At 55.7% G+C, this 114,212-nt stretch carries 109 protein-coding genes and 3 pseudogenes (1 of these 112 only partly in view); 66 read left to right on the top strand and 46 right to left on the bottom strand.

Features of this window, described 5'->3' with window-relative positions; translation table 11 throughout:
* The 6 genes from INF68_RS06780 to INF68_RS06755 form a co-directional block, all read right to left on the bottom strand.
* Positions 1 to 131 carry the 5' end (the start) of a hypothetical protein gene (locus INF68_RS06780; protein ID WP_193525287.1) on the bottom strand. The gene continues 361 nt to the left of window position 1, outside the view, so the window shows 131 of its 492 coding nt (coding positions 1-131); its start codon is at positions 129 to 131; its stop codon lies beyond the left edge, outside the window.
* Positions 132 to 497: 366 nt separating this feature from the next.
* On the bottom strand, positions 498 to 668 hold the full coding sequence (locus INF68_RS06775) for a hypothetical protein (protein ID WP_193525286.1): 171 nt from the start codon (positions 666 to 668) through the stop codon (positions 498 to 500).
* A gap of 1 nt (position 669) precedes the next feature.
* Positions 670 to 1,176, bottom strand: coding sequence for a hypothetical protein (locus tag INF68_RS06770; protein ID WP_193525285.1), 507 nt, complete (start codon positions 1,174 to 1,176; stop codon positions 670 to 672).
* Positions 1,166 to 1,681 carry a hypothetical protein gene (locus tag INF68_RS06765; RefSeq protein ID WP_001091024.1) on the bottom strand — a complete coding sequence of 172 codons (516 nt, stop codon included), beginning with the start codon at positions 1,679 to 1,681 and terminating at the stop codon, positions 1,166 to 1,168. Before INF68_RS06765 ends, INF68_RS06770 begins: the two co-directional genes overlap by 11 nt.
* 467 nt (positions 1,682 to 2,148) lie before the next feature.
* On the bottom strand, positions 2,149 to 2,649 hold the full coding sequence (locus INF68_RS06760) for a hypothetical protein (protein ID WP_001548580.1): 501 nt from the start codon (positions 2,647 to 2,649) through the stop codon (positions 2,149 to 2,151).
* Between the two features lie 373 nt (positions 2,650 to 3,022).
* Positions 3,023 to 4,621, bottom strand: coding sequence for a site-specific integrase (locus INF68_RS06755; protein ID WP_193525284.1), 1,599 nt, complete (start codon positions 4,619 to 4,621; stop codon positions 3,023 to 3,025).
* A 66-nt stretch (positions 4,622 to 4,687) separates the two neighbouring features.
* Between INF68_RS06755 and INF68_RS06750 the strand changes: the two are divergent.
* Positions 4,688 to 5,713: pseudogene (locus INF68_RS06750) on the top strand (molybdopterin dinucleotide binding domain-containing protein); the annotation flags it as partial.
* Between the two features lie 93 nt (positions 5,714 to 5,806).
* Positions 5,807 to 6,421 (top strand): Tat proofreading chaperone DmsD, encoded by a 615-nt coding sequence (gene dmsD, locus INF68_RS06745; RefSeq protein WP_126786092.1) that lies wholly within the window; start codon positions 5,807 to 5,809, stop codon positions 6,419 to 6,421.
* Between the two features lie 40 nt (positions 6,422 to 6,461).
* Here dmsD and INF68_RS06740 read toward each other — a convergent pair whose 3' ends face one another.
* Together INF68_RS06740 and INF68_RS06735 are read right to left on the bottom strand one after the other, a co-directional pair.
* On the bottom strand, positions 6,462 to 8,177 hold the full coding sequence (locus INF68_RS06740; RefSeq protein WP_109844294.1) for a SulP family inorganic anion transporter: 1,716 nt from the start codon (positions 8,175 to 8,177) through the stop codon (positions 6,462 to 6,464).
* A gap of 169 nt (positions 8,178 to 8,346) precedes the next feature.
* Positions 8,347 to 8,772: a VOC family protein gene (locus tag INF68_RS06735; protein WP_109844295.1), complete on the bottom strand. Its 426-nt coding sequence runs from the start codon at positions 8,770 to 8,772 to the stop codon at positions 8,347 to 8,349.
* A gap of 255 nt (positions 8,773 to 9,027) precedes the next feature.
* Here INF68_RS06735 and INF68_RS06730 point away from each other — a divergent pair, with 255 nt between their 5' ends.
* Entirely contained in the window at positions 9,028 to 9,546 is a 519-nt protein-coding gene (locus INF68_RS06730) for a hypothetical protein (protein ID WP_370552432.1), read from the top strand.
* Here INF68_RS06730 and INF68_RS06725 read toward each other — a convergent pair.
* Together INF68_RS06725 and INF68_RS06720 are read right to left on the bottom strand one after the other, a co-directional pair.
* Positions 9,481 to 10,178, bottom strand: a protein-coding gene (locus INF68_RS06725; protein ID WP_225865976.1) for an IS1 family transposase whose coding sequence is annotated in 2 segments (ribosomal slippage) — positions 9,481 to 9,929 and positions 9,929 to 10,178 — 699 coding nt in all. Because the reading frame shifts where the segments join, the coding sequence is not laid out codon by codon here. The genes INF68_RS06730 and INF68_RS06725 overlap by 66 nt on opposite strands.
* Positions 10,179 to 10,474: 296 nt before the next feature.
* Entirely contained in the window at positions 10,475 to 11,311 is an 837-nt protein-coding gene (locus INF68_RS06720; RefSeq protein WP_126786093.1) for a MipA/OmpV family protein, read from the bottom strand.
* A 203-nt stretch (positions 11,312 to 11,514) separates the two neighbouring features.
* Here INF68_RS06720 and INF68_RS06715 point away from each other — a divergent pair, with 203 nt between their 5' ends.
* The 3 genes and pseudogenes from INF68_RS06715 (at position 11,515) to INF68_RS06705 (ending at position 13,649) form a co-directional block, all read left to right on the top strand.
* Entirely contained in the window at positions 11,515 to 12,192 is a 678-nt protein-coding gene (locus INF68_RS06715; protein ID WP_045354785.1) for a response regulator transcription factor, read from the top strand.
* Positions 12,192 to 13,032 (top strand): annotated as a pseudogene (locus tag INF68_RS06710) (sensor histidine kinase). Before INF68_RS06715 ends, INF68_RS06710 begins: the two are co-directional and overlap by 1 nt.
* A gap of 137 nt (positions 13,033 to 13,169) precedes the next feature.
* On the top strand, positions 13,170 to 13,649 hold the full coding sequence (locus tag INF68_RS06705) for an Rrf2 family transcriptional regulator (protein WP_029739386.1): 480 nt from the start codon (positions 13,170 to 13,172) through the stop codon (positions 13,647 to 13,649).
* 67 nt (positions 13,650 to 13,716) lie between these two features.
* Here INF68_RS06705 and oqxB read toward each other — a convergent pair whose 3' ends face one another.
* Positions 13,717 to 16,872 (bottom strand): multidrug efflux RND transporter permease subunit OqxB, encoded by a 3,156-nt coding sequence (oqxB, locus tag INF68_RS06700; RefSeq protein WP_023311530.1) that lies wholly within the window; start codon positions 16,870 to 16,872, stop codon positions 13,717 to 13,719.
* A 23-nt stretch (positions 16,873 to 16,895) separates the two neighbouring features.
* Positions 16,896 to 18,071 (bottom strand): efflux RND transporter periplasmic adaptor subunit, encoded by a 1,176-nt coding sequence (locus INF68_RS06695; RefSeq protein ID WP_126786094.1) that lies wholly within the window; start codon positions 18,069 to 18,071, stop codon positions 16,896 to 16,898.
* A 336-nt stretch (positions 18,072 to 18,407) separates the two neighbouring features.
* Here INF68_RS06695 and INF68_RS06690 point away from each other — a divergent pair, with 336 nt between their 5' ends.
* Positions 18,408 to 18,758, top strand: coding sequence for a helix-turn-helix domain-containing protein (locus INF68_RS06690; protein WP_061715355.1), 351 nt, complete (start codon positions 18,408 to 18,410; stop codon positions 18,756 to 18,758).
* Here INF68_RS06690 and INF68_RS06685 read toward each other — a convergent pair.
* Positions 18,682 to 19,596, bottom strand: coding sequence for a LysR family transcriptional regulator (locus INF68_RS06685; protein ID WP_227412801.1), 915 nt, complete (start codon positions 19,594 to 19,596; stop codon positions 18,682 to 18,684). The genes INF68_RS06690 and INF68_RS06685 overlap by 77 nt on opposite strands.
* Before the next feature lie 100 nt (positions 19,597 to 19,696).
* Between INF68_RS06685 and INF68_RS06680 the strand changes: the two genes are divergently transcribed.
* The 4 genes from INF68_RS06680 (at position 19,697) to INF68_RS06665 (ending at position 23,153) form a co-directional block, all read left to right on the top strand.
* Complete coding sequence (locus INF68_RS06680) at positions 19,697 to 20,677, top strand: nitrilase family protein (RefSeq protein WP_126786095.1); 981 nt, start codon at positions 19,697 to 19,699, stop codon at positions 20,675 to 20,677.
* Positions 20,678 to 20,754: 77 nt separating this feature from the next.
* Positions 20,755 to 21,072, top strand: coding sequence for a YebG family protein (locus tag INF68_RS06675; RefSeq protein ID WP_126786096.1), 318 nt, complete (start codon positions 20,755 to 20,757; stop codon positions 21,070 to 21,072).
* 828 nt (positions 21,073 to 21,900) lie between these two features.
* Positions 21,901 to 22,317 (top strand): fimbria/pilus periplasmic chaperone, encoded by a 417-nt coding sequence (locus INF68_RS06670; RefSeq protein WP_265094682.1) that lies wholly within the window; start codon positions 21,901 to 21,903, stop codon positions 22,315 to 22,317.
* A gap of 227 nt (positions 22,318 to 22,544) precedes the next feature.
* A complete protein-coding gene (locus INF68_RS06665) occupies positions 22,545 to 23,153 on the top strand; it encodes a helix-turn-helix domain-containing protein (RefSeq protein WP_193525282.1) in 609 nt (202 codons plus the stop codon).
* An 88-nt stretch (positions 23,154 to 23,241) separates the two neighbouring features.
* On the opposite strand, the gene INF68_RS23485 is transcribed toward INF68_RS06665, so the two are convergent.
* Both INF68_RS23485 and INF68_RS06655 read right to left on the bottom strand, forming a co-directional pair.
* Positions 23,242 to 23,397, bottom strand: coding sequence for a LuxR C-terminal-related transcriptional regulator (locus INF68_RS23485; RefSeq protein WP_227412810.1), 156 nt, complete (start codon positions 23,395 to 23,397; stop codon positions 23,242 to 23,244).
* 135 nt (positions 23,398 to 23,532) lie between these two features.
* Complete coding sequence (locus INF68_RS06655; protein WP_109844318.1) at positions 23,533 to 24,417, bottom strand: LysR family transcriptional regulator; 885 nt, start codon at positions 24,415 to 24,417, stop codon at positions 23,533 to 23,535.
* A gap of 114 nt (positions 24,418 to 24,531) precedes the next feature.
* On the opposite strand from INF68_RS06655, the gene INF68_RS06650 reads away from it, so the two are divergent.
* From INF68_RS06650 to clcB, 9 genes are all read left to right on the top strand, one after another.
* Positions 24,532 to 25,659 carry an alpha/beta hydrolase gene (locus tag INF68_RS06650; RefSeq protein ID WP_126786100.1) on the top strand — a complete coding sequence of 376 codons (1,128 nt, stop codon included), beginning with the start codon at positions 24,532 to 24,534 and terminating at the stop codon, positions 25,657 to 25,659.
* 49 nt (positions 25,660 to 25,708) lie between these two features.
* Positions 25,709 to 26,905, top strand: a complete 1,197-nt coding sequence (locus tag INF68_RS06645; protein WP_109844305.1) for an MFS transporter — start codon at positions 25,709 to 25,711, stop codon at positions 26,903 to 26,905.
* Between the two features lie 72 nt (positions 26,906 to 26,977).
* The gene (locus tag INF68_RS06640) at positions 26,978 to 27,601 is read left to right on the top strand and encodes a glutathione S-transferase family protein (RefSeq protein WP_126786101.1); all 624 of its coding nucleotides are present in this window, start codon (positions 26,978 to 26,980) and stop codon (positions 27,599 to 27,601) included.
* 155 nt (positions 27,602 to 27,756) lie between these two features.
* Positions 27,757 to 28,494 (top strand): YoaK family protein, encoded by a 738-nt coding sequence (locus tag INF68_RS06635; protein WP_126786102.1) that lies wholly within the window; start codon positions 27,757 to 27,759, stop codon positions 28,492 to 28,494.
* 276 nt (positions 28,495 to 28,770) lie between these two features.
* Positions 28,771 to 29,481 (top strand): osmoprotectant ABC transporter permease OsmY, encoded by a 711-nt coding sequence (gene osmY / locus INF68_RS06630; RefSeq protein WP_023311516.1) that lies wholly within the window; start codon positions 28,771 to 28,773, stop codon positions 29,479 to 29,481.
* Between the two features lie 18 nt (positions 29,482 to 29,499).
* Entirely contained in the window at positions 29,500 to 30,399 is a 900-nt protein-coding gene (gene osmX, locus INF68_RS06625; RefSeq protein ID WP_023327329.1) for an osmoprotectant ABC transporter substrate-binding protein OsmX, read from the top strand.
* Positions 30,400 to 30,407: 8 nt separating this feature from the next.
* Complete coding sequence (gene osmW, locus INF68_RS06620; protein ID WP_023311514.1) at positions 30,408 to 31,055, top strand: osmoprotectant ABC transporter permease OsmW; 648 nt, start codon at positions 30,408 to 30,410, stop codon at positions 31,053 to 31,055.
* On the top strand, positions 31,055 to 32,203 hold the full coding sequence (gene osmV / locus INF68_RS06615; protein ID WP_126786103.1) for an osmoprotectant ABC transporter ATP-binding protein OsmV: 1,149 nt from the start codon (positions 31,055 to 31,057) through the stop codon (positions 32,201 to 32,203). Before osmW ends, osmV begins: the two co-directional genes overlap by 1 nt.
* A 102-nt stretch (positions 32,204 to 32,305) precedes the next feature.
* The gene (clcB, locus tag INF68_RS06610; RefSeq protein ID WP_126786104.1) at positions 32,306 to 33,616 is read left to right on the top strand and encodes a voltage-gated ClC-type chloride channel ClcB; all 1,311 of its coding nucleotides are present in this window, start codon (positions 32,306 to 32,308) and stop codon (positions 33,614 to 33,616) included.
* Here the strand turns inward: clcB and bioD are convergent.
* The 3 genes from bioD to INF68_RS06595 form a co-directional block, all read right to left on the bottom strand.
* A complete protein-coding gene (bioD, locus tag INF68_RS06605; protein ID WP_109844310.1) occupies positions 33,551 to 34,246 on the bottom strand; it encodes a dethiobiotin synthase in 696 nt (231 codons plus the stop codon). The two genes, clcB and bioD, sit on opposite strands and share 66 nt — an antisense overlap.
* A gap of 130 nt (positions 34,247 to 34,376) precedes the next feature.
* On the bottom strand, positions 34,377 to 35,597 hold the full coding sequence (gene mlc / locus INF68_RS06600; protein WP_023311510.1) for a sugar metabolism global transcriptional regulator Mlc: 1,221 nt from the start codon (positions 35,595 to 35,597) through the stop codon (positions 34,377 to 34,379).
* Between the two features lie 94 nt (positions 35,598 to 35,691).
* Positions 35,692 to 36,624 carry a LysR family transcriptional regulator gene (locus tag INF68_RS06595; RefSeq protein WP_109844312.1) on the bottom strand — a complete coding sequence of 311 codons (933 nt, stop codon included), beginning with the start codon at positions 36,622 to 36,624 and terminating at the stop codon, positions 35,692 to 35,694.
* A gap of 121 nt (positions 36,625 to 36,745) precedes the next feature.
* Here INF68_RS06595 and INF68_RS06590 point away from each other — a divergent pair, with 121 nt between their 5' ends.
* The 5 genes from INF68_RS06590 (at position 36,746) to INF68_RS06575 (ending at position 41,674) form a co-directional block, all read left to right on the top strand.
* Positions 36,746 to 37,999: an MFS transporter gene (locus tag INF68_RS06590; protein ID WP_126786105.1), complete on the top strand. Its 1,254-nt coding sequence runs from the start codon at positions 36,746 to 36,748 to the stop codon at positions 37,997 to 37,999.
* 74 nt (positions 38,000 to 38,073) lie between these two features.
* A complete protein-coding gene (locus INF68_RS06585) occupies positions 38,074 to 39,558 on the top strand; it encodes a carboxypeptidase M32 (protein WP_126786106.1) in 1,485 nt (494 codons plus the stop codon).
* A 549-nt stretch (positions 39,559 to 40,107) separates the two neighbouring features.
* Positions 40,108 to 40,572, top strand: coding sequence for an acid resistance repetitive basic protein Asr (asr, locus tag INF68_RS06580; protein WP_109844315.1), 465 nt, complete (start codon positions 40,108 to 40,110; stop codon positions 40,570 to 40,572).
* 94 nt (positions 40,573 to 40,666) lie between these two features.
* Complete coding sequence (locus tag INF68_RS23480) at positions 40,667 to 40,750, top strand: hypothetical protein (protein ID WP_126786229.1); 84 nt, start codon at positions 40,667 to 40,669, stop codon at positions 40,748 to 40,750.
* Positions 40,751 to 40,852: 102 nt separating this feature from the next.
* A complete protein-coding gene (locus INF68_RS06575) occupies positions 40,853 to 41,674 on the top strand; it encodes a serine protease (RefSeq protein WP_126786108.1) in 822 nt (273 codons plus the stop codon).
* 38 nt (positions 41,675 to 41,712) lie between these two features.
* Here INF68_RS06575 and mdtI read toward each other — a convergent pair whose 3' ends face one another.
* Both mdtI and mdtJ read right to left on the bottom strand, forming a co-directional pair.
* The gene (mdtI, locus tag INF68_RS06570; RefSeq protein WP_024909144.1) at positions 41,713 to 42,042 is read right to left on the bottom strand and encodes a multidrug/spermidine efflux SMR transporter subunit MdtI; all 330 of its coding nucleotides are present in this window, start codon (positions 42,040 to 42,042) and stop codon (positions 41,713 to 41,715) included.
* On the bottom strand, positions 42,029 to 42,391 hold the full coding sequence (gene mdtJ / locus INF68_RS06565) for a multidrug/spermidine efflux SMR transporter subunit MdtJ (RefSeq protein WP_023311502.1): 363 nt from the start codon (positions 42,389 to 42,391) through the stop codon (positions 42,029 to 42,031). The genes mdtI and mdtJ overlap by 14 nt, the downstream gene beginning before the upstream one ends.
* A 423-nt stretch (positions 42,392 to 42,814) precedes the next feature.
* On the opposite strand from mdtJ, the gene INF68_RS06560 reads away from it, so the two are divergent.
* Positions 42,815 to 43,849: an AI-2E family transporter gene (locus INF68_RS06560; RefSeq protein ID WP_047742060.1), complete on the top strand. Its 1,035-nt coding sequence runs from the start codon at positions 42,815 to 42,817 to the stop codon at positions 43,847 to 43,849.
* Between the two features lie 3 nt (positions 43,850 to 43,852).
* Here the strand turns inward: INF68_RS06560 and INF68_RS06555 are convergent, their stop codons facing one another.
* Positions 43,853 to 44,800, bottom strand: a complete 948-nt coding sequence (locus INF68_RS06555; RefSeq protein ID WP_126786109.1) for a zinc-dependent alcohol dehydrogenase family protein — start codon at positions 44,798 to 44,800, stop codon at positions 43,853 to 43,855.
* A gap of 28 nt (positions 44,801 to 44,828) precedes the next feature.
* The gene (locus tag INF68_RS06550) at positions 44,829 to 45,854 is read right to left on the bottom strand and encodes an LLM class flavin-dependent oxidoreductase (RefSeq protein ID WP_126786110.1); all 1,026 of its coding nucleotides are present in this window, start codon (positions 45,852 to 45,854) and stop codon (positions 44,829 to 44,831) included.
* 178 nt (positions 45,855 to 46,032) lie between these two features.
* Between INF68_RS06550 and yajD the strand changes: the two genes are divergently transcribed.
* A complete protein-coding gene (yajD, locus tag INF68_RS06545) occupies positions 46,033 to 46,380 on the top strand; it encodes an HNH nuclease YajD (protein ID WP_003857471.1) in 348 nt (115 codons plus the stop codon).
* A gap of 28 nt (positions 46,381 to 46,408) precedes the next feature.
* On the opposite strand, the gene INF68_RS06540 is transcribed toward yajD, so the two are convergent.
* On the bottom strand, positions 46,409 to 47,194 hold the full coding sequence (locus INF68_RS06540) for a MipA/OmpV family protein (RefSeq protein WP_126786111.1): 786 nt from the start codon (positions 47,192 to 47,194) through the stop codon (positions 46,409 to 46,411).
* Positions 47,195 to 47,318: 124 nt separating this feature from the next.
* Here INF68_RS06540 and INF68_RS06535 point away from each other — a divergent pair, with 124 nt between their 5' ends.
* The 4 genes from INF68_RS06535 to INF68_RS06520 all read left to right on the top strand — a co-directional run bounded on the left by INF68_RS06535 (position 47,319) and on the right by INF68_RS06520 (position 53,508).
* Positions 47,319 to 48,014: a response regulator gene (locus INF68_RS06535; protein ID WP_029739347.1), complete on the top strand. Its 696-nt coding sequence runs from the start codon at positions 47,319 to 47,321 to the stop codon at positions 48,012 to 48,014.
* A complete protein-coding gene (locus INF68_RS06530) occupies positions 48,011 to 49,207 on the top strand; it encodes a cell wall metabolism sensor histidine kinase WalK (RefSeq protein ID WP_126786112.1) in 1,197 nt (398 codons plus the stop codon). Before INF68_RS06535 ends, INF68_RS06530 begins: the two co-directional genes overlap by 4 nt.
* A gap of 78 nt (positions 49,208 to 49,285) precedes the next feature.
* Positions 49,286 to 50,434, top strand: coding sequence for an efflux RND transporter periplasmic adaptor subunit (locus INF68_RS06525; RefSeq protein WP_126786113.1), 1,149 nt, complete (start codon positions 49,286 to 49,288; stop codon positions 50,432 to 50,434).
* The gene (locus tag INF68_RS06520) at positions 50,431 to 53,508 is read left to right on the top strand and encodes an efflux RND transporter permease subunit (protein WP_193525281.1); all 3,078 of its coding nucleotides are present in this window, start codon (positions 50,431 to 50,433) and stop codon (positions 53,506 to 53,508) included. Before INF68_RS06525 ends, INF68_RS06520 begins: the two co-directional genes overlap by 4 nt.
* 22 nt (positions 53,509 to 53,530) lie before the next feature.
* On the opposite strand, the gene INF68_RS06515 is transcribed toward INF68_RS06520, so the two are convergent.
* Positions 53,531 to 54,298 (bottom strand): arylamine N-acetyltransferase, encoded by a 768-nt coding sequence (locus tag INF68_RS06515; RefSeq protein ID WP_126786115.1) that lies wholly within the window; start codon positions 54,296 to 54,298, stop codon positions 53,531 to 53,533.
* Between the two features lie 96 nt (positions 54,299 to 54,394).
* On the opposite strand from INF68_RS06515, the gene INF68_RS06510 reads away from it, so the two are divergent.
* Positions 54,395 to 55,831: a PLP-dependent aminotransferase family protein gene (locus INF68_RS06510; protein WP_126786116.1), complete on the top strand. Its 1,437-nt coding sequence runs from the start codon at positions 54,395 to 54,397 to the stop codon at positions 55,829 to 55,831.
* Positions 55,832 to 55,833: 2 nt separating this feature from the next.
* Here INF68_RS06510 and INF68_RS06505 read toward each other — a convergent pair whose 3' ends face one another.
* Both INF68_RS06505 and INF68_RS06500 read right to left on the bottom strand, forming a co-directional pair.
* Positions 55,834 to 56,280: a hypothetical protein gene (locus INF68_RS06505; protein WP_126786117.1), complete on the bottom strand. Its 447-nt coding sequence runs from the start codon at positions 56,278 to 56,280 to the stop codon at positions 55,834 to 55,836.
* Positions 56,281 to 56,356: 76 nt separating this feature from the next.
* Complete coding sequence (locus INF68_RS06500) at positions 56,357 to 57,412, bottom strand: SDR family oxidoreductase (RefSeq protein ID WP_126786118.1); 1,056 nt, start codon at positions 57,410 to 57,412, stop codon at positions 56,357 to 56,359.
* Positions 57,413 to 57,509: 97 nt separating this feature from the next.
* Here INF68_RS06500 and INF68_RS06495 point away from each other — a divergent pair, with 97 nt between their 5' ends.
* Together INF68_RS06495 and INF68_RS06490 are read left to right on the top strand one after the other, a co-directional pair.
* A complete protein-coding gene (locus tag INF68_RS06495; protein ID WP_126786119.1) occupies positions 57,510 to 58,397 on the top strand; it encodes a LysR family transcriptional regulator in 888 nt (295 codons plus the stop codon).
* Between the two features lie 83 nt (positions 58,398 to 58,480).
* The gene (locus INF68_RS06490) at positions 58,481 to 58,750 is read left to right on the top strand and encodes a hypothetical protein (protein ID WP_126786120.1); all 270 of its coding nucleotides are present in this window, start codon (positions 58,481 to 58,483) and stop codon (positions 58,748 to 58,750) included.
* A 12-nt stretch (positions 58,751 to 58,762) separates the two neighbouring features.
* Here the strand turns inward: INF68_RS06490 and umuC are convergent, their stop codons facing one another.
* A complete protein-coding gene (gene umuC, locus INF68_RS06485; protein ID WP_126786121.1) occupies positions 58,763 to 60,025 on the bottom strand; it encodes a translesion error-prone DNA polymerase V subunit UmuC in 1,263 nt (420 codons plus the stop codon).
* Positions 60,009 to 60,443, bottom strand: a complete 435-nt coding sequence (umuD, locus tag INF68_RS06480) for a translesion error-prone DNA polymerase V autoproteolytic subunit (RefSeq protein ID WP_126786122.1) — start codon at positions 60,441 to 60,443, stop codon at positions 60,009 to 60,011. Before umuD ends, umuC begins: the two co-directional genes overlap by 17 nt.
* A gap of 331 nt (positions 60,444 to 60,774) precedes the next feature.
* Here umuD and INF68_RS06475 point away from each other — a divergent pair, with 331 nt between their 5' ends.
* Positions 60,775 to 60,975 carry a hypothetical protein gene (locus INF68_RS06475; protein ID WP_023311485.1) on the top strand — a complete coding sequence of 67 codons (201 nt, stop codon included), beginning with the start codon at positions 60,775 to 60,777 and terminating at the stop codon, positions 60,973 to 60,975.
* A 45-nt stretch (positions 60,976 to 61,020) separates the two neighbouring features.
* Here the strand turns inward: INF68_RS06475 and INF68_RS06470 are convergent, their stop codons facing one another.
* On the bottom strand, positions 61,021 to 61,887 hold the full coding sequence (locus INF68_RS06470) for an aldo/keto reductase family oxidoreductase (RefSeq protein WP_045401290.1): 867 nt from the start codon (positions 61,885 to 61,887) through the stop codon (positions 61,021 to 61,023).
* A 144-nt stretch (positions 61,888 to 62,031) separates the two neighbouring features.
* On the opposite strand from INF68_RS06470, the gene INF68_RS06465 reads away from it, so the two are divergent.
* Complete coding sequence (locus INF68_RS06465; RefSeq protein WP_039262714.1) at positions 62,032 to 63,693, top strand: methyl-accepting chemotaxis protein; 1,662 nt, start codon at positions 62,032 to 62,034, stop codon at positions 63,691 to 63,693.
* Between the two features lie 27 nt (positions 63,694 to 63,720).
* On the opposite strand, the gene smrA is transcribed toward INF68_RS06465, so the two are convergent.
* Both smrA and INF68_RS06455 read right to left on the bottom strand, forming a co-directional pair.
* Positions 63,721 to 64,284, bottom strand: coding sequence for a DNA endonuclease SmrA (gene smrA / locus INF68_RS06460; protein WP_029740284.1), 564 nt, complete (start codon positions 64,282 to 64,284; stop codon positions 63,721 to 63,723).
* Positions 64,285 to 64,638: 354 nt separating this feature from the next.
* Positions 64,639 to 65,550, bottom strand: a complete 912-nt coding sequence (locus tag INF68_RS06455) for a LysR family transcriptional regulator (RefSeq protein WP_047652176.1) — start codon at positions 65,548 to 65,550, stop codon at positions 64,639 to 64,641.
* A 175-nt stretch (positions 65,551 to 65,725) separates the two neighbouring features.
* Between INF68_RS06455 and INF68_RS06450 the strand changes: the two genes are divergently transcribed.
* From INF68_RS06450 to uspE, 7 genes and pseudogenes are all read left to right on the top strand, one after another.
* On the top strand, positions 65,726 to 67,036 hold the full coding sequence (locus INF68_RS06450; RefSeq protein WP_109844340.1) for a M20 family metallo-hydrolase: 1,311 nt from the start codon (positions 65,726 to 65,728) through the stop codon (positions 67,034 to 67,036).
* Complete coding sequence (locus INF68_RS06445; RefSeq protein ID WP_126786124.1) at positions 67,036 to 68,481, top strand: M20 family metallopeptidase; 1,446 nt, start codon at positions 67,036 to 67,038, stop codon at positions 68,479 to 68,481. The genes INF68_RS06450 and INF68_RS06445 overlap by 1 nt, the downstream gene beginning before the upstream one ends.
* A gap of 36 nt (positions 68,482 to 68,517) precedes the next feature.
* Positions 68,518 to 70,044: pseudogene (gene abgT, locus INF68_RS06440) on the top strand (p-aminobenzoyl-glutamate transporter).
* A 10-nt stretch (positions 70,045 to 70,054) separates the two neighbouring features.
* Positions 70,055 to 70,570 carry a methylated-DNA--[protein]-cysteine S-methyltransferase gene (gene ogt, locus INF68_RS06435; RefSeq protein ID WP_023311477.1) on the top strand — a complete coding sequence of 172 codons (516 nt, stop codon included), beginning with the start codon at positions 70,055 to 70,057 and terminating at the stop codon, positions 70,568 to 70,570.
* Positions 70,571 to 70,753: 183 nt separating this feature from the next.
* Positions 70,754 to 71,506, top strand: a complete 753-nt coding sequence (gene fnr / locus INF68_RS06430) for a fumarate/nitrate reduction transcriptional regulator Fnr (RefSeq protein ID WP_006174991.1) — start codon at positions 70,754 to 70,756, stop codon at positions 71,504 to 71,506.
* Positions 71,507 to 71,652: 146 nt separating this feature from the next.
* On the top strand, positions 71,653 to 71,835 hold the full coding sequence (locus INF68_RS06425) for a hypothetical protein (protein ID WP_014883604.1): 183 nt from the start codon (positions 71,653 to 71,655) through the stop codon (positions 71,833 to 71,835).
* A gap of 109 nt (positions 71,836 to 71,944) precedes the next feature.
* Entirely contained in the window at positions 71,945 to 72,895 is a 951-nt protein-coding gene (uspE, locus tag INF68_RS06420) for a universal stress protein UspE (protein ID WP_126786126.1), read from the top strand.
* A gap of 120 nt (positions 72,896 to 73,015) precedes the next feature.
* Here uspE and INF68_RS06415 read toward each other — a convergent pair whose 3' ends face one another.
* The 8 genes from INF68_RS06415 to pntA all read right to left on the bottom strand — a co-directional run bounded on the left by INF68_RS06415 (position 73,016) and on the right by pntA (position 83,315).
* Positions 73,016 to 73,549, bottom strand: a complete 534-nt coding sequence (locus INF68_RS06415; RefSeq protein WP_126786127.1) for a fimbrial protein — start codon at positions 73,547 to 73,549, stop codon at positions 73,016 to 73,018.
* 31 nt (positions 73,550 to 73,580) lie between these two features.
* Positions 73,581 to 74,075 carry a fimbrial protein gene (locus INF68_RS06410; RefSeq protein WP_126786128.1) on the bottom strand — a complete coding sequence of 165 codons (495 nt, stop codon included), beginning with the start codon at positions 74,073 to 74,075 and terminating at the stop codon, positions 73,581 to 73,583.
* Between the two features lie 82 nt (positions 74,076 to 74,157).
* Positions 74,158 to 75,180, bottom strand: coding sequence for a fimbrial protein (locus INF68_RS06405; RefSeq protein WP_126786129.1), 1,023 nt, complete (start codon positions 75,178 to 75,180; stop codon positions 74,158 to 74,160).
* A gap of 27 nt (positions 75,181 to 75,207) precedes the next feature.
* Positions 75,208 to 77,790: a fimbria/pilus outer membrane usher protein gene (locus tag INF68_RS06400; RefSeq protein WP_126786130.1), complete on the bottom strand. Its 2,583-nt coding sequence runs from the start codon at positions 77,788 to 77,790 to the stop codon at positions 75,208 to 75,210.
* 59 nt (positions 77,791 to 77,849) lie between these two features.
* Positions 77,850 to 78,539, bottom strand: coding sequence for a molecular chaperone (locus INF68_RS06395; RefSeq protein WP_126786131.1), 690 nt, complete (start codon positions 78,537 to 78,539; stop codon positions 77,850 to 77,852).
* An 89-nt stretch (positions 78,540 to 78,628) separates the two neighbouring features.
* Positions 78,629 to 79,150, bottom strand: a complete 522-nt coding sequence (locus INF68_RS06390; protein WP_126786132.1) for a fimbrial protein — start codon at positions 79,148 to 79,150, stop codon at positions 78,629 to 78,631.
* Positions 79,151 to 80,386: 1,236 nt separating this feature from the next.
* Positions 80,387 to 81,775, bottom strand: coding sequence for a Re/Si-specific NAD(P)(+) transhydrogenase subunit beta (gene pntB / locus INF68_RS06385; RefSeq protein ID WP_047652172.1), 1,389 nt, complete (start codon positions 81,773 to 81,775; stop codon positions 80,387 to 80,389).
* A 10-nt stretch (positions 81,776 to 81,785) separates the two neighbouring features.
* Complete coding sequence (gene pntA / locus INF68_RS06380; RefSeq protein WP_023311474.1) at positions 81,786 to 83,315, bottom strand: Re/Si-specific NAD(P)(+) transhydrogenase subunit alpha; 1,530 nt, start codon at positions 83,313 to 83,315, stop codon at positions 81,786 to 81,788.
* Positions 83,316 to 83,850: 535 nt separating this feature from the next.
* Here pntA and ydgH point away from each other — a divergent pair.
* The 3 genes from ydgH (at position 83,851) to folM (ending at position 87,124) form a co-directional block, all read left to right on the top strand.
* Positions 83,851 to 84,795, top strand: a complete 945-nt coding sequence (gene ydgH / locus INF68_RS06375; protein WP_045356963.1) for a DUF1471 family protein YdgH — start codon at positions 83,851 to 83,853, stop codon at positions 84,793 to 84,795.
* Positions 84,796 to 84,979: 184 nt separating this feature from the next.
* Entirely contained in the window at positions 84,980 to 86,362 is a 1,383-nt protein-coding gene (locus INF68_RS06370) for an amino acid permease (RefSeq protein WP_045356966.1), read from the top strand.
* A gap of 39 nt (positions 86,363 to 86,401) precedes the next feature.
* Entirely contained in the window at positions 86,402 to 87,124 is a 723-nt protein-coding gene (gene folM, locus INF68_RS06365; protein ID WP_023311471.1) for a dihydromonapterin reductase, read from the top strand.
* Here folM and INF68_RS06360 read toward each other — a convergent pair.
* Positions 87,121 to 87,456: a GlpM family protein gene (locus INF68_RS06360; protein ID WP_023311470.1), complete on the bottom strand. Its 336-nt coding sequence runs from the start codon at positions 87,454 to 87,456 to the stop codon at positions 87,121 to 87,123. The two genes, folM and INF68_RS06360, sit on opposite strands and share 4 nt — an antisense overlap.
* Before the next feature lie 128 nt (positions 87,457 to 87,584).
* Here INF68_RS06360 and rstA point away from each other — a divergent pair, with 128 nt between their 5' ends.
* The 4 genes from rstA to tus all read left to right on the top strand — a co-directional run bounded on the left by rstA (position 87,585) and on the right by tus (position 91,185).
* A complete protein-coding gene (gene rstA, locus INF68_RS06355) occupies positions 87,585 to 88,301 on the top strand; it encodes a two-component system response regulator RstA (RefSeq protein ID WP_021241154.1) in 717 nt (238 codons plus the stop codon).
* Between the two features lie 246 nt (positions 88,302 to 88,547).
* On the top strand, positions 88,548 to 88,808 hold the full coding sequence (locus INF68_RS06350; protein WP_109844351.1) for a hypothetical protein: 261 nt from the start codon (positions 88,548 to 88,550) through the stop codon (positions 88,806 to 88,808).
* A 75-nt stretch (positions 88,809 to 88,883) separates the two neighbouring features.
* Positions 88,884 to 90,182 carry a two-component system sensor histidine kinase RstB gene (rstB, locus tag INF68_RS06345; protein WP_126786133.1) on the top strand — a complete coding sequence of 433 codons (1,299 nt, stop codon included), beginning with the start codon at positions 88,884 to 88,886 and terminating at the stop codon, positions 90,180 to 90,182.
* Positions 90,183 to 90,255: 73 nt separating this feature from the next.
* Positions 90,256 to 91,185: a DNA replication terminus site-binding protein gene (gene tus, locus INF68_RS06340; protein WP_126786134.1), complete on the top strand. Its 930-nt coding sequence runs from the start codon at positions 90,256 to 90,258 to the stop codon at positions 91,183 to 91,185.
* Here the strand turns inward: tus and fumC are convergent, their stop codons facing one another.
* Together fumC and fumA are read right to left on the bottom strand one after the other, a co-directional pair.
* Entirely contained in the window at positions 91,186 to 92,580 is a 1,395-nt protein-coding gene (gene fumC / locus INF68_RS06335) for a class II fumarate hydratase (protein WP_109844353.1), read from the bottom strand. It lies immediately after the preceding gene.
* 183 nt (positions 92,581 to 92,763) lie between these two features.
* A complete protein-coding gene (gene fumA, locus INF68_RS06330; RefSeq protein ID WP_029740299.1) occupies positions 92,764 to 94,410 on the bottom strand; it encodes a class I fumarate hydratase FumA in 1,647 nt (548 codons plus the stop codon).
* A gap of 199 nt (positions 94,411 to 94,609) precedes the next feature.
* Between fumA and manA the strand changes: the two genes are divergently transcribed.
* Entirely contained in the window at positions 94,610 to 95,785 is a 1,176-nt protein-coding gene (manA, locus tag INF68_RS06325) for a mannose-6-phosphate isomerase (RefSeq protein WP_126786135.1), read from the top strand.
* 99 nt (positions 95,786 to 95,884) lie between these two features.
* Entirely contained in the window at positions 95,885 to 97,435 is a 1,551-nt protein-coding gene (locus tag INF68_RS06320; RefSeq protein ID WP_126786136.1) for a YdgA family protein, read from the top strand.
* A 39-nt stretch (positions 97,436 to 97,474) separates the two neighbouring features.
* Here the strand turns inward: INF68_RS06320 and INF68_RS06315 are convergent, their stop codons facing one another.
* The gene (locus INF68_RS06315; protein WP_126786137.1) at positions 97,475 to 98,329 is read right to left on the bottom strand and encodes an alpha/beta fold hydrolase; all 855 of its coding nucleotides are present in this window, start codon (positions 98,327 to 98,329) and stop codon (positions 97,475 to 97,477) included.
* 15 nt (positions 98,330 to 98,344) lie between these two features.
* On the bottom strand, positions 98,345 to 99,325 hold the full coding sequence (locus INF68_RS06310; RefSeq protein WP_126786138.1) for an MBL fold metallo-hydrolase: 981 nt from the start codon (positions 99,323 to 99,325) through the stop codon (positions 98,345 to 98,347).
* A gap of 107 nt (positions 99,326 to 99,432) precedes the next feature.
* On the opposite strand from INF68_RS06310, the gene INF68_RS06305 reads away from it, so the two are divergent.
* A complete protein-coding gene (locus INF68_RS06305; RefSeq protein WP_126786139.1) occupies positions 99,433 to 100,329 on the top strand; it encodes a LysR family transcriptional regulator in 897 nt (298 codons plus the stop codon).
* 2 nt (positions 100,330 to 100,331) lie between these two features.
* Here INF68_RS06305 and INF68_RS06300 read toward each other — a convergent pair whose 3' ends face one another.
* The gene (locus tag INF68_RS06300; protein ID WP_109844358.1) at positions 100,332 to 101,360 is read right to left on the bottom strand and encodes a Mal regulon transcriptional regulator MalI; all 1,029 of its coding nucleotides are present in this window, start codon (positions 101,358 to 101,360) and stop codon (positions 100,332 to 100,334) included.
* A 177-nt stretch (positions 101,361 to 101,537) separates the two neighbouring features.
* Here INF68_RS06300 and malX point away from each other — a divergent pair, with 177 nt between their 5' ends.
* The 3 genes from malX to add all read left to right on the top strand — a co-directional run bounded on the left by malX (position 101,538) and on the right by add (position 105,449).
* Positions 101,538 to 103,130 (top strand): maltose/glucose-specific PTS transporter subunit IIBC, encoded by a 1,593-nt coding sequence (gene malX, locus INF68_RS06295; protein ID WP_032638240.1) that lies wholly within the window; start codon positions 101,538 to 101,540, stop codon positions 103,128 to 103,130.
* A gap of 48 nt (positions 103,131 to 103,178) precedes the next feature.
* Positions 103,179 to 104,351, top strand: a complete 1,173-nt coding sequence (locus tag INF68_RS06290; RefSeq protein ID WP_126786140.1) for a MalY/PatB family protein — start codon at positions 103,179 to 103,181, stop codon at positions 104,349 to 104,351.
* A gap of 96 nt (positions 104,352 to 104,447) precedes the next feature.
* Entirely contained in the window at positions 104,448 to 105,449 is a 1,002-nt protein-coding gene (gene add / locus INF68_RS06285) for an adenosine deaminase (protein ID WP_109844360.1), read from the top strand.
* Positions 105,450 to 105,501: 52 nt separating this feature from the next.
* On the opposite strand, the gene INF68_RS06280 is transcribed toward add, so the two are convergent.
* Positions 105,502 to 106,542, bottom strand: coding sequence for an oxidoreductase (locus INF68_RS06280; protein ID WP_126786141.1), 1,041 nt, complete (start codon positions 106,540 to 106,542; stop codon positions 105,502 to 105,504).
* A gap of 243 nt (positions 106,543 to 106,785) precedes the next feature.
* On the opposite strand from INF68_RS06280, the gene blr reads away from it, so the two are divergent.
* The 10 genes from blr (at position 106,786) to nth (ending at position 114,140) form a co-directional block, all read left to right on the top strand.
* The gene (gene blr, locus INF68_RS06275; RefSeq protein ID WP_168112406.1) at positions 106,786 to 106,911 is read left to right on the top strand and encodes a division septum protein Blr; all 126 of its coding nucleotides are present in this window, start codon (positions 106,786 to 106,788) and stop codon (positions 106,909 to 106,911) included.
* A 231-nt stretch (positions 106,912 to 107,142) separates the two neighbouring features.
* A complete protein-coding gene (gene ydgT, locus INF68_RS06270) occupies positions 107,143 to 107,358 on the top strand; it encodes a transcription modulator YdgT (protein WP_013096896.1) in 216 nt (71 codons plus the stop codon).
* Positions 107,359 to 107,444: 86 nt separating this feature from the next.
* A complete protein-coding gene (locus INF68_RS06265; RefSeq protein WP_109844362.1) occupies positions 107,445 to 107,885 on the top strand; it encodes a DUF2569 domain-containing protein in 441 nt (146 codons plus the stop codon).
* A 76-nt stretch (positions 107,886 to 107,961) separates the two neighbouring features.
* The gene (gene rsxA, locus INF68_RS06260) at positions 107,962 to 108,543 is read left to right on the top strand and encodes an electron transport complex subunit RsxA (protein ID WP_014883581.1); all 582 of its coding nucleotides are present in this window, start codon (positions 107,962 to 107,964) and stop codon (positions 108,541 to 108,543) included.
* On the top strand, positions 108,543 to 109,121 hold the full coding sequence (gene rsxB, locus INF68_RS06255) for an electron transport complex subunit RsxB (protein ID WP_023335457.1): 579 nt from the start codon (positions 108,543 to 108,545) through the stop codon (positions 109,119 to 109,121). The genes rsxA and rsxB overlap by 1 nt, the downstream gene beginning before the upstream one ends.
* A complete protein-coding gene (rsxC, locus tag INF68_RS06250) occupies positions 109,114 to 111,135 on the top strand; it encodes an electron transport complex subunit RsxC (protein ID WP_109844364.1) in 2,022 nt (673 codons plus the stop codon). Before rsxB ends, rsxC begins: the two co-directional genes overlap by 8 nt.
* Positions 111,136 to 112,188 (top strand): electron transport complex subunit RsxD, encoded by a 1,053-nt coding sequence (gene rsxD / locus INF68_RS06245; RefSeq protein ID WP_109844365.1) that lies wholly within the window; start codon positions 111,136 to 111,138, stop codon positions 112,186 to 112,188.
* Between the two features lie 10 nt (positions 112,189 to 112,198).
* Positions 112,199 to 112,819, top strand: coding sequence for an electron transport complex subunit RsxG (gene rsxG, locus INF68_RS06240; protein WP_023311375.1), 621 nt, complete (start codon positions 112,199 to 112,201; stop codon positions 112,817 to 112,819).
* Between the two features lie 2 nt (positions 112,820 to 112,821).
* Positions 112,822 to 113,508 carry an electron transport complex subunit E gene (locus INF68_RS06235; protein ID WP_023311374.1) on the top strand — a complete coding sequence of 229 codons (687 nt, stop codon included), beginning with the start codon at positions 112,822 to 112,824 and terminating at the stop codon, positions 113,506 to 113,508.
* Complete coding sequence (nth, locus tag INF68_RS06230) at positions 113,505 to 114,140, top strand: endonuclease III (protein ID WP_008500570.1); 636 nt, start codon at positions 113,505 to 113,507, stop codon at positions 114,138 to 114,140. Before INF68_RS06235 ends, nth begins: the two co-directional genes overlap by 4 nt.
* The last annotated feature ends 72 nt before the right edge of the window (positions 114,141 to 114,212 follow it).

Raw genomic sequence — 114,212 nt, 5'->3', positions numbered from 1 at the left:
GACAGGTAGCCCGGAATCAGGGTCTTAATCGCCAGAGACAGCGGATAGGACTGACCGTCCAGACTCACAGTATTTTCATAGGGATTGATGTCGGTGACTGATAGTTTCCAGTCGTTGTTGTTGAATAACATAAGTTGTACTCCTTTGAGTGTTGAGACTATCGGTCGACCACAGGCGTGTTTAGTCCTGCGGCGTCTCCCCGCATCGGTCATCTCAAAGGGTTTAAATTAGGGTAGTGAGTAGGCGAGCTACTAACGGTTTAGGGCTGCTAGCTTGCTAGCGACTCAGGGCTAGCAGGGTCCAGTTTTGCAAAGGCTCGACGTAACTGATTATTCAAATCACGGTCGACCAGCATTGCTATCAGCTCGTCACGGCTGTAGTAAGGACGCTCAGTATCATCGAGTCCAAGGTGGAGGAGTGACAGGAGGTGCCGAGTAGGCAGACCACGGTAGCGTAGGGTCGCCCTGCCGATAGGTGTGCGAGGGTCAATCATCTGTTTAGTCGTCATCGGTGAGACCCCCCAGCTCCATAAGCTTGGAGTCTTCAGCTTCGTTGGCCTCATTCATGAGGGCGTCCAGTCTCCAGTCCTCAGCCATATCGTCATAATGCTGACCGAGAATCTGGCTATGCTGGCGGTCTTCTTGCTCTGCGATCAAATGTTCATTCATCTTAAAGTCCTCCCCATTTGCAGCGACCAGCGGTCACAGCTTGATAGTCGGTATACTCAGCCTTTGAGACCTCACGTCCGGCGATGTAGAGGCCTGTGCGGTGATGCTGGATGAATGCTTTAGTCTCGGACTTTATGTCCTCAGCAGACGCTACAGCAGCCTGCACAGTGGCGCTGGAGGTCATAGACACGAAGGCTTCAGAGACTGCCAGTCCGTACTCGAAGTCTAGCCAGCGCCCGAACTCTACAGCAGCGACCGGGGTAGCCAGCCATGCAGAACCTAGTTCACCCATTCGGATTAACCGGATTAACCCACTTTTTGGGTTTATCATATGCTTGCCAGCCTTAGTCCTCATGAAGCGAGCGACCTCGGTACTACGGTTATCTTCTACCTTACCAATCTGAATGCCTACCCGGCGTATCTCATCCAGTCGAAACAATCCGTCCTGACTGGTGATGTCCTGACCGAAGATATGAATGGTGTATTCCTGCTTATTGTCAGAAGTCATAAGAGGCACCTCCCGCCAGAGCTTCGGCAAAGGACTTGAAGCGCTGTTCTTGGTCAGCTTTCGCCTGAAGGCGTTCGGCATCAGGTGGGACCAGCTTATCAAAGGTGCCGTTTTCGTAATCTTCAGTTAGGACCTGAAGGCGGCGGGACCATTTGCTCTCCACCTGCATCATCGCGTTAGAGATGTGCTTCAAGTCGGCATCAGAGCGTGACGCTATCCAATCCATCTCTTCTGAGTCACCCTCACAGGTGTAAGGATTGTTGAAATAGAAGATGTCCTGCAGGCCACGCTTCAGCTCTTCCTCGGTGTGTGTCTGGAGGTATGACTGGATAGGCTCCGCGTACATCTCCCGGATTTTCTCATAGTCCCAGTCTTCCGCCTGGGCATACCATCGGGATAACTTCAGCAGGTCTAAGTTATAGCGACAGCAATCGACACTGGACTCTGCATTGGTCAGCAGGATGATTAAGAACTGGCGGTTAGTTACTGGTAATTCGGTATTCATACAAAGATGCTCCTTTGGTAAAGCGCTTTCTGTCTCCACATGGAGTCCGCACCATTCAGACGCATCCTAAACGGACCCATCAGAAAGTGCTTAACGAAAGTGAATGGTTAAATGTTGACGGTCTGGAGTGACCATGTTCTCCATGTACGTATAAAGGTGCGACCGCATGTCAGGACGAGCTGTAAGGACTCCAGATGGTGAGCGGTGATAGACTTAAGCCAATGTAGTGAGTAGATGAGCTACTAACCGAGACGACTAAAGAACGCTAACGAGCTGGAGGTCGATACAGGAGGTCTGTCAGAGGCGGTCACGGGCCTTGATTACTTAGGAGAGATACTTAATGTCGGGAGGACCTCGCGTGTTCTGACGCATCAGAAGCAGAGGCAAGGTTGGTCCCCCTATAGTGATAGTTTAGGGGGGGTGTACCTATAGTGAGGGGGTATTCCAGCCCAGAGCTGGCGCGGCTCTCAGGACAGGCACTGATCGTTGTAATCCCACCATGTGAAATCCCCTCGGTCCTTCAGAACCTTAGCCAGATTCACAGCCGTAGCCTGAAGCACGCTATTGACGTGGCGCAGGTAGCGAGGAGACGGTGAACGCCCAGTGATGTCAGCGTAGGATTTGGCTGTGTTACGGGAGAAGATGTCGTTGGTGCCATATAAGGCAGAGAACAGGTACGCCTTAGATACCGGGAGTCCAGCACCGACAGCGCCACTGGTAGCCCGTGAGAGTCCTGTGAACACATCGTCAGCCCACGGGTACGCCTCAACAAGCTGCGTATAGGAGAGACACCCAGTCTCAATCAGCCACGCACGGACAGCCCGGTTGTCGATGACCACAGGAGGCTTACCTGTGCGGGCCTTAGGTTCGTCATATGTCGGTGCTGGTAGCTGGTGCTGGAGGTCGGAATCGTCACCGAAGAAAGCCGCATTGTCGGACTCGGTGTAGCACTGAATTTTAATAGCCATGTATGGTCCTCCTCTTAAGGTTTTGATTGGGTGGAGGACGGCCCGTCTCTCCTAAGGTGATAGTTAAGGGTCTGAACCCTAAACTCTTCTAAGGTGAGGGGATATTTAAGTCGCTGACAGACAACGAAATTTGGAGGGGCCTGAGTTAGGGAACCAGTTTAAATAAGACACCAAGTTGGAGGACCTGAGTTAGGGAACCAGTTTAAATAAGACCACAGACAGACTTAGAGTCGGACAGCCGAAGGCGAACCAGTGGGCCTATAGTCAGGAGGGATTATGATTATTATCACCCTCCCTAACTTTAGTCAGACTTCAGTGACCCCAAGGTCTCAACCATCAAGCCGTATATGGTCTCCACCTTGGGTCTCCCTACTTAAAGTAAAGCTGTCTTAAGCACATCAGCCAGCCTACCCACAGCGTGTCCTTTCCCGTACAGGTCATACGTAATTGACTGACTGCTGTGACCTAAGATGCCTTGAGCGTCCACCAGATTGACTCCACGCTCTTTCATTCGGGTCGCCAGCCAATGTCTCAGACTGTGGAGAGAGACATCCTGAGAGTCTCCTAGGGCCTCAGTCAGGACCCTTGAGTTAAACCAGCTAGAGTAGGCGCTCGGAGTCATCCCGAAGAGAGGACCCTCATCAGGCTGCATGTCTACCCACGACAGGAAGGACGTCAGGTCAAACCCATAAGCGCCATCGGTTAACGGCACAAGTCGGACTGAATGTTTGTTCTTCACAGACTTCCCGTCCCCATCTTCATTGATGTCGATACAGACCAGTCCATTGTCCAAGGTTACAATGTCACGTTTAGTCAGGTGGCAGACCTCAGCAGACCGAGCGCCAGTGACCACAGACACCAGAGACGCCCATCTACGGGCCTCAGAGGTCGTGTGAGCCGTGTGTCGTGTGAACTGATACTCAGACTCAACACGGACCAGAAGTCTCTCCAGCTCCTCGTCTGTGAACGCTCTGCGCTTGGAGTCGATATCCTTGGTCAGCTTCATCCGTTCAATAGGGTTGCGGCCCTCAAGTTGCCCATTCATCAGGCCATAATCGAGACACATCTTCGCTTTGGTCAGCAGCTTGTTGATTGTCGATGGTCTCACCTCAGAAGCCAGCATAGAGTCCCTGACAGCCAGCCACCCAGAGCGGGACATCAGGTCCATGTCTTCAGGCAGGAACCGGGAGACAGTATTGAGTGAGGACGAGAGGTCCTTGTAGCTGGATGTCTTCAGGGTCTGGACCTTCTCAGCCAGCAGCGAGGACACTAGGCTTGAAAAAACTACAGATGACTGGCGCTCCTGTGTGAAAACTGCCGGTCTATCCCCCTGCTCATTATTCAGAATTGACGTAGAGTCGCCTATAGTTGAGTCATCAGTAAGGTTATTATCATCAGTAAGCTGGCTTACGCCACCATCAATCAGCTTAATCAGACCAGAGGTATCACCAGTGTCTACCCTCTGCTGTGCTGCGGTCAGGACTTCAAGCGCTAACCTTATGCCCTTCTGCTGGTCCAGACTCAAGGCTTGCGTAGCGGCTAGCTCCCTCAGGTTGGACTTCTCGTCGACCAAAGTAGCGACCTCAAGTCCATTCCAGTAATCGTCACTAGCGTCTGTCAGGAACTGCTCAGCCATAGACCGGAGGTGCGCTGTAAGCTCCTGTAGTGAGACTTCAGGCCTATCCAACATGAAGGCCTTAGCTGTGGCTGCAAGCTCTCTCTGACGCATTGTGGCTACTCTCCTGTCTGTGCTGCGGGTCGATACTGAAAGAAACGGTGTGGTCTGTCCCTTGAGTCTGAAGCGGATAGTATATCGACCATTGGCTCTGCGGACTAACTGTGGCACTGCGAGGTCCTTGATTTGTGTCAGCCTTGTGTCAGGACTTGAGGTGTAGACTTGCTGATACAGATAGGGAGACCCAGAGAAAGAACTGGATGGGCATACAGTATTATCATGATTAATGTCAGTCATATCAGGACCTTAAGTAGCATTGAGTCAACTACTTCAAGTCCATCCATCCGTCTGACAATGGAGTCCATCTGGAACTACGCGGGCAATACCATCATCAACCAGCACTCCGATATCAATAAAACCCACGATATCCTGCAGGATGAAAGCAAGTGCGAAATGATTGTGGTCATCGATAACTTCATGACGTCGTCAGCGAAATACGCCGATATCATCTTGCCGGACCTGATGACCGTCGAGCAGGAAGACATCATTCCTAACGATTACGCGGGAAATATGGGCTACCTGATTTTCCTCCAGCCCGTGACCGCGCCGAAGTTCGAGCGTAAGCCGATCTACTGGATCATGAGCGAAGTGGCGAAACGCCTCGGGCCGGATATCCATCAGAAATTCACCGAAGGACGCACGCAGGAACAGTGGCTGCAGTTCCTGTATGCCAAAATGCTCGCAAAAGATCCTCAGCTTCCGTCATATGACGAGCTGAAAAAAATGGGCATCTATAAGCGCAAAGATCCGAACGGACACTTCGTGGCCTATAAAAAATTCCGCGAGAACCCGGAAGCCAATCCTCTGAAAACGCCATCGGGCAAGATTGAAATATACTCCAGCAAGCTGGCAGAGATTGCGGCCACCTGGGAGCTGGAAAAAGATGAAACCATCAGCCCTCTGCCCGTCTACGCCTCAACCTTTGACGGCTGGGACGCACCCGATCGCGCGCAGTTCCCGCTGCAGCTGTTTGGCTTCCACTTCAAAGCCCGAACCCACTCGAGCTACGGTAACGTCGACGTGCTGAAAGCGGCCTGCCGCCAGGAAGTCTGGCTTAATCCTGTCGATGCCGAAAAACGCGGCATTAAGAACGGCGATACGGTGCGCGTCTTTAATAGCCGCGGCGAGGTGCGAATTGAAGCGAAGGTCACGCCACGCATCATGCCCGGCGTGAGCGCCATGGGCCAGGGAGCGTGGCATGATGCCAATATGAATGGCGATCGTATCGACCACGGCTCATGCATCAACACGCTGACGACCCATCGACCTTCTCCGCTGGCAAAAGGCAACCCGCAGCACACCAATCTGGTACAGATTGAGAAGGTGTAGAGGGTGAAACGCGAGACCCTGGTTTATTCTATGGTCAGTATTATCGGTTAACACAGTTGCGCGGGCGTCATCCGCGCGAGCAAGGAAGGTTTAATGAAAGACGTCTCACATCGTGAATCGTTCGCGTTCAGCGCCCGGGTACTGGGCGCGCTATTTTATTTCGCTCCCGACAGCGAGCAGGCCGCGCCGCTGGTGAAAGCGCTTACCGCTGGCGAATGGGTTCAGGACTGGCCCCTGCCAGCGGAAACGCTGCAGCCCGTTGCCGATACGTTTGCCTCATCTTCCGACGAGCCGCTGACGGAAGCCTGGCAAAGGCTGTTTATCGGCCCTTATGCCCTGCCCGCTCCGCCGTGGGGTTCCGTCTGGCTGGACCGTGAATCCGTATTGTTTGGTGACTCCACCCTCGCGCTGCGCCAGTGGATGCGGGAGAACAATATCGCGTTTGAGATGCAGCAGAATGAGCCGGAAGATCATTTTGGTACGCTGCTGCTGCTGGCGGCGTGGCTGGCCGAGAATGGCCGCGAGTCGGAGTGCGCTCAGCTTCTGGCGTGGCACCTGCTGCCGTGGAGCACCCGCTTCCTGTCGGTGTTTGTCGACAACGCCGGGCATCCGTTTTATACCGCACTGGGCAGACTTACGCAGCTGACGCTCGCGGACTGGCGATCCGGGCTGCTTATTCCGGTTGCGGAAAAAACCCTGTATCGCTAAGGGATGTGGCTTGCTCACGGTTGGCGGGCAAGCCTTTAGCTTATACCTCGCCACCTGATTCACTCGCACTCTCTTTGCTTTGAATGAACCGAAGTGCCAGATAGAGGTCTGGCGCCAGAATCATGTCATCATCATTCATTGTTGGCCGGCTATCTTTAAACCAGCGCGTTAATTCCGTTTTTCTGCCCGCAAGAATTAACGTAATCTCTCGACCTTTCAGGTCGCGCTTTAACTCATTTATGGTTGCCAGAACGCTGATATCTGAATAGGTGAAGCAAGCAACGGCATCAATGACCACCCATTTAGGCTGTACTGCTGCACCATCAACCAGGTTCAATACCCGACGTTTAAAATAAGCCACGTTAAAATAGGTCAACGGGGAGTTAAATCGATACATCAGCACGCCCGGGACCATTTTAATATCGGTTGTATTACCTAATGAGTGAATCATGCCATCGTCGTCAGTGCCTAGTAAGTGCTCAGAGGGACGAAACACCGTACGCAGGAACTGTAACAGGCCAAGCAACACCGCAAGGCCGATCCCCTGGATAACGCCGATAATTAACACACAGCCAAACGTGAAAAAGGCCAGGCGAAATGCCTGTTTATTTCTTCGCCTCAGATTCCACAACCCGCGCAGATCAATTAATGACCAGGATGCGTACATCAAAACAATACCTAATGCAGATACCGGAATAAATTGTAATGGCTGAGTGAAAAATACTACTACAATACCGATGAGTAAGGCTGCGACGATGGAAACCAGCTGACTTTTCCCACCCACTGAATCATTAACCGCGGTCCGGGAATCGGCTCCACTGATAGCAAACCCCTGAGATAATCCCGACATGAGGTTCGCAATACCCAGCGCCCGGAACTCTGCATCAGCATTAATTTCATAGCCATTTTTCGCGGCGAAACTGCGGGCGGTCAGCATCAGGCTGACAAAACTGACCAACGCCAGGTTCAAAGCCGGGATCACTAAATCACGCATCGGACCGGGCTGGAACGCGCCCCAGTTAACGACGGGTAAACCAGGCTGGAAGCCTTCCCCCCCAATAGTGGCAATACCATACTGTTGTGCAGATGTCGCCCATACCAGTAACGTTGTCATCACAATGGCAATCAACGGTGCTGGCCAGTGGCTGCGATACGTTTTGATCGCCATTAAAATAATTAACGTTAAAAGCGATATTCCAACGGTTAATAAATGGCTGTCGGAAAGACGTCCTGGCAAGGCCATTATTTTCTCAATAACCTGCGCTTCGTCGAGTTTTATCCCCAACACCTTGCCTAATTGCCCGACAATAATCGTCACGGCAACGCCATTAAGCAAACCCGTAAGGATGGGATGTGAAAGCAGATCGGCAAGTGCGCCCAGGCGAAACTTACTGGCAAGCAGGCACCACCCGCCCATCATCAACGTCATGATAATTGTCAGCTGCCAGTGCAGTTCGGGATTACCTGCAGAAAGAGGAAACACAACGGCCGCAATCACCGCGCAGGTCGTGGCATCAGGGCCCACAATAAGCTGACGTGAAGAACCAAAGAGTGCATACGCTATCATCGGTAAAACGCAGGAATAGAGCCCCACGATTGCCCCTACACCCGCCAACTCAGCATAAGCAATAGCCACTGGTAGCGCGACAGCCGCAACGGATAACCCGGCTTTAACATCATTTTTTAGCCAGCTTTTATCGTAGGCTAACAAAGTTTGTAAACCTGGCATGTAGTTTAACAATTGTTTTCCGAGCACGTTATTCTCCGGATAGGGATATTAGCCACGTCATGCTGGCACACTTCTCAGTGAGGTTCTGGCTTTCAAATGCTCCGGATTAAGGCGCCACTGTTCAGAATCTAATAACAGTTCAACTATTTATTATTCTGACTGATGTTAAACATAGTTCAAAAACGACCGCTTGTGACTATTCTTCGTCTGGGAACGTATCGGCTTCAGAAGAATAATGCTGACAAACGCATGCCAGCTTATGCCCGTCAGGATCGCGCAGATAGGCAACATAAAAATCGGGGCCGTACGCGGTTCGTGTCCCTGGCATGCCTTCACTCTTTCCTCCTGCGACAAGGCCTGCTGCATGGAAACGTCTGACAAGCTCCGCGTTAGCTGCACGGAATGCGAACATGGTCCCGTTTCCCGCCGTTGCGGGTTGTCGGTCAAAGGGAGGACAAATACAGAAGCTAAACCCCTCATCTGGATTATTTTCATCTCCCCACATTGCCCAGTCCTTGGTCCAGGCAGGCAAGCGTGAATAGCCAAGCACTTTAAAAATCGCGTCATAAAACGTCGCGGCGCGCTGAAGATCATTTGTACCTATAGTGATATAAGTCAGCATCTTATCACATCCTCTTTGCCTTTTTCCGAACAGCGATTATACCTCAGAGGCTATGATTTTAGCGGCGGCAAAAAAAGCTGATTTTCACTCGTGTAAGCGCGTGGGGTAAGGGTTCGCAGAACATGTTCTATCGTAATTTCAGCCCCCAATCCGTGACGTGAATATCTCGAGTTTTGGTATGTATGCTAAAATTTATCCAGCTGAAGATCGAAAATAGTCCTTATAATTTCAGTACGTTAGCCAAAGTGAGCGAATATGGATAATATTCCACATAAGCAGACAGATCGGAAAAGATGGCCCACATGGCTGTGGTGCGGAAGTTTTTATCTTTTTACGTTGCATTGCTCTGCAGATGAAATAAATCTGTATTCAATAAATACCGGCTCATACGTTTATCATCTGACGCATAATCGAGGACAATACACGGAGAACTTTGAAAATAAGTTCATATCCGTTGAGAGGAAATTCTCGGATACGTCGAAATACAGTCTTGTGCTAGGGACAATGAAAAACAGCTTTAATGACAGATGCCTGGCTGCCGGCGTAAGAAGAGACTGGGCTGGATGGGATAACGGTTGGGTTTTTAAAGGAATCTATGGCTATGTAGGTGAATTTTTCTTTGATACTTTCGATGATTGTGGTGACCATGGTTCATACCATGATTTTAAAAAAGCAACGGGAATAGGATTTTCGGGTAATGACTCCAACTTACTGATAGTGTTTTATGTTCAGATAATGCCCGATGACTTTGTCATGCAGCTCCACCGATTTTGAGAACGACAGTGACTTCCTGCCCAGCCTTGACAGATGCTGCCTCAGATTCAGGTTATGCCGCTCAATGCGCTGCGTATATCGCTTGCTGATAACGTGCAGTTCTCCCTTCAGGCGTGATTCATACAGCGGCCAGCCATCCGTCATCCATACCACGACCTCAAAGGCCGACAGCAGGCTCAGAAGACGCTCCAGCGTGGCCAACGTGCGTTCACCGAATACGTGCGCCACAACCGTCCTCCGTATCCTGTCATACGCGTAAAACAACCAGCGCTGGCGTGATTTAGCGCCGACGTAACCCCACTGTTCGTCCATTTCCGCGCAGACAATCACATCACTGCCCGGTTGTATGCGCGAGGTTACCGACTGCGGCCTGAGTTTTTTAAGTGTCGTAAAACCGTGTTGAGGCCAACGCCCATAATGCGTGCACTGGCGCGACATCCGACGCCATTCATGGCCATATCAATGATTTTCTGATGCGTACCGGGTTGAGAAGCGGTGTAAGTGAACTGTAGCTGCCATGTTTTACGGCAGTGAGAGCAGAGATAGCGCTGATGTCCGGCAGTACTTTTACCGTTACGCACCACGCCTTCAGTAGCTGAACAGGAGGGACAGCTGATAGAAACAGAAGCCACTGGAGCACCTCAAAAACACCATCATACACTAAATCAGTAAGTTGGCACCATTACCGATTTTCGCCCTATATATATCATGGGTTTCAGTATAATTTTACGTCTTATTTTGGAATGGATGTGGGTATTATCATACCTTCCGTGTTTGTCATTACGGCACAATGGAGCTTTAGATAAATCCGTCAACCACGTGTGCAGTGCTGTAACTTTCTGCAAAGGGAACCGCCCCGCCATCTCAACCGGAGCGGCTTAAATTACCGCAAATGCGTGCTCAAAACGTTAAGCCACCGCAGCCAACATCAAAAACTGTACGTCACCTTCAAACTCCCCGTGGGCGATGTTTTGCGTTGCACAATGGGGCTATCACCCGCATCCCCCGTCAGTTGCGTAACGCCCGCTGAGGCAAGGACGCTCCAGCGCGAGGTGAGCCTGTGGGTCCAGTCCAGATTCATCGACCAGGCATAAATCCCGGCCCCGGCGTCATGTCGGGCAAAGCCCGATGCGCTCGACTGGGCGGCACTGACCCCGTAGTAGGTCTGCATGTACTTGTCGGATCCCCAGCTGCCGGTCAGCGCCAGCGTCACCTCATTTTTTGGTGAGGTGTAGAACGGGCTGGAAATGCCGAAATGAACCGCTTCACCGTTGTCTCTTTCTGAAACCGGTACCTCTGCCTGCATCTGCAGGTGAAGCCAGTCGGTCACCCTGTACTCAAGCCCGGGCACAACGATTGCCGAGCCTTTTATCTCGCCCATTCCTCGCAGCTCGTTGCTGCCGGAGCTGATGGAATCGCTGCTCACGTCTTTATCTTTACGCCCAACTCGATAGCTCAGCGCGGCGCTGTAGTCCAGGTTGCCGATGTTGTTGCCGTAACCGATCCCTCGCGTGGTGCCGATAAAGAAACCGTTTGCCATGGCGTAATCCACCACCTGAGCCGCACTGACGCGGGTTTTATCGGAACCCGAGTAGCGCGGCGCGACGTCCACGCCGCCCCCCAGCGTTAAGACGTTACCCTGACTCTGTTCTGCCGCCAGTGCAGGCATGGCCAGTAACGCCAGAACGAAGCCCGGCACGAGGTTTTTCAGGCTGCGTCCCGGAAGTAAATGAGGGAACGTATGACGAAGTTCGATGTTTCTCATTAAAGAAGCCCTTTTGGATTCAAATGATGACGATGCATGCGGTTAACCGCCATAACGCCCATTTTGAATACCGACCCTAAGGTTCTTTTGAGCCGAACATGAAGAAACACTGAAGCGCGAGCAGGCGCTGTAAACCGGGCAGGTTTCCTGATACCGTTTTTTTCTTAAGATGTTCTTCATTCACGGTTGATACAGTTGCCAGTGTGAAAATTTTACTAATCGAAGACGACCTGGATCTCGGCAACGGCGTACGTATCGCCCTCTCGGATCAAGGATTTGACGTCATATGGGTTCGCCGTAAAGAGGATGCGCTGCATCAGCTGGACGTCTGCGTGCCGGAACTTATTTTGCTCGACCTGGGGCTGCCCGACGGCGACGGCATGAGCCTGATGGCGCGTTTGCGTCAGCAGCTCAAGGGGATCCCGGTCATCATCCTGACGGCGCGAGGCACGCTGCAGGATCGCCTGTGCGGGCTGGATGCCGGTGCGGACGACTATCTCGTCAAGCCTTTTATTCTCGCCGAGCTGCTGGCGCGAGTGAGAGCCCTGGCGCGGCGCAGCTACGGTTTCGAGAATGAAGCGATAGAAATTCGAGGCTTATCGCTTCATGTTCCGACGCGCCGCGTGACGGTGAGCGCGCGCCACGTAGACCTGACGGCGAGTGAATATGCGCTGCTGGAAACGCTAATGCTGCGCGCTGACCGCGTGATTACGCGACGGTTTCTGGAAGAACGGATATTCGGCAACAAAGAGAACCTCAGCAATGCGCTCGACGTGCATATGGGAAACTTGCGGCGAAAAATCGGCGACGGCTATGTGCGGACGGTGCGGGGCGTCGGGTACGTCATTGATACCGTCTCCATTCAAAAGGTGACCGGTTAATGCAAAACGTCTGGTATCACCTGAGGCGCCCGACGCTGGTGCGCCGAATTATCATCGCCCAGATGCTGCTGACCCTGCTGTGGTGTCTTTTTCTAACCTTCATTCTGTGGGAGGACCTGCGCAGCCCTCCCATCCTCACGGGCAGTAAAACATACGAAACCGTTTAGCGCGGAAAGGGAACGGGTTTTCATTGCGGATGCCGCGCACGAGCTGCGTACGCCCCTCGCGGCGATGCGCATCAACGTGGAAGCGCTGCAGTCCTGGGTCATCAGTGAGAACCAGCAGGAGCTGCTTGCAGGGGTGATTCGCAGCAACAGCCGGGCAGCGCGTCTCGTCAACCAGCTGCTTCTGATGATGCACAGCGAAGCGCGCATTGATACGGAAATGGAGCCCGTGCTGCTGACGACGCTCATTCAGGAGCGAATGGCCGAGCTGGAACCGCTGGCGTCTGCGCGCAGGATTGAGCTGGAATTCTTCGCCGAGGATGACATCTGGACCCCGGGAGTCAGGGAACGCCTGGTGTCGCTTATTGATAACCTCATTGAGAACGCCGTGAAGTACAGTCCCGAGGGCGGGCGGATTCAGGTCGATGTCTGCATAGCAGATGGCTTCGCGCGGCTTCGCGTTTCAGATGCAGGGCCCGGTATTCCGGTTGAACTGCGCGAGCGCGTGTTCGACAGGTTTTTCCGCGACCCCAATCAGGTCCAAAGCGGGAGCGGGCTGGGGCTTGCCATCGTCAAAGCGGTGGCGCAGCAACACAACAGCAGCGTAAACCTGAGTACTTCCGCTGAAGGTGGCCTGATGGTGACGGTTGACTTCCCGAACCGCACGTTTTGCTAAATCAGAACAGGGGGTTCGATCGCAAATGCCGCAGATTGCTTCAAAATAATTACCGTATTTGTTATATTGTTGTTTATTGCTTATTCACCTCTGCGGTGCCAAAAAGAACAAGATTCACCGCAACCCAGGACAGAGAAATGTTAGATTACCGCTTCCCGACAGCTTTGCAGATGGTTCTCAGCGTAGCGATGGCGGAGCAATTGGGTGAACGTTCCACGAGTGCGATTCTGGCCTACGGCCTGGAAGCGAACCCGAGCTTCATCCGCAAATTGATGGTTCCGCTGACGCGTGACGGCATTATCGTCTCAACGCTTGGCCGTAACGGCTCAATTCATCTTGGTCGCCCGCCGGAAGAGATCACCCTGCGCGACATCTACCTTTCGGTTATCGAAGATAAAAAGCTGTGGGCGTCGCGCCCTGACGTGCCGGCCCGCTGCGTTGTCAGCGCTAACGCCTGCTGGTACTTCAAATCGATATCCGAAGAAGCCGAGGAGGCTTCGTTAGCGGTACTGGCCCGCCATACCGTGGCAAGCGCCCTGGAAGCGGTCAAAAACGCCGACAGCAGCGGATGGGATCCGCTCCCGGACCTTATTGCCCAGTATCAAAAAACGTCGTAACGTTTTATCTGATGCGAAAAAAAACCGCCTTCACAGTGAAGGCGGTTTTTTATTATCGGCAACGTCCCTATGCGGGCAGAACGTCCCTTTCCTCTTTTTTCCCGCGCGTCACGAACTTACGCAGCGTCACGTAAAACACCGGCGTCAGGAACAGACCAAACAGCGTCACGCCCAGCATCCCGGAGAAGACCGTGATCCCGGTGACGCCGCGCACTTCTGCGCCCGCGCCGTGGCCGAGGATCAGCGGAATAGTCCCGGCAATAAAGGCGATGGAGGTCATCACAATCGGACGTAAACGCAGGCGGCACGCCTCAAGCGCGGCTTCCATAATGCCTTTGCCCTGAATTTCCAGCTCGCGGGCAAACTCCACGATAAGAATCGCGTTTTTACACGCCAGCCCCATCAGCACCACCAGCCCCACCTGCACGAAGACGTTGTTATCGCCACCGGTCAGCCAAACGCCAAACAGCGCGGAGAGCATGGTCATCGGCACGATGAGGATCACCGCCAGCGGCAGCGTCCAGCTTTCATATAGCGCCGCCAGGACGAGGAACGCCAACAGCACCGCGACCGGGAAAACGATCAGCGCCGTATTGCCCTGGGTGGCCTGCTGGAAGCTCAGATCCGTCCATTCAATGTTCATCCCGTTCGGCAGGATCTGCTTAGACATGGCGTCCAGCTGCGTCATCGCCTGCGCAGACGAAAGCACGCGCGGGTCGGCATCGCCAATCAGATCCGCCGCCGGGTAGCCGTTGTAGCGGATCACCGGATCCGGCCCGTAGGTGGTCGTGATTTTCACCATGCTGCCAATCGGCACCATTTCGCCCTGGCTGTTACGGGTGCGTAAATTCGCAATATCTTCCACGCTGTCGCGGAACTGCCCGTCGGCCTGCGCCATCACGCGCCAGGTACGGCCGAACTGGTTGAAGTCATTCACGTAAGACGAGCCAAGATAGGTTTGCAGCGTACCGAAAAGATCGGTCAGCAATACGCCCTGCGCTTTCGCCTTGTCACGGTCGACCTGCACGTCCAGCTGCGGAACGTTAGCCTGGTAGGTTGAGATCGGGAAGTGCATTCCCGGCGTCTGCATAATCGCGCCGGACATGGTGTTAACCGCATTTTGCAGCGCGCCATAGCCCAGACCACCGCGGTCCTGGATGTACAGGGAATAGCCCGACCCCTGACCCAGCCCTAAAATCGGCGGCGGCAGAATGGAGAAGCCAAACCCTTCCTGAATTTGCGCGATTTTCGCGTTGATCTCCGCGTTAATTTCCGCCGCAGTATGTTTACGCTGGTCGAACGGCTTCAGGCCAAAGAAGACCGTGCCGGTATTCGGCGTGTTGGTGAACTGCAGCGCGTTCAGTCCCGGGAAAGCAACCGCGTAGTCCACGCCTTCGGTATTCATCCCGATTTCGCTCATTTTGCGGATCACCGCGTCGGTGCGCGCCAGCGACGAACCTTCCGGCATCTTCACGCCGCCAATCAGGTACAGCTTATCCTGCGTCGGAATAAACCCGCCGGGCACCGCTTTAAACATGACGCCTGCGGCACAGAGCAGCAGCAGATACACCACAAATACCGAGCCGCGTCGTCCCAGCGTTTTGCCCACCAGCCCCTGATAGCCGTTCGAGCTGCGATGGAAAAAGCGGTTGAACGGACGGAAAATCCAGCCGAACAGACGATCGATAAGCCGGGTCGGGAAATCTTTCGGCGCGCCGTGCGGTTTTAACAGCAGTGCCGCCAGCGCCGGAGAGAGCGTCAGCGAGTTAATCGCTGAAATTACCGTAGATATCGCGATCGTCACCGCAAACTGCTTGTAGAACTGCCCGGTAACGCCCGAGAGAAACGCCATCGGCACAAACACCGCGCACAGCACCAGCGCAATCGCGATAATCGGCCCGGACACTTCGCGCATCGCCTGATGCGCCGCCGCAAGCGGAGCAAGCCCCTCTTCTATGTTTCGCTCGACGTTTTCCACCACCACGATGGCGTCGTCCACCACGATGCCGATGGCCAGCACCAGCCCGAACAAACTCAGGGTATTCAGCGAGAAGCCCAGCAGGTAGAGAATACTGAAGGTACCCACCACCGAAACCGGCACCGCGATCAGCGGAATGATCGACGCGCGCCAGGTTTGCAGGAACAGGATCACCACCAGCACCACCAGCACCACCGCCTCCAGCAGCGTTTGCACGACCGCACGGATGGAGTCGCGCACGAAAACGGTCGGATCGTAAGGTGCCGCCCACTTCATATCTGCCGGGAAGCGCGTGGACAGTTCGTCCATTTTCGCGCGCACCGCGTTAGACAAATCAATGGCGTTCGCCCCCGGCGACTGGAAGATACCAATCCCGACCGCGTCTTTATTGTTCAGCTGGGAACGCAGCGCATAGCTGCCGGACCCCATTTCGATACGCGCCACGTCGCGCAGGCGGACGACCGTACCGTCTTGCGTCGTTTTCAGGACAATATTGCCGAACTCTTCTTCGGTATGCAGACGCCCCTGGGCGTTAATGGAGATCAGGAAATCGCTCTCTTTCGGCAGCGGCTCGGCGCCAAGCTGCCCGGCGGATACCTGAACGTTCTGCTCCTGCATCGCCGTGACCACGTCCGACGCGGTCAGCCCGCGGGCCGCCACCTTGTTGGGATCCAGCCAGACGCGCATTGCGTATTCACCCGAGCCGAAAATCTGGATCTGGCCGACGCCCGGCAGGCGCGCCAGCTCGTCCTTCACCTTCAGCGTGGCGTAGTTACGCATATAAAGGGAGTCGTACTTACCGTTGGGCGAAAACAGATGCACCACCAGCGTCAGCGTCGGGGACTGTTTCTGGGTGGTAATCCCCAAACGCCGCACGTCTTCCGGCAGACGCGCTTCGGCCTGCGCGACGCGGTTTTGCACCTGCACCTGCGCCTGATCCGGATCGGTACCCGGACGGAAGGTGACGGTGGTCACCAGCACGCCGTCGGAGCCCGCGACGGACTTCATGTACATCATGTTCTCAACGCCGTTGATCGCCTCTTCCAGCGGCGTCGCCACGGTCTCAGCAATCACTTTCGGGTTGGCGCCCGGGTATTCCGCGCGAACCTGCACGCTTGGCGGCACGACGTCAGGATATTCGCTCACCGGCAGTAGCGGGATGGCGATTAACCCTGTGATAAAAATCAGAATCGACAGCACCGCGGCAAAAATCGGCCTGTCGATGAAAAAGCGGGAAAAGTCCATGGATGGATTCTCAGGTCAAGGGATCAGTTGAGGGCGCTGGCGGCGGTCATGGCAACGGTTTTCGCGTTAACCGGCATCCCCGGCATAAACACTTTTTGTAAACCCTCGACGATGACTTTATCGCCAGGGTTCAGCCCCTGCCGCACGATGCGTAAACCGTCTGCCAGACGGCCCGGCGTGATGTCGCGGCGCTGCGCTTTCCCCTCTTTATCGACGATATAAACGTACTTACGATCCTGATCGGTCAGCACCGCTTTGTCGTCGATAAGCGTGGCTTTGAACTCCGCGCTGCCCGGCAGGCGTACGCGGGCAAAAAGTCCCGGCGTGAACTGACGCTGCGCGTTATCCAGCAGCGCGCGCATACGGATGGTGCCGGTACTCGGCGTCAGCTGGTTATCCAGGAAGTCCACTTTGCCCTGGTGGGGATATCCCTCCTCGCCCGTCAGGCCAATCTCAACCGGAAGCGCCGTATGATTGCTGGACGCCCCCTGCCCGCTGCGGGCAAGATTCTGGTAGTGAAGATAGGTCGACTCGTCTACGTCAAAGTAGACGTAAACCGTTTTCTGCGAGACTAGCGTGGTAAGAACGCTGGCGGTGTCACCCGCCGTCACCAGGTTTCCGCTGGTGATCAGCGCCCGGCTGGCGCGACCGTCGATAGGCGCGGTGACTTTGGTGAAGTCCAGGTTGAGCTGCGCCGCGTCCACTGCCGCCTGCGCGGCGCGAATATCGGCCTGCGCCTGAGTGGCGGCCGAACGACGCTGCTCCCACTCTTCACGGGAGACAACGTTGGTATTGACCAGCTTATCGGTACGGTTAGCCTCGCTTTGCGCCAGGCTGGCCTGCGTTTTAGCTCTCGCCAGGTTCGCCTGCGCCTGTTCCAGCGACGCGCGATAGGTTCGGTCATCAATCGTGAACAGCACCTCGCCCTTCTTCACTTCCTGGCCGTCGGTGTAATTCACTTTATCAATGTAGCCGGAAACGCGCGGACGGAGCTGAACGCTCTCCACCGCTTCAATCCGGCCGTTAAAGCTATCCCACTGGCTTATGGATTTCACCACCACGTCAGCAGCGCTGACGGCGGGCGCAGGCGGCGCGGCGTTTTGCGCGACGCTGTTGTCGCATCCGACGAGCAGCACGGAGAGCAACATGGCCCCCAGCGCGTTCAGATGAAAGTTACCCCAAGTTTTTTGCAGGCTCATTATTTTTATTCCGGTAATTGTCGCCGCCGGGCAAGACGCAGCAGGAGGCACTGCGCCACTTCCTTTGTCCGGTGGCTGTCTCAAGGCCATTTGTGTCGTTCATCGCCACAAAACTGTAACAGTTGCGAATACACTATCGCGGCGATTGTAGGAAGGCGCTTAACTAAGTGCAAGAATAATTGTTGCACTTTATGTGCTATTTGAGCGGATGTGAAAAGACCCGTTTCGGTCAGGGATTTAAATGCAACAATAAAACTTGCAATTAATACAAAAACGCGCCACCTTTTAATGCAACAGACAAAGATACCTTTTGACAGGCAGCGTGGGAGTAACCAGATGAACACTGGCGCATTTATGCATGATTTACTCGACTGGATCGACAACAACCTGGATAGCCGTCTGGACATTGAGTCCGTCGCCAGGCGGTCCGGCTACTCAAAATGGCACCTCCAGCGCCTCTTCAAAGAGCATACCGGCTATCCCCTCGCCGGGTATATTCGCGCGCAAAAGCTGCAAAAATCGGTTGAGCGCTTAACCCGCAGCGATGAGCCGATTCTGAACGTGGCGATCGCACTGGGCTTCGACTCCCAGCAGTCCTTCAACCGCAGCTTTAAGCGTCAGTATGGTCAGGCGCCTGGGGCATGGCGGCGGAGTATGGGTGGCCCGGAAACGCAGCAGCTACGCTAGCAATGAAATTGTCACGGATGACATCCTCCCTGCTTGCGTCCCAGGCGATGCCTACCTTCCAGCTGATTGATTCACCCATGAGCGGAATAATCACCAGCTCCGGCGGCGCGATATGCGTCACGCTGGTGGGCAAAATGGCCACACCGATACCCGCAATCACCATCGCGACGATAGTTTGGATATCATCAGTCAGCTGAGTCGATGAGATGAAAAGACCGTTGTTATGCAGGAAGCGGTCAATCTGCGCGTTTAGACCTCTTCCTCGCTCATCATACAGCCGCAACAGAGGGCGTTTCGTGAGCCACTCTGCGGCAGACAGTGTCGGCGACGCGGCGGGCGCAACCAGGACTAGCCGGTCGGTAAATAGAGGCAGGTATTCAAGCGCCACGGGGGGAGGAACCCTGACAAAACCGACCTGTAGCTCATCATTTTGTAAACGCTCGTACTGCTGGAAGGAAGGCAGATCCGTCAATGACATTTCTACTTCCGGATAGTCCCGACGAAAGTCAGCGATACAGCGTGGCGCCAGATAAAAGCTTGAGAGTCCGAACCCGACGGAAATATGCCCTTCAACCCCTTTCGATACCCGCTCAGCATGCTGCAGAAATTGCCGGGTCTGCCTGACCACTTTTTCAGCCTCTGGCAGCAAACGCCTGCCGCTGGCCGTCAGCATTGCGCCGTGACGACCTCGTGAAAAAAGAGACATATTCACCAGGGATTCGAGGAGATTAATCTGTTTGGTCAATGCCGGCTGCGAGATAAACAGCGCCCGCGCCGCATCGGCATAATTACCTTTTTCCGCCAGCATCAAAAACGCCTTTAGCAGCCGGGTGTTCATTTTCGCATTCCAGATGGTTATCAAATTAAGAAATGTTTTGATTATACAGTTATTGATAATCGTTATGTAATTCAGTCTCGATGACAACCGGAGACGCATCATGAACGAACTGACATCCTTAAAGGCGGCAGCCGTACAGTTTCAGCATCAGGCCAGTAACAAAAAATACAACCTCCTGATAATGGAGAAATTTATTGAACAGGCGGCGCTTGAGCAGGTGAACATTCTTACATTCCCTGAAATGTGCATCACCGGCTACTGGCATGTCCCTAAGCTTACCGCTGCGCAGGTGTCTGCGCTGGCAGAGCCGATTGTTGACAGCCCTTCCCTGACGCTCATTCGCTCCCTGGCGATAAAACATCAAATGCTTATTGGCGCCGGGCTTATTGAACGCGCCGACGATGGTCGCCTCTACAATGCGTATGTTGCCTGTATGCCGGATGGCTCAATGCACACGCATCGTAAGCTCCATGCTTTTGAACATCCGGCCATCAGCAGCGGGGATAACTTTACCGTTTTTGATACACCGTGGGGCGTGAAGGTCGGGATCCTGATTTGCTGGGACAATAATTTGGTCGAAAATGTGCGCGCGACGGCGCTGCTGGGTGCCGATATTCTTCTCGCTCCGCACCAGACAGGCGGTACCGATTCCCGCAGCCCTCACGGTATGAAGCCTGTTCCGCTGGCGCTCTGGGAAGAGCGGGAAACGCGCAGGGAAGAAATTACGGCCGCATTCAAAGGACCAAGCGGCCGGAAATGGCTCATGCGCTGGCTGCCGGCCCGCGCGCATGACAATGGAGTATTTCTTCTCTTCAGCAACGGTGTCGGTGCGGATGACGACGAGGTGCGCACGGGCAATGCCATGATCCTCGACCCGTATGGAAGGATCGTGAATGAAACCTGGGCGGCAGAAGATGCGATGGTGAGCGCTGAGCTGGATTTGAGCCTGCTTGCTATGAGCACCGGACGCCGCTGGATCCACGGTCGTCGTCCTGATTTATACCAGATACTTACGCAGCCGCAGGGGTATGAACGTGATGCGATCAGCGCACGATTTTCGAATGTCCCCCCTTCTCGCTAGAAATGTGCTCACTTTTTAGCTGCAAGATAAACCGGGAACAGTTATACTGTACATAATTACAGTATGAGGTGCGCATAATGGCTGTTGAAACAAAATTTGTTGTCGTTAGAAAAGGTGAAGAGAAAATGACATTTGCCAGTAAGAAAGAGGCTGACGCTCACGACAAGCTGCTCGATATGGCAGACGCGTTCACCGACTGGCTGTTGCAAAGCGGAATGCAGATGGATGAAACGCAGGCTGAAAATCTTGGCCTGCATCTCGCCGAGCAGAAAGAAACCGTGCAGCATATTCTGCGTACCAGCAAGCTTCCCGATCTCAATGCTCCAGCTGCAACGGATAAAACAGAATCCGATGCGGCTGACACGAAAAAAATCAGGGCTGTGAAAGCGGCCTGATTGTCAGAAAATCATCACGATCCGAAAGCCGTAAGCAGATAACCGCTTACGGCTTTTTTAGCTGTCAGAAGGGATCCACAGCTGATTGATATTAACGATTTTATTGACCCGTAACGGTTGTTTGAGTATTCGTTCGTCCCGCATGCCTGACTCGAATGCTGCGCTGTAGGTTATAAACCACGCCATTTAATTAGCAGTTCCGGTATGTGTTCTTCCAGCCTGTGCCAATCGGTAAGTACAGCATGTAGGATTGGCGCAGCGGTCAGGGTGCCAGCTTTAAACATCTCATTTCCCGGGTACATAATAATAGATGCCATAATGCGCCCCGTAATAATTGACACCATTTATTCTTTACAGAACGGCGTTTTCCTTTCATTTTCGTTTTATTAAAGAAAAATCAACATCACTTTCAAGTTAGAGTTCAGCCCTGCTCCCAGGCCAAAACCAGGGTAATAACGCCTAAAAATCTCTATTCTGTCTGCGGGTATATGAGGCTGTTTCATTCATGAACGCGGCTTTACGATAATAGCGGATAAATAAAAACGTTAACGATGATGTAACAACCAGCACATAATCCTTTTAAGGACATACAAAAAAAGACTTTTCTTAACTTCAGCAGTATCATATTTTAATATCCACAAGAAACTCAAGGCATTGATTTCACGGGATTTATTTCAATTATTTATTGTGGAATCAGGATTGAGAGTAATATTACGTAGATTAAACTGGCTGCGATGCAATTGCCCTTAGCTATAATATCTGTGAAATTGTTAATATTAACGGCATCCGTTTTTTATATGAAGCGGCTAAAAAGAATTATCATTAAGCGTGCGCAACCCGGAGGCTAAAGAGAACCTAATGCGCCTTATTATTCCAGGCACACTTTCCCAGTATAAAGAGTCGATGCACAGGCTTCGCGTCATGGCGATCCCATCTGCGCCTCGGGAAAATAATACTCAACAGATTGCCGTGTCCACCAGTACCAAACTGATCAATCGCTCTGTCGCGCTTAAGGAAACCGACTCAAAAAAACAGAGTGATAAGCTCAACTGGCATGTTACTGGCGAGCGGCTTGAAGGATCTTCTGATGAGTCCTACAGCGACGGAAAAACGTGGTCTATCGATACCGCCTCAGCCGTTGGCAGGCCGACGTTTCAGATGCATACACGCGCTTTGAGTATGGCCTATGGCGCCACACCCCGTAAAATCGGCCCTGTTATTACCATGTCACTGGCATACCACTAAGGTCAGGTTCCGCACGTAAAACCGCTATCGGAAGGCGGTTTCATATTTGTTTCTTCCTCCCCAGGATGTCCAGATGAAGCGAGCACTCCCAACCCAATATTCTGATCAGAACCTTATAAACCTCCAGAACGATTGTTCCGATATGTTCTGATTCGGAATTTTTATCATCTTTTTCAAAAAGTCTTCTATCATATATTAAGAATTATTATTTTTTGGTAACCAAAAGCATGAAACCTGAAACACATTATAATGCACTGATCAAGGCAGTCTCTGACAGCAAGCGGATCCAGAGTGCTAAGCCACGTCAGCTCATTACGCTGGAGAAGCAAGCTGAGCCAGTAACGTTTATCCTGCATGAGGGAGTCGTTGCGATATACAGAAGCAGCGATCGGCTTCTAATCAAATATATCAGAGCCCCGATAATTACGGGTATGAACGAATTAATTGACATCCACGACGGCATTTTTATAAAAGCCTACAAAAGCGTTAGCTATGAGATCCTACCTACAAAAGAGATGCTTGACATCATCAATACCCAGGGTTTATGGAAAGATGCCTCATACTGTTATATGTATGCCGTCCGTCAATTGCTCCTCGCCCACTATTCATCCGTCGGGCTCTCAACCTATGAGCTGATACGACTGAATTTGATTTCCCTGATGAATGAAGATGAAGCGCTCAGCGATCATGTCAACGTCAGTGATTATATTCTGGAAAAAACCCGACTTTCACGCAGTCGTGTTATGAAAATACTGGGCGATTTACGTATCGGTGGTTATATAGAGATCAATCGAGGTATCCTTAAAAAAATTAATAAATTGCCTGAAAAATATTAAACGCATTAACTGGTCATTAACGTAGGGTCGTTATATCAGACAGCGAATACCAGGCGATAAATGACCTGACGGAAGAACAGCTGCCGCATCAATGCGGCGGCTGAAGCTTGTGTATCGCTTTGCGCAGTTCCAGATCATTTTTTACTCCCAGCTTTACCATAATCTTTCGTTTGTGGGTACTGATCGTTTTCTGACTTCGAAACATTTCGCGTGATAATTCAATTCCGGTTTTACCGCTTTTCAGATTAGAGAAACAGGCTGAAATGTAGGAGTTGTTTTGTGTCCAATAAAGGATGTCAATTGCAGAAAGTTATTTTCCAGGGATTTCCTGCGCTTAATTTACGGTTGACGAGGCGTATTCCAGAAAGACAACGCCGCCCTAAATTTTCAGCGTATCAATCACCGCTCTAAGCGCAGGCGACACGTTACGGTGCGGATAATAGAGATACAGTCCGTCCATGCGCAGGCTAAAGCGCTGCAAAACCCGGATAAGCGTTCCGCGTTCCAGATCGTCAGCCACCAGCTCCACTGGAACATAGGCCAGCCCAAGTCCCAGCCTGGCGGCTTCGGCTTCCATATAGCTGTCAGACAGCGCCCATTGCCCCTCAGGCCTATGGGTGATTTTTTTCCCGTCCTGCACCAGCTCCCACTGATAGTCACTACCGTCGGCAAACTGGTAGGCAATGCAGGGGTGCGTCACTAAATCCGCAGGTGTCTGCGGAAAACCGAAGCGTCTGAAGTGTTCCGGGGCAGCCACTGCGGCCATTTCCATATCAGGCGTGATACGCACTGCAATCATTCCTTGCCCCACTTCCGGCCCGAGTCTGACACCCGCATCGAACCGCTCGGCGATAATGTCGACGAAGCGGCTTTCATTCATCAGTTCCAGCCTGATGTCCGGGTAACGTTGTTTAAAAATGGCGAGCTTTGGCAGCAGACATTTGTCGATAGCGTGCTGGCTGGCATTAATACGTACCGTGCCGGACGGCGTCTGACGATAGTGTGCCAGGGTCGCCAGGCCCGTATCGAGCGTATCGAACGCGGACTCGGCTGTCTGATAAAGCTGTTCCCCCGCGTGGGTGAGCGACAGCTTACGCGTGGTGCGGACCAAAAGCTGAACGCCCAACCGCTCTTCCAGCTCGCGAACCGAGCGGCTGATCCCGGATTGCGCCAGCCCAAGCCGCTGCGCAGCCGCCGTGAAGCTCCCCTCCCGTACCACCTGCATGAACAGGTAAAGCTCATTATAGTTTTCCCGTTTCGCCATCATGCTCACCAATTTATAACAATATGATATGAATCCTAGCAGCTTTTGGCCTCTAATCAGCACTATTTCTGCTAACTATAATGACCGCAACACAACAACCCAGGGTCCATATTCATGAAAACATTCGCCCAAAAACTGTCTGTTGCGATGCTGCTATGTGCATCATTAAGTGGAGTGACAACAATGAGCTATGCAGAAACCACCAACCCAAACGCGCCTGTTTCGATGGTGAGCACATGGGATAAAACCTTCGCCGAAAGTGACAAAGTCGATCACCGCAAGGTGTCCTTCCAGAACCGATACGGGATCACCCTGGTGGGCGATCTGTATCTTCCTAAAAACCGCGGTGACCACAAGCTGGCGGCGATTGCGGTAAGTGGTCCATTTGGCGCGGTCAAAGAGCAGTCCAGCGGTCTGTATGCGCAGACCCTGGCGGAAAATGGGTTTGTGACCCTGGCATTCGATCCGTCCTATACGGGCGAAAGTGGCGGCCAGCCGCGCAACGTCGCCTCTCCGGATATCAACACTGAAGACTTTAGCGCGGCGGTGGATTTCCTGGGATTGCAGAAAGAGGTTGATCGTAATCGCATTGGTATTCTCGGAATCTGCGGCTGGGGCGGTATGGCGCTGAATGCGGCCTCCATGGACACCCGCGTGAAAGCGGTCGCCACCAGCGTGATGTACGACATGAGCCGGGCGATGGGTCACGGCGTGGGCGACGGGAAAGATCGCTACTCAACGTCTGACCGCCGCGCCGTTCTGCAGTATCTGAACGAACAGCGCTGGAAAGATGCAGAGAATGGTACCTTCGCGCACCGCGGCCATGACATTTATGTCGACGAGAACGGCAAAGTGACGGCGGCTGAACGTATTCTGCCAGTGACGCTGCCAGCAGACCCGCATCCGGTACTGAAGGAGTTTTATGACTACTACCGCATGCCGCGAGGCTTCCACGCGCGTTCCGTCAACTCCACCGGCGCGTGGACCGCGACCACGCCATTATCCTTTATGAATATGCCGCTGCTGAGCTACGCCGGGGAAATTACTATCCCGACGCTTATCGTAACCGGCGAAAAAGCACACTCCCGCTACTTTGCAGAAGATGCGTTTAAAGCGGTCGGCAGCAAACAGAAGCAACTGGTGATTGTCCCTGGCGCAAACCATGTCGATCTCTACGACAACGTTGCCGGGAAAATCCCGTTCGGCCAGTTTGAACAGTTTTTCAAAACCAGCCTGAAATAAACCTCTTCGCCGCCCGTGTTGAGCGGGCGGCGCTTTGTGAAAGATGACTATGTCCACTCTGAATCCTGCCTCCTCACAGAATGAGGAACGCGCGCACTGGGGCGGTATTTTTGCCATGACCCTGTGCGTATTTGTCCTGATTGCCTCGGAATTTATGCCCGTCAGCCTGCTCACGCCCCTTGCCAGAGATTTGGGCGTTACGGAGGGGCTCGCTGGCCAGGGGATCGCGATTTCCGGCGCGCTGGCGGTTCTGACCAGCCTCTTCCTTTCCCGGCTTGCCGGGAATATGAACCGCAAACACCTTCTGCTGGGCATGACGCTCCTGATGGCGCTCTCGGGGATGATTATCGCTTTCGCCCCAAACTATCTGGTTTATATGACCGGCCGCGCGCTGATCGGTATCGCTATAGGCGGGTTCTGGTCCATGTCTGCCGCCACGGCCATTCGCCTCGTTCCGCAGCATCAGGTATCTCGCGCGCTGGCGATATTCAACGGGGGGAACGCGCTGGCGACGGTAGTCGCCGCCCCGCTCGGAAGCTATCTCGGCGCCACCATTGGCTGGCGCGGCGCCTTCCTGTGCCAGGTTCCCGTGGCGACAGTGGCGTTCCTCTGGCAATGCTTTAGCCTGCCCGATATGAACGGCAATAAAAATACGGCGTCACGCGCATCCGCCTTTCGGCTATTCCGCCAGCCGGTGGTTTCCATCGGTCTGCTGGCCTGCGGCCTGTTCTTTATGGGACAGTTTGCGCTGTTTACCTATGTGCGGCCGTTTCTCGAAACCGTCACACGCGTCACCCCCTCCGGCTTATCGCTGATTTTACTCACCATAGGCGTCGCGGGATTTGTTGGCACGCTGCTTGTTGCTCTGGTCCTGAACGCCGCGTTTTACCTGACGCTAATCGCCATTCCCCTGCTGATGGCCGTGATAGCAGGCGTGTTGATACTAACCGGCCACAGCGTGTGGCTCGTTTCCCTGCTGTTAGGCTTCTGGGGGATGCTGGCGACGGCGGCACCAACGGGATGGTGGACATGGATTGCGCGAACCCTGCCGGAAGATGCTGAAGCCGGCGGCGGATTAATGGTCGCCGTAATCCAGCTTTCTATTGCGCTGGGTTCAACGGCCGGTGGCCTGGTATTCGACCATAGCGGCTGGCAGAGCACGTTTGCAATGAGCGGCATGTTGCTCCTGGGCGCGGTTGTGTTGACGCTTCTGCTTTCGCGTCTTCACAAATCACTCGCCGGATGATTTATTGACGCTTTTCTCAACCGCTGGTGTATTGTTTTTAAACGATTCATCACTCTGAAGAGAAGCGGCGACATGATTAACATCCTCGGCAAAACCACCTCCATTAACGTGCGGAAAGTGCTCTGGACCTGCGAAGAAGCGGGCCTTGCGTATCAACAGGAAGATTACGGCAGCGGTTTTGCGTCAACGGAAACGGATGCCTTCCGCGCGCTGAACCCCAACGCCATGGTGCCGGTGCTGATCGATGACGATTTCGTGCTGTGGGAGTCCAACGCCATCTGCCGTTACCTGGCGCGCAAGGCCGGGCGTCACGATCTGCTGCCCGCAGAACCCCAGGCTTGCGCCAACGTTGAGCGCTGGATGGACTGGCAGGCAACCGAATTTAACAACGCATGGCGCTATGTCTTCCCGGCACTGGGGCGTAAAAACCCGGACTTTAACGACCCTGAGCGCATTGCGGCGGGAATAAAAGAGTGGAACCACTGCATCACCATTCTGGAAAACCAGCTGCAGCGCACCGGGGCCTTTGCGGCGGGCGAGACGTTTACCCTTGCGGACGTAGTGCTTGGGCTGTCGGTGAATCGCTGGAAAATGACGCCCTTTGATAAGCCCGACGTGCCCGCGCTCGAGGCCTGGTTTGAACGCCTTAACCAGCGACCGGCGTTTTTGCGTCACGGCAATAACGGCATGATTTAAAGCATTCGCCCCCCCATTTTGAGTAAGGATATTTTAATTAATTACTAAACCCTGAAAGTCGTCAGAGGGAATAATAATTAAGCCATATCCTGGACAGCCCGTTGTACGGCTTTGCTAGCCTGACTATTCAGGCAAAGCTCAACCCGGAGGTATTCTTGCTGATTAGACTCAAGAAAGAACGAACGCATAAGGAGGATCGCCGGCTTGCTCTCTGGCTGGCGACCTCGGCAGGTTTGCTGAATGCCATCGCCCTCGGGGCATTTGGTTTTTTCCCCTCACACATGACCGGCAACACCTCACAGTTATCCAGCGAAGTCTCTTCCACCGATCTGAGCGATATCATTTTTTTCGGCTCGATTATTCTCTCTTTTGTCGCAGGCGCCATTGTTGCGCGCATGATAGTAATATGGGGCATTATCCATAACGTCAGGCTGGTTTTTTGCCAGATCCTGTTTGTCGAAGGGTTATTACTGACCGGCGTCTCCTTCTACGAGATGTATTTTTATGCCCTCACCAGCAACCGCGTGATCATTCTTTTTCTGTGCGGACTAATGGGCATTCACAACTCCACCTCCACGCAGCTTTCCGGCGGACGGGTGAGATCGACGCACATTACCGGCACGCTGACGGACGCGGGGATCTCCCTGGCCTCGGTAATGGTGGCGATGCTGCGCAGGGATTACTCCAAAGATACGGCGGCGCAAAAAAGCCAGCTAAAAACTCACTTAACCACCCTGTTCTCGTTCATTACTGGCGGTATCGCGGGGCTGCTGCTGTTCAGATGGATCGGGTTTAACGCCATGCTGGCGCTCGGGTTGATGCTCGCCGTTGTCGCTACCGTTTCAATTATCACCGTCTCGACGCGGGTTCGACGGGTTCGTGCCTCTCTCTGAAGTGAATGTCCGATATTCGGCGTATGAGCCTTTTAGATGTGACACTGTCACATATAAAAATTCGCTTTAGGACTATTCTGCCTGCCCCTCAATCAGCCCTTACGCCATAAGGCTTAAACCGAGGTTGTCCCCGTTTTCATAGGGTTACTGATTTTACCCCTTCGCTGGAACCCTTCCCAAACGCTTGCTATAGGTGAAATACCCCTGCCGAAACATGGCATAACAACAGGCAACCGGTGGTTGCTATAACGCATGCGCACAGGGAGACACACCGCAATGCACCCATTACTCAAACGTTCGCTGCTGTTTGTCGGCGCAATTATCGTGGTCCTCGCCCTCCTCGTCTGGGGGATCGGGATGGAGACGATTAAGGCGCGCCAGGTTGACCTGGTTTATCTCGGGCAACAGCACATGATTCTGGTTTTCTCATCGATGTTTTTTGCCCTGCTGGTGGGTATTCCAGCCGGTATTCTGCTGAGCCGCCCGGCCGCGCGGGGTATCGCCGAATATGTGATGCAAATCTTTAACGTCGGCAACACGCTGCCGCCGCTGGCCGTTCTGGCGCTGGCGATGGTGGTGATTGGCATTGGCGATACGCCCGCCATCATCGCCCTGTTCCTCGCCTCGCTGCTGCCGATCGTGCGTAACACCTACGCCGGGCTGTGCTCGGTCCCGCCGTCGCTGCTGGAAGCGGCAAACGGCATCGGGATGACCAAATGGCAGCGTCTGCGTCAGGTTGAGCTGCCAGCCGCCTGGCCGGTCATGCTCTCGGGGATCCGCATCGCCACCGCCATTAACGTCGGTACCGCACCGCTGGCGTTCCTGATTGGCGCCAGCAGCTACGGCGAGCTGATATTCCCCGGTATTTACCTGAACGATTTCCCGACCCTGATCCTCGGCGCGGCGGCCACCGCCCTGTTCGCCCTGATCCTCGATACCCTGCTGGCGGCGCTGGGTCGCGCGATGAGTCCCCATCTCGCTCGATAACAATAACAAGGAGCTTTTATGAGACTGTTTTCCGGCCTGACGGCGCTGTGTGCCGCGGCGCTGTTCACCAGCCAGGCGATGGCGGCCCCGCTGATTCTGGCGACCAAGAGCTTTACCGAGCAGCACATACTCTCGGCGATGACCGTGCAGTACCTGCAAAAGAAAGGTTTTCAGGTCCAGCCGCAAACCAACATTGCCACGGTGATCTCCCGCAACGCGATGATCAACAAGCAGATTGACATGACCTGGGAGTACACCGGCACGTCCTTGATCATCTTTAACCACATCAACAAGCGCATGTCGCCGCAGGAGTCTTACGAGACGGTGAAACGCCTGGACGCAAAGCACGGTCTGGTCTGGCTCAAGCCCGCCGACATGAACAACACCTACGCTTTCGCCATGCAGCGCAAGCGCGCCGAGGCGGAACACATCAACACCATGTCGGAGATGGTGGCGAAGATTGAGCAGATCCGTAAAACCAACCCGGACAAAAACTGGCTGCTTGGCCTGGACCTGGAATTTGCCGGACGCAGCGACGGCATGAAGCCGCTTCAGGCGGCCTACAAGATGGATCTGGACCGCCCGCAAATCCGCCAGATGGACCCCGGTCTGGTCTATAACGCGGTGCGCGACGGCTTCGTTGACGCCGGTCTGATTTACACCACCGACGGGCGCGTGAAAGGCTTCGACCTCAAGGTGCTGGAAGATGATAAAGGCTTCTTCCCGAGCTACGCGGTGACGCCGGTGGTGCGTAAGGACACGCTGGAGGCCAACCCCGGCCTGGAAGAGGCGCTCAACACCCTCTCGGCGCAGCTCAACAACGACGTTATCACCGAGCTGAACAAGAAGGTGGATATCGACCATCAGTCACCGCAGCAGGTCGCCCGCGATTTCCTGCGTAGCAAACAGCTGCTGTAGGAGGCGCTATGGAGACGATTCACTACATTCTGGACAACTGGGATTACCTCTTAACCCTCACCCTTCAGCACCTGTGGCTGGTGGCGCTGGCCGTAGGTTTAGCCATCATCATCGGCGTACCGCTGGGCATTCTGATTGTCCGCCACAGGTGGCTGGCAACGCCGGTGCTGGGGATAGCCACCATCGTGCTGACCATTCCGTCCATCGCCCTGTTTGGGCTGATGATCCCGCTGTTTTCGCTGATCGGTCAGGGAATTGGCGCCCTGCCCGCGATTACGGCGGTGTTTCTCTACTCGCTGCTGCCGATTGTGCGTAACACCCATACGGCGCTCGACAGCCTGCCGCCGGGCCTGCGCGAAGCCGGACGCGGCATCGGCATGACCTTCTGGCAGCGGCTGCGCTGGGTCGAGATCCCGATGGCGCTGCCGGTGATTTTCGGCGGGATCCGCACCGCCGTGGTGATGAATATCGGCGTGATGGCGATTGCCGCGGTGATCGGCGCGGGTGGTCTGGGCCTGCTGCTGCTCAACGGCATCGGCGGAAGCGATATTCGCATGTTGATTGCGGGCGCGCTGATGATTTGTCTTTTAGCGATTGTGCTCGACTGGCTGCTGCATCGTCTGCAGGTGGTTCTGACTCCAAAGGGGATTCGATAATGATAAAACTGGAAAACCTCACCAAACAATTTTCGCAGAAGCACGGCCAGACCTTTAAGGCCGTCGACAACGTTAACCTGACCGTACCCGAAGGGGAAATGTGCGTCCTGCTCGGCCCATCCGGCTGCGGGAAGACCACAACCCTGAAGATGATTAACCGCCTCATTACTCCAAGCAGCGGGACAATCCTGATCAACGGCGAAGACACCAGCGGGATGGACACCGTCACCCTGCGCCGCAACATTGGCTACGTGATCCAGCAGATTGGCCTGTTCCCGAACATGACCATCGAAGAGAACATCACCGTCGTGCCGCGCATGCTGGGCTGGGATAAAGCGCGCTGTAAAAGCCGCGCCGAAGAGCTGATGGATATGGTGGCGATGGATCCGCATAAGTTCCTCAACCGCTACCCGCGCGAGATGTCCGGGGGCCAGCAGCAGCGTATCGGCGTGATCCGCGCCCTGGCTGCTGATCCTCCGGTACTCCTGATGGATGAACCCTTTGGCGCGGTGGACCCGATCAACCGCGAGGTGATCCAGAACCAGTTCCTGGAGATGCAGCGCAAGCTGAAAAAAAACGTCATGCTGGTCAGCCACGATATCGACGAAGCCCTGAAGCTCGGCGACCGTATTGCGGTGTTCCGTCAGGGGAAAATCGTGCAGTGCGCCAGCCCGGATGAACTGCTGGCGAAACCGGCGAACGAGTTTGTCGGCTCGTTTGTCGGTCAGGACCGGACGCTGAAGCGTCTGCTGCTGGTATCGGCGGGCGACGTGACTGACCAGCAGCCGACCATTACGGTGCGAGGTTCTACTCCGCTTCCCGAAGCCTTTGCGACCATGGATGATAACGACATTCGGGCCGTTACGGTGGTCGACGAGCACGGCAAACCGCTGGGCTTTGTGAAGCGTCGCGAAGCGCGTAACGCCAGCGGTACTTGCGCAGACATTCTCCATCCGTTCCGCATGACCGGCAAGGCAGAAGACAACCTGCGCGTAGTGCTTTCACGTCTGTATGAGAGTAATACCAGCTGGATGCCGATCGTGGATGAGGACGGTCGCTACAACGGCGAGATTTCGCAGGACTATATTGCCGAGTACCTGAGCTCCGGACGCACGCGTCGGGCGCTCAATATTCATAGCGACAGCTAACCTTTCTGGCCGGGTATCGCCCGGCCTTTTCGCACGAAGACCTTTTGCTAACCCCGCAATTTCCCGCCACAATATCGTATCGTCCCCGTTAAAACGCGCCCCATGCAACGTCTTCATACGTACCCCGACATCCGCGCGATGTTTCGCCGGCTGCTGATTGCCACCGTCACCGGCGTGCTGGCCGCGCTGGCCGTAGCGGTATTCCGCCACAGCATGTACCTGCTGGAGTGGCTGCTTCTCAGCAACGACAGCGGCAGCCTGGTGAATGCCGCCGCGTCGCTCTCGCCCTGGCGGCGCGCATTGACGCCCGCACTGGGCGGGCTGGCTGCCGGTCTGCTGCTCTGGGGATGGCAGCGTCTGACCGCGCAGCGGCCCCATGCCCCCACCGATTACATGGAAGCGCTGGAGACAGGAGACGGCCAGTTTGACTTCGGCGCCAGCCTTGTGAAATCCCTTGCGTCGCTGCTGGTCGTGGCCAGCGGAAGCGCCATCGGGCGTGAAGGGGCGATGATCCTGCTTGCCGCCCTCGCCGCCTCCCTATTCGCCCGGCGCTTTACGCCCAAATCCGAATGGAAATTATGGATAGCCTGCGGTGCCGCCGCCGGGATGGCCAGCGCCTATCACGCCCCCCTGGCCGGAAGCCTGTTCATCGCGGAAATTCTGTTTGGCACGCTGATGCTGGCCTCGCTCGGCCCCGTGGTTATCGCGGCGGTGGTGGCTCTTCTCACCACGCAGCTCCTGGCACCGGGCGCGGGTACGCTTTACGCGGTCCATCTGAGCGGCATCCTCACCGCGGCCGATTATGCTCTTCTCGTCGCGATGGGGCTGGTGGCGGGCCTTTGCGGACCGCTGCTAATGTGGCTGATGGACTTCAGCCACGGGCTTTTCCTGCGTCTCAAGCTTTCACCGCCGTGGCAGCTGGCGCTGGGCGGTGCGATCGTCGGGCTGCTGTCTCTCCTCACGCCGAAGGTGTGGGGGAATGGCTACAGCGTGGTACAGGCTTTTCTGCTCGCCCCGCCGCTGCTGTCGGTGATTGCCGGGGTGTTTGTCTGTAAACTGCTGGCGGTAATGGCGAGCAGCGGATCGGGCGCGCCCGGAGGGGTGTTTACACCTACGCTGTTTGTCGGTATGGCGACGGGAATGCTGTTCGCACAGCTGTTCGCGCTGTGGCTGCCGGGCTCTGAGACGGCGATTTTGATGGGTCTGGCGGGGATGGCAACGCTACTTGCCGCGACCACGCATGCGCCCATTATGTCGGCGCTGATGATCTGTGAAATGACCGGGCAGTATTTTTTACTGCCCGGCCTGCTGGTCGCCTGCGTGGTGGCGTCCGTGCTGTCGCGGACGTTACGCCACGACTCGGTCTACGGTCAACACGCCACCGAGGGCAGAGAGATCGATGTACTGCGCTAGCTCGCGCTGCTCGGCGCGCGGCAGGTAAGGCAGTTCACCCACCAGCGGTCCGGGCAGTTTTTTGCTCAGCACGTCGATGATCTCCGCGTAGTGCGCCAGGCCTGGATTGATGCGGTTTGCTACCCAGCCAATCAGCGGCAGGCCGTCATTGGCGATCGCCTGCGCCGTCAGCAGCGCGTGGTTGATGCACCCTTCCTGGATACCCACCACCATCACCACCGGAAGCTGTTCCTGCACAACCCATTCAGAAAGCGGGCGCAGGTCGTTCATGAGGCTGCGCCAGCCGCCTGTCCCTTCCACCACCACGTGGTCCACCTTTTCGCTCAGGTTCGCCAGGCCGTCGGACAACAGGGGATAATTAATCAGGCCGCTGTGCGCTACGCTGCTCTCCTCTTCGCTTAACGCAATGGGATTGACCGCGTGATAAGGCAGTTCCAGTGACGAGACGCTTAGCAGCACCAGGGCGTCTTTATTACGCAATCCCTCTGGCGTCTCTTTACTGCCTTTTGCGACCGGTTTGTACCCTGCCACGCGTTTACCGCTTGCTGCCAGCGCCTGCAGCAATGCGCGGGATACGACGGTCTTGCCGACAGAGGTATCTGTACCAGTAACAAAGAAACGCTTAAGCATGACTCACTCCACCTCTTGGGTATGCTTCGAAAATATAAACCAGGTAAATAATTCAGTGGAGGAAGTCTACGGGATGCGTGCGCTACCCGGCTTGAGATAGCGCAATTTTTCTTACATCTGCGGAAAAGAGTTAACCCTGCAACAGGCGGATCAACAGCGAGCCGTTATACATGGCATCTTTGACCAGCGCCGCGCCGGCCATGGTTCCCTGGTTGGAAAACTGTGTGCTTTCTACCGCAATATTTTTGCTGTAGGCGGGAAGCGACTGCTGATGGATACAGGCCGAGATTGCCGGGAAGAGGATCTCCGCCGCCTGGCTCAGCGGTGAGCCAATAAGGATTTTTTGTGGATTGAAGAGGTTCACCATAATGGCCAGAATGCGGCCAACGTTATTACCCACGCCGGTAATAATGTCCTTCGCCAGCAGATCGCCCTGGCGCGCGGCGGCGCAGAGGGAATCCACCGTTAAGGGTTGTCCGTGCAGCGAGGAGCTCATGGACTGGCTGAGCCTGACCTGCGCCAGCTCAAGCACGCTTTCCACGCTGGCAATGGTCTCCAGACAGCCGTGGTTCCCGCAGTAGCAGCGCTTGCCGTACGGATCGACCTGGGTGTGGCCAATTTCCACCAGGCTACTGCTCCCGGCGTGGAGAAGACGTCCGTCGGTAATCACGCCCGCCCCAACGTTATGGTCGATGACCACCTGAATCACATCCCGCGCGCCGCGCGACGCGCCAAACAGCGCCTCCGCCATCGTCCAGGCGCTGATGTCATGCTGAATATAGACCGGCACGCCGGTATGATTTTTCAGCACCTCACCCAGCGGCATCTCTTTAACATCGTCGTAAAACGGCATGCGGTGAACAATACCATTTTCGGTATCAATAATTCCCGGCATGGTGATGGCAATCGCCGTTAAGCGTTCAAGCCGCTGCTGATGGCGGATAAAGAAGTGATCGATATGCGAGACAATCGCGTCGAGGAGCGGTTCCTCCGCGTTGAGCGGCAGTTCAAGCCGGTCTTCCACCACCAGCTTGCTGCTCAGGTCGCGCAGCGCAAGGAAGATCTCCCCCCGGCTGATGCGCAGTGACAGGTAGTGCCAGGCTTCCGTTTCAACCACCAGCCCGACTGCCGGACGGCCACGGCTGCCCGGCTCCTGAATTTCCGTCTCCTGAACCAGGTGCGCTTCCAGCATCTCGCGGACAATCTTGGTGATACTGGCAGGTGCCAGTTGTGCCAGGCGCGAAAGATCGATACGCGAAACCGGACCAAGCTGATCAATCAGGCGATACACCGCGCCAGCGTTGGTCTGCTTAATCTGATCGATATGCCCTGGCTGACTATCAGCAACCACCTCGTACTCCCTTATTTTCGAGCTTCGAAATAAACTGTTTGCTATGGTGAAGCACTTCCATGGCCGTCGTCAAATATTTACTTAGCCATGTGATTTACCGCACATTTTTACCCTCTTTTCCGTGAAAATGCCGCCCGGCAGAGGCGCTCATTAGCTGCTGTTTGAAGCGCTGTGCGGCATGGCTCTGTTCACGATGTTTTGACCACACCAGCCACATTTCGGAAACGGCATCCTCTTCGGCAATGGTCACCCAGCGCATTTCGCGCAGCTGCACCCGCTTAAAGGAGGCCGGAAGAATAGAAACGCCCAGACCGGCCGCGACCAGGCCGATAATAGTCATCGCTTCCCCTACCTCCTGAGTGATGACCGGGGCAAGATCGTAGCGGCGCATCAGTCCCAGGATATCGTCATACAGACCCGTTCCGACCTGCGGGTCAAAAAAGACAAAGGGCTCTTTTACCAGCTCTGCCAGCGAAACCGACGGACGCGACGCCAGCGGGTGATCGTGCGGGATCATAGCCATTAGAGGCTCGCGCAGGATCACCTCCCACGCCAGCGTGTCCGGCAGCTGGGTGTTACGCATCAGCCCCAGATCCAGCGCCCCCTCATTCAGCGGGGCAATCTGCTCGCGGGTGTTGATTTCGCGCGTCTGAATGTGAACATCCGGAAAGTGGCGACGGAATGACGAAAGGGTCTCCGAGACGGCGCTGATGAACGGCGCGGAAGAGGTAAACCCGATTCGTAACTCTCCGGCTTCTCCGAGATAGAGCCGTTCTGCACGGGCGGCGGCGTCATCGACCATGCTCAGGATTTGTCGGCTGTCGATCAGGAACTGCTTACCCGCCGCCGTCAGGCTCACGCTTCGGTTGGTGCGGGCCAGAAGGCGCGCCCCGACCTGCTGCTCCAGGATCTGAATCTGCTGGCTTAACGGTGGCTGAGAGATATTCAGCCGTGCCGCCGCGCGGCCAAAATGCAGCTCCTCGGCGACGGCAACAAAATAACGAAGATGACGCAGCTCGATATTCATATCTTTAAAGTATCATTTGAGATTATTAATATATTAGACAGAATATTTACATTTTCCTACCCTGAACAGGTGGTCATACCCGTCACCAGAAATCACGGGGATGTTTAAGCAAGGAAACAGTGTGAGCCGTACAACGACTATTGATATCGATCCGGCAAGAGATATCAATGATTTACCCGCAGCACCGCAGCCGGTCCAGTTCATTAAACGTGGTACCCCCCAATTTATGCGCGTCACGCTGGCGCTCTTTTCCGCCGGTCTGGCCACCTTCGCCCTGCTCTATTGCGTTCAGCCGATCCTGCCCGTCCTCTCGCATGAATTTGGCGTATCGCCTGCCAGCAGCAGCGTTTCACTCTCTATTTCTACCGGCATGCTGGCGATTGGCCTGCTCTTTACCGGGCCGCTGTCCGACGCCATTGGCCGTAAACAGGTGATGGTGACCGCGCTGATGCTGGCCTCAGTCTGTACGTTACTCTCGACCATGATGACCAGCTGGCACGGTATTCTGGTGATGCGCGCGCTGATTGGGCTCTCGCTCAGCGGCGTGGCGGCGGTCGGGATGACTTACCTCAGCGAGGAGATCCACCCGAGCTTTGTTGCCTTCTCTATGGGGCTTTACATCAGCGGGAACTCGATTGGCGGGATGAGCGGACGCCTGCTGAGCGGGGTCTTTACGGACTTCTTTAGCTGGCGTATTGCGCTGGCGGTCATCGGGTGTTTTGCGCTGGCATCGGCCCTGATGTTCTGGAAAATCCTGCCAGAATCGCGCCATTTCCGCCCGACCTCTTTGCGCCCAAAAACGCTGTTTATCAACTTCCGCCTGCACTGGCGCGACAAAGGTTTGCCGCGCCTGTTTCTGATGGGATTCCTGCTGATGGGCGCCTTCGTCACGCTGTTCAACTATATAGGCTACCGCCTGATGCTCTCCCCGTGGCATCTGAATCAGGCCGTTGTCGGTTTGCTTTCTGTGGCCTATCTCACCGGCACATGGAGCTCGCCGAAGGCCGGGGCGATGACCGCACGCTATGGACGCGGGCCGGTGCTGCTGGTATTCACGGGCGTGATGTTACTCGGCCTGCTGCTGACTCTCTTTTCCTCGCTGTGGCTCATCTTTGCCGGAATGCTGCTTTTCTCCGCCGGGTTCTTCGCCGCCCACTCGGTCGCCAGCAGTTGGATTGGCCCGCGCGCGCGTCGCGCCAAAGGTCAGGCATCGTCTCTTTATCTGTTTAGCTATTACCTGGGGTCCAGCATCGCCGGGACGCTCGGCGGCGTGTTCTGGCATAACTACGGCTGGAACGGCGTGGGCGGGTTTATCGCGCTGATGCTATGCGCGGCGCTGCTGGTGGGCACCAGTTTGCATAAACGTCTGCATTAACATTCCAGCGCCTTCGTGTTTAAATCAAGCCGATGCTAATTTTTGTCATCGGCTGATTCAGACACGAGGACTTCATGAAAAACAATAACTACCAACAACTCACCCGCACCTTCCAGCGTCTTTCCCGCTTCTCGCACCTCTCCTCCATCGCCAGCTGGGACATGTTCACCATGATGCCGCCAGGCGGCAGCGCCGCGCGCGGCGAGGCACTCGCGGAAATGAGCGTCCTGCAACACCAGATCCTGACCGATAAAAAAGTCGGCGACCTGTTAGCGGCGGCGGCAGGTGAGGATCTGAATGATGTCGAACAGGCCAATCTGCGCGAAATGACGCGCCAGTACCAGCAGGCTACCCTGCTGCCGGAATCGCTGGTGGAAGCGAAATCCATGGCAGGCAGCAAGTGTGAACACGCCTGGCGCACGCAGCGCCCCGCCAACGACTGGCAGGGTTTTTCCGCCAACCTGAAAGAGGTGGTCAAACTCAGCCGCGAAGAGGCTCGCCTGCGGGCCGAAGCCAAAGGCTGTACGCCGTACGACGCGCTGCTGGACATTTTTGAACCCGACATGACCAGCGCGCGTCTGGACGTTCTGTTCGGCGATATGAAGTCCTGGCTACCGGATCTGCTGGCAAACGTGGTCGAAAAACAGGCTCAACGGTCGTTTATTCCTCCCCAAGGCCCTTTCCCGACGGCAACACAGCGTGAGCTGGGCCTGGAAGCCATGAAGATGCTTGGCTTCGATTTTAACGGCGGTCGCCTGGACGTGAGCGCGCACCCGTTCTGCGGCGGCGTCCCGGAAGACGTGCGCATCACCACGCGCTATGACGAGGATGAGCTGCTCAGCGCGCTGTTTGGCGTGATCCACGAAACAGGACACGCCCGCTACGAACAAAACCTGCCGCGCGCGTGGGCAGGACAGCCGATTTCCCTGGCGCGCTCAACCGCGATCCATGAGTCACAGAGCCTGTTCTTTGAAATGCAGCTGGGGCGCAGTGAAGCCTTCCTCAGGCATCTCCTCCCTGCGGTACACGCCCGCTTTGGCAGCCAGGCGGCGTTTAGCGAAGAGAACTTTATTGCCTGGAACCAGCGCGTCAAACCTGGCTATATCCGCGTCGATGCGGACGAAGTGAGCTACCCGGCACACGTGGTGTTGCGCTATGAGATTGAGCGCGCGCTGATCAACGGCGAGATAGAGGTGGACGATATTCCCGCCCTGTGGGATGAGAAAATGCAGGCCTGGCTCGGATTATCCACCAAAGACAACTACCGCAACGGCTGTATGCAGGATATCCACTGGACCGACGGCGGTTTTGGTTACTTCCCGTCATACACGCTTGGCGCTATGTACGCCGCGCAGCTGTTCCATGCCGCCAGAATCGCACTGCCGGGTCTGCAGGCCTCCATCGCCGAAGGCGATTTTTCCGCACTCTTTGAGTGGCTGCGTCAGAACATCTGGCAGCACGGCAGCCGCTTCAGCACGTCGCAATTAATCACCCAGGCGACGGGCGAAGATCTGAATATCCGTTACTTCCGCGAACATCTGACCTCGCGCTATTTGTAATCTGTTTGGCTGGGGTTGAGGCACCTCCAGTGAATTTTTTAAGCAGAAGCGATACAGATTTTCGAAGCGTAATGATTGACTCGCAGCGATGCCCTGGTCCGGCTGTAAATCGCTGAGGCGTTTCCTGCAGGCCGGGGCGAGGCGCATGGATGCGCCGAGAGGGCGGGCTTTACAGGGACGTTTCCTCCGCCCGTCCCCGATAAGCCGGAAGGAATAAGCCGAAGGTACCGCGCAGCGGCGATTTACCGCCGGGAGCCCGGGTCGCCAGGGTGGTGGCGATTGAGCCACCCTGGCACGTTCACCGGTCACGTCGTTACAGAGTAGCAAGAAACATTAAGTGAACGGAATGACCACTACAGCCGTATGTTCCCCCTCACCCCAGCCCTCTCCCTCAAGGGAGAGGGGGTCGTCCGTGCAGAACCCCGGTAATGTACATACGGTTACACGCCGATACCAATCACTCACGGAAACCTCGAATTTACAGGGATATAGTTATTTCAACGGCCCCGCAGTGGGGTTAAATGAAAAACCAAATTCGAGGGTATGAGAATGAATAAAGTATTAGCTCTGGTTGTTGCCGCTGCTATGGGTCTGTCTTCTGCTGCATTTGCTGCTGACACTACCGCAACTGCTGCACCGGCTGCCGCGCCTGCTGCAACCACCACCGCTGCGCCAGCAAAAGCGGTTCACCATAAGAAACACCACAAAACTGCAGCGAAAAAAGAAGCCGCTGCACCAGCAACCGCAGCACCAACCGAGCAGAAAGCTCAGGCTGCCAAAAAGCACCACAAAAAAGCCGCTAAACCAGCTGTAGAGCAGAAAGCACAGGCTGCTAAAAAGCACCACAAAAAAGCAACCAAACCGGCTGTAGAACAGAAAGCTCAGGCTGCTAAAAAGCACCACAAAAAAGCAACCAAACCAGCTGTAGAACAGAAAGCTCAGGCTGCTAAAAAGCATCACAAAAAAGCAGTAAAACACGAAGCTGCTAAACCAGCTGCACAGCCAGCTGCGTAAGAGTACAAGCTTAACCGTGCCCTTCGGGGCACGTTGGTAAACCGGCGCTGAACCGGAACAGGTTCCGCGCCGTTTTTTTATTTCCGGAGGGCGTATGCTGCGACGCTATCGGTTTGAGCTGATTCTGATCCTGCTTATTTTATGCGCGCTCATCACCAGCCATTTTTATCTTTCCTGATTGTAGCACGCTGATTTTACTCCCACTTTAGCGCTGTCCCGTCTATAGTATTTTCATAGGGTTCACTTTTAATAATCATAATTACCCCCACCAGAGTGTGATATGCGTAAATCTGTTGTGTTGTTACTGGGAACGTTTGGTCTTTTTTCTGGATTCTCACATGCGGATGATGGCGGTGATGACACCATTAGCGCGAAAGAGCTGAAGACGCTTTTTTTCGGTCATGACGATCGTACGCGCGTCGCCGATCCCACCCAGGCCCCCTGGGATGCTATAGGCCAGCTGGAAACCGCCAGCGGTAACTTATGTACTGCGACGCTGATCACCCCGCAGCTTGCCCTGACGGCAGGCCACTGCCTGTTAACGCCGCCAAACGGCAAGCCGGATAAAGCCGTTGCCTTGCGGTTTGTGTCGCAAAAAGGGACCTGGCGCTATGAAATCCACGGCATTGAGGGACGGGTTGATCCGTCTCTCGGCAAACGCCTGAAGCCGGATGGCGACGGCTGGATAGTGCCACCGGCGGCCGCCTCGTGGGATTTTGGCCTGATCCTTTTACGCTACCCGCCTTCGGGCATTACGCCGCTGCCGTTATTTGACGGCGACAAGGCCGCCCTCACCGCCGCGCTGAAAGCCGCCGACCGAAAGGTGACGCAGTCAGGCTATCCTGTCGATCATCTGGATACGCTCTATACGCACACAGACTGTATTGTGACGGGCTGGGCGCAAAACAGCGTACTCTCGCATCAGTGCGATACGTTGCCGGGTGACAGTGGTTCACCGCTGATGCTGAAAACAGACAAGGGCTGGCAGTTGATTGGTGTCCAGAGCTCTGCCCCGGCGGCAAAAGACCGATGGCGCGCCGACAACCGCGCCTTGTCCGTTACCGGTTTCCGCGACCAGCTGGAAGCGCTGGCTACACAGTAAGCCAGCGCGGAGGCCTGAAACTAAGGATCGCAACGTTATCAGGCGAGTTTTATCATGATCATGCCGGCAAGCAGCAAGATGAGCCCCATCCAGCCCTTGTTGTTTAAGCGCTGGCCGAAGAGCACCCAGCCTGCGGCCAGCGTGGCGGCGATACCAAAACCGCCCCACAGCGCATAGGCCACCGACAGATCGATCCCTTTTACCGCCTGGGACAGGGCGCTGAACGCCCCCAGAACCGCGGCAATCGACATCAGGCCGTACAGTTTACGGCGAAAACCATCGGAGAATTTCAGCAGAACGTTCGCCAGGATCTCCAGCACGATGGCGAGCCCCAGCCAGGCCGCATGAACCCACTCAAACTGTTGCATGGTTCTGCTCCTTCTGCTGTTTGCCAGGCTTACGGGTACCCGATTTAATCAGAACAATACCCGCGACCAGCGTCGTTAATCCGGCGACCTTCATTGTTGTTAATGTTTCGTCAAATATCAGCACGCTGAACAGCGTAATCAACAAAATACCGATCCCTTCCCACAGTGCATACGCGACGCCCAGCGCAATTTTTTTCACCGCAAACGAGAGGAAAATATAAGAAAGCGAAATCATCACCAGCATCAAAATAAAACCGGTGTTGCCATCGCTGACGCTTGCCCATTTCATAGACAGCGTGCCGGTAATTTCAGCGACGATAGCCAGCGCTAATAGGATCCAGTAAAACATGTTTTTCTCCTGCTTGAGAATATAATCCATCGTGGCCCGCTGCGTGCAGCAAACCCAAAAAAAAACGAATTGAAATCAGATAGCTAAGCGCTTAGCGCCAGCTCAGGCAGAAGAAATGACTATAGTGCGGTGCGCCAGTGTTGCTCACCAGAAAGCAGGCAGAAGGAGGTGGAGTAGACAGCGGTATTGTTTGAAGAGTACGTCCTGAACATATTGTCCATAAAATTACAATTATCCGCGTTGTTGCTTCTCGTCTTTGCGGATGAAAATTGTCCTCGGTAGTTAAACACACCAGATTTGTACCATAAGCCAGGATTTTACTCAAAGTCTTTGCAATTCTTTACCCATACCGTTTGATTTTGGTTAGTTTATTGCAACGCCTTTCACCTTTATTATAAATATAAAGAAAAATTCGGAGTCACCATGGCTAAACCCATTATTACCCTGAACGGGTTAAAAATTGTCATCATGCTGGGCATGCTGGTGATCATACTGACGGGCGTTCGTTTTGCCGCCGACATTATTGTGCCCTTTATTCTGGCCCTGTTTATCGCTGTGATCCTTAACCCGCTGGTACAGCGCATGACGCGCCTGCGCATCCCGCGCGTGCTGGCGATAACGCTGCTTATCAGCATCATCATTGTGGCGATGGTCTTGCTGGTGGCGTATCTGGGGACCTCGCTCAATGAGCTGGCGCGAACGCTGCCGAAATACCGTTCTTCGTTGGCGATACCGCTGCTGCAGCTGGAACCCTGGCTGCAGCGCGCGGGTATCGAAGTCTCGGTTGAGGAGCTCCTGAAATATATCGACCCCAACGCGGCCATGACGATCGTCACCAGCCTGCTGGCGCAGCTTTCCAATGCCATGACCTCCATTTTCCTGCTGTTTTTAACGGTGGTGTTCATGCTGCTGGAGGTGCCGCAGCTGCCGGCAAAGCTGCAGCAGATGATGGTCCGTCCGGTTGAAGGCATGGGGGCGATTCAACGTGCGCTGGACAGCGTCTCCCGCTATCTGGTGCTGAAAACGGCGATTAGCCTGGTCACGGGAGGTGTCGTCTGGGCGATGCTTCTGGCGCTGGACGTTCGCTTTGCCTTTGTCTGGGGGTTACTGGCGTTTGCGCTTAACTACATTCCCAACATCGGCTCCGTGCTGGCGGCGATCCCCCCTATCCTTCAGGTGCTGGTTTTCAGCGGGCTTTATGATGCGCTGATCCTGCTGGCAGGATACCTGGTCATCAACCTGGTGTTCGGTAACATTCTTGAGCCACGCATGATGGGGCGAGGGCTGGGACTCTCCACGCTGGTGGTCTTTTTATCCCTGATTTTCTGGGGCTGGCTGCTCGGGCCCGTTGGGATGCTGCTCTCCGTCCCGCTGACCATTATCGTTAAGATTGGCCTGGAACAGACGGCGGGCGGGCAAACCATCGCCGTGCTGCTGAGCGATATGAGCCATAAATAGCGGTCAGTCCGCCATCGACAGGAGGGGCTTGCGGGTCCTTCCCCCTTCGCGATACGTACCGATCGCCCTCCGCCATTCCGCCAGCGGATACACCGTGACGTCGCTGTACCCGCTGGCGGGCAAATTAAGCCAGATGCGGTCAAACTCCGCGCGCCACGCCTCAGCGCTGAGCGCATCCAGACCGTTTCGGATATGGAACCACGCCACGCGCGGCGCGGGCCGTTGCTGTCTGAACGTTTGCCCGGAGAGCAGCCCGTAGCAGACAAACATGCCCTGCTCGGGCATCGCGCTGAGGATCGCTTCCGCCAGCGGCCCGCCGGTGGCATCGTAGACAACGTCGGTGTGCGCGGCGACGGCGCCAATCCGCTGCGCGTCATGCTGCGCGACGGGAATGATACCCATCGCCTCCAGCCGTTCAGCGTGAACGGGGGAACGGTGGATCCCGTACACGGCTTCCGCTCCTGCCTGACGTGCCCACTGCCCCAGCAGAATGGCGCAATCCGACCCGGCAGCCGTTAGCAGCACCCGCTTTCCTTCAGGCGGATAGCGGGTAAGCATCATCTGCGCCGCCAGCGGGTTGATATAGGCCCGTGCGGCCAGTTGTGCGTCAACAGCGTCCGGAACGGGGATAGCATACTCTGCCGGGCAATCAACATAGCGCTGCCAGGTGCCTTGACCGCGCAGCGGCAGGACGCGTTTACCCAGCAGATGCGCAAACGACGCGGGCGCGTCGGTGACAATGCCGACACCTTCATACCCCGCTACCGCCGGTAACGGGGTTCTGTGGCGGTAGGCGCCGGTAATGGGAATAAGATCGGATGCGTTCACCGGAGAAAACAGCATTCGCACGCGGAGATGACCCGGCGCAAGCGCCCCCAGCGGCGCGGTTTCAGATTGCAGAACGGTTTCTGGCTCGCCAAAACGGCAATACCAGAGGGCCAGATTTTCCATTACGATCTCACGGCTGATAGCGGAACGACTACTCGCGCCAGCCCAGTGCCGGTGCGACGTGTTTGAGAATAGATTCAATCACGTGCGTATTGTAATCCACACCGAGCTGGTTCGGCACGGTCAGTAATAACGTATCGGCTTCAGCAATCGCGTCGTCCTTTTTCAGCTGTTCAATCAGCTTGTCCGGCTCCGCCGCATAGCTGCGCCCGAAGATCGCGCGCGTTTTCTCATCAAGATAGCCCACGCTATCGCTGTCGTTGCGGCTGGCACCGAAATACATCCGGTCGCGATCGTCCATTAGTGCAAAAATGCTGCGGCTGACCGACACCCGCGGCTGTCGAGAATGCCCTGCCTCTTTCCAGGCCTGACGGTACGCGCGGATCTGTTTTGCCTGCTGAATATGGAACGGCTCGCCGGTTTCATCGTCCTTCAGGGTTGAACTTTGCAGGTTCATTCCCAGCTTTGCGGCCCATACGGCCGTCGCATTGGAACCGGCGCCCCACCAGATACGCTCGCGCAGCCCTTCAGAATACGGCTCCAGGCGCAGCAGCCCCGGCGGATTCGGGAACATAGGCTGTGGGTTAGGTTTTGCAAACCCTTCACCGCGCAGCACCTCAAGCAGCACCTCGGTATGACGGCGCGCCATATCCGATTCGTCTTCTCCTTCCTGCGGGACATAGCCGAAATGGCGCCAGCCATCAATGACCTGCTCCGGCGAGCCGCGGCTGATGCCAAGCTGCAAACGACCGCCGGAAATCAGATCCGCAGCCCCCGCATCTTCAGCCATGTACATCGGATTTTCATAGCGCATATCAATCACGCCGGTCCCGATTTCGATGGTTTTCGTTTTTGCGCCTATTGCCGCCAGCAGAGGGAACGGCGAGCTAAGCTGTCGGGCAAAGTGGTGCACGCGGAAATACGCGCCGTCTGCCCCCAGCTCTTCAGCCGCCACGGCTAAATCGATGGACTGCAGCAGCGTGTCTGCCGCCGAGCGCGTGCCGGACTGCGGAGAAGGCGTCCAGTGACCAAAGGATAAAAACCCGATCTTTTTCATAACCATGTGTCCTGAGAATGCTTTGCGTTGCACCTACTTTACGCATTACCGGGGGAGAATAAATGGCGTTTATTTAACGGAAAGCATCAAATAAATTGACTGAATAGCGTGGTTCGTCATTACGCTCCATAATGCGATATAATCTTCCCCTCTCTTTTCATGGCAGGTAAAACCGGCAATGGCTTTGATCCCCAAAAACTACGCGCGGCTGGAAAGCGGCTATCGCGAAAAAGCATTAAAAATCTATCCCTGGGTCTGCGGACGCTGCTCGCGCGAGTTTGTCTATTCCAATCTGCGTGAACTCACGGTTCACCATATCGATCACGACCATACCAACAACCCGGAAGATGGCAGCAACTGGGAGCTGCTGTGCCTGTTTTGCCACGATCACGAACATTCGAAATACACCGAAGCGGATCAGTACGGCACCACCGTGGTGGCCGGGGAAGACGCGCAAAAAGACGTGGGCGTCGCCACGTTTAACCCGTTTGCCGATTTAAAGGCGATGATGGATAAGAAGAAATAATCCTCTCGTTTCCTCGTGCTCCGCGAATTTAAAATGTCCAGGTGACAGCGGCGGTTGCAGCCCCCTCATTGCGCCGCATCACGATCGGGCTTTCATTGGCATGGTCGCCAAGCCAGGTATAGTCCGCGCTCAGGATCGTCCCCCAGTGGGCATCGAACTGATGGCTCCAGATCAGGCTGGTGTCGACGCCATAGAATCCACCCGGCGCAGCATAGCGGCGATAGCCGGTGCGGCGGCTCTGCTGCTCGCTGACCCCATACCAGGTATTCAGATAACGGCTGTCGCCAAACAGGGCCGCAAACTGAAAGGCGACCGTGTCCCGATTATTTTGTACGGGGATCAGCGTAACGGAAGCCTGATAGCTTCCCCCCTGGCTGTCCGTTAACGGCAGCGTCGCTTTGCCTTCCATACTCAGCCATGGCGCGGCCTGCCAGCCGACGGCAAGGCCGGTATTCAGGGTAGCATCAATGTCCCCCATCCCTTTCAGATTGTTTGCGCCCTCACGCCAGCCAGAATTTTTCTCAGCCCTTCCGAAGTCGTAGCCCAGCGTGTGTTCGAAATACCAGCCGCTGTCGTTTTGCAGGTCATATCCCACCCCTTTTTGCGCATCAATAAAGAAAGCGCCTTTGCGTCCCTGCAGCACCGGAACCACCTGCCACACCTGTTTGTCTGAGCCTGAGTAACGCGGGGCATACTGCCCCCCAAGCCCGACGGTTAAGGAATCGGACACGGTGCCATCATCCGCCTGCGCGCCGGAAGCCACGGCCATCAGAAGCGGGACGGACATATACAGGACTTTTTTTATCGCTATCATACTGCTCTCCATACGGACGCTGGCGCCTCCTGATACGGGGGCGGCCACACAACGTTGGCGCAGTATGATTTGGGTGAATCAATGAATCGTCGGGATAGTGTTAAGAAATGGTCAAGGTGAACGGATGTTGTCCAGAAGAGTGCTGATTATTGAAGATGACGCCGATGCGGCCGGCGTGCTCGAAGCCTATTTACGGCGGGAAAATTACGACGTGACCATTACCGGAGACGGTCATTCCGGGCTGGATATGGCGCAGCGGTGGAAGCCCGACCTCATTCTGCTGGACGTGATGCTGCCGGGGCTTAACGGCACCGAGGTGCTGGCTGGCCTGCGTCGTAAAAGCGATGTGCCGGTGATCATGGTCACGGCCATGGGGGATACCCCTGACCGCATTGGCGCCCTGCGATACGGTGCCGATGATTACGTTGTGAAGCCCTATCATCCGGGCGAAGTGGTGGCTCGGGTGCAGGCGGTGCTGCGGCGCAGCAGTAAAAAAGAGACGGACGAAGCAATCCTTCGCTGGCAAACGCTGGAGGTGGACGTGGCCGCCATTGTGGCGAGCGTGGATAACGGCGGCGACGCGCCCGTGATGCTCGATCTTACGCCAACGGAATTCTCGCTTCTGGCAACGCTGCTGCGTTCTCCGGCGCACCCGTTCTCCCGCCAGTATTTACTGGAGCACTGTTTGCCGGAAAGCGAGGCGCTGGAGCGCGTGGTGGACACCCATATTTATAACCTGCGTAAAAAACTGGAAGCGGCGGGGATCTCCGGCGTGCTGATCAACGTTCGCGGCGTGGGTTACAGGTTCAGACAGCCATGATTAAAAATCAGCACTCCTCTCTGTGGCGCTGGATTTGCGCGCGTATTCTGGCGCTGGCTATCGGTAGCGTGATCGTCATTGCCACCTGCATGTGGCTGCGCTATGCGGTTCAGAACTACTGGATAATGGGCAAAATGCCAGCGGCGGTCCGCCAGGAGTTTCTGACGCTCAGCCAGAACCCGCAGGCCAATCCGGCCCGCTTCCACTCGATTGTGGACACCTGGTGGGGCCTGAGCTATTCCACGCCGTCTATCGCCTCAGCCGACTGGGCCACGGTGGCCCTGCTGGTGCTGGTGATGATCCCGTTTATCGTGGTGATGGGGCTCAAACACGCCCGGCCGCTGGCGCTGCAGTTCAGCCGCCTTCGCGATGCGGCAAAGGATGTCGCCGACGGGCAGTTTGGCCGCCAGGCGGAACTGATCGAGGATGCGCCGGCTGAAATGGTCAGCTTTGCGACCGACTTTAACTCCATGACGGGACAGCTCGCCCGCTATGAAAAAGAGCTCCGCGCCTCGCACGTCGCGATGGCGCACGAGCTGCGCTCGCCCCTGACGGCCGCCATTGGGCGTCTGCAGGGCATGCTAGACGGCGTGTTTGATGCCAGCCCGGCGCAGCTGGGCATGGTGATGAAACAGCTCCAGCACCTCAACCGCCTCACCGATGAGCTTCACCTTCTGTCGCTCGCCGACGCGGGTAACCTCGTGCTGGAGGACCAGCCGTTTTGCCTCGATGAGCTGATTCAGGAGCGGGCTGCCTGGATCATGCCCGAGGCTGACGCGCATCATTTTCGGATAACGTTTCGCAACCCGCGCACCAGCCCCTTCAGAGGCGATGCGTTCCGTCTTGGACAGGTCGTTACCATCCTCATGGAAAATGCGCTACGTTACGGGCGCGATGGCGGCCACCTTGAGGTGGCGCTGCACTACGCCAGCGGGCATTACATCCTCGAATTTACCGATGACGGGCCGGGCGTTTCGCCACGGTTCTTACCGGAAATGTTTAAACGCTTTAGCCGCGAGGAGCAGTCCCGCGCGCGGCATTCCGGCGGCAGCGGCCTCGGTTTATCCATCGCCCGGGCGATTTGCGAGGCGCATGGGGGTGAGATTAGCGCGTCATTGCCGGAAACCGGCGGCCTCGCCGTGCGCATTTTATTGCCCTGGCACCCGTCCGGTAATGAAAATATCCACTCTTGATAAAGCCTTGACAGAACGTCGAATCTTTCTCGACGTAGCGCGCATTTAATAACGCCATTCCCTTTATGGAGCGGCGTTATGTCAGACGAATTTTTTCTCTCCCTCCGCCACTGCCTGCATCATTTGTACGGCGTGGCGCGCACCCTTTCCTGGCTGCACTTTCTTCCCCTTGCCCTGCTTGCGCTGGCGATTTTTCCGCTGACCGGCTGCGGTGATAAACACGAAAATAAGCCCGACCCTGCGCGAGCGGTACGCTATGTCGTCGTCGGGGCCGCCCAGACCCTTCCCGCGCTGGAAAGAACCGGTGAGATCCATGCCCACGATGAAACGACCCTGAGCTTTCGGACCGGGGGCCGGATACTGACGCGCAGCGTTGATATTGGCGACCGGGTCACTGCCGGACAGCTGCTGGCCACGCTTGATAATACGACCGGGCAAAACCAGCTCGACGGCGCCGCGGCCGACTATGAAGGCGCCAAAGCCTCTGCCCAGGTCGCCGCGCTTAACGTCAGTCGAATGCAAAAGCTCATGCCAACGGGTGCTATCGCCCGCACGCAGCTCGACAGCGCCCGTGCCGACTGGCTTGTCGCCCGCGCGCGCTTAAAAAGCAGCGAGGCCGCGTGGCGAAATGCCCGCGAAAGCCTCGGCTGGACGCGCCTGATCGCGCCGCAGGCGGGCGTCATCACCGCCGTGAACGCCTCTGCCGGACAGGTTGTTAGCGACGGTCAGTCCGTGCTGACGCTGGCAACGGGTGAAGCCCGCGACGTGGCGTTTGATATTGCCACTCCGGATGCGATCCCGCCTCTGGATAAGGCGGTTTTGCAGGTTTCACTCCTCAGCGACCCGTCGGTACAGGCGTCTGCCGCGCTGCGGGATATTACCCCGCAGGCCGATCCTCAGACCCGCACCTGGCGCGTCAGGGCCACTCTGCAAAACCCGCCGGCGGCCATGGCGCTGGGCGCCAGCGTTACCGTCACGTTGCCATCGTCTGCCCCGCGCGGCTACACCCTCCCCGCGTCGGCGCTGACCCGCGTCGGCGACAAACCGGCCGTTTTTGTGATTACCCTGCAGTCGCGGGCGCAGCTGCGCGCGGTGGTGCCCGCGAGCTATACGGCCTCCTCCGTCATTATTGCCTCCGGCCTTGAGCCGGGCGACAGGGTGATTACGGCGGGCGTGAGCACATTACGATCCGGCGAGCCGGTGGTTGCCGGAGAGGTTCAGCCATGAACACAGGACCGGAAGCCAAATTTAACCTCTCAGCCTGGGCGCTGAAGAACCAGCAGATGGTCAGCTTTTTCATGCTGCTGGTAATTGCGATGGGCGTGTTTTGCTATGAGAAGCTGCCGCGTAACGAAGATCCGGCTTTTACCATTAAAACGGCCGTCGTCTCCGCGCAGTGGCCGGGAGCCTCCGTGGCGGATACCACCCGCCTGCTGACCGATACGCTTGAAAAAAAGCTGCAGGAAACGCCCTGGCTGGACTATCTCGAAAGTGAAACCCGGGCCGGACGCACCGTTATCCACGTCAACCTCCGTGACGATACGCCCCCGCAACGCGTGCAGGATATCTGGTATCAGGTTCGCAAAAAAATGCAGGACATCGCGCCGTCCCTGCCTGAAGGGGTGCAGGGCCCTGCCGTGGACGACGAGTTTGACGACACGTTCGGCACAATTTACGCCTTTATTCCCGAGGGTTTCACCCTGCGGGAGGTGCGGGATCGCGCAGAGACAATTCGTCGCGAGCTGATGTCCCTGCCGGATATAGGCAAAACCACCCTGCTGGGCGAACAGCAGGAGCAGTGGGTTCTCGCCTTTTCTCCGGCGCGCCTGGCCGGGATGGGGCTTGATATTCAGGAGGTTGCCGACGCCCTCCGGGCGCAAAATGCGGTTGTCCCGGCAGGAACGATGCGTACCGAAAAAGAGAACATGGCGATCAAGGTCAGCGGGGCGCTCACGACCGAAGAGAGCTTACGCGCCGTCACGCTGCACGTGAACAATCGCTATATTCCGCTGACCGACATTGCCACCGTCACCCGGGAAATCGCCGAGCCACCGGCCCCGGCCTACCGGGTGAACGGTAAACCGGCTATCGGGCTGGCGGTGTCGATGGCGCCAACGGGCAACATGCTGCGTTTCGGCGCTGCGCTGAATGCCAGAATGGCGGCCCTCAGCGCCGGGCTGCCGCACGGTATCGAGATGGTGAAAGTTGCCGATCAGTCAGCGGTGGTCAGTGACGCGGTAAGCGGGTTTATCCGGGTGCTTATCGAAGCCGTTGTGATCGTGCTGGCGGTTTCATTTGTCTCGCTGGGGTTACGGGCCGGACTGGTGGTGGCGACGGCCATTCCGCTGGTGCTCGCCATGACGTTTGCCGGCATGATGCTCGCAGGTATTGGCCTTCAGCGTATCTCGCTCGGGGCGCTGATTATTGCCCTGGGCCTACTGGTGGATGACGCCATGATCGCCGTCGAAACGATGGTCTCCCGGCTGGAAGCGGGGGATTCCCGTCGGCATGCGGCCACCCATGCGTTTAAAACGACTGCATTTCCGATGCTCACCGGTACTCTGGTGATGATTGCCGGCTTTATTCCCGTTGGTTTTGCGGCCTCCAGCGCCGGTGAATACTGCTTTTCCCTGTTTGCGGTGGTGCTCATTGCCCTGCTCTGCTCCTGGGCCGTCGCGATCCTGTTTTCGCCGCTGACGGGCACGTGGCTGCTGCCGGAAAAAGTCAGACATCACGCGGCGGGACCCGGCAGGATCGCGCGCGGGTACGGACGTCTTTTACGCCTGGCGCTGCGTCACCGAGTCGCTACCGTGCTGCTCGCCCTTTCCGCGCTGGGGCTATCAGCGTACGGCACGACGTTTATGCAGGGCGAGTTTTTCCCCGCCTCGGATCGGCCAGAGCTGCTGGTCAGCCTGACGCTTCCGGCCAACGCGTCGCAGCCGAAAACGCTAAGAGAGGTGGAAAAGCTGGAAAAGGCGCTGGCCGGCAACGGCAACATCGATCGCTATTCGACGTACGTCGGGTCGGGCGCCATCCGTTTTTACCTGCCGATGGACGTGCTGCTGGAAAATGAAAATATCGCCCAGATGGTCGTGGTGGCTAAGGATCTTGAGGCGCGGGATCGTCTGCATGCGCAGCTCAACAGGATCCTGGCGACGCAGTTTAGCGACATCATCACGCGCGTGTCGCCCCTTGAGCTGGGGCCGCCCGTCGGCTGGCCCATCAAATACCGGGTGAGCGGGCCTGATTATCTGCAGGTCCGGGCGTTGGCGAACCGTCTCACGGACGCGATTGGCCGGTCTCCGTTCTCACGCGACGTTAACCAGACGGCCGGAGAGCCGGAGAGGGTCATTACCTTAAAGGTAAATCAGACGGCGGCCAGAGCGGCGGGAATATCGTCAGAAAGCCTCGCCCGCACGCTGAACACCGTCTGGTCCGGCAGCGTTGTCACGTCCATCAGGGATAACGACCGCCTTGTCGACGTGGTGCTGCGGGCCACGGACGATGCACGTCACAGCACTGCCACCCTCTCCTCGCTCACGATTCAGGGGAATGACGGTAAAAAAATTCCGCTCAGCGCCGTCGCGACGCCGGTCTGGGGCGTGGACGATCCGGTCGTCTGGCGTCGGCAGCGCGTGCCCTTTATCACGGTGCAAACGGATCTTGCCCCGGGGCTGAAGGCTGAAGCGGTATCCGCGGCGCTGCGTCCGGCGGTCGACAAGCTGCGCGCGAGCCTGCCCGCTGGTTACAGCATTGAAGAAGGCGGCGCGGTTGCCGAATCGGACAAGGGGAACAGCTCCGTCTTTACCGTTCTTCCGGTAACGCTGGTCCTCATGCTGTTGCTGCTGATGATTCAGCTGCGGCGTTATTCCCGAATGCTGCTGGCCCTCCTGATGGCCCCGTTTGGCCTGCCGGGGATCGTGCTGGCTATGCTGCCCGGCGGTACGCCGATGGGGTTTGTCGCGCTGCTGGGCGTCATCGCTCTGGCGGGGATGATCGTACGCAACGCGGTGATACTGATTAGCGAAGTTGACAGCAATCTTGCTCAGGGGATGGCAAACGATGCCGCGATTATGGCGGCCGCGGAGCACCGGGCCAGACCCATCTGCCTGACCGCCTGCGCCGCCATCCTGGGCATGATCCCGATCTCTCATCAGGTCTTCTGGGGGCCAATGGCCTATGCCATTATCGGCGGGCTGCTGGTCGCGACGCTGGTGACGCTGACCGTGTTACCCGCGTCGTTTAGCCTGCTGTTACAGCGGGGAGCTCAGCGCAACGCCGCAGAAGACGGACTGCGCTGAGGCTCCACCGTTTCCCGGCAGATTACGCGGCGGTCAGCGCAAAACGGTCTTTCAGGACATGGCGGATTTCATCCTCCGCCAGTTTCCGCGTTTCAGTGCCGTTCGCCGTGACGGTTTTCAGCACATCGCCCAGCAAAATCTGGCGTCCTTCCGGGCTGTGCTGCACCACCACCCGCTTCTGCACAAAGATGGCATCCGGATGCGTGGAGTTAAGGTAGTTGGCCGGAACGAAATCAATCCATTCCTGAGGAGTGAGATCAAAGCCGTACTGCCGGGCCCACTCTCCCTCAACCTTCGCCTCAAGCAAATACTCACCCTCCGCGCTGCGGCTCAGTCGGAACGTGTCGAAATCCTGTGCGATCTCAACATCAAGCGTGTCCAGCGCCATCGGCGCACGAATACCGTAGCTGCCGAAACCGAGGTCGCAAAGCCACTGTCGGCTATCTACCTCAGCGACGATCGCCATGTGGGTTTTCGGCCGCCGCGCGGGGTAGAACATCGGGCGCGCCGCCACGAAGCGGTAAGGGAGCCCTAACGCCTCCAGCGCCATGGCAAAAAGCCCGTTCACCTCGTAGCAGTAGCCGCCGCGCCCCTGCGTTAACACCTTCTCGGCAATATCGTCTGGCGCCAGCGAGACAACTTTGCCCGCCTGCACGTCCAGATTCTCAAAGGGAACGGAAAAGAGCTGATGACGCATCAGCGCATGCAGGGTGGCCGTATCGGCACCCGCCGGTCCGGTATAGTTTATGCGTTTGAAATAGGTGGAAATGTTGAAGTTATCGCTGTGCATAATGCCTCCTTGTCCTGAACATGCCGGACACTATAGATGGCGCGCATCAATGGCTGTATAGTCAGTTTTATCGAAAATTAGCCTGAACAGTTACCCATGTCTGCCCCGTCCCAGTCCTCTCCCCACTATCGCCGTATTGCGGATATGCTGCGTCTCACCATTACGTCCGGCGCGCTGCGCGCCGGTGACAGAATGATCTCCGCGCGCAAACTGGCCGAACGCGAGCGCGTTAGCCTTCCGACGGCGCTGGAGGCCCTTCGCTGCCTCGAGGCTGAGGGGCTGATCGTTGCGCGCCCGCGTTCAGGCTATTACATCCGTCAGACCAGCCAGCCTCCGCGCGCGGAGCCCGCGCGTTCCTCGCCGGGCCCGGTCCCCGTCACCATGTCCGCCGTGGCCCGGTCGCTGTTCAGCAGTGCAGAAGCCCGGCTGATCCCGCTGGGCGCCGCCCTGCCCGATCCCGCGTGGCTGCCGGGAGATGCGCTGCAGCGGGCGTTGCACTCTGCGGGCCGTCGTCTGGACGCGCATGGACAGAGCTACAGCCTGCCTCCGGGAAGGCGGGATTTGCGAAGCAAGATTGCCGCGCGCTCTGCCCAGTGGGGAGCCCGGTTCGGCGCGGACGATCTCATTATTACCGCAGGCGCGACGCAGGCGCTGCGCCTGGCCCTTCGGGCCGTGTGCCAGCCGGGTGACGTCGTGGCGATTGAGCAGCCAGCCTACTTTGGTACGCTCCTGCTGCTGGAGGATTTAGGCCTTAAGGCTTTGGCGATCCCCACCGACCCTGTGGAAGGTCTGCTGCTGGAACCGCTGGCGGACGCTATTCGCTGCCACCGCCCCGCGGCCGTTCTGGCCTCGCCCACGGTGCAAAATCCTTTGGGTGCCAGCATGCCCGTCGCGCGCAAGCAGGAACTGGTTGCCCTGCTTGAAGAGGCTGAAATCCCTTTTATTGAGGACGATGTTTACGGTGACCTGGTCGGCGAGGGGCAACGCCCTCCGGCCTGCAAGGCGTTCGACCAGAGCGGGAATGTGATCTACTGCAGTTCCCTGTCCAAAACGCTTGCGCCCGGATGGCGAATCGGCTGGATCGCCGCCGGACGCTACTCCCCGCAGGTCTTACAGGCCCGCATGGCCGGAGAATGGGCTGGCGCCCCGCTGCTGGAAGCGGCGACGAGCGACGTTCTGGCGAGCGGCGACTACGACCGCCATCTGCGGCGGCTTAAGCGCCGGATCTCAGAGGGCGTTCGCGCCATCGTGGCGCAGGTCAAGGCGAGCTTTCCGCCCGGTACGCGCGTTAACGTACCCGCTGCCGGTTTCCTGCTGTGGGTTGAACTGCCTCAGCGGGTCAACGCGCTGGAGGTGCACCGTCGCGCGCTGGCGCTGGGTATTGGCGTCAGCCCTGGCCCCCTGTTTTCCCCTGCCGCGGAGTTAACGCACTTTCTGCGGCTGAACTGCGCAAACGAACCCACGCCCCGCCTGCTGAACGCCGTGGAACAGATTGGCGCGCTGTGTCACGAGCTGGCCGCCCGGCAGGAATAATTTCACAGATTGAGGATTGATCGTTCTTTAACGACTGCTTCAGGATTGGCACTTTTTACCGCTGTCAGAAAAGCCGTGAAGTTGTGATTCCAGAGGGTGAGATTGTTATAAAACTGTACTTGCTTTTCATTAGCACCATCACGGTAAATAACAATCCAGACCCGTCTGCTATTTATTTCGGTATTTCCCGGCCCGATTTTAATGATGTTAGCCAGCGCAATCTTACGGGTGGCGTTTTTTTTAACTTCATATAAAGACAGGTCATCATAAAACCAGGCTTTACCTGCATTCCCGCCAAATATTGAGGGGTTGGCAGATATTTTTTTCATCCCGCTACAGTCTGAAATGATGCGTTTTGCCTGGCGAATGCGTCTGACAAAAAAGCTTAACAGAATGAAAAGCGCAATGAGGGGCAGCGCGACTGATATCATTTTTAAACTCTCGTGCATCCCTCTGCCCCGCCATACCTTTTTTATTAACGCGTGAGTATAACGCGCCGATCGTTGATGACAACAACCCTTACGGTCAGGGAATAATCCGCGCTGCTCTCAGCTGCGCGAACAGGCTGAAAAACATCTCATCGGTCGCCTGCATTTGCGTAAAGCCCGTCCTGCGCAGCTTGCTCCCGTCACCAAACATGTCGTAATTCCAGCTAAAGACAAAATCGGCAAAATGGCCGTCGCTCAGCTGCAAAATATCCGCTTCTACCAGCCCTTCCCCGGCAAGCTCTCGCCATACGCCGCGATAGTCGTTAAACAGCTGATGAAATGACAGCCTCACCGGCGGCGCAGAGTCCAGTTCAAACCAGCGTGCGATGCGCGGCCACAGCTCGCTCCAGCGCCAGATATCGCCATTGTTTACGTTGAACGCCTGATTCTGTGCCGCAGGTGACGCGGCGGCCCACAGCGTGGCCTCGGCCAGCAGCCCGGCGTCGGTATGGTCAACGATGCTGTGCCAGGCCTGCTCCGAACCGGGAAAACGCAGCGGTAACCCCAGCGCCTTGCACAGGGACGCGTACAGGGCGATGCTGAGCGCAAGGTTCATGGCATTACCCGGTACCGCGCTCCCCACCACGCCCGGCCTGATGGCATTCCAGTGCCAGCGTTTCCCCCGCTGAAACTGGCTGAGCCACGCGAGCTGCGCGGCGTTAAATTCGGCACCCGGTACGCCGGGATCGCTTTCCCGCACCGGGGTTTTAAACGGCCCCAGATGCGCACCATAGACTTTGTACCCTTGCATCAGGCTTACCGTCTGCAAAGGTGCCCTTTTTTCGAGGGTGCTGACCAGATTACGCAGCATGGTGACGTTCGGCTCAACCATGTCCGTCCAGTTCGCCGCGTTCGTCCAGGCACTGTAAAAGACGTGGGTAACACCGTTCAGGGCGTGCAGCGCCCTTGCGGTATCCTGCGCATCCAGTAAATCGACGTTCACCATGGGAATGCCGTCCGGATGGGTTACCTCGCGGCGACTGAGGCCGATCACCTCCCACTGATGGTGCAGGAGCGTGTTGACCAGCTGCCTGCCGACAATGCCGCTGGCGCCCGCGACCAGGGCGACGTTGTGTTGCTGCATCTTATTCATGGTGTTTCTCCGGAAAGGGTGACAGACGCAGTGTGATCTATTATTTTTTCTGGAGATATCCCCTGAAACTGATGGCACTTATAAGCAGAATCATTAAATGAATAATAAGCTCACCGCCATTTCTACCTTTCTACGCGTCGCTGAAGCGGGCTCGTTTTCAGCGGCCGCCCGTCAGACCGGCATTAAGCAGTCCGCCGTCAGTCAACAGATCGCGGCGCTTGAGGATGAGCTTGGCGTGGTGCTGCTGCACCGTACGACGCGTACGATGAAGCTGACCGAACAGGGTGAACGTTACCGGCGTGATATGCAGCTTGTTCTGGACGCCATGGGGGAAGCGGAGAGGCGTCTGCATCCTGTTGACCATCGCGTTCAGGGACGCGTCCATGTCCAGTTGCCGAGCGGCCTGGGGCAGATCATTTTGCCGCATCTGCTGGCGCTACAGCGCCTGCATCCCGAACTGCAGCTGATGATTTCCCTGGATGACCGCCTTGCCGATCTGGTGACGGAGGGCGTGGATGTCGCGATACGGCTGAGCAGCGAGCCTCCGCAGGCGCACGCGGCTCGCGTGCTGGCGCGTATTGAAGCCGCGCTGTTTGCCGCTCCCGGTTTTCAGGCGGTACACGCCGTCAGCGAGCTGGCGACGCTGCCACACGTACGGTTCAGCGGTATTCCGCTGGATGCCCCCCTGCGCCTGATGTCCGGCGAGGAAACGGTTGAGATCAGCGTGAATACCGTTTTCCGTGCCAACACCAGCGACGCGCTGCTGCAGGCGCTGGAGTCAGGCATCGGTATCGGCGGCATGCAGCGACCGCTCGTGGCCAGGGCGCTGCAGGCGGGCACGCTGATACCGGTGCTGCCCGAGTGGCGGTTACCCGATCGCTTCCTCTATGCCGTCTACCCTGACGCCCGCTTTATTCCGCTGCGCGTCAGAAAGGTCGTCAGCGTGATTGAGCAGTTGCTGCCTGAAATATTGAAGAAAAACTGATTGTTTCCGCAGTAAATCACATGCATTTTTTAACCGTCAGGAATAGAGTGTTTTTACCGTATCCTCCTCTTTCTGGAGCACTTATGCCGGATTACCGTTTTTTCCAAAAAGGCCCGAACCTGATTGCGATCGAGAGCGCAAACACCGATGCGGCCGCTCAGCTCATCGCTCAGGGGTTTGAAAAACAGTTTGAGGAGATCGGCGCTGCGGATGAAAAAGAGGCGCTTACCCGCCTTGCGGATATCCGTAAAAATAATGAGATCGATCGCCATAACTTCCTGGCCGGAGCGGGCGAAATGCCGCTGATCGGCGCGCTGGCGGCTGCGGCAACCTGGTTAGTACAAAAGAAATAACGCAACCATCCTCTACTTCGCCACCGGCAAATCGGCGTACCGCGTCGTATAGGCCGGTGACAGCATCTCACGCTTCATCGCCCAGGATTTCTCAATACCCTGCCCGGCGAACCATATCTTCCCTTTACCGGAATGATTTACGCTGTCCATCATCTCCATCAGCGCCGCGCTGTTGGCGCGCAGGCGATTATCATCAAACAAATTAAGCTGGGCGACGCCGCTGCTGAAAAAGTCCGCCAGCATGACCCCGGCTTTCATATAGCGATAGCCGTCGAGCCATATACGCCCCAGCGCCTCCGTGGCGGCGCGGATGATATCGCGCGAGTCATTGGTGGGAGTCATCAGGGTGACAGAAGCCTGATTGCCGTAATAAATTTCGTTGTCCGCATGCGGGCTGGTGCGAACAAATACGCTGATAAAACGACAGTATTGACGCTCGCCGCGCAGTTTTTCCGCAGCGCGTTCCGCGTAGGCGCAAATAGCCTGGTGCATCTCTTCATATTGGGTAATACGGTGTCCAAACGAACGGCTACAGATGATTTGTTGCTTCGTGGGGGTGAACTCCTCCAGATCAAGACAGGGCTCACCGCGCAGCTCGCGGGCCGTACGTTCCAGTACCACGTTGAAATGTTTGCGGATGACCCAGGACGACGCTTCCGCCAGCTCCAGCGCCGTGGTGATCCCCATAGCGTTGAGCTTTTTCGTGATGCGCCGCCCTACCCCCCACACCTCCTCTACCGGAACCTTTTCCAGCAGCTTACGCTGCCGCTCGCGGCCTGAGAGATCGACCACGCCGCCAGTGCCGGACCATCGTTTCGCCGCATAGTTGGCCAGCTTTGCAAGGGTTTTGGTCGGGGCAATACCGACGCCAACGGTTAGGCCCGTATTTTTTAAGACCTCTGTGCGCATCTGGTGACCGAACGCTTCCAGCGACAGGCAGTGGCTGACCCCTGAAACGTTCACGAACGCCTCATCGATGGAGTAAATCTCGATTGCCGGGGCGAGATCGGTCAACGTCTGCATTACCCGACTGCTGAGATCGGCATACAGCGCATAGTTCGAGCTAAAGACGTAAACTTTTGATGGGTATAGCTTTTCTTTGAATTTAAAATACGGCTCACCCATTTTTATGCCGAACTGCTTTGCCTCCCGCGACAGCGAAATAATGCAGCCGTCGTTATTGGACACCACCACGATGGGTTTCCCCTCCAGATCGGGGCGGAAGACCTTCTCGCAGGAGGCGTAAAAGCTATTTACATCAACCAGCGCGAACATGTTTATGCGTTTTGAGCGTGTGGGTGACGACGCCGAAGATCAGCAGCTCCTCTTCGGACTGAAAGGTAATCGGCTGATAGCGGGCATTATGCGGCAGAAGTCTCAGAACCGGGCGGGTCTGTAGCTCTTTCACCGTAAACTCACCGGCGACCGACGCCACGACGATATCCCCGTGTTCGGCATTTAACGAACGATCGACCACCAGCAGATCGCCGTCGCCAATCCCCGCCCCAATCATGGAGTCTCCACTCACCTTGATAAAATAGGTCGCACTGGGGTGTCTGACTGCCAGCCGGTTAAGATCGAGACGATCCTCCACATAATCCTGCGCCGGGCTGGGAAAACCACAGGCCACGCGTTCTAAAAACAAAGGTAATTCAATGTTTTGTTTTGGGTGATAAGAAAAGAGAGTGTCCATAATGCCTTTCTCGCCAGATACTGTATATAAATACAGTATTACGGATTATGGACAAGGATCAAGGTCATTTCCAAAGGCGAACCCAAACGCGTTGAAGTTTGAGCGGTTTTAATTTAGCAACGTTGCCCGCCGATAACCCGCCCCACGGTTCTCCCCGGAATGCGTTAAGAGACGCGCCAATATAAGTCATATAAAAGTCATCAAGGAAAATACTTCATAATGACTTATAGAAAAATAGAATCACTATGCAGTCACTACATATTGACTTTTAAGTCAGATAAAAGCATATTTTACCGAACGAATTAATAAGACTTACTGGAGAATATTTTCAATGCCAGCCCGTGACTATCCAGACAAGCGTGTTGCACGCGGTCTGGCAAAGGAGGCCGATCTCAGGATGTTGAGCGCCCGCATCGATCCCGATCTGATGGAGTACATCAGAACCACCGCCTTTGAGACGCGTAAGAGCAAGCAGGAGATTGTGGCGGAAGCGTTGGCGCTGCACAGGCAGAAAAGTCAGACAGGAGCCTAAGCGCGCAAAGCCGGAAGCATCCTTCAGGCTTTGCGCGTGTCACCTTTAATCCCTCAGCGAATTCAGCGTTTCCAGTGCTTCAGGCGGCAAACGCAGCTCCCCCGCCGCGAGGTTTTGCCGTAAATGCGCCACGGAAGAGGTGCCCGGGATCAGCAGAATATTCGGGGAACGTTGCAGTAGCCATGCCAGCGCAACCTGCATTGGCGTGGCGCCAAGTGAATCCGCGACGGTCTTCAGCCCGGAAGATTGCAGTGGCGTAAAGCCTCCCAATGGGAAGAACGGCACATACGCGATCCCCTGCTGCGCCAGCAGATCCACCAGCGCGTCGTCACCCCGGTTTACAATGTTGTACATGTTCTGCACGCACACCACCGGGACCATCTTCTGGGCTTCCGCAACCTGAGTGGCCGTGACGTTGCTCAGGCCAATATGACGCACCAGACCCTGCTGCTGTAATTCGGCCAGGGTGGAGAGCGGTTCCGCAATCGACCCTTCCGCCGGCCCGTGTGCGCTAAACATGATCCGCAGATTCACCACGTCCAGCACGTCCAGCTGCAGATTACGCAGGTTGTCATGCACCGCCTGAGTCAGTTCCTGCGCGGAAAAGGCCGGCAGCCAGGCACCTTTGTCGTTGCGGCGGGCACCAATCTTGGTGACGAGCGTCAGATCGTCCCGGTATGGGTGAAGCGCCTCGCAGATCAGCTGGTTAGTGACATGAGGACCATAAAAATCACTGGTATCAATGTGGTTCACCCCCGCCGCCACCGCTTCGCGCAGCACGTCCAGCGCGGCCTGCTTATCCTTCGGTGGACCAAAGACGCCCGGCCCGGCGAGCTGCATCGCACCGTAGCCCAGTCGTTTTACCGTCCGCGTCCCGAGCGCGTACGTCCCGCTTTTATCAATGCTGCTCATGTTAACCTTCCTCATAAAAATGATCCGGATTTACAACAGGTTCCTCACCGGAGCCCTTAGTTAAGCGCGAGTTAAATTAAAGTTTAAATTCTATACGACGATAGTATTGGTGTACCTCTGCATCCTTTCTAACGGACGACCGCTATGCTGAAAAATTTGCACGTGATTACCGGTATTATCTTTGCCCTCACCATATTCTGTCTGCTGCAAGTTGTCACGGGAGGGTTGTTCTACTCTGCCGTCAGCAACGATCGCCATAACTTCCAGAATTCCGGCGTGCTCAATGCCCAGCAGGAAAGCCTGAGCGACAGCGTGAACACGCTGGTGAAAACGCGCGTCACCGTCACCCGCGTGGCGATCCGCTACCTGAAAAACCAGCGCGACCCGGCTTCCCTTGCGGCGATCAATAAACTGCTTGGCACCGCAGCCGACTCGCTGGCAAAAGCCGAAGCCTATAACAAAGAGTGGCAGAAGCTGCCGCAGGTTAACGGCCAGGAGGCGGCATTAACCGACGAGATGCAGAAGTCCTGGAACCAGATGCACGAAGTGATGCGCTTATCGATTGAGTATCTGCGTGCCGACAACTACCAGGCCTATGGCGATCTGGACGCGCAGCAGGCGCAGGACGAGATGGAAGCGGTCTATAACCGCTGGCGCGCCGAAAACAACACCCTGCTGAAGGCCGCAACCGAAGAGAACCAGAGCAGCTTCACGCAGATGCAGTGGACGCTGGCGGCTATTCTGCTGGCCGTTATCGCGGTTCTGGTGGTCATCTGGCAGGGTTTACAACATCTGCTGTTAAAACCTCTCCACTCCATTATGAACCATATTCGCGCCATTGCAGGGGGCGACCTGACGCAGGAGATCGCTATCTCCGGTCGCAATGAGATGGGCCAGCTGGCCGCCGGCCTGCATGAGATGCAGCAGTCGCTGGTGACCACCGTCAGCGCCGTACGGGGAAGTACGGATTCCATCTACACCGGCGCAGGCGAAATTGCTGCGGGGAGCAACGATCTTTCCGCCCGCACCGAGCAGCAGGCCGCCTCGCTCGAAGAGACCGCCGCCAGCATGGAAGAGCTGACCGCGACGGTTAAACAGAACTCCGATAACGCCCGTCAGGCCACGCTGCTGGCGAAAAACGCCTCTGAGACGGCCGCGCGCGGCGGTCACGTCGTGGATAACGTAGTTCGCACCATGAACGAAATCGCCGACAGTTCGCAGCAAATTGCGCATATTACCGGCGTGATCGACAGCATCGCGTTCCAGACCAACATTCTGGCGCTAAACGCCGCGGTGGAAGCGGCACGCGCCGGGGAACAGGGCCGTGGTTTTGCGGTTGTTGCAGGTGAAGTCCGTACGCTGGCGAGCCGCAGCGCGCAGGCGGCGAAAGAGATCAAAGGGCTTATCGAGAACTCCGTCAGCCGGGTGAATACCGGTTCTGAGCAGGTCAGCGAGGCTGGCACCACCATGAAGGAAATTGTCGCCGCCGTCACCCGCGTGACCGATATCATGGGTGAGATTTCATCAGCCTCCGACGAGCAGAGCCGCGGTATTGAGCAGGTGAGCCTGGCCGTTTCGCAGATGGACAGCGTGACGCAGCAAAACGCCGCGCTGGTGCAGGAGTCCGCCACGGCGGCTGCGGCACTGGAAGATCAGTCCGAACAGCTGCGCCAGGCGGTAGCGGCATTTCGTCTGAACGGCAAAGAAAAAGCGGTCGCCCCGCGCCCGGCCAGTCTGAAAACGCCACAGCTGCTGCGTCCGGCAACGACAACCGCCTCCACCGACAGCAACTGGGAAACGTTCTGAGTCACCGGCGGGCGAGGAGATCGCCCGCTAGCGGCTGCGCTTGGCGTGCCGCTCCCAGTTTTCCTGTTTTGCCTCATCCGATTTTCGCAGTGAAACATAACATGCCCCGCTGCCGCCGTGATGCGGCAGCGCCACGCAGAAGGCCTGCACTTCCTCAAACTCGGTTAACCAGCGCGCAAGATAGCTGCGCACCACATTGGGATGCGAGTTTTGCTCGCGCCCTTTCCCGTGAATGATAATCAGATTGCGTAACCCGTCGCGTCCGGCCTGGCGAATAAAAGAATAGAGCATCTGACGGCAGCGTTCGGCGGGCTGGCGCAGGAGGTTTAAGCTGGCCTGGCGGGCATATTTCCCCGAGCGCAGCTTATCGATAACGCCCTGCTGTACCCCTTCGCGCTGGAACGCCAGCGGTTCTTCCAGGGGAAGCACGTCAAGAAAATCCAGCGTCAGGAAGTTATCCAGCTGTTCGCTATCCACTTCCTCGCGCGTCCGCGTATTGCGGCTGGGCTGCCAGTGAATATCCGCGCAGCGCTTCAGGGGCTGGACATCTTCCATGGCGTCAAGAAAAAATGATTTGTCGTCAGGGTTCATGGACATCCTCCGGCTACATCTGAGGACTGTACTATACCTGCGCCAGAGACCGGCCTCAATCACCGTTACAGGGCGATGCGTGGCAATAATATTAACCTGATGAATATATATAGCAATTATTAAATAGATTTAAATCAGACTTAACTAAAATTTCAGCAAAGGTAAAATACGTGATTTATGTTAAAATTCCGTAAAATCAATTGCTCGCCCGCCTTTCATTTTTCGGGAAAGGTGTTATACCTAAATATACCTGCCTCATGGATATAATACTCAGGATTGGCGAAAGGACGCACTGCTGTGTGTACTATAGGGTCTGTTTGATGTCGGACAGATCCTGTTTTTTTTATATATCTGTTACGCGACGACTATTTTTCTGGCTTCCCTTCTGAACTGCGTAATTAATGACTCAGCCAGGGGCGTCTGACGTGAATCACGGCGCTGAATTAAATAATAGGTTGCTTTAGGAAGCGATTCGACAACCGGCAGCATGACCAGACGGTGTGCCAGCAGCGGGTCACAGCCTAGCTCCTGCGGCAATATGCTTAAAAAATCACTTTGCGCGACCAGGCTAATACAGGAAGAAAATGTTTCGCAAACCACACCAATTCGCGGTATTTGCGAACGATCGCTAAATACCTCCTCTAATTGCTTATAATAACTTCCCCGAGGCGTCGGCATTGTCCAGTTATAATGCAGAAGTTCATTAATTGACGTTGCCCCCATTGCCGGGTGACCTTCCCGACAAAATACCGCAAACGGTTTTTCGAAGAGCTTTTCAAACGTAAATTCCTGGTCGTAAGGCCCCTGATAATAGGTATTGATGGTGAAGTCCAGCTCGCCCTGGCGTAATTCATTGATCATCGACACCAGCTGCCCTTCCATAATCCGCACCTTGACCTGCGGATGCTGCGCATGAAAGCGGGTAATAACGGCGGGCATCAGCGTGCGTGAAACGCTGGCCCCCATCCCGATGTTGATCTGCCCGGCCAGCTCCCCCTGCCGCTGACGAATATCATCCTGCGCCGCGCGCAGCTCTTCCAGAATCAACCTGGCGCGCTGGTAAAAGCCCTCACCGCATTCGGTCAACGCGACGCCTTTACTCCTGCGCACGAAAAGCTGCGCCGCCATGCCCTCCTCCAGCTCTTTGATGGATTTGGTCAGCGCCGGCTGGGAAAGATTCAGCGTCCTGCTGGCACCGCGAATGCTGCCCTGACGCGCAACCTCAACAAACGCCCGGATTTGATGAAATTTAATCTGGAATGTCATAGCCCGACCGATAACCGTTGTTTATCAGAGTAAAGAAACTGTCATCTACTTTAATGGAAAGGGATGTGCGAGGGTAATTCCTGAACGGTTAAAACTGTGAAAAATCGGTTAGTGATAAGTAAAAACTATCACAGCGTGAAGCAGTTCACATATTTTAATGATGACAGGAACAGATATGGACACACTGGCGCAGTACATCCAGACATTATCCCCGCAGCTGAGCGCATGGCGTCGCGATTTTCACCATTTTGCGGAATCCGGCTGGGTAGAGTTTCGAACGGCCGCGAAAGTCGCGGAAATCCTCGACTCGCTAGGTTACGAACTGGCAATGGGCCGCGACGTCGTCGATGCCGAAAGCCGGATGGGGTTGCCCGATGCCGCTACCCTGGCGCAAGAGTTTGCCCGCGCGCGGGCGCAGGGCGCACCAGATAAATGGCTGGCGCCGTTTGAAGGCGGGTTTACCGGCATTGTGGCGACCCTCAAAACCGGCCGCCCTGGACCGACCCTGGCGTTTCGCGTCGACATGGATGCCCTTGATTTAAGCGAAGCGCTGGATGAAAGCCATCGCCCGTTCCGCGACGGGTTTGCCTCCTGCAACGCGGGCATGATGCACGCCTGCGCGCACGACGGCCACACCGCTATTGGTCTGGGGCTGGCGCAGGTGCTTAAGCAGAATGACGCGCAGCTCAACGGCACCATCAAGCTGATCTTCCAGCCTGCCGAAGAAGGTACCCGCGGCGCGCGCGCCATGGTTGCCGCCGGGGCGCTGGACGACGTGGACTATTTTACGGCCATCCATATTGGTACCGGCGTCCCTGCCGGAACGGTGATTTGCGGCAGCGATAACTTTATGGCCACCACCAAGTTCGACGTGAACTTTACCGGCGTTGCCGCACACGCGGGCGGTAAACCGGAGGACGGACGTAACGCCCTGCTCGCCGCCGCGCAGGCCGCCCTCGCCCTGCACAGCATCGCCCCGCACAGCGACGGCGCCTCCCGGGTGAACGTCGGGGTGATGCAGGCGGGCAGCGGACGCAACGTGGTGCCCGCGAATGCCCTGATAAAGGTTGAAACGCGCGGCGAAAGCGAAGCGATTAATCAGTATGTCTTTGAACGCGCGCAGGCGGTTATTACCGGCGCAGCGGCGCTCTACGGCGTGAGCGCCGAGATGCGCCTGATGGGCGCCGCAACCTCCAGCGCGCCGACACCGGCGTGGGTTGATTATCTGCGCGAACAGGCGAGCCGGGTTTCCGGGATTATTCACGCCATCGATAAGGTGAAGGCGCCAGCGGGTTCCGAAGACGCCACGCTGATGATGGCCCGCGTGCAGGAGAACGGCGGCATGGCGTCCTATATGGTGTTCGGCACGGATTTGAGCGCCGGACATCACAACGAAAAATTCGACTTCGATGAGCAGGTCATGGCCATTGCCATTGAAACGCTGGCGCGAACTGCGCTCAATTTCCCGTGGACGCGAGGTGTGTAATGCAGGAGAACTACGCTTTTATTGCCGATGCGATCGACACGCGATGTCGGACGTTAACCGATATTGCCAACGCGATCTGGGATCGTCCTGAAACCCGCTTTGAAGAGTTCTGGTCCGCCGAACGGCTCGCCAGCGAGCTGGAGGCCGAGGGCTTCACGCTGACGCGCGAGGCCGGCGGTATTCCAAATGCCTTTATCGCCAGCTTCGGCAGCGGGAAACCGGTCATCGCCCTGCTGGGCGAATACGACGCGCTGGCCGGGCTAAGCCAGCAGGCGCACTGCGCAACGGCGCAATCCGCCACGCCGGGAGCCAACGGCCACGGCTGCGGACATAACCTCTTAGGCACCGCGGCGCTTGCGGGCGCGGTGGCGGTGAAAAGCTGGCTGGAGCAGCACGCCGGCAGCGGAACGGTGCGTTTTTATGGCTGTCCCGGCGAGGAAGGTGGCTCCGGGAAAACCTTTATGGTGCGCGAAGGTCTGTTTGATGACGTTGATGCCGCCGTCACCTGGCACCCGGAAGCCTTCGCCGGGATGTTTAACGTCAGCACGCTGGCGAATATTCAGGCCGCCTGGCGTTTTCACGGCGTGGCGGCACACGCGGCCAACTCCCCCCATCTGGGACGCAGCGCGCTCGACGCCGTGACGCTGATGACCACCGGCACCAACTTCCTCAACGAACACATCATCGAGAAAGCGCGCGTCCATTACGCCATCACCGATACCGGCGGGATTTCACCCAACGTGGTGCAGGCGCAGGCGGAAGTGCTGTACCTGATCCGCGCCCCGGAGATGGCCGATGCGCAGCAGATCTACGAACGCATCGAGAAAATTGCCCAGGGCGCGGCGATGATGACCGAAACCACCGTCGAGTGCCGCTTTGATAAAGCCTGCTCCAGCTATCTGCCGAACCGCACGCTTGAAGCGGCGATGTATCGCGCGTTGCAGCACTACGGCACGCCAGAATGGACCGCCGAGGAACGCGCCTTCGCCCGCGAGATCCGCGCCACCCTGACGCCCAACGATCTGCAAAACAGCCTGAAAAATATTGCCGCGACGGGCGGTGATGCGGGTAAAGCCTTTGCCCGTCGTCATCATGAGACGCTGCTGGTGGATGAAGTCGCGCCTTACGCCATCACCGACAACGTGCTGGCGGGTTCAACCGACGTGGGCGACGTAAGCTGGAAAATGCCGGTCGCCCAGTGCTTCAGCCCCTGCTTTACCGTCGGCACGCCGCTGCACACCTGGCAACTGGTGGCGCAGGGACGTACCTCCATTGCCCACAAAGGCATGCTGCTGGCCGGAAAAGTGATGGGCGCAACCGCGCTTAACCTGCTGCAGGACGCGGCGCTGCTGAAAAAATGCCGTGAAGAGTTCGAACAACAATTACAAGAAAAACCGTACGTGTGTCCGATCCCACAGGGCGTGACACCGTCACCTTTAAAATAAAAAAACACAACACAACAACACTCCCGAGGAACGCCCATGAGTATGTCTTCCATACCTTCGCATTCCCCATCCGGTAAGCTCTATGGCTGGGTTGAAAGGATCGGCAATAAAGTGCCGCACCCTTTCCTGCTGTTTATCTATCTGATTGTGATTTTAATGGTCGCCACCGCCGTGCTCTCCGCCTTTGACGTGAGCGTGCGCAGCCCGGCTGACGGCAGCCTGGTGGCGGTAAAAAACCTGCTCAGCGTTGACGGGCTGCACTGGTTTTTACCCAACGTGATTAAAAACTTCAGCGGCTTCGCCCCGCTCGGCGCCATTCTGGCACTGGTGCTGGGCGCCGGACTGGCTGAACGCGTGGGCTTGCTGCCTGCATTAATGGTGAAGATGGCTTCCCACGTCAGCGCGCGTTACGCCAGCTATATGGTGCTGTTTATCGCCTTCTTCAGCCATATCTCTTCCGACGCCGCGCTGGTGATCATGCCGCCGATGGGGGCGCTGATTTTCCTCGCCGTCGGGCGTCATCCCGTGGCGGGCCTGCTGTCGGCGATTGCGGGCGTGGGCTGCGGATTTACCGCTAACCTGCTGATCGTCACCACCGACGTACTGCTGTCCGGCATCAGCACGGAGGCGGCAAAGACCATTGATGCGGCAATGCACGTCAGCGTGATCGACAACTGGTACTTTATGGCCAGCTCGGTGATTGTCCTGACGATTGTTGGCGGGCTGATTACCGATAAAATCATCGAGCCGCGGCTGGGTAAATGGGAAGGCCGTAGCGATGAAAAGCTGGAAACCCTGAGCAATGAGCAGCGCTTCGGCCTGCGCGTGGCGGGCGTGGTCTCGCTGGCCTTTATCGCGCTGGTGGCGCTGATGGTGGTGCCGGAAAACGGAATATTGCGCGATCCGGTTAAACATACCGTCCTGCCGTCGCCGTTTATTCAGGGCATCGTGCCGCTGATTATCCTCTTTTTCTTTGTCGTTTCGCTCGCCTACGGTATCGCGACCGGCAAGATCCGCCGCCAGGGCGATCTGCCGTAGCTGATGATCGAGCCGATGAAAGAGATGGCGGGCTTTATCGTGATGGTGTTCCCGCTGGCGCAGTTTGTGGCGATGTTTAACTGGAGCAACATGGGCAGGTTTATGGCCGTGGGCCTGACCGACGCGCTGGAGGCGGCCGGGCTAAGCGGCGTACCGGCGTTTGTCGGCCTGGCGCTGCTGTCATCCCTGCTGTGCATGTTTATCGCCAGCGGCTCCGCCATCTGGTCGATTCTGGCCCCGATCTTCGTACCGATGTTTATGATGCTGGGGTTTCATCCTGCGTTTGCCCAGATCCTGTTCCGCATCGCGGACTCCTCGGTGATACCGCTGGCGCCGGTTTCGCCGTTTGTTCCGCTGTTTTTAGGCTTCCTGCAGCGCTATAAACCCGAGGCCAAACTGGGTACCTACTATTCGCTGGTTTTACCCTACCCGCTTATCTTTTTAGGGGTATGGCTGGTGATGCTGGTGGCATGGTATCTTGTCGGCCTGCCGATTGGGCCGGGGATTTACCCGAGGCTGAACTAAAGGAATGAGGATGCTGAGATTACTCGAAGATAAGATTGCGACGCCGCTCGGGCCGCTGTGGGTGATCGCGGACGAGCAGTTCTGCCTGCGCGCCGTCGAATGGGAAGAGCACAGCGACCGCATGGAAGAACTGCTCCATGTTCACTACCGCTCACAGGGGTATGAACGTATCCGCGCCACCAACCCGGGCGGGCTGAGCGACAAGCTTGCGGCCTACTTCGAAGGCGATCTCAGCATCATCGATACTCTGCCGACCGCCACGGCAGGCACGCCTTTTCAGCGCGAAGTGTGGCAGGCGCTGCGGTCCATTCCCTGCGGGCAGGTCATGCATTACGGCCAGCTCGCGGAACAGCTAGGCCGCGCAGGCGCCGCACGCGCGGTGGGTGCCGCTAACGGCTCTAACCCGGTCAGCATCGTGGTGCCCTGTCATCGCGTCATTGGCCGCAACGGTACCATGACAGGCTATGCCGGCGGCGTGCAGCGAAAAGAGTGGCTGCTGCGTCATGAAGGGTATCTGTTGCTCTAGATCCCAGGCTTTTTGTGCTTAATTTTCTTCCGGTTAGGCTAAAAATCCATAATCAAGCTGTGGAATTTCAAGAAGATGGCGACACGTTGCCGTCTCTTGTCCTTATTGAGGGTTTGTCAGGCTTACGTACTTACCAAAAAGATGTTAAAATTGACCAATATCAATTAAGGCTTGAGCAAACCTATGATCCCGGAAAAGCGAATTATACGACGCATTCAGTCTGGCGGTTGTGCTATCCATTGCCAGGATTGCAGCATCAGCCAGCTCTGTATCCCGTTTACCCTGAATGAGCATGAACTCGATCAGCTTGATAATATCATCGAGCGCAAAAAGCCTATTCAGAAAGGGCAGACGCTGTTTAAAGCGGGAGACGAACTGAAATCGCTCTATGCTATCCGTTCTGGCACCATCAAGAGCTACACCATCACAGAACAGGGTGATGAGCAGATCACCGGCTTCCATCTGGCGGGCGACCTGGTGGGCTTTGATGCCATCGGCACGGGCCATCACCCGAGCTTTGCTCAGGCACTCGAGACCTCAATGGTTTGCGAAATCCCGTTTGAAACTCTGGACGATCTGTCCGGTAAGATGCCTAACCTGCGTCAGCAGATGATGCGTCTGATGAGCGGTGAGATCAAAGGCGATCAGGACATGATTCTGCTGCTTTCTAAAAAGAACGCAGAAGAGCGCCTGGCCGCGTTTATCTACAACCTCTCCCGCCGCTTCGCCGAGCGTGGCTTCTCGCCGCGTGAATTCCGTCTGACGATGACGCGTGGCGATATCGGTAACTACCTGGGCCTGACCGTGGAAACCATCAGCCGTCTGCTGGGCCGTTTCCAGAAAAGCGGGATGCTGGCCGTTAAAGGTAAATACATCACTATCGAAAACGGTGAAGCGCTTGCCGTTCTTGCCGGACACGCCCGCAACGTGGCGTAACTCTCCGCATGTTGATGACCAGACTGATAAATTCTTGTGATTTATTGGTCTGGTAAAATCACTTCCGTTTCAAGATATTTTCACCGTAGCACGTCCCCACACAGCGCCCAAAAGGTTCTCGTTGAGGTTATGAATTGAGAGAAAGTTTGTTTTTCGTTTCAGTCGTGATTGCCTCTGTGACCTTTATCTTCATCTGGATCATGCTTGTCGGCCCAATGAAGGGGGAGGAAAAAACCTACGTTCAGGACTCCACGACCTTTGCGATAGCGGTGATGGTGCTGCTGTTTATTGCGTTTATCGCGGTGACGACGACGGTACTTTTCCTCTGATAAATTTTCATGAAATATTGATCTGGCAAAACCTCCCCTCTGTTTCATTCAGGATATATAGGTTACTCTTTTAATTACAGACTGTGGTGACAGTAGTAAGGAGACCTGTATGGCCAAGTATCAAAACATGCTGGTAGCTATCGATCCGAATCAGGACGATCAGCCGGCATTACGACGTGCTGTGTATTTACATCAACGGATTGGTGGCAAAATCAAAGCGTTTTTGCCGATCTATGACTTCTCGTATGAGATGACCACCCTTCTGTCGCCTGACGAGCGCACCGCTATGCGTCAGGGCGTCATCAGCCAGCGTACCGCGTGGATCCGTGAACAGGCGAAGTATTATCTGGAAGCGGGCGTGCCCATTGATATTAAAGTGGTCTGGCATAACCGACCTTTCGAAGCCATCATCCAGGAAATTGTCGCCGGCGGGCACGACCTGCTGCTGAAGATGGCGCACCAGCACGACAAGCTGGAATCCGTGATCTTCACCCCGACCGACTGGCACCTGCTGCGCAAATGCCCTTGCCCGGTCTGGATGGTGAAAGACCAGCCGTGGCCTGAAGGCGGGAAAGCCGTTGTGGCGGTAAACCTCGCGAGCGAAGAGGATTACCACAACTCCCTGAACGAGAAGCTGGTGAAGGAAACCATCCAGCTTGCCGACCAGGTGAATCATACCGAAGTACATCTGGTTGGCGCCTATCCGGCCACCCCGATTAACATTGCCATTGAGCTACCTGAATTTGACCCGAGCGTGTACAACGACGCCATACGCGGTCAGCATCTGCTGGCCATGAAGGCGTTGCGCCAGAAATTCAGCATCGATGAGAAAATGACCCACGTGGAAAAAGGGCTGCCTGAAGAGGTCATCCCGGACCTGGCGGAACACCTGCAAGCGGGGATTGTGGTGCTGGGTACCATTGGCCGAACCGGTATTTCTGCCGCGTTCCTCGGCAATACCGCCGAACAGGTGATCGACCATCTGCGCTGCGACCTGCTGGTCATTAAGCCGGATGAGTACCAGACGCCGGTTGAGCTGGACGATCCGGAAGACGATTAACGAAAAAAAACGGCAGTATTTACTCTGCCGTTTAACTGTATACGACGCGCAAACAATATCACTGTTGGCAATGCGCTTTCATACCACACAAAAAAGCATACAGAATGATCTTCTGCTCTTTTATTGATAGGTGAAGTTCACCAACACAGTGCTGGTCACGTTGCCAGGCTGTCCCCCCCCCACGGACGTGTACATCCGTGCCGCAAGCGGAAACGTGGCGCTTTTGCTAGTGGTATCAACATCTACCGTCATAGTGCTGTTGTTAGACAACACAACACTGCGATCGGCGTCTTTCGCCATTTCAATAGCAATATTTTTGGCAGCACTGGTCTCAGGCTCCGTATTGGCAAAGAGCGTTGCGTCGTGGTCATCTGGCGTACCAGTGAAAGTCACCGTGCTACGTTTCGTTCCTTCTGGACAGTTATTCAGCTGCAGCGAGAAGCTCTGCCACTCACCTGCATCGTTAGCGAACTGAAACTTCGTTCTGCCTAATGTACCCAGGTCGACCTGCTGACCGTTGGTCAGGCTAGTGCTGACAGAACAAGCCGCTGCGATAACTTTGCCGGTGATATTCACGTTAGCCGCCATAGCACTTTCTGCCGACAAAACGGCTATAACAAATAATAAGGCCTGACGAATAGAGTGTTTTTGCATAATGGCTCCCCTGCCTTTTATCCTTGCCTTATCAGTTGTAGGTGAAATTCATCAGCACTGTAGTGCTGATATTTCCGGGAGTAGTCCCACCACTTTTGCTAAAGGCGCGCGCCTGAAGCGGAAAGGTCGCTTTTTTGCTAGCGTCAACATCTACGGTCATCGTGGCGCCTTTACCGACATCTGTACCCGCCGTTTTGTTCTGCAGCTCTACGGCGACGTTAGTCGCGTAACCGGCTCCTGTCGTGTTAGCGTACATGGTATCGTTGCCGCTATCTTTGGTGCCATCAAATGTCGCTGTCACTGATGTCGTACCCGCTGGACAATCGCTTAATACGATGTCCTGAGTAACATAAGTGGAGGCTGAACCAGCTGAATTAAGCGTAGCTGCAGAGATTTCCTGACCAAGATCGATATTATAGGTTGAACCAACGCCGGTTGTGCACGCGGCGGCTATTACTTTACCTGTAATGTTAATAGTGACATCGGCGGCATGTGTACTTCCTGATAAAAAGCCAGCGAATAACATGGTTGTCGCTAAACATTTTTTAAAGCTGTCATTTTGTCTCTCTATTAAAATAAATATGATTTAATTACACACATCAGGAATATTAGTTGTACAAAATCGTTGCATAAATTGTACTACTAACGCTTCCTGCAGGAACACCGTCTGTTAACGCATAGTAACGTGCTTTAAGTTCGTAATTAACCCCACCATTAACAGCACCTATATTTGCAGTGGCTGGCAATGGGTTGTCAGCGCTATCTAAAACCTGGATCCCTACATTATTTTTGTTTGAGTCAGGCCCGGTATTAATTAAAACTGAGTTTTCCGAATCAGCAAAATTACCATCAAACGCCAAGCTTATCCTGACAGGTATACTGCATCTCAAAGGAATAATAATAGATTTTTCGCCAGCCGTTGAACCTGTTGTTTTTAACGACGTAGCGCTCACCGGTTCGAGTTCAACAGGAATAACTGCATTGGTAACTTTGCATGCGGGATTAAGGGGTTTAATTGGAATGGGGTCATTACTATAAAATTTTATAAAGTTATATGTTACACCTCCAGTTTCTACCTGTAAGGTTCCCAAATCCCCCGGAATCCATGTGATGTTACCAGGGATTGTGCCTGTTTTTATTAAGTCAATTGAAAAGGTCCCCCCAGCATACGAACCATCATATGTCCAAGGAGCACCAGAGTAGCTACCGACAACTGGCCAATACTCGTTATAAATACCTGTTACGCTCCAGGGAGTCGTCATTTTAGCCCGATATCCGATTCCTGGGATAGTTGTTGGGTACACAATCCCATTAGGTGTACCTGTTCCATTAATTGGCACTGTACCTTTAGAACCCAGTATGGAGCAGTGAGTGGTAGTAACACCATAAGGGAAAGAAGATGTTGCTGTTCCTATAACCTCCCCTATCTCTAATTCAGGTGTGATCGTTATCTGTGAAGGAAGAGTAACTTTTACAGGTGAATAAGGTTCTGCGCCAGTACATTTAGGAGTAGCAGCAAATGAAAAACTGCTGAAGCTTATAAGAAATAAAAACAAAGAAAAACAGATCATTTTTAATATACCAAAACCCATAAAATATGATGTCTTATCTTTATATAAAATGAAATTCATTTTTGAACCTGCAACACTAAAATAGTTTTAACGACAAAGAGTGGAAGTGTTAACCACACCCTGAACCGATGATGGTAATGTAAATGATACAGAGCAGTGTTCATTTACTCCTTCACCCCAACTCACCAACAACTTCCCACTTGCTTCAAGACCTGTCAAATAAACCTGTCCGTTATCCCCTACAATAAAACCTGATGACATTTCATGATCTTTTACTGTGACTACTGCCCCAAACGGCACATTTTCACCGTTGGCGAGCGTTAAACTCATTAATGCTCGATAACCGATGCTGGCTTTATAATTTGCACGTACTACTGCACCACGGGTCGGGATCACTGTCTGGTTGGTGATAGCCACTTCGGTATCATCATCAAAGGACTGGGTATCCAATGTAATGTCATTTTTACGGTATGGACTGACGTAAGGTACTAACGCGTAACCGCGGGAATCCGTGCGTACACCCGTTTGCGAGGAGATATTTACCCCCTCCGCTCCCGGCGCCGCCACCAGCGCCGTGGTTTCGCTCATAGGCTGACCCAATGTAATGCCATTTTCATGGACCAGAACGCCGCCCTGCACGCCGTAGTTCATACGTTCGCTATACTGGTCGTAGCCATAACCCGCAGTCAGCTCACCATAGGTTGAGCGCCAGTCAGCGTTGGCGCTGCCGCTGTTGCCCTGGCCTTTGGTGCCGTAACCTTCCTGCACGCTCCAGCTCAGGTTATTTTGCTCAAGCGTCGTGCCACCCACGCTGACGCTGTGGTTGGTGTTGCCCTTTTTGCTGGTGTTGACCATATAGTTAACGTACTCATTACGAGATTGACCAAACAGCAGGCTCATCGGCACGCTAATACTCATGGAGAATAACTGGTCATTATCATAAATACGTCCACCATCCTCTGATCCGTAATTCGCCGTAGAGTTACGGTTGTAGGTGTAGCTCAGGTTATAGCTAATGCTGTGCAAGGAGTTGTTATAGCTAACACCATACGATTCCATGCGACGGTCGGTATTCCAGTAATCCTCGCGTACCGCCGTCAAACCCAGGTTGCCTGCGCCATCCCATAAATCCTGTGACACGCTTAGCTCCGCGCGGTTGCGGCGACGCTCAATCAGCGGATAGCTGTTGCCGCTGGTGTAGGTATCCAGTACATCCTGCATGCCCCAGTAGCCATCTGTTGCGTAGCGGTAGCCGGCGATGGTGAAGTTAGTGCCAGTTTCAACAATATTTTTGCTGTAACGCACGCGCCAGGACTGGCCGCTTTCTTTAGGTTGATCCTTCATCGTGGACCAGGCCTGTGTCACATCAACGGAGAGCGCGCCGATTTCCCCCATGTTTTTACCCAACCCCAGCGCCAAGGACTGGTAAGGACTGGCAAACTGGCCGCCGCCATAGGCAGTAAAACCATCAGGAAGACCGTATATGGCCGTGCCTTCACTCAGAGGAGTTTCATCCACACTGTTGTCATAAGAGCGATAAACCCCGCTCATTAGGCTAAATTTAAACCGCCCTTCACGCTGCAGGACTGGCAGTGATGCGAACGGCACCACCATTTGCTGTTCGCTACCATCGGATTCTTTGATCGTCACGTTCAGATCGCCGGACCCACCAGTAGGGTACATGTCGTTTATTTCAAACGCCCCCGGTGAAACAGAGGTCTGATAAATGATATAACCGTTCTGCCGAATGGTGACCTGCGCGTTGGTTCGGGCAATGCCCCGAACGACTGGCGCGTAGCCACGTAAACTGTCCGGTAACATCTCGTCATCAGAAGCCAACTCTACCCCACGGTACGAAATGCTATCAAAAACATCAGCCCCAGTACTGCTGTCCCCCGCTGTAAGCTGGGCCTTTAAAGGAACGATGTCACGCTGCAGATAGGTATAAACCGTATCCCAGTGGCTTTCAGTCTCTCCTCCCGAGCCTCCGGTCGAGCTACGATTCCAGGTGGTATAATTGCGTAGACGCCATGGACCTATGTTTAGCCCCGGGCGGAGGTTGACATACTGATTATTGCCGTCATAGCCCTGACCGCTCTTGGCATAATTATTGGAGCCGCTGACGCTGTAATTGAGTAACAGCGCGTTGATGCCTTCATCCCACTGTTTTGGGTCCACCCAGCCGCGAGCGGAGTTGGTGACCGCCGATTGCGGGAATGTCAGCAGTAATTGCTGTTTGTCAAAGCGAAATTCGGTGTTGGCCTGGGGCACTGCGGAGATATTGGCGCAATCACTTCCTGCTTTGCCAAGCAACGGGAATTTTTTGACCAGCACGCCCCATTTTTCCAGATCGTTAACAGCGAGGCACGGTTGCAACGTTTCCTGGCCGTCAGCGCTTTTAACCAGACGAAACTCAACGTTGCGGGTTTCCATCTGGTTGTTATTCAGATAAATATCCACGCGGTAGGTGCCTGGAAGCTGTCCGCCTTTATTTTCAAAGGCCGACAGATCAACCGCTTTCTGGCCCGGCGAGCCCAGTTCAAGCAATTCTGGGTTAAAGTAGTCCCTCGCGTGAGCAGTAGTCGTAACAATTCCAATCATCGCGAGTTGAGTGGCAATAAAATATGCGACCGGTCTTAAACGCATACGGCGACTGTTTTCATTATTCATTTATGGCTCCGTTACTACGGGAAGCTAGCGCTGCCCGACTTCCTGTAAAATGCACTTCCTTAATGACCCTGGCCATGTTCCGGGCCCGTACCACCGTAATCGGTAATCAGCTTCCAGGTAATATTACCTGCTGCCCCTGCAGGAACGGGGAAGCTAGCGCTGCTCATAGGAGCAACATAAGTGGCTTCTTTTATTTCATGCCCGCCAACTTTTACTTGCTGGAAATTCATGTAGTAGGCAGACGCATTGTTCACTGTCAGACGATTGCCATTTAGCGTCCAGCTGAGCTTGCCGTTCTCATTTTCCGGCGACCCTTTAAGCAAAGATTGCGGACGATAAATCAGCTTAATGCGGCTTTTTACAGCTATTTGCAGCGTGTTGCCGCTCTCTTTTTTTACTCCGGCGGGAATAGACTTAACGTTCAGCCAAAAAAGCGACTCGCGGTCTTCGGGCAAATTGCCACCTGTGCGAACGATGCGAAGCGTGTTTTGCTGGTTAGCCTCAAGCCGGAATAGTGGCGGCGTCACGATAAAAGGGGCTTTGTCAGCGCCACCATTTTGGGTTTCGGCCCAGGACTGTATGAGATAGGGGCTGACATCCGAGTTAGTGACGTTCAGTGAAGCCTCCTTCTTACCGCCCTCATAAATGAGTCGCGTGCCGCCGATAGTAACGCCACCCGCCTCGACTGCCTGGGCAAGACTGCAAGAAAGGAGCAGTGGAAGGGAAAGGGTTTTGATCCAAGTTTTCATTTGCGGGTTAACTCCGGGAAAAATCAGGCCGGTAGAACCGGCCTGTATTACCCCAACCCATCACGAAATTCGTGAAAGGCAGGAAGAACTTAGTTGTAGACAATAGTGAAGTTGGTAGTACCGTTCGCTGGTCCGGAGGTCACTGCCGAACCAACCTTCAGATAACGCGCGGTGAAGAGAAGGTTGTTAGTACCACTTTGCAGGTCATAAGAAGAAGAAGCCGTATGCAGCGGTACTACTTTATTCTTCGCATCGGTGATCTGAATGCCAACGCCAGTAGCGACACCAGTTTCCTGAGTCAACTGCAGCGCAGTACTGTCATTATTAGCAGCAGTGCCGTCAAATTTTACTGCAGCTGTTTTGACGCTTTCAGGACAACTGGTCAGTTCGATTTTAAAATCAGTCGGAGCAGCAGTATCACTCTCATCAAAGGCTTTAGTGGATACGGTTCCCAGAGTCACTGACAGTGGGTTAGATACTTTATTGGTGACGGTACAAGCGTCATCAGTAATTTTTCCGATAAAATTAATTTTCCCATCATCAGCGTGAGCGGAAATTGCCGCCAGACTAAAAGCAGACATAATTGCCATAGCCGTTAACTTTGCTTTCATTATATAGTTCATCCTTTTCATATACATGAAAATAACCCCACCATAAGAAACGATGGAATTATTCACCTTATAACATTAAACACCCCTTTCTTGGGTTGAGGAATTCTATCCGAGGTAAAATATGTCATCAATATTTTAAAAGTCCAAAGATGGACTGGTTTTTATGCTGTTAAGTCTTCCTTTATTTTCGGTTTTAGCCGTTTGGGGCTGAGTGACTCAAGACTGATAACTCTCTCCTCAGCAGGGGCTGCCATAAGAAAAGCCCTCATTAAAATCAATAAGATAAATATTTCATACAAAGCTCTTACACTCGTTCTTGTGTATATTACCGTCAGTTAATATCGGCATTGCTTACGCGTATCTCAACAAACATCCATCATGCGCTACATCGGCGACCGCTACATTATCTTCAGAAGCGTAGTTGTCCACATATTGTCAGCGCCCCGGAAAGAACGCTGTAACTACATGACGATAGGGGAATTAAAGTGTATCAATAAACCAGGTGAGATTTTAATAACGCCCGTCAGCCACACAGGATAAATAATTTATTCTTAAATGCGAAAATAATCAGCCATAAAATTAATGATGAACATCATGACTAATGAAATACGCTGAAATGATCCCTTTCTTTATGCTAAGCTTCTGCTTGCAAATGCTCTCATATTTCGAAAAATCCTTGCCGATTTCAAAGATAAGACGATCAAACCTGTTCATGAGTGATGAACTGATTTGTAATCAAGTAACTGCGAAAAATAAGAAGTTATAACAACACTGGTTATCTTAGCATAGTCACAATAGCAGTCCCTGCCACAATTGCTTAGCTATTAAGGACACCTGTATCATAACGTAAGAAACATGCAGGTAGCCGGCACGCCTTTAAAAGAAGCGCATCGGTTGGTTGCAAATCCTGGATTATGGTGGATTTTAGCAAATCCGATGATGATATTGACAAAAACTCTATCATTCTGGGAGGTAACTTAGCGCTTTAACAGTATTGTACCGGAACCAGGATGAAGCGCGGAAAACAAATTGTTTTATATAAGGAATGGCAATAGCAGTCCATAAAGTGGAGCGTCACTACTTCTGCAGTAGGCGACTTATTGATATAAGGCATCCAATATTAATTGGTATGTACCCTCCAGCTTTGAGGTTAGAATGTGAGCCGCCAGATAGTGAAGGGATCCAATAAAGGGAATTTCACTTCAAAACCTGGCAGCTTTTTCATTTTAATGCACCTTACAGCGCTTTCAGAATTGCATCCACGCTGGCTTTCGCATCGCCAAACAGCATGTGGGTGTTCTCTTTGAAGAACAGCGGGTTCTGAACCCCGGCATAGCCGGTATTCATGGAGCGTTTGAAGACGATCACGTTCTGCGCTTTCCACACTTCCAGAACAGGCATACCGGCGATTGGGCTACCCGGGTCGTCCTGCGCCGCCGGGTTAACGGTATCGTTAGCACCAATAACCAGCACGGTGTCGGTATCAGAGAAATCATCGTTGATCTCATCCATTTCCAGCACGATGTCGTAAGGCACTTTCGCTTCCGCCAGCAGCACGTTCATGTGGCCAGGCAGACGCCCTGCCACCGGGTGAATACCAAAGCGAACCTTGATGCCCCGCGCGCGCAGCTTCTCGGTGATTTCCGCAACCGGATACTGCGCCTGCGCCACCGCCATGCCGTAGCCCGGAGTGATGATCACGGAGTGCGAATTTTTCAGCATGTCTGCGGTATCTTCCGCAGAAATTTCACGGTGCTCACCCACTTCTTCATCCGCACTGGAAGAAGACCCATCGGTCCCGAAACCACCGGCGATAACGCTGATGAACGAGCGGTTCATTGCCTTACACATGATGTAAGACAGGATCGCACCGGAAGAACCCACCAGCGCACCGGTGACGATCAGCAGGTCGTTGCTCAGCATAAAGCCTGCCGCCGCTGCCGCCCAACCGGAGTAGGAGTTCAGCATCGAGACAACCACCGGCATATCCGCACCGCCGATGGACGCCACCAGGTGCCAGCCAAACGCCAGCGCGATGATGGTCATCACCAGCAACGCCAGTACCTGCAGGCCCACGCTTTCGGTACGCACGAAGACCACCAGCAGAACAAACGACACCACCAGCGCCGCGAGGTTCAGCTTATGACGGTTTGGCAGCATCAGCGGTTTAGAGGAGATCTTCCCGCGCAGCTTGCCGAACGCGACAATGGAACCGGTGAAGGTCACCGCACCGATGAAGATACCGAGGAACACTTCCGTCAGGTGGATATTCACCAGAATCGGTTCCAGGCCCGGTTCGTGATACAGGTAGCTGTTGAAGCCCACCAGCACCGCCGCCAGACCCACGAAGCTGTGCAGAATGGCAACCAGCTCCGGCATCTCGGTCATTTCAACGCGTTTTGCCAGGCGAATACCAATCGCGCCGCCGATGATCATCGCCACCAGGATCCACGCCACGTTGCCGGTATCCGGCCCGAAGATGGTGGCAATCAGCGCAATCGCCATCCCGGCGATACCAAAGTTATTACCCTGCTGAGACGTTTCGTGTTTGGAAAGCCCCGCCAGACTGAAAATAAACAGGATTGCAGCAACAATGTATGCGGCTGTCACTAATCCTCCAGACATATGCTACCCCTTAGCCTTTACGAAACATTTTCAGCATGCGCTGAGTCACGGTGAAACCACCGAAAATATTGATACTGGCGATCAGCACCGCGATAAAGCTCAGGAAGCTGATCCAGCCGCCGTGACCAATCTGCAGTAACGCCCCCACCACGATGATCCCCGAGATGGCGTTGGTTACCGACATCAGCGGCGTATGCAGCGCATGGGAGACGTTCCACACCACGTAGTAGCCCACGACGCAGGAGAGCGCGAAGACGGTAAAGTGGCCAAGGAACTCTTTTGGTGCGACGTCAGCCAGCCAGCCGAACAGAATAATCACCAGCGCCATGATCGCGTATTTGCGCCACGGAGAAGCCGGTTTGGCGGGTTCTTTTGGCTCAGGTGCCGCTTTCGTTGCCGCCTGAGGCTGAGCAGAAACCTGAATAGGCGGCGCAGGCCAGGTAATTTCACCTTCACGGACCACCGTGACGCCGCGCACAACAACATCGTCGAAATCAACGGTGACGTTGCCGTCTTTCTCTTTGCAAAGCAGCTTCAGCAGGTTGACCAGGTTAGTGCCGTAGAGCTGAGAAGACTGCGTTGGCAAACGGCCCGGCAGATCGGTATAGCCGATCACCTTCACGCCGTTAGCGGTCGTGGTTACCTGATTTGGAACGGTATATTCACAGTTACCGCCGTTTTGGGCGGCCAGGTCGACAATCACGCTGCCCGGCTTCATGGAGTCAACCATCTCACGGGTAATCAGCTTCGGCGCCGGTTTACCCGGGATAAGCGCGGTGGTAACAATAATGTCGACATCTTTCGCCTGGGCGGCGAAGAGTTCCATTTCGGCTTTGATAAAGGCTTCGGACATCACCTTCGCGTAACCATCGCCGCTGCCTGCTTCTTCTTTGAAGTCCAGCTCAAGGAATTCGGCGCCCATACTCTGGACCTGTTCCTTTACTTCAGGACGGGTGTCAAAGGCGCGTACGATAGCGCCCAGGCTGTTTGCCGCACCGATTGCGGCAAGGCCCGCCACGCCCGCGCCAATCACCATCACCTTCGCCGGAGGAACTTTACCCGCGGCGGTGATTTGACCGGTAAAGAAGCGACCAAACTCGTGGGCCGCTTCAACAATGGCGCGGTAGCCGGCAATGTTTGCCATGGAGCTCAAGGCATCCAGCGACTGCGCGCGCGAAATGCGCGGCACGGAGTCCATTGCCATCACGGTCACGCCGCGGGCCGCCAGCTTCTCCATCAGCTCCGGGTTTTGCGCAGGCCAGATGAAGCTCACCAGGGTCGTTCCCGGATTGAGCAGCGCAATCTCACTCTCTTCCGGTGCGTTGACCTTCAGAATCACCGGCGACTGCCAGACGTCAGCACCGTCGACCACTTCCGCGCCGGCCTGGATAAAGGCCTCGTCATCGAAACTCGCCAGTTTGCCCGCGCCGCTTTCAACCGCGACCGTAAAACCCAGTTTAAGCAGTTGCTCCACCGTTTTCGGTGTTGCCGCTACGCGGGTTTCATTGGCTAACCGTTCTTTTGGTACCCCAATACGCATAGTTTTCCCTTCCATCGGTTTTTGATGATGGTTTATCGATAAATGCCCGCGGTTTGTATCAATTTTCGCCATCGCGCGAGCGACGAGACATGATTAACCCCGGAAAATAAAACAGTAACAAACTGTCTATAACCTACTGAAAATAGCGCCCGCGATCTACCGCCAGAAAACACTATTTCTTACTTTATCTGTGAAAAATAAGCGATCGGCGTCACTGACAGTGATATTTACCTTAAATTCACTGCCAGAACCGATAAAACGCGCAAGCGAAGCGGTAAAAACATGATATAGCGCCATAAGAGAACAACTTATTAACATTAAATTAACTTGTAAAAGTCATATGCTTTATCAGTTTTACTTGTCAAACGCGTGTTTTTTCAACATATCACTAAATGTTATCGGATTCGGTGATTCAGTAAGCACAGGCAGTGAAAAATGGCGCAGACAGCGACGGGTTTTAAATGCAATAATCGGGACCGTCTCAAATTAACAACAATACCAGTACATGGTTTGCGCAAGGCGAAGGATCATTTTTATGAAGCTTAAGAACACACTCCTGGCGTCCGCACTTCTTTCCGCGACCGCCCTGTCTGCGAATGCCGCAACAGAGTTAACGCCGGAGCAAGCGGCAGCGTTAAAACCTTTTGACCATACGGTCATTGTGGGTCGTTATAATTCTATTGGCGACGCCGTCGCCGCTGCATCAAAAGCCGCAGATAAAAACGGAGCGGCCTCGTTTTATGTGGTTGACCAGTCCGATTACGGCAACAGCGGTAACCAGCGCGTGACCATTGCGCTGTTCAAAGACAATGCGCCGAAAGCTGACGCACCAAAAAACCGCGTGATCAACGGTGTTGTTGAACTGCCGAAAGATCAGGCGATTGAGCTGGAACCTTACGACACCGTCACCGTTCAGGGCTTCTATCGCAGCCAGCCTGAAGTGAACGATGCCATTACCAAAGCCGCGAAAGAGAAAGGGGCCTACTCTTTCTTCATCGTGCGTCAGGTCGATGCTAACCAGGGCGGCAACCAGCGTATTACCGCGTTCATCTATAAAAAAGATGCGAAAAAACGTGTTCTGCAGAGCCCGGATGCCATCCCGGCGAATTCAGAAGCAGGTCGCGCGGCGCTCGCTAAAGGCGGCGAAGAAGCGAAGAAAGTTGAAATTCCAGGCGTAGCAACGACGGCTGCTCCAAGCGCTGAAGTGGGCCGTTTCTTCGAAACGCAGTCCACGAAAGGTGGCCGTTATTCCGTTACGCTGCCGGACGGTACCAAAATTGAAGAGTTGAACAACGCCACTGCAGCGCAGATGGTGCCGTTCGACAGCATCAAGTTTACCGGCAACTACGGCAACATGACGGAAGTCTCTTACCAGGTCGCGAAGCGTGCGGCGAAGAAAGGGGCGAAGTACTACCACATCACCCGCCAGTGGCAGGAACGTGGTAACAACGTGACCATCAGCGCCGATCTGTACAAGTAACAACATCGTTTACGAAAGGCGGCGCAATGCCGCCTTTTTTGTTACTTTTTTTGAATTTCTGCCTCACGTCATTGCATGCATTCGTTACACTCCGTAAAATCCCGCGCCTTAGTGTGATCCACCATTTTTATGCGCCTGAGCGAAATAATTATTCTGGATTTTGACCTTTCATAACAGGAAGCCAATGGAAAAGAAACTTGGCCTGAGTGCTCTGACTGCACTCGTATTAAGCTCAATGCTGGGTGCGGGCGTATTCAGTTTGCCGCAGAATATGGCGGCCGTCGCCAGCCCTTCTGCGCTCATCATTGGCTGGGGCATTACGGGTGTCGGCATACTGCTGCTGGCCTTCGCGATGCTGCTGCTCACCCGCATTCGCCCGGATCTTGACGGCGGCATTTTCACCTATGCGCGTGAAGGTTTCGGCGAGCTGATTGGCTTCTGTTCCGCATGGGGATACTGGCTGTGTGCCGTTATCGCCAACGTCTCTTATCTTGTAATCGTCTTCTCGGCGCTCAGTTTCTTTACCGATACGCCTGAGCTGCGCCTCTTTGGCGACGGGAATACCTGGCAGTCTATTGTGGGCGCCTCGGTGTTGCTGTGGTTCGTCCACTGGCTGGTGTTGCGTGGCGTACAAACGGCCGCCAGCATCAACCTTGTGGCGACGCTGGCGAAACTGGTTCCGCTCGGCCTGTTTATCGTTCTGGCCTTTATTGCGTTCCGTATGGACGTTTTCAGGCTTGATTTCAGCGGCGTTGCGCTGGGCGTTCCCGTCTGGGAGCAGGTGAAAAACACGATGCTGATTACCCTGTGGGTGTTCATCGGCGTTGAAGGTGCGGTCGTGGTTTCTGCCCGGGCCAGGAATAAACGCGATGTGGGCCGCGCCACGCTGCTGGCCGTACTGGCCGCGCTGGGGGTCTATCTGCTGGTGACGCTGCTGTCGCTGGGCGTGGTGGCGCGTCCTGAGCTGGCTGAAATGCGTAACCCGTCAATGGCTGGCCTGATGGTGAAAATGCTCGGTCCCTGGGGCGACGTGGTGATTGCCGCAGGGCTGATCGTCTCCGTCTGCGGCGCTTACCTGAGCTGGACCATCATGGCGGCTGAAGTGCCGTTCCTGGCCGCGACTCACAAGGCGTTTCCACGCCTGTTCGCCCGTCAAAACCAAAACAGCGCGCCATCGGCATCGCTCTGGCTGACCAACATCAGCGTTCAGGTCTGTCTGGTGCTGATCTGGCTCACAGGTTCTGACTATAACACCCTGCTGACCATCGCCTCGGAGATGATTCTGGTACCCTATTTCTTAGTGGGTGCGTATCTGTTAAAAATTGCCACACGCCCGGCGCATTATGTCGTGGGTGTCGGAGCCTGTATTTACGGCCTGTGGTTGTTGTATGCTTCCGGGCCTATGCATCTGCTGCTGTCGGTGGTGCTGTACGCACCGGGTCTGCTGGTGTTTATCTACGCCCGCCGCACGCATCAGCTGGAGAACGCGCTGAAACGCCGTGAGATGGCATTAATTGGACTGTTACTGGTTGCTGCCCTGCCAGCAACCTGGATGTTAATGGGTTAGCATCGCCTTTCCCATTGTTGAACTGTAAAGGAGAATACGATGGGAAATGCACCGCTTCGCCCAATACTGATTACCGGTGGAGGCCGCCGTATCGGCCTCGCCCTCGCCCATCACTTTCTCAACCTTCGCCATCCGGTCATTGTCAGCTACCGTACGGAATACCCGTCGATTGAAGGGTTACGCAAAGCCGGGGCGGTCTGCATTCAGGCTGATTTTTCGACCGATGAAGGCATTCTGGCTTTCGCGGAAAAGGTAAAAGCCGCCACGACGGGACTGCGCGCCGTGATCCATAACGCCAGCGCATGGCGAGCCGAAAAACCCGGTACGTCACTCAGCGAAACGCTCTCAGCCATGCTGCAGATCCACGTCAATGCCCCTTATCTGCTTAACCACGCTCTGCAGGATCTGCTCCGCGGTCATGGGCACGCTGCGGGCGACATTATTCACTTTACCGATTATGTGGTGGAGCGCGGCAGCGACAAGCACATCGCCTACGCGGCCAGCAAAGCCGCGCTGGATAATATGACACGCTCGTTTGCCCGCAAGCTCGCGCCCGAGGTGAAGGTAAACGCCATCGCCCCGGCGATGATTTTGTTTAACGAAAACGATGATGCAGAGTATCGTCAGCAGGCGCTGAATAAGTCGCTCATGAAAATCGCCCCGGGCGAGAAAGAGGTCATCGATCTTGTGGATTATCTGCTCACCAGCTGCTACGTCACCGGCAGAACCTTTGCCGTGGACGGCGGCCGACCGCTGCGCTAGTGAAAGCGGCTCCAGAAGAAAATTAACACCCAGGCGCTGAGTCCCCAGCAGACCACCGCCCCGCTCAGCGCCAGGGGAAGACGCAGAAAACCGGTGAAATACCACAGCGAAAGCAGGTAGAGAAAATACGGAATGATAGACCACATGCCAAACACGATAGTTGTGCGTAACGCTTCCGTGCCCCGCTCAGAAGCCACGATATAGTGGGCAATCAGCGCAAAGGTCGGGAACAGCGGGATTAGCCCGGCAATGTAGTAGTTTTTCGTCTTTGCCAGAATACCAATCAGTAACACCACCAGCGCGCCCAGCGCGGCTTTGATCGCCAGCCCCATACTTTTCCCTATAACAATCAAGTAACAATAAGAGCCAGAATAACGGAACCGGCGTTAATTTTGAAAGATTAATGGAAGGTTAAGGTTCCGCGGTGTATGTTGGCTTTTTTCACGAAAACAGACGCTGTATGAATAAGATTGTTTATGTTGAAGACGAACCCGAGGTCGGGCAACTGATCGCCGCCTATCTGGGTAAACATGATATGGACGTCATTGTTGAACCTCGCGGCGATCGTGCCGAAGAGGTGGTCGTCCGTGAAAACCCGGATCTGGTGCTGCTGGATATCATGCTGCCTGGCAAAGACGGCATGACGCTCTGCCGTGACCTGCGCGCCCGGTGGGAGGGCCCTATCGTCCTGCTCACCTCACTGGACAGCGATATGAACCACATTTTGTCGCTGGAGATGGGCGCCAATGACTACATTCTGAAAACCACACCGCCTGCCGTCCTGCTTGCCCGCCTGCGCCTGCATTTGCGCCAGCACGCCAGCATCGAACGCGAAGCACCTGCGCCGTCTCTGACGCCGCACAAAGCGATGCGCTTCGGTACGCTGTCTATCGACCCTATTAACCGCCAGGTGCTGCTTTCCGGCGAGCTTATTGCCCTCTCCACCGCAGATTTTGACCTGCTGTGGGAGCTGGCGACGCACGCCGGGCAAATTATGGACCGCGACGCGCTGCTGAAAAACCTGCGTGGTGTGAGCTATGACGGAATGGACCGCAGCGTAGACGTGGCGATTTCGCGTCTGCGCAAAAAGCTGCAGGATAACGCTACCGAGCCCTATCGCATTAAAACCGTACGTAACAAGGGTTATCTGTTTGCCCCGCACGCCTGGGAAACCTGACTCCGTTATCTGGCTAGCATAACGTGCGCGCAATGAGGGCATTACACAGCGATGTCCTCTCTTTCGCGCGTTTATTTTTACGTTTGCGCAACAATTGACTTGCTAAGCACGCGAACTATTCCATAATTAAATCTTCAGCCCTCCTTTCTCCAGTTCGCCCCGACTGCATGTAGACTCGCTTTCACCGCGAAGCGTTACGATATCTCTCCCATATAATCTTGAAATGAGGATTTAAGCCTATGGCATATGTATAGCTACAATCAGGTCGAAGCCATCAAAACCAATCTCGAGTGGATTGTTAATCAGGCAGCCCTAAGGCGCGCCTCTCCCTCGCGCTCCGATCAAAAAGCGCTTTTTGACCTGCTGGAACTTATCCAGTCTTTCGAAATACTCCTGGATTTAATTAACGAATTCGGTACCGATGTGATTGATACGCACATTGCAGAAGGCCTGGCCGTGACGGAAAAATTCATCGCCAAGGTAAAAAACAGCGCGAAAGCCATGTAACACGCGCGACAGACGTGAAAAATGCGAAGGGTTTTCATGTATATTCTGCACATAGCGTTTTTTCGGTGAGACCCAATGAAAAAGCTGTTTGTGCAGTTTTATCTTTTGCTGTTTGTCTGTTTCCTGGTCATGACCATGCTGGTCGGGCTGGTCTATAAATTCACCGCCGAACGTGCGGGCAGGCAGTCGCTGGACGATCTGATGAAAAGCTCGCTCTATCTGATGCGCAGCGAGCTGAGAGAGATCCCGCCGCACGACTGGGCGAAAACCCTTAAAGAGCTGGATCTGAACCTGTCATTCGATTTACGCATCGAGCCGTTAAAAGATTTTGAGCTGGATCCGCCCGCCATGCAGCGTCTGCGCGACGGGGACATCGTCGCGCTGGATGAGAAATACACCTTTATCCAGCGTATTCCGCGCAGCCATTACGTGCTGGCCGTCGGGCCGGTACCCTATCTCTATTATCTGCACCAGATGCGTCTGCTGGACATGGCGCTGATGGCCTTTATCGCCATTTCGCTCGCGTTTCCGGTCTTTATCTGGATGCGCCCGCACTGGCAGGACATGCTGAAGCTGGAATCCGCCGCGCAGCGTTTTGGCGAAGGGCATTTTACCGAACGCATTCACTTCGACAGCGGTTCCAGCTTTGAACGCCTGGGCGTGGCCTTTAACCAGATGGCCGATAACATCAATGCCCTGATCGCCAGTAAGAAGCAGCTGATCGACGGCATTGCGCACGAGCTGCGCACGCCGCTGGTTCGCCTGCGCTATCGTCTGGAGATGAGCGAGAATCTGACTGACGCGGAGTCTCAGGCGCTTAACCGCGACATCGGCCAGCTTGAGGCGTTGATTGAGGAGCTGCTGACCTACGCGCGCCTCGATCGTCCGCAAAACGAGCTGAACCTCAGCACGCCGGACCTGCCTGCCTGGCTGCAAACCCACATCGATGACGTTCAGAGCCTGAACCCGCAGCGCACGCTGTTAACGCGCGTCACGCCGGGTGATTACGGCGCGCTCGATATGCGCCTGATGGAGCGCGTGCTGGACAATCTGATGAACAACGCCATGCGCTACAGCGAAAGTACGCTACAGATCGGACTGGATTTGCAGGGCAATCAGGCCAGCCTGACGGTGGAGGATGACGGTCCGGGGATTGCCCCGGAAGCGCGAGAAACCGTGTTTGAACCGTTTGTCCGCCTCGACCCCAGCCGCGATCGCGCCACTGGCGGATGCGGCCTGGGGCTGGCGATTGTTTACTCTATCGCGCAGGCGATGGGCGGCACGGTGCATTGCGAAGAGAGCGAGCTCGGCGGCGCGCGCTTCTGCTTTAGCTGGCCGGTATACCATAACATCGCCCTTCCCGTCCCTGCCTGACCTCAACCGCACGCTGGCCTGACCCGGCGTGCTGTGCTATATGATAAGTATGTTGTAACTAACGAGAGTGCTTATGGCGACCTACGATCTCCTCGAACGGCTGAACTGCACGTTTCGGGAAATAGAACACGAACTCCTGACCCTGACCGAACGTTTGCAGAGCTGCCGTCTGCTGGCCGCGCGCGTTTTTACCCTGCCCGAGGTGGCTAAAGGGGCCGAGCACGACCCGCTGGACACCATCGCGGTTGAACAGCACATCGGCAGCGCCGCCCTTGAGCTGGCGCTGAAGCACTATCGTCGACTGTTTATCCAGCAGCAGTCAGAAAACCGCAGCAGTAAGGCCGCCGTGCGTCTGCCTGGCGTGATCTGCCTGCAAACCGATGCGACAACGCGCGACGCGCTGGAAAGCCAGATTACCCATATCAACACCCTGAAAGCGGCCTTTGAAAAGATCGTTACCGAAGAGTCCGGCCTCGCCCCTGCCGCCCGGTTTGAATGGGTACACCGCCAGCTGCCGGGGCTGATTACCCTGAATGCCTATCGCACGCTGACGGTACTGCGTCATCCCGCCACGCTGCGCTTCGGCTGGGCGAATAAGCACATCATTAAAAACTTCACCCGGGATGAGATTCTGGCGCAGCTGGAAAAAAGCCTGAAGACGCCGCGCACCGTCGCGCCGTGGTCGCGCGAGCAGTGGATTGAGCGCCTGGAGCAGGAGTACCACAGCATCGCCTCGCTCCCCGCAGATACGCGCCTCAAGATAAAGCGCCCGGTGAAAGTACAGCCTATCGCCCGCGTCTGGTATTCCGGCCAGCAAAAACAGGTTCAGCATGCCTGCCCTACGCCGCTGATTGCGCTCTATGATGCCGATCGGGGGGCCATCGTGCCGGATATTGGTGAGTTGCTGAATTACGATGCTGAAAATGTCCAGCACCGTTACCGACCTCAGGCGCAGCCGCTGCAGCTGATTATTCCGCGGCTGCACCTGTACGTGGCGGGATGACTATTTCAGGCTGCCGACCATCGCCTCAGGGCGCACCCAGGCATCGAAATCCTCCTCCGTGAGATAGCCCAGCGCCAGGGCGGAGGCTTTCAGCGTCAGCCCCTCTTTATGCGCTTTTTTCGCGATCTCGGCGGCTTTGTCGTAGCCGATATGGGTATTCAGCGCCGTCACCAGCATCAGGGATTCATTGAGCAGCTGGCTGATACGCTCGCGATTCGGCTCAATCCCTACCGCACAGTGCTCGTTAAAGCTCTCCATCCCGTCCGCCAGCAGACGAATCGATTGCAGAACGTTGTGGATCACCATCGGACGATAGACGTTCAGTTCGAAGTTGCCGGACGCACCGCCCAGGTTGACGGCCACGTCGTTGCCCAACACCTGACAGCAGAGCATGGTCATGGCTTCGCACTGGGTCGGGTTCACTTTACCCGGCATGATGGAGCTGCCCGGCTCGTTTTCCGGAATACTGATTTCACCGATGCCGCAGCGCGGACCCGAGGCCAGCCAGCGCACGTCGTTGGCGATTTTCATCAGCGAGGCCGCCAGCCCTTTCAGCGCGCCGTGGGTGTGGACCAGCGCATCGCAGGTCGCCAGCGCTTCGAACTTGTTGGGCGCCGTGACGAACGGCTGCCCGGTGATGTTTGCCAGCTCCTCCGCCACGCGCACCGCGTATTCAGGATGGGTGTTTAACCCGGTCCCGACCGCCGTTCCGCCGAGCGCCAGCTCCGCCAGGTGCGGCAGGCTGTACTCAATATGCTTCAGGTTATGTTCCAGCATCGCCACCCAGCCGGAAATCTCCTGGCCGAGCGTCAGCGGCGTGGCGTCCTGCAGGTGCGTACGGCCAATTTTGACGATGTCGCGGAAGGCCCGCGCTTTCTCGTTGAGCGTGGATTTCAGGACGTTGAGCTGCGGGATTAGCTGCTCGCGGATAGCAATCACCGCCGCCACGTGCATCGCCGTCGGAAAGACGTCGTTAGAACTCTGGCTTTTGTTGACGTCATCGTTCGGATGGACCTTACGCTCCATGCCGCGCACGCCGCCCAGCAGTTCGCTGGCCCGGTTCGCCAGCACTTCGTTCATGTTCATGTTGCTCTGGGTGCCGGAACCGGTCTGCCAGATGGCGAGGGGGAATTCGTCGGGATGCTTACCCGCCAGCACTTCGTCGGCGGCGTTGATGATGGCGGTCGCTTTGTCTGCCGTCAGCAGGCCTAAATCCTGGTTCACTTTCGCGGCGGCGCGTTTGGTGAGCGCCAGCGCCTGAATCAGCGAGACGGGCATTTTTTCGGTCGAAATACGGAAGTGCTCCAGCGAACGCTGGGTTTGCGCGCCCCATAGCTTATCGGCCGGGACGTCGATGGCGCCCATCGAATCTTTCTCATGGCGTACCGTGGTCATTACTTTCTCCTTGATAACAAAAGAGGGATTGCTCACATGCTTAAGGGATAAGTATTGATGACTTCTGAGAAACGATATGGCGCTTTGTGCGCTCTTTTTGATGTCGGGTGGCGCTAACGCTTACCCGACCTACCAGACTCGTAGGCCGGGTAAGGCGCAGCCGCCACCCGGCAATTTACAGAATTACTTCACGCACGCCGAACACTGGGACGACTGGATCTGCTTGAAGAAGTCGTTGCCTTTGTCATCCACCAGGATAAACGCCGGGAAGTCTTCCACTTCAATTTTCCAGATCGCTTCCATACCCAGTTCCGGGTACTCAACGCACTCCAGGCTCTTAATGCTGCCCTGCGCCAGAACCGCAGCCGGGCCTCCGATGCTGCCCAGGTAGAAGCCGCCGTGCTTGTGGCAGGCGTCCGTCACCTGCTGGCTGCGGTTGCCTTTCGCCAGCATGATCATGCTGCCGCCGTTAGCCTGCAGCTGGTCAACGTACGAGTCCATACGGCCCGCCGTGGTTGGACCTAACGAGCCGGACGCGTAACCTTCAGGCGTTTTCGCCGGACCGGCGTAGTAGATCGGGTGATCTTTAATGTACTGCGGCAGCCCTTCGCCGTTGTCCAGACGCTCTTTCAGCTTCGCGTGCGCGATGTCGCGACCCACGATGATCGTGCCGTTCAGCGAGAGACGGGTCGAGACCGGATACTGCGAAAGCTGCGCCAGAATCTCTTTCATCGGACGGTTCAGATCGACGCGAACCGCTTCACCCTCACCCGCTTTGCGCAGCTCTTCCGGGATGTATTTGCCTGGGTTGTTTTCCAGTTTTTCGATCCACACGCCTTCGCGGTTGATCTTCGCCTTGATGTTGCGATCCGCAGAGCAGGACACGCCCATCCCGACCGGACAGGAGGCACCGTGACGCGGCAGACGGATCACGCGCACGTCGTGGGCAAAGTATTTGCCGCCAAACTGCGCGCCGAGGCCCAGATTTCGGGCTTCTTCCAGCAGTTCCTGCTCAAGCTGCACGTCGCGGAACGCCTGGCCATGCTCGTTACCTTCGGTAGGCAGGCCGTCGTAGTATTTGGTTGAGGCCAGCTTGACGGTTTTCAGCGTACTTTCCGCCGACGTACCGCCAATCACAAACGCGATATGGTACGGCGGGCACGCCGCGGTGCCGAGGGTGCGCATCTTTTCAACCAGGTAGTTCTTCAGCTTGCCCGGGGTGAGCAGCGCCTTGGTTTCCTGGTAGAGATAGGTTTTGTTGGCTGAACCGCCGCCTTTGGCGATGCAGAGGAATTTGTACTCGTCACCATCGACGCTGTAGAGATCGATCTGTGCTGGCAGGTTGGTGCCGGTGTTGACCTCTTTATACATATCCAGCGCCGCGTTTTGCGAATAGCGCAGGTTATCTTCGGTGTACGTGTTGTAGACGCCGTGCGCCAGGGCCGCTTCGTCACCGCCGCCGGTCCAGACGCGCTGGCCTTTTTTACCGACGATAATCGCCGTGCCGGTGTCCTGACAGGTAGGCAGAACACCTTTCGCCGCGATGTCTGAGTTACGCAGGAACTGCAGGGCAACGTATTTATCGTTTTCGCTGGCCTGCGGGTCGCTCAGGATATCGGCAACCTGCTGCTGGTGCGCAGGACGCAGCATAAACGAGGCGTCGTGGAAAGCGTGCTGCGCCAGCAGCGTTAGCGCCTGAGGATCGACCTTGAGGATCTCTTGTCCTTCAAACTCAGAGACGGAGACGTGATCGCGGGTTAACAGGTAATACTCGGTCCGATCCTTACTGAGGGGGAAAGGATCCTGATAATGGAAGGGTTTATTCGACATTGGTCTCTCACTTACTGCTTCGGTCTGTTTATTCAGGGCAGATGTTCCGCTGCCCGGCTTAAAAGCGAGTCAGCTTATCCTACACAATTTTTTAACAAAAACTGAGACTAGTACGACTTTTTACATCCACAGGTTACTTCCATGAGGTTTATTGCTTTAATACCCGGAGTTAATTCCACAATTGAATCAGGGCTTGATAATGCAAAAACTCATTAACTCAGTGCAAAACTACGCCTGGGGAAGTAAAACTGCGTTAACGGATCTCTACGGTATCGCGAACCCGAACAACCTGCCGATGGCAGAACTATGGATGGGGGCGCACCCGAAGAGCAGCTCAAAAATTGAAGATGCCAGCGGCCAGGTACGCAGCCTGCGTGACGTGATTGATGCCGATAAAGCCGCGCTGCTGGGCGACAAGGTGGCTCAGCGCTTCGGCGAACTGCCGTTCCTGTTCAAGGTGCTGTGCGCCGACCAGCCGCTCTCCATCCAGGTTCACCCGAACAAGAAAGCCTCTGAAATCGGCTTTGCGAAAGAGAACGCGGCGGGTATTCCGTTGGACGCCGCCGAGCGTAACTACAAAGATCCTAACCACAAGCCGGAGCTGGTCTTTGCGCTGACCCCGTTCCTGGCGATGAACGCGTTCCGCGAGTTTTCAGAGATCGTTTCCCTGCTGCAACCGGTCGCGGGTGCCCACAAGGCTATCGCCCACTTCCTTGAAAACCCGAACGCAGACGCGCTCAGCCAGCTGTTTGCCAGCCTGCTGAATATGCAGGGTGAAGAGAAATCTCACGCGCTGGCGGTACTGAAAGCGGCTCTGGGCAGCCAGCAGGGTGAACCGTGGGAGACTATCCGTCTGATCTCCGAATTCTACCCGGACGACAGCGGCCTTTTCTCCCCTCTGCTGCTGAACGTGGTGAAGCTGAACCCGGGCGAAGCGATGTTCCTGTTTGCCGAAACCCCGCACGCCTACCTGCAGGGCGTGGCGCTGGAGGTAATGGCCAACTCCGATAACGTGCTGCGCGCGGGCCTGACGCCGAAATACATTGATATTCCTGAGCTGGTTGCCAACGTGAAGTTTGTGGCGAAACCTGCCGCGGAGCTGCTGACTCAGCCGGTGAAAAACGGCGCAGAGCTGGACTTCCCGATTCCGGTTGAAGATTTTGCTTTCTCCCTGCACGACCTGAGCCAGGCCGAAATCGCCATCGCGCAGGAAAGCGCGGCGATTCTGTTCTGCGCCGAGGGCGAAGCGACGCTGCGCAAAGGCGAACAGCGTCTGGTGCTTAAGCCCGGTGAGTCAGCATTCGTTGCAGCCAATGAATCACCGGTCAGCGTAAGCGGCACCGGTCGTCTGGCGCGCGTTTTCAATAAGCTTTAAGCACTTACTGAATTTTTTAACAACTCTTGCTAAGCTAGTTGCAGGCTTAATATCTCCAGGCGGTTTTTACCGCCTGGTTTCATTTTAGGGATAGTCGCAATGAAAAAATCGGTCGTAGCGGTTGGAGTGATTGTAGCGTTAGGCGTGGTCTGGACGGGTGCCTCCTGGTTTACCGGGAAACAGCTGGAAGGCCGTCTGGCTGAGATGGTGGCGCAGGCTAACGGAGAGATTAAGCGCAGCGCGCCGGAGGCGGGCCTTGAGCTGAGCTACCAGAATTATCATCGCGGCGTGTTTACCAGCCGTATGCAGCTGGTGGTGAAGCCGGTTGCCGGTACTGAAAACGGCTGGCTGAAACCGGGCCAGAGCGTGGTGCTGGATGAGGTGGTGAGCCACGGTCCTCTGCCGCTGGCGCAGCTGAAGTCCTTTAACCTGCTCCCTTCGATGGCGTCCGTTCATACCGTGCTGGTGAATAACGACGTCACCAAACCGCTGTTTGACCTGGCGAAGAATGAATCGCCTTTCGACATTAATACCCGAATTAGCTATGCCGGTGACACGAGTTCCAATATTGCCCTGAAAGCGCTGAACTACGAGAAAGAGAATGAGAAAGTCGCCTTCAGCGGCGGTCAATTCAAACTTGACGCTGACCGCGACGGAAACGTGTTCTCCCTGACGGGTGAAGCGGAAAGCGGTCTGGTCAATGCCGTGAACGAATATAACCAAAAGGTTCAGCTCACCTTCAACAACCTGAAAGCCGACGGCAACAGCCGAATGACCGATTTCCAGGAGCGTATCGGCGATCAGAAACTCTCTCTCGACAAGGTGGCCATTGCGGTTGAAGGAAAAGAGATGGCCGTGCTGGAAGGCATGGACGTCAACGGCAAATCTGACGTTTCCAAAGACGGTAAAAGCATCAACACGCAGCTGGATTACACGCTGAAGAGCCTGAAGGTGCAGAATCAGGATCTGGGCACCGGCAAGCTGTCGCTGAAGATCGGCAATATCGACGGCCAGGCGTGGCACGAGTTTAGCCAGAAATACAGCAAAGAGAGCCAGGCGCTGCTGACCGATGCCGCACTCCAGCAGAACCCTGAGGTGTATCAGCAGCAGGCGATGGCGGTACTGTTCAACAACCTGCCTGTTCTGCTGAAAGGCGAGCCGGTGATCACCGTTGCGCCGCTGAGCTGGAAAAACAGCAAAGGCGAAACCAGCTTTAACCTGTCGCTGTTCCTGAAAGATCCGGCAACCGCAACGGGTGCACCGCAGACGCTGGCGCAGGAAGTGGATCGCAGCGTGAAGTCGCTCGACAGCAAGCTGACCATCCCGATGGATATGGCGACCGAGTTTATGACCCAGATTGCGAAGCTGGAAGGCTACGGCGATGAAGACGCCGGCAAGCTGGCGAACCAGCAGGTGAAAGGTCTGGCGGCCATGGGCCAGATGTTCCGCATCACCAAAGTGGAAAACAACACGATCTCCACCAGCCTGCAGTACGCCAACGGCCAGGTAACGCTCAACGGCGAGAAGATGCCGCTGGAAGACTTCGTCGGCATGTTTGGTATGCCGACGCTGGGGATGCCGGAACCGGCAGCACCGGCAGCACCGGCAGCACCGGCAGCGCCAGCCGAACCAGCGGCACCGCAGCAGTAAACAGCAAAACCCCTCGCATGAGGGGTTTTTTATTGCCCGCTAACTTTTCCATCCAGCAAGGAAATCCAGCAGAAGCGCGTTCACTTTCTCTGGCTGCTCCTCCTGCGGCAGATGGCCGCACTCATCAATCCCCTGCGCCCGCAGGTTTTCCGCCATTTCGGCCCAGACGCTTTCCATATCGAAAAGCTTGCCGACCGCATGAAAGTCATTACCCCACAGCGACATTACCGGGCAGGTGATTTTCACCTCAGCGTCAGCCATATCCTGCGCCACATCCTCTGCGTTGGCACGATAGTCAGCCATTGCGCCACGCACGGCACCCGGCGCCTGATACGCCCGAACATAGGTATCAAACGCCTCGCCGCTGATGGTCGACGGATTGTAGGTCCAGTCCGAGAAAAAGTGGCGCAGCCAGATATGCTCCCGACCCGCAATCAGCGCTTCCGGCAGGTCTGGCACAAGATGAAACAGGAAGAACCAGTACGCACGCGCAATCGACGTATTCAGATCGCGCGCCACAATACGCGTTGGCACGTTATCCATCACCACCAGTCGATCCACCAGCTCAGGGTAATCTTTTGCAAACCGCGTTGCGACGCGCGCGCCGCGATCGTGCCCCACCAGCACCACTTTCTGCAAACCCAGCACACGCATCAGTTCCCGGATGTCCCGCGCCATATTGCGCTTATCATAGCCAGAAGCAGGTTTATCCGTTTCGCCATACCCGCGTAAATCTGGCGCAATCACGCGGTAGTGCCGGGACAGTACGGGTATCTGGTACCGCCAGGCATAGTTTGTTTCTGGAAAACCATGCAAAAGAATAACCGGTGCGCCTTCACCCTCTTCTACAACGAACTGTCGGATACCGTTTGCCATTACGGTGTAACTTTTCATGCTCGTCACCTCACTTTATTTCAGCAGAGGCACGTTGGCCGCACGCTGATAAGGTCCGTAATTGACGGGATTCCAGCTATAGCCCTGCAGCCCGGAAGTGATATGCCCGATACCGGGGAAAGGCAGATGCGCTGCGGCCATCCACTCACCGTCTTTTGCCAGCGCGTTAAACTCCTGCGCCCTGGATGAGATAGCTTTTTTCGGATCGACATCAAAGCGAATAGACACTTCAGGGTGCGGGAACTGGACGGCAGGAGCATGAATCAAATCCCCAATGAAGTTGATAGCCGTCCCCTGCGACGCGAAGCGATAAACGGTACTGCCTGGCGTATGCCCTATGGCATATGCCGTCTGGACTTCCGGGATCGGCGAAGCGGGCGGGACGAAGGTTTTAAGGTGCCCGGCGGCTTTATACGCGGACAGCGCATTCCTGGCGATAGCGAAATACTCCCTCGCATTAGCCGGCGCGCTCGCTTCTTTTGCGGGATCAAGCCAGTAGTCGGCCTCCCCCTGCGGTACGTAGACGGTGGCATTGGGGAACAACGCCTTACCCTCTGCATCGCTCAGGCCGCATACGTGGTCAAGATGCAGGTGGGTCAGGAAAATGGTATCAACCTGCTCGGGACGGTACCCTGATGCGTTCATATTGCTGACCAGCTGACCGGCCGTTTCCGCCATGCAGTGGCCACCCCCGCTGTCAATCATGACCAGGTGTTTACCGGTATTCACCAGAAAGGCGTTAAAAGCGGTAGGCATGCGTTCGGCATCAATTTTGTGTTGAGCCAGCAGTTCGCGAACCTTGTCGCCTGAGATCCCGTGTAGTAAGGCAGGCGAAAGATCGTTATAGCCGTCGAACAGCGCCGTCACCTCATATTTCCCGACTGCCAGACGATAATAGCCCGGAACCTGCTGTTTCACCTGCGCCGGGGCATCTGCCCACGATGTGCCTGCCAGGAGCAGGCCGCTGAGCGCCAGAACCGTTTTCAACTTTTTCATCTTCACTCCAGATTGATATTTTTCAGGTTGTGAAGAGACTATGGCAGCGTAACGATAAATAATGTAGATATGTACTTTGATAAGTCAGCATAACGAAAATCGATACAATGAAACTGGAAGACGTTGAAGTGTTTGTCGAAGCCGTCAAGGCGGGTAGCCTGGCGGGCGCCGCGCGTCGGCTCTCTGTGAGCGCCATGGCGGCATCGCGGTCTCTTAATAATCTTGAGGCTGAACTGGGGGTCAGGCTGGTGCACCGCACCACGCGTTCCCTCTCACCCACCAGCGATGGGGCCGTTTTTTTGCCCCATGCTCAGGCGTTGCTGGAAGATAAAAATAACGCGCTGGCCGATCTGTTTCCCGAGGGGACGCACCTTTCCGGACGACTGCGCATTACAGCCTCAGCGGGGTTTGGCCGTAAGATCGTTGCTCCCATGCTGACCCGGTTCATGCAGCAACATCCCGCCCTGCAGGTCGATTTACTCGCCACCGACGAACAGGTTGATATTGTCGGAAAAGGCATAGACGTGGCATTACGCATTGCGCCACTGCGCGATAACCGGCTGGTTGCCCATCGCCTGTGTCACAACCCTCGCGATCTCTGCGCCAGCGCGGCGTATCTTGCCGCGAATGGCTATCCAAAATCGTTTAACGATCTGGCGGCACACAGCTGTCTGACCACGTCAGATACCGTCCACTGGTCATTCGAACAGGGTGAACAGCGCTACAAACAAAAGGTGTCGGGCCGATTCTCCGCGAACTCTATTGAGGCCATTTTCGAAGCCTGCCTGGGAGGGTTGGGGATCGCCAATTTATCCCGCTGGTACGTAGAGCCGGCGTTCAGAGAGGGTAAACTCGTGCGGATCGTCCTGGAGGATGCCCAGCCGGAATCGCTGGCCGTTTGGGCGGTTTACCCGACCTCCCGGCTGATCCCGGCAAAAGTACGAAAGTTTGTGGAAGCGCTGGAAGCCGAACTGTTGCTCAATCCGCTAACGCAACCCGCCTGATATTATTTTACCGTCACCAGCCGCGCCGCCACAATCTGGTGTCCGGCCTGAACGTCCGTGTTGTCGATGCGCTGCATGATCCTGTCCGCCAGCGTGTAGCCCATCTCCCGCGCAGGGGTGGTAGCCCAGACGATCGGCAGATCGTCTAGCGCGTTTTCACCGACGTCGGCGAACGCCCCCAGCGCCACCTGATGGCCGAAGAAGGTTTCCACCCCGCCCTCGCCGCTCTGACGCCCGGCGCGGATCAGGCCAAACCAGGCGCCCATGGCAATCACATCGTTGTAGCAAATCACGGCGCTGATCGTCGGACTGCTTCGCAGCAGCGCGCCTATCGCTTCCGCCGCTTTCTTCTGGCTGGATTCACACTCCACGACCCATTCGCTGTGGAACGGCAGACCGTATTTAATCAGCGTCGCGCAGTAGCCGCCGACCCGCTCGGCGCGGGTCAGGGACGAGCTTTTCCCGCCCAGCCAGGCGATGCGCTGATGCCCGCGACGAATAAGATGCTCGGTCAACATTTGTGCGGCCTGCATGTTATCCGGGCGCAGCGTATCGGCCTCGTCCAGGTAGCTGGCGCGCGAAGCAAACACCAGCGGCACGCCTTTTTCGGCGGCGCGCGCGCACAGCTCGCTGCCCACGCCCGACGCTCCGGCGACGATTACCCCGTCAACACCCTGATTCAGCAGCATATCGAGCCGGGAAAGAAGCTGATCGGCCTCGCGACCGCCGTGCAGAAGAAAGACCATCCGCCCCTGCGCTTCAAGCGCTTCGGTTAACCCGGCGGTCAACTCTGCATAGAAAGGTGACGTCAGGTCGCGAACAATCAGGCCAATCACCCCGCTTTGCCCACCGCGCAGCGCCGACGCCTGACGGTTACGCACAAAACCCAGCTGCTCAACCGCCTCGTTCACCCGCTGACCGGTCGCAGGAGAGATGCGCCCTTTTCCGCTTAGCACCAGAGAAACGGTGCTGACGGAAACGCCCGCCGCCAGCGCGACATCGTTGATGGTGATTTTTTTCGCTACAGCCATGTGTTGGCGTGACTCCCTGAAATGAGTTCGGTAAAACGTTTTATCAATACGTTATCTTTATACTATCAGTCAAAGCCTGAGAATGTGATTTAGAGCGCACTAAACTTTGATAAAACGTTTTATCTTCTCGCAGCATTGAAGCAGGTAAACTGATTTTAACAATAAAGGAGTCGTTTTATGACGGCGAAAGCAGCACAAAAAATATCGCTGTGGGAATTTTTCCAGCAACTGGGTAAAACCTTTATGCTGCCCGTGGCACTCCTCTCGTTCTGCGGGATTATGCTCGGGATCGGCAGCTCGCTGAGCAGTAAAGACGTCATCACGCTGATTCCGTTCCTCGGTACCCCGGTGCTGCAGGCGATCTTCATCTGGATGAGTAAAGTCGGCTCCTTTGCGTTTAGCTTCCTGCCCGTGATGTTCTGTATCGCTATCCCGCTGGGCCTGGCGCGCGAAAATAAAGGCGTCGCGGCGTTTGCCGGGTTTGTGGGCTACGCGGTGATGAACCTCGCTGTTAACTTCTGGCTGACCGCGAAAGGCATTCTGCCGACCACCGACGCCGCCGTGCTGAAAGCCAACAACATTCAGAGCGTGATCGGTATCCAGTCTATTGATACCGGGATCCTCGGGGCAGTGATCGCGGGTGTGATTATCTGGATGCTGCACGAGCGCTTCCACAATATCCGGCTGCCGGATGCCCTGGCCTTCTTCGGCGGTACCCGCTTCGTGCCGATTATCACCCTGGTGGTGATGGGCCTGTTTGGTCTGATCATTCCGCTGATCTGGCCGGTCTTTGCGATGGGCATCAACGGTATTGGCCGCATCATCAACGGCGCGGGAGATTTCGGTCCGATGATCTTCGGCACCGGCGAGCGTCTGCTCCTGCCGTTTGGCCTGCAGCATATCCTGGTGGCCCTGATTCGCTTCACCGAAGCGGGCGGCACCATGGAGGTGTGCGGTCACGACGTGAGCGGCGCGCTGACCATCTTCCAGGCGCAGCTGAGCTGTCCGACCACCCACGGCTTTTCGGAAAGCGCCACCCGCTTCCTGTCCCAGGGTAAAATGCCTGCTTTCCTCGGCGGCCTGCCGGGTGCCGCGCTGGCGATGTACCACTGCGCGCGCCCGGAAAACCGTCATAAAATTAAAGGCCTGCTCATTTCCGGCGTGATCGCCTGCGTCGTGGGCGGTACCACCGAGCCAATCGAATTCCTGTTCCTGTTCGTCGCACCGGTGCTGTACCTCATCCACGCGGTGCTGACCGGTCTGGGCTTTACCGTGATGGCGGTGCTGGGCGTTACCATCGGCAACACCGACGGCAACGTGATCGACTTCGTGGTGTTCGGGATCCTGCACGGCCTGTCCACCAAGTGGTACCTGGTGCCGGTCGTGGCGGCTATCTGGTTTGCGGTTTACTACGGCATCTTCCGCTTCGCCATCACCCGTTTTAACCTGAAAACGCCTGGCCGCGATACCGATACGGCGAGCAGCGTTGAACAGGCGGTTGCCGGAACCGTGGGAAAATCCGGCTACAACACACCGGCCATTCTGGCGGCGCTGGGCGGCGCGGATAACATCACCTCGCTTGATAACTGCATCACCCGCCTGCGTCTGTCGGTGGCGGATATGTCAAAAGTGGATACCAACGCCCTGAAAGCCAACCGGGCCATCGGCGTGGTACAGTTAAATCAGCACAATTTGCAGGTGGTTATCGGCCCGCAGGTCCAGTCGGTGAAGGATGAGCTGGCCACCCTGATGCGAACAGTAGAAGCCTGATGCCTCAGCCCCCTCTCATGAGGGGGTTTTACTTTAAGGACTCACGTCATGTTTGATTTTTCTACCGTCGTGGATCGACACGGCACCTGGTGTACGCAGTGGGACTACGTCGCCGACCGCTTTGGCGCGGCCGACCTGCTGCCCTTCACCATCTCGGATATGGATTTCGCCACCGCGCCCTGCATTACCGACGCGCTGCATCAGCGCATTAATCACGGCGTGCTGGGCTACAGCCGCTGGAAGAACGATGAGTTTCTCGCCGCCGTCGCGCACTGGTTCCAGCAGCGCTTTAACAGCGCGATTGATACGGAAACCGTCGTTTATGGTCCTTCCGTTATCTACATGGTGTCAGAGCTGATTCGTCTCTGGTCACACCCCGGCGACGGCGTAGTGGTTCACACCCCGGCATACGACGCGTTTTACAAAGCTATTGAAGGGAATGCGCGTCATGTGGTGCCCGTGGAGATGGAAAAGCATGCCGCAGGCTGGCAGGGAAATATGGCGGCGCTGGAAGCGGCCCTGGCAAAACCTGAAAACAAAATTTTGCTGCTGTGCAGCCCGCAAAACCCGACCGGCAAGGTCTGGACGCGGGACGAGCTGACGTACATGGCGGAGCTGTGCGCACGCTATGACGTGGCGGTTATCAGCGATGAAATTCATATGGATATGGTGTGGGGAGAGCATCGTCACACGCCGTGGAGCGCGGTGGCGCGCGGCAAATGGGCGCTTCTCACCTCCGGCTCGAAAAGCTTTAATATTCCGGCGCTGACGGGCGCTTACGGCCTGATCGGCGATGAAGCGAGCCGTAACGGTTATCTCAGCGCGTTAAAAGGCCGGGACGGCCTCTCTTCCCCTTCCGTGCTGGCGCTAACGGCGCATATCGCCGCCTATCAGCAGGGAGCGCCGTGGCTGGATGCCCTGCGGGGCTATCTGGAAGAGAATCTGTTGTATATCGCGCAGGAAGTAAACCGCGCCTTTCCGAAACTGAACTGGCAACCGCCCGAAGCGACCTACCTGGCCTGGATTGACCTGCGCCCGCTGAACATTGACGATCGGGCGCTGCAAAAAGTGCTGATCGAGCAGCAAAAAGTCGCCATCATGCCGGGATATACCTACGGCAAAGAGGGAAACGGCTTTGTTCGCCTGAACGCCGGCTGTCCGCGCAGCAAGCTTGAACAAGGGGTGCTACGCCTCATTGCCGGGATTAACACGCTCCTGTAATCAATTTGCGCAACGGAATATTCCCTTGCGCAAATAGCTTTTTACCCCGTTTTGTTTTTATAATATGGCGCACTTTAACCAGAAAAGAGTGCGACCATGATTGATATACGCCTGCCTTTAACTGATATTCATCGTCACCTTGACGGTAACATTCGTGCCCAAACCATCCTCGATCTTGGCCGCCAGTTCAATTTAACGCTTCCTGCGCAGACGCTTGAGTCGCTGATCCCTCACGTACAGGTGACCTCCAATGAACCGGACCTGGTCAGCTTCCTGAGCAAACTCGACTGGGGCGTAAAGATGCTGGCCTCGCTGGATGCCTGTCGCCGCGTGGCGTTTGAAAACATCGAAGATGCGGCCCGTAACGGCCTGCATTACGTCGAGCTGCGCTTCTCGCCGGGCTATATGGCGATGACCCACAACCTGCCCGTTGCAGGCGTGGTGGAAGCCGTGATTGAAGGCGTACGCGAAGGATGTAAAACCTTCGACGTTCAGGCCCGTCTGATTGGCATTATGAGCCGTACGTTCGGCGAAGCCGCCTGCCTGCAGGAGCTGGAAGCGCTGCTGGCCCATCGCGATGCCATCACCGCCGTCGATCTCGCCGGTGACGAGCTGGGCTTCCCGGGCAGTCTGTTCCTCTCCCACTTCAACCGCGCGCGCGATGCCGGCTGGCACATTACCGTGCATGCGGGTGAAGCGGCTGGCCCGGAAAGCATCTGGCAGGCCATCCGCGAGCTGGGCGCCGAGCGCATCGGTCATGGCGTGAAGGCCGTAGAAGATCGCGCCCTGATGGATTTCCTGGCGGAGCAGCGTATCGGGATTGAGTCGTGCCTGACGTCTAACATTCAGACCAGCACCGTCGCAACGCTGGCGCATCATCCGCTGAAAACGTTCCTTGAGCACGGTGTGCTGGCCTCACTGAACACTGACGATCCGGCGGTACAGGGCGTGGATATCATCCACGAATACAACATCGCCGCACCGCAGGCGGGTCTGAGCCGCGAGCAGATCCGTCAGGCGCAGATCAACGGGCTGGAGATCGCCTTCCTGACGCCTGAAGAGAAGCAGGCGCTTAAAGATAAAGTGGCTCGCGGTTGAGCATTTGCCGGGTGACGGCTACGCCTTACCCGGCCTACAAAAATATTTAAAATTATGCCAGACAGAGCGTGGCGCGATGTTTGGCAGATTCAATACCCAGCTCAATCAGTTCCATAATCTGAATCGCCTGGCTGGCCGGAACCGGATTTTCGCCCGTGCCGTTCAGCGCATCGCGGATGCCCGCGTAATAGGCCGGATAGTTGCCCGGGATCGTCAGCAAGGTCTCCTCTACCAGTTCCTCACCTTCCACCCGCGTTACCACGCCGTCGCGCATATCATAGCCCCAGTCTTCCTGCGGCAAACGTTCACCGCTTTTCAGCCGGTCCTCCTGCGGATCGAGGCCAAACTTCACGTAGCTCCCGCGCGTGCCGTGAATAATGTAGCGGGCCGATTCCGCGGCCGCGACCATCGTGCCGTGCAGCACAATCCGCCGCTGCGGGTAGCTGAGCACCGCGTGGAAGTAATCGGTGGTCTGCGCGCCGGGCCGGAGCTGGGCCAGATCGACCGTCATGCTCACCGGCAGACCAAAAAGATTGACGGCCTGATCCAGCAGATGCGGGGCTAAATCGTACCAGATGCCGCTGCCTGGACCAGCCTGCTCGCGCCAGCGGTCTCGTACCTGCGGACGGAAGCGGTCAAAGTGCGATTCAAAAAAGAGGATCTCCCCTAGCGTGCCTTCACTGAGAAGCATTTTTACCGTCAGAAAGTCGCTGTCCCAGCGACGGTTATGAAACACCGACAGCAGCCTGCCGAGACTCTTTGCCAGCGCATCCAGCTCGCGAGCCTGAGACAGCGTGACGGTAAAAGGCTTATCGACAACCACGTGCTTACCGGCCTCCAGCGCGGCCTTTGCCAGTGGGAAGTGGGTGTCGTTCGGGGTGGGGATAACGATTAAATCAATATTCGGATCGTTGAAAAGGTGTTTTGGCTCAGAGACAACCGGCACGGAAGGCCAGTCGGCATGGACTTTAGCGGCATCGCTGCTGGATACCGCAGCCAGGGTCATCCCCGGCGTTCCGGCTATCAGAGGCGCATGAAACGTTTTGCTTGCATACCCGTAGCCGATAAGCCCAACGCGGATATTATCACTCATAGTGCCATCCTCTTTTATGACGTTCTTATTTCACACTGACTAGCCTGGCATTACCACAGATTAATAATGTGCCATATGAGTTAAAATAGCAGGTTGTACGGGTTGTTTTTGTTACATAGTATTAACCCACTGATTTTGTTTAAGGGAACCGTTCCCAAAGCGCTTGCCGTCGGGGAAACGTCGCTGTAACATTTGCGACCTGTATTTATGGATAAAGTACAACTACGAATCATGACGTCAATTATTAATCGAATCATTGAATTAGCGGGATGGATTGTCCTTGGGGTTTCGGTCATTTTGCTGGGCGTTGCCAGCCATATCGATAACTACCAGCCGCCGGAGCCTGTCACAGTCGCCCAACCTAAGTAACCGGTTACTGCAATAAATAGTGACATAATATGTCAGTTACTTATTGCCAGCCCTGGTGAACACGGTTAACCTTCTCTTCCAGGCATCGTCTGATGCCTGAATTTCAGCAAAGAAAACTCCTAATTTCGTCGCGTTACCTGAGTGGGCTGTTTACGTCTTTATTAATCCGTTTATTATTCGAACGAATTACCTTAACTGGTATTACTCACTTTTATATGGAAACTTATTAATATGACAGTTCAGGACTATTTATTAAAATTTCGCAAGATCAATTCGCTTGAGAGCCTGGAAAAACTGTTTGACCATCTGAACTACACCCTGTCGGATAATCAGGACATCATTAATATGTATCGCGCCGCTGACCATCGCCGTGCGGAACTGGTTTCCGGAGGTCGTTTGTTCAACGTGGGTGAAGTGCCTAAGTCCGTATGGCGTTACGTTTTATAAGAAAGTAGCCATCCGCGCGAAATGTTATATACTCTCCGCCCTGCAAACTGGCTGTACAACATTTCGCGCAGATTATGGGAGAGTTCATGACCGCAAAGCCTGGAGATCGCATTGGAGGCTGGTTAATCGCCCCACTGGCATGGCTGCTGGTTGCCTTATTAAGCGCATCGCTTGCGCTGCTGCTGTATACCACCGCACTGATTACCCCTCACGCCATCCAGACACTGATGTCGCAAAGCGTGCTGAATATTGCGATGTGGTTTGTGTCGTTCATTTTCGCAATTGGAATGTGGTACTACACCCTGTGGTTGACCATCGCTTTCTTTAAGCGCCGCAAAAGTGTACCTAAACACTACATTATCTGGCTGCTGATTTCGGTTCTGCTGGCGGTGAAAGCCTTTGCTTTTTCGCCCGTATCAGACGCTCTGGCCGTTCGTCAGCTGCTTTTCCCGTTACTGGCCGCCGCGCTGCTGGTCCCCTATTTCAAGCGTTCGACGCGGGTGAAAAACACCTTCGTGAACCCGTAATAACCTTACAGATAACCTGTTGTCGCCTGCGTGAGTTTGTCCGATAATAGGCGGCTTTTTTATTTCAGGCTAAATAATGACCGATTACTTACTGCTCTTTGTCGGCACCGTGCTGGTTAACAACTTCGTTCTGGTGAAGTTCCTTGGCCTGTGCCCGTTTATGGGCGTGTCCAAAAAGCTGGAAACGGCGATGGGCATGGGGCTGGCGACAACCTTCGTCATGACGATGGCGTCCATCTGCGCGTGGTTGATTGATACCTGGATCCTCATCCCGCTGGGGTTAATCTATCTTCGTACGCTGGCTTTTATTCTGGTCATTGCGGTTGTTGTGCAATTTACTGAAATGGTGGTGCGTAAAACCAGCCCGGCCCTCTATCGCCTGCTGGGTATCTTCCTGCCGCTGATCACCACCAACTGCGCCGTTCTCGGCGTTGCGCTGCTGAACATCAACCTTGGCCATAACTTCATGCAGTCGGCGCTGTACGGTTTTTCCGCCGCCGTCGGTTTCTCATTTGTTATGGTCCTGTTCGCGTCGATTCGCGAGCGTCTGGCGGCAGCGGATATCCCTGCGCCCTTCCGCGGTAACGCGATTGCGCTGGTGACCGCGGGTTTAATGTCTCTGGCCTTTATGGGCTTTAGTGGTCTGGTGAAGTTGTAATGAATGCTATCTGGATTGCCATCGCCTCTATCAGCGTCCTGGGGTTGGTGTTTGGCCTTATCCTGGGTTACGCCTCCCGCCGCTTCGCGGTAGAGGACGATCCCGTTGTTGAAAAAATTGATGAGCTTTTGCCGCAAAGCCAGTGCGGGCAGTGCGGCTACCCGGGCTGCCGTCCCTATGCCGAAGCGGTAGGGATTCAGGGTGAAAAAATTAACCGCTGCGCCCCCGGCGGCGAAGCGGTAATGCTGAAAATTGCAGCCCTGCTTAACGTCGATCCGCAGCCCGTTGATGGCGATGCGGATGTGCAGGAACCGGTTCGCGCCCTCGCCGTGATCGACGAGGCAAACTGCATCGGCTGTACCAAATGTATTCAGGCCTGCCCGGTTGACGCCATTGTTGGCGCCACCCGCGCCATGCACACCGTCGTGGCGGATCTGTGCACCGGCTGTAACCTCTGCGTGGCCCCCTGCCCGACGCAATGTATTGAGCTGCGCCCGGTTGAAACGACTACCGAAAGCTGGAAGTGGGATCTTCAAACCATTCCGGTTCGCATCATTCCTGTGGAACAACATGCTTAAGTTATTTTCTGCTTTCAGAAAAGAGAAGATTTGGGACTTTGACGGCGGTATTCATCCGCCAGAGATGAAAACCCAGTCCAACGGCACGCCGCTGCGTCAAATTCCGCTGGCGACGCGTTACGTCATGCCGCTCAAGCAGCATATTGGCGCTGAGGGCGAGCTGTGCGTGAAAGAAGGCGATACGGTTCTTCGCGGTCAGCCTCTGACCTTTGGCCGTGGACGCATGCTGCCAGTGCACGCCCCCACCTCCGGTAAAGTGGTGGCGATTGCCCCTCATACGGTGGCTCATCCGTCCGCTCTATCGGAGCTGAGCGTGATCATTGAAGCCGACGGTGAAGACCGCTGGATCGATCGTGACGGCTGGAGCGACTACCGCAGCCAGAGCCGCGAAGCGCTTATCGAACGTATTCATCAGTTCGGCGTCGCCGGGCTGGGCGGCGCGGGCTTCCCGACCGGCGTCAAGCTGCGCGGCGGTGGCGATAACATCCAGACGTTGATTATCAACGCCGCCGAGTGCGAGCCGTATATCACCGCAGACGATCGTCTGATGCAGGATTGTGCCGCTCAGGTGGTGGAAGGCATTCGCATCCTGGCGCACATTCTGAAGCCGCGGGAAGTGCTGATTGGTATCGAAGACAATAAACCGCAGGCCATCTCGATGCTGCGCGCCGTGCTGGCGGGCAGTCACGATATTAGCCTGCGCGTTATCCCGACCAAGTACCCTTCTGGCGGCGCAAAACAGCTGACGCAAATTCTCACCGGCAAGCAGGTGCCGCACGGCGGACGCTCTTCGGATATCGGCGTGCTGATGCAAAACGTCGGCACCGCCTATGCGGTGAAACGCGCGGTGATTGACGGCGAGCCGTTGACCGAGCGCGTGGTGACGCTGACCGGCGAGTCGGTTTCCCGTCCGGGCAACGTCTGGGCGCGTCTGGGTACGCCGGTGCGACATCTGCTGGAACAGGCTGACTTTTGCCCGGCCAGCGACCAGATGGTGATCATGGGTGGCCCGCTGATGGGCTTTACGCTGCCGTGGCTGGACGTTCCGGTAGTGAAAATCACGAACTGTCTGCTCGCTCCTTCCCCCACCGAAATGGGTGAAGAGCAGGAAGAGAAAGGTTGCATCCGCTGCAGCGCCTGTGCCGATGCCTGTCCGGCGGATCTGCTCCCGCAGCAGCTGTACTGGTACAGCAAAGGCCAGCTGCACGACAAGGCAAAATCCCATAACCTGGCCGACTGCATTGAATGCGGCGCCTGCGCCTGGGTCTGCCCAAGCAACATTCCGCTGGTGCAATACTTCCGTCAGGAGAAGGCCGAGATTTATGCCATTTCCATGGAAGAAAAACGCGCCGCGGAAGCCAAGGCACGTTTCGAAGCGCGTCAGGCGCGACTTGAGCGCGAAAAAATCGCCCGTCAGGAACGCCATAAGCAGGCCGCCGTTCAGCCTGCCGGGAAAGATCAGGATGCGATCAACGCCGCACTGGCGCGCGTTCGCGAGAAAAAAGCCGATGCCGCCCAGACGGTGGTGATCCAGGCCGGGGAAAAACCGGATAACAGCGAAGCGATTGCCGCCCGCGAAGCGCGAAAGGCTGCGGCTCGCGCGCGTCAGGCGGAAAAAGCGCAAACGGTTCAGGCAGATACTGAGGTCGACCCGCGTAAAGCGGCCGTTGAAGCGGCGATTGCCCGGGCCAAGGCCCGTAAAGCTGGAGAGCAGCAGGTAGTCGTCGAGCAAGAAGCGGTCGATCCACGCAAAGCCGCCGTTGAAGCGGCGATTGCTCGCGCCAAAGCCCGCAAGGCTGCGCAGCAGGCGCCAGAGGCAGTATCAGAAGCACCACCGGTCGACCCGCGTAAAGCCGCCGTCGAAGCGGCGATTGCCCGCGCTAAAGCCCGTAAGGCTGCGCAGCAGGAAGAGCCGCAGGCCGCCAACGATGACCCGCGCAAGGCCGCCGTCGCCGCCGCCATTGCGCGCGTTCAGGCGAAGAAAGCCGCACAGCAAGCCGTAAACGAGGATTAAATGGTTTTCAGAATCGCAAGTTCCCCTTACACCCACAACCAGCGTCAGACATCACGCATTATGATGCTGGTCTGCCTGGCCGCGCTGCCGGGCATTGCCGTTCAGTGCTGGTTTTTCGGCTGGGGAACCCTGTTCCAGATAGCCCTGGGCTGCGCCAGCGCCGTCGCGGCGGAAGCGCTCGTCCTGAAGCTGCGTAAGATGGCGGTGTCACGTATTCTGGCTGACAACTCAGCGCTGCTGACCGGCCTGCTGCTCGCCATCAGTATTCCGCCGTTTGCCCCGTGGTGGATGGTCATGCTCGGTACCGTGTTTGCCGTGATCATTGCCAAACAGCTGTACGGCGGGCTCGGCCATAACCCGTTTAACCCGGCGATGATTGGCTACGTGGTGCTGCTGATCTCCTTCCCGGTGCAGATGACCAGCTGGCTGCCACCGCACGAGATTGCGGCCACGGTTCCGGGCTTTATGGATGCCCTGCACGTTATCTTTACCGGCCATACAGCGCTCGGCGCTGATATGAACGCCCTGCGCATGGGCGTGGACGGTATCAGCCAGGCGACGCCTCTCGATACCTTTAAAACGTCCCTGCATGCCGGGCACAGCGTTGATCAGATCATGAAATCCGCGATTTACAGCGGCATGCTGGCGGGTGCGGGCTGGCAGTGGGTCAACCTGGCGTATCTGCTGGGCGGCCTGTTCCTGCTGCAGCAGAAAGCCATTCGCTGGCATATTCCGGTTAGCTTCCTCGTGACGCTGGCGGTTTGCGCCACGCTGGGATGGGTATTCTCTCCTGAATCACTCGCCAGCCCGCAGATGCATTTGCTCTCCGGTGCGACCATGCTGGGCGCCTTCTTTATCCTGACCGATCCGGTTACAGCGTCAACGACTAACCGCGGCCGCCTGATCTTCGGTGCGCTGGCAGGCCTGCTGGTATGGCTGATCCGCAGCTTTGGCGGTTACCCGGACGGCGTCGCGTTTGCCGTCCTGCTCGCCAACATTACCGTTCCGCTCATCGACTATTACACGCGTCCGCGCGTGTACGGCCATCGCTAAGGGTTTCGCCATGTTAAAAACGATGCAAAAACACGGCGTCACGCTGGCTGTCTTCGCCGCGGTCCTGACCGGGCTGACGGCCCTGGTTAACTCGTTAACCAAAACGACCATCGAAGAGCAGGCTTCAAAGCAGCAAAAGGCGCTGTTCGATCAGGTGATCCCATCAGATTTCTACGATAATGACCTGCAAAAGAGCTGCTTTGTGGTAGACGCACCGCAGCTTGGGAAAGGCTCTCACCGCCTCTTTATTGCCCGCAAAGGGGATAAACCGGTAGGCGCGGTGATGGAAGCGACGGCGCCCGACGGCTATTCCGGCGCCATTCAACTGCTCGTCGGCAGCGATTTCTCCGGCACAATACTGGGTACCCGCGTGACGCAGCATCATGAAACGCCGGGCCTGGGCGATAAAATTGAAACCCGTCTGAGCGACTGGATTTTGCACTTCGCCGGTAAAGTTATCCATGGCGAAGGGGATACCGCGTTTGCGGTGAAGAAAGATGGCGGCGAGTTCGACCAGTTCACCGGCGCAACCATCACGCCGCGCGCCGTGGTGAACGCCGTAAAACGAGCCGGGCTGTATGCCGAAACGCTGCCCGCGCAAATCAACAATCTTCCGGCCTGTGGGGAGTAATCATGAGCCAGGTTAAAGAGGTTATTGTCCAGGGGTTGTGGAAGAACAACTCCGCGCTGGTCCAGCTTCTGGGGATGTGCCCACTGCTGGCGGTAACGTCCACCGCCACCAACGCGCTCGGTCTGGGTCTGGCAACCACGCTGGTGCTGACCCTGACCAACCTCTCCATCTCCGCCCTGCGCCGCTGGACGCCGTCGGAAATTCGTATTCCGATTTACGTCATGATCATTGCGTCTGTTGTTAGCGTCGTACAAATGCTCATCAACGCTTACGCATTCGGCCTGTACCAGTCGCTTGGGATCTTTATTCCCCTTATCGTCACCAACTGTATCGTCGTTGGCCGTGCGGAAGCGTTCGCGGTGAAAAACAGCCCCGCCATGTCGGCGCTGGATGGTTTTTCCATTGGAATGGGTGCCACCTGCGCCATGTTCGTGCTGGGCTCGCTGCGCGAGATCCTCGGTAACGGTACGCTGTTTGACGGCGCAGATGCGCTGCTGGGCGGCTGGGCCAAAGCGTTGCGCGTTGAAGTGTTCCACACCGATACGCCATTCCTGCTGGCAATGCTGCCCCCTGGCGCGTTTATTGGCCTTGGCATGATGCTGGCGATAAAATACCTGATTGATGAGAAACGTAAGCGCCGCGCGGCTGAGCGTAGCGTTCTGGAAGGAACACCCGAGAAGGCTTCATGAATAAAGAAAAGCGCATTGCGATCCTGACCCGTCTGCGGGACGAGAACCCGCATCCGACGACGGAGCTGAACTTTACCTCCCCGTTTGAGCTGCTGATCGCGGTGTTGCTCTCTGCGCAGGCGACCGATGTAAGCGTCAATAAAGCCACTGCCCTGCTCTATCCGGTCGCCAATACGCCAAAAGCCATGCTGGAGCTGGGCGTGGAAGGCGTGAAGTCCTATATCAAAACCATCGGCCTGTTTAACAGCAAAGCCGAGAACGTCATTAAGACCTGCCGGATCCTGCTTGAACAGCACGGGGGCGAAGTACCGGAAGATCGCGCCGCGCTGGAAGCCTTACCGGGCGTGGGGCGTAAGACTGCGAACGTGGTGCTCAACACCGCGTTTGGCTGGCCGACCATCGCCGTGGATACGCATATTTTCCGCGTGTCTAACCGGACTAACTTCGCGCCGGGGAAAAATGTTGAGCAGGTCGAAGAGAAGCTGTTAAAGGTGGTTCCGGCCGAATTTAAGGTTGATTGCCATCACTGGCTGATTCTGCACGGTCGCTATACCTGTATTGCCCGTAAGCCTCGCTGCGGCTCCTGCATTATTGAAGATCTCTGCGAATACAAAGAAAAAGTGTATCCCTGATCGTCACAATCCCTTAATAAAAGAAGGGCTACCAGACACCCTTCTTTTGGCCGTTATTTGTCCGTCTTTCGT

It is taken from the genome of Enterobacter cloacae complex sp. P16RS2, from assembly GCF_014982155.1.
GTDB lineage: Bacteria > Pseudomonadota > Gammaproteobacteria > Enterobacterales > Enterobacteriaceae > Enterobacter > Enterobacter cloacae_M.
This window is presented reverse-complemented; position numbering and strand designations above follow the sequence as displayed.

Coding starts and splice junctions, on each gene's coding strand:
- INF68_RS06775 (WP_193525286.1), bottom strand. CDS start 668: ATGAATGAACATTTGATCGCAGAGCAAGAAGACCGCCAGCATAGCCAG.
- INF68_RS06770 (WP_193525285.1), bottom strand. CDS start 1,176: ATGACTTCTGACAATAAGCAGGAATACACCATTCATATCTTCGGTCAG.
- INF68_RS06765 (WP_001091024.1), bottom strand. CDS start 1,681: ATGAATACCGAATTACCAGTAACTAACCGCCAGTTCTTAATCATCCTG.
- INF68_RS06760 (WP_001548580.1), bottom strand. CDS start 2,649: ATGGCTATTAAAATTCAGTGCTACACCGAGTCCGACAATGCGGCTTTC.
- INF68_RS06755 (WP_193525284.1), bottom strand. CDS start 4,621: ATGACTGACATTAATCATGATAATACTGTATGCCCATCCAGTTCTTTC.
- dmsD (WP_126786092.1), top strand. CDS start 5,807: ATGAAAGACGTCTCACATCGTGAATCGTTCGCGTTCAGCGCCCGGGTA.
- INF68_RS06735 (WP_109844295.1), bottom strand. CDS start 8,772: ATGCTGACTTATATCACTATAGGTACAAATGATCTTCAGCGCGCCGCG.
- INF68_RS06730 (WP_370552432.1), top strand. CDS start 9,028: ATGGATAATATTCCACATAAGCAGACAGATCGGAAAAGATGGCCCACA.
- INF68_RS06720 (WP_126786093.1), bottom strand. CDS start 11,311: ATGAGAAACATCGAACTTCGTCATACGTTCCCTCATTTACTTCCGGGA.
- INF68_RS06705 (WP_029739386.1), top strand. CDS start 13,170: ATGTTAGATTACCGCTTCCCGACAGCTTTGCAGATGGTTCTCAGCGTA.
- oqxB (WP_023311530.1), bottom strand. CDS start 16,872: ATGGACTTTTCCCGCTTTTTCATCGACAGGCCGATTTTTGCCGCGGTG.
- INF68_RS06695 (WP_126786094.1), bottom strand. CDS start 18,071: ATGAGCCTGCAAAAAACTTGGGGTAACTTTCATCTGAACGCGCTGGGG.
- INF68_RS06690 (WP_061715355.1), top strand. CDS start 18,408: ATGAACACTGGCGCATTTATGCATGATTTACTCGACTGGATCGACAAC.
- INF68_RS06685 (WP_227412801.1), bottom strand. CDS start 19,596: ATGAACACCCGGCTGCTAAAGGCGTTTTTGATGCTGGCGGAAAAAGGT.
- INF68_RS06680 (WP_126786095.1), top strand. CDS start 19,697: ATGAACGAACTGACATCCTTAAAGGCGGCAGCCGTACAGTTTCAGCAT.
- INF68_RS06675 (WP_126786096.1), top strand. CDS start 20,755: ATGGCTGTTGAAACAAAATTTGTTGTCGTTAGAAAAGGTGAAGAGAAA.
- INF68_RS06665 (WP_193525282.1), top strand. CDS start 22,545: ATGAAACCTGAAACACATTATAATGCACTGATCAAGGCAGTCTCTGAC.
- INF68_RS06655 (WP_109844318.1), bottom strand. CDS start 24,417: ATGGCGAAACGGGAAAACTATAATGAGCTTTACCTGTTCATGCAGGTG.
- INF68_RS06650 (WP_126786100.1), top strand. CDS start 24,532: ATGAAAACATTCGCCCAAAAACTGTCTGTTGCGATGCTGCTATGTGCA.
- INF68_RS06645 (WP_109844305.1), top strand. CDS start 25,709: ATGTCCACTCTGAATCCTGCCTCCTCACAGAATGAGGAACGCGCGCAC.
- INF68_RS06640 (WP_126786101.1), top strand. CDS start 26,978: ATGATTAACATCCTCGGCAAAACCACCTCCATTAACGTGCGGAAAGTG.
- osmY (WP_023311516.1), top strand. CDS start 28,771: ATGCACCCATTACTCAAACGTTCGCTGCTGTTTGTCGGCGCAATTATC.
- osmX (WP_023327329.1), top strand. CDS start 29,500: ATGAGACTGTTTTCCGGCCTGACGGCGCTGTGTGCCGCGGCGCTGTTC.
- osmW (WP_023311514.1), top strand. CDS start 30,408: ATGGAGACGATTCACTACATTCTGGACAACTGGGATTACCTCTTAACC.
- osmV (WP_126786103.1), top strand. CDS start 31,055: ATGATAAAACTGGAAAACCTCACCAAACAATTTTCGCAGAAGCACGGC.
- clcB (WP_126786104.1), top strand. CDS start 32,306: ATGCAACGTCTTCATACGTACCCCGACATCCGCGCGATGTTTCGCCGG.
- bioD (WP_109844310.1), bottom strand. CDS start 34,246: ATGCTTAAGCGTTTCTTTGTTACTGGTACAGATACCTCTGTCGGCAAG.
- INF68_RS06595 (WP_109844312.1), bottom strand. CDS start 36,624: ATGAATATCGAGCTGCGTCATCTTCGTTATTTTGTTGCCGTCGCCGAG.
- INF68_RS06585 (WP_126786106.1), top strand. CDS start 38,074: ATGAAAAACAATAACTACCAACAACTCACCCGCACCTTCCAGCGTCTT.
- asr (WP_109844315.1), top strand. CDS start 40,108: ATGAATAAAGTATTAGCTCTGGTTGTTGCCGCTGCTATGGGTCTGTCT.
- INF68_RS23480 (WP_126786229.1), top strand. CDS start 40,667: ATGCTGCGACGCTATCGGTTTGAGCTGATTCTGATCCTGCTTATTTTA.
- INF68_RS06575 (WP_126786108.1), top strand. CDS start 40,853: ATGCGTAAATCTGTTGTGTTGTTACTGGGAACGTTTGGTCTTTTTTCT.
- mdtI (WP_024909144.1), bottom strand. CDS start 42,042: ATGCAACAGTTTGAGTGGGTTCATGCGGCCTGGCTGGGGCTCGCCATC.
- mdtJ (WP_023311502.1), bottom strand. CDS start 42,391: ATGTTTTACTGGATCCTATTAGCGCTGGCTATCGTCGCTGAAATTACC.
- INF68_RS06560 (WP_047742060.1), top strand. CDS start 42,815: ATGGCTAAACCCATTATTACCCTGAACGGGTTAAAAATTGTCATCATG.
- INF68_RS06555 (WP_126786109.1), bottom strand. CDS start 44,800: ATGGAAAATCTGGCCCTCTGGTATTGCCGTTTTGGCGAGCCAGAAACC.
- INF68_RS06550 (WP_126786110.1), bottom strand. CDS start 45,854: ATGAAAAAGATCGGGTTTTTATCCTTTGGTCACTGGACGCCTTCTCCG.
- yajD (WP_003857471.1), top strand. CDS start 46,033: ATGGCTTTGATCCCCAAAAACTACGCGCGGCTGGAAAGCGGCTATCGC.
- INF68_RS06540 (WP_126786111.1), bottom strand. CDS start 47,194: ATGATAGCGATAAAAAAAGTCCTGTATATGTCCGTCCCGCTTCTGATG.
- INF68_RS06535 (WP_029739347.1), top strand. CDS start 47,319: ATGTTGTCCAGAAGAGTGCTGATTATTGAAGATGACGCCGATGCGGCC.
- INF68_RS06530 (WP_126786112.1), top strand. CDS start 48,011: ATGATTAAAAATCAGCACTCCTCTCTGTGGCGCTGGATTTGCGCGCGT.
- INF68_RS06525 (WP_126786113.1), top strand. CDS start 49,286: ATGTCAGACGAATTTTTTCTCTCCCTCCGCCACTGCCTGCATCATTTG.
- INF68_RS06520 (WP_193525281.1), top strand. CDS start 50,431: ATGAACACAGGACCGGAAGCCAAATTTAACCTCTCAGCCTGGGCGCTG.
- INF68_RS06515 (WP_126786115.1), bottom strand. CDS start 54,298: ATGCACAGCGATAACTTCAACATTTCCACCTATTTCAAACGCATAAAC.
- INF68_RS06510 (WP_126786116.1), top strand. CDS start 54,395: ATGTCTGCCCCGTCCCAGTCCTCTCCCCACTATCGCCGTATTGCGGAT.
- INF68_RS06505 (WP_126786117.1), bottom strand. CDS start 56,280: ATGCACGAGAGTTTAAAAATGATATCAGTCGCGCTGCCCCTCATTGCG.
- INF68_RS06500 (WP_126786118.1), bottom strand. CDS start 57,412: ATGAATAAGATGCAGCAACACAACGTCGCCCTGGTCGCGGGCGCCAGC.
- INF68_RS06495 (WP_126786119.1), top strand. CDS start 57,510: ATGAATAATAAGCTCACCGCCATTTCTACCTTTCTACGCGTCGCTGAA.
- INF68_RS06490 (WP_126786120.1), top strand. CDS start 58,481: ATGCCGGATTACCGTTTTTTCCAAAAAGGCCCGAACCTGATTGCGATC.
- umuC (WP_126786121.1), bottom strand. CDS start 60,025: ATGTTCGCGCTGGTTGATGTAAATAGCTTTTACGCCTCCTGCGAGAAG.
- umuD (WP_126786122.1), bottom strand. CDS start 60,443: ATGGACACTCTCTTTTCTTATCACCCAAAACAAAACATTGAATTACCT.
- INF68_RS06475 (WP_023311485.1), top strand. CDS start 60,775: ATGCCAGCCCGTGACTATCCAGACAAGCGTGTTGCACGCGGTCTGGCA.
- INF68_RS06470 (WP_045401290.1), bottom strand. CDS start 61,887: ATGAGCAGCATTGATAAAAGCGGGACGTACGCGCTCGGGACGCGGACG.
- INF68_RS06465 (WP_039262714.1), top strand. CDS start 62,032: ATGCTGAAAAATTTGCACGTGATTACCGGTATTATCTTTGCCCTCACC.
- smrA (WP_029740284.1), bottom strand. CDS start 64,284: ATGAACCCTGACGACAAATCATTTTTTCTTGACGCCATGGAAGATGTC.
- INF68_RS06455 (WP_047652176.1), bottom strand. CDS start 65,550: ATGACATTCCAGATTAAATTTCATCAAATCCGGGCGTTTGTTGAGGTT.
- INF68_RS06450 (WP_109844340.1), top strand. CDS start 65,726: ATGGACACACTGGCGCAGTACATCCAGACATTATCCCCGCAGCTGAGC.
- INF68_RS06445 (WP_126786124.1), top strand. CDS start 67,036: ATGCAGGAGAACTACGCTTTTATTGCCGATGCGATCGACACGCGATGT.
- ogt (WP_023311477.1), top strand. CDS start 70,055: ATGCTGAGATTACTCGAAGATAAGATTGCGACGCCGCTCGGGCCGCTG.
- fnr (WP_006174991.1), top strand. CDS start 70,754: ATGATCCCGGAAAAGCGAATTATACGACGCATTCAGTCTGGCGGTTGT.
- uspE (WP_126786126.1), top strand. CDS start 71,945: ATGGCCAAGTATCAAAACATGCTGGTAGCTATCGATCCGAATCAGGAC.
- INF68_RS06415 (WP_126786127.1), bottom strand. CDS start 73,549: ATGCAAAAACACTCTATTCGTCAGGCCTTATTATTTGTTATAGCCGTT.
- INF68_RS06410 (WP_126786128.1), bottom strand. CDS start 74,075: ATGTTATTCGCTGGCTTTTTATCAGGAAGTACACATGCCGCCGATGTC.
- INF68_RS06405 (WP_126786129.1), bottom strand. CDS start 75,180: ATGAATTTCATTTTATATAAAGATAAGACATCATATTTTATGGGTTTT.
- INF68_RS06400 (WP_126786130.1), bottom strand. CDS start 77,790: ATGAATAATGAAAACAGTCGCCGTATGCGTTTAAGACCGGTCGCATAT.
- INF68_RS06395 (WP_126786131.1), bottom strand. CDS start 78,539: ATGAAAACTTGGATCAAAACCCTTTCCCTTCCACTGCTCCTTTCTTGC.
- INF68_RS06390 (WP_126786132.1), bottom strand. CDS start 79,150: ATGAAAGCAAAGTTAACGGCTATGGCAATTATGTCTGCTTTTAGTCTG.
- pntB (WP_047652172.1), bottom strand. CDS start 81,775: ATGTCTGGAGGATTAGTGACAGCCGCATACATTGTTGCTGCAATCCTG.
- pntA (WP_023311474.1), bottom strand. CDS start 83,315: ATGCGTATTGGGGTACCAAAAGAACGGTTAGCCAATGAAACCCGCGTA.
- ydgH (WP_045356963.1), top strand. CDS start 83,851: ATGAAGCTTAAGAACACACTCCTGGCGTCCGCACTTCTTTCCGCGACC.
- INF68_RS06370 (WP_045356966.1), top strand. CDS start 84,980: ATGGAAAAGAAACTTGGCCTGAGTGCTCTGACTGCACTCGTATTAAGC.
- folM (WP_023311471.1), top strand. CDS start 86,402: ATGGGAAATGCACCGCTTCGCCCAATACTGATTACCGGTGGAGGCCGC.
- INF68_RS06360 (WP_023311470.1), bottom strand. CDS start 87,456: ATGGGGCTGGCGATCAAAGCCGCGCTGGGCGCGCTGGTGGTGTTACTG.
- rstA (WP_021241154.1), top strand. CDS start 87,585: ATGAATAAGATTGTTTATGTTGAAGACGAACCCGAGGTCGGGCAACTG.
- INF68_RS06350 (WP_109844351.1), top strand. CDS start 88,548: ATGTATAGCTACAATCAGGTCGAAGCCATCAAAACCAATCTCGAGTGG.
- rstB (WP_126786133.1), top strand. CDS start 88,884: ATGAAAAAGCTGTTTGTGCAGTTTTATCTTTTGCTGTTTGTCTGTTTC.
- tus (WP_126786134.1), top strand. CDS start 90,256: ATGGCGACCTACGATCTCCTCGAACGGCTGAACTGCACGTTTCGGGAA.
- fumC (WP_109844353.1), bottom strand. CDS start 92,580: ATGACCACGGTACGCCATGAGAAAGATTCGATGGGCGCCATCGACGTC.
- fumA (WP_029740299.1), bottom strand. CDS start 94,410: ATGTCGAATAAACCCTTCCATTATCAGGATCCTTTCCCCCTCAGTAAG.
- manA (WP_126786135.1), top strand. CDS start 94,610: ATGCAAAAACTCATTAACTCAGTGCAAAACTACGCCTGGGGAAGTAAA.
- INF68_RS06320 (WP_126786136.1), top strand. CDS start 95,885: ATGAAAAAATCGGTCGTAGCGGTTGGAGTGATTGTAGCGTTAGGCGTG.
- INF68_RS06315 (WP_126786137.1), bottom strand. CDS start 98,329: ATGAAAAGTTACACCGTAATGGCAAACGGTATCCGACAGTTCGTTGTA.
- INF68_RS06310 (WP_126786138.1), bottom strand. CDS start 99,325: ATGAAAAAGTTGAAAACGGTTCTGGCGCTCAGCGGCCTGCTCCTGGCA.
- INF68_RS06305 (WP_126786139.1), top strand. CDS start 99,433: ATGAAACTGGAAGACGTTGAAGTGTTTGTCGAAGCCGTCAAGGCGGGT.
- INF68_RS06300 (WP_109844358.1), bottom strand. CDS start 101,360: ATGGCTGTAGCGAAAAAAATCACCATCAACGATGTCGCGCTGGCGGCG.
- malX (WP_032638240.1), top strand. CDS start 101,538: ATGACGGCGAAAGCAGCACAAAAAATATCGCTGTGGGAATTTTTCCAG.
- INF68_RS06290 (WP_126786140.1), top strand. CDS start 103,179: ATGTTTGATTTTTCTACCGTCGTGGATCGACACGGCACCTGGTGTACG.
- add (WP_109844360.1), top strand. CDS start 104,448: ATGATTGATATACGCCTGCCTTTAACTGATATTCATCGTCACCTTGAC.
- INF68_RS06280 (WP_126786141.1), bottom strand. CDS start 106,542: ATGAGTGATAATATCCGCGTTGGGCTTATCGGCTACGGGTATGCAAGC.
- ydgT (WP_013096896.1), top strand. CDS start 107,143: ATGACAGTTCAGGACTATTTATTAAAATTTCGCAAGATCAATTCGCTT.
- INF68_RS06265 (WP_109844362.1), top strand. CDS start 107,445: ATGACCGCAAAGCCTGGAGATCGCATTGGAGGCTGGTTAATCGCCCCA.
- rsxA (WP_014883581.1), top strand. CDS start 107,962: ATGACCGATTACTTACTGCTCTTTGTCGGCACCGTGCTGGTTAACAAC.
- rsxB (WP_023335457.1), top strand. CDS start 108,543: ATGAATGCTATCTGGATTGCCATCGCCTCTATCAGCGTCCTGGGGTTG.
- rsxC (WP_109844364.1), top strand. CDS start 109,114: ATGCTTAAGTTATTTTCTGCTTTCAGAAAAGAGAAGATTTGGGACTTT.
- rsxD (WP_109844365.1), top strand. CDS start 111,136: ATGGTTTTCAGAATCGCAAGTTCCCCTTACACCCACAACCAGCGTCAG.
- rsxG (WP_023311375.1), top strand. CDS start 112,199: ATGTTAAAAACGATGCAAAAACACGGCGTCACGCTGGCTGTCTTCGCC.
- INF68_RS06235 (WP_023311374.1), top strand. CDS start 112,822: ATGAGCCAGGTTAAAGAGGTTATTGTCCAGGGGTTGTGGAAGAACAAC.
- nth (WP_008500570.1), top strand. CDS start 113,505: ATGAATAAAGAAAAGCGCATTGCGATCCTGACCCGTCTGCGGGACGAG.